The organism is Flavobacteriales bacterium, assembly GCA_016700415.1.
Classification (GTDB): domain Bacteria; phylum Bacteroidota; class Bacteroidia; order Flavobacteriales_F; family PHOS-HE28; genus PHOS-HE28.
Map to the genome: position 1 here is coordinate 3064117 of CP065018.1, position 115343 is coordinate 3179459.

Below are 115343 nucleotides of genomic sequence, written 5' to 3' on the forward strand. Positions count from 1 at the left end.
CCTTCAGGTCATCCTTTGTGAACGTTTTCACCAATTGCGTGGGATGGTCCGCCAGCTTGAACATGCTGCCAGCAGTAATGCGGAAGTCGTGGGGATCGATCATGATCTGCAAAGTAAGCGGGCGATCATCCTTTCGACGGCTACAACCCGTTGTTCCCCGCGGGGAACTATTCCCGGACAACGCGGAGCAGGTCGTCCTCCTTCAGCGAGGTCTTCAGCAACAGCGGTGTCCGTTTCAGTCCATTGCGTACTACGCAACTGGCGGTGTTGGGCGGTACGCGGCCCTCGTTGTGCGCGACGATCGTAATGGCATTCTCGCCCGGGAGCAGGTCCATGCGTACTTTTTTCCTTCGCTTGGTAAGGGCCATGCCGACATAGACGGGCCTATCGTTCAGGAACACCGAAATGGTGTCACCGTCCACTTCGGCATTGTCCCAGAAGAGCAGGCTGATGCGTGTGCGTTTGGTGTGGAAGGTGGCCACGCTGTCCGTTGTGCGGTCGGCATATTCCAGATCGGGCATGGGCCTGTTCAGGGGCTTCGGTTTTTTCTTTTTGAAGCCGTATTCAAAGCGGATCGCCACGCCGACATAGTTGCCCGTGCCCTGTGCCATGGCGCGGGAACCGGATGTGCGCAGGGTGGTGGTGATCGCATGCGGATCACCGAGGTTCAATTGGTATTTCAACAGCACTTCCGCACGGTGCCGGCCTATCCGTTTGGACAAGCCAACTTCCGGAGCGATGAACGGGAGGTAATGGTCCGAGGATCTTGACACCGCGTTCAGCGAGCCTTCCACGGTCTGTATCGAATCACCGTGATAGAAGGTGTTCCCAATGCCCAGTCCGAAGCTCCAGCTCATGTGATGCCGCTCAGAAAGCGGGAGCAGTTTGAAGAACCGACCCTCTGCGCGCCAACTGAGCAGGGTGATGCTATAGGATGCGTCCGTGTTGGAAAAGTTGTAATTGTCCGCTTGGTACCCGCCTTCCATGCCGATGCCCCAATTCTCCTTTCGCGTGACGGTGAGGCCCGTGTTGAGCGAGATCACAGGGCCGATGCTTTGTTGGAACTCCAGCCCCGAGAGGTTGTACAAATGCGCGAAGTTGACCCCCACGGTCACGGACAGCGGTACGCGGAAATGCCAATTGCGGTCCGGGAGGCCCTGTGCCCTCAAGGTCTGTGGAAGGAGCACCAACAGAAAGAGGAGGATGCGCATGGTTGGGACAGGCATGATCTTTCCGAAGTGTTCCGGCAAAAGAACGCCTTTGCGAAGGAACGGATCCCTTGGGTTTCAGGTGCCGGCGGGTCTGGCCGACCAACCGGACCGCCTTGTCAGGAGCATGCACCCTCCACTTTTCAACAAGAAGCAAAGGGGCTGCCTTCTTTTGAGACAGCCCCTTTGCGTTCTGATCGGACTTCGGCTCAGCGCCTCCGTCGAGGTGGCAGCCGGGACCTGGGGTCTACTTGATGATGCTCAACCGCTGCACGGTCTTCTTCCCGTTCACCGTAATGTTCACCATATAGACCCCGCTGGCGATGTCGCCCGGCAGGTCGAGGATGGTTGTGAAACGCTCCCCACTGTTGCCGAACTCCTTGGCGAAGACCTGCTTGCCGAAGATGTTCTGGATGTCCAGGATGATCCGCTCCGGTTCCAGTACCGTTTGTGCGATGCCGAAGGCTCACGCCGCCACCAGCCCCTCATGGATCGCCTTTGCCACGGCGGCGGTATTGTTGTTCACCTGCATCTTTTGGTAGATGCACTTCATGTGGCTGCGCACGGTCTCGAAGCTGATGCGGAGCTCCGCTGCGATCATCTTATAGCTCAGGCCGTCCACCAAGGCGCGCAGCACGTCCAGCTCACGCGGGCTGAGCCGATGTTCCTTGGCGACCGCGCATTCCGGGCGTAGCTGCACGGTGACGCGGCGGACTCCGGTCGCGGGCTTGCGGCCGTTGCGCAGCTCCTCCACGGTGCGCATCAGGTCTTCCTGGTTGTCGCCTTGCAGAATGTACCCGACGGTGCCGGCGTTCAACTTTTCGTCCGTGAGCTCGTTATCTCCCAGAACGGCAACGACCACCAATGTTCGTTGCGCGCGATCATTTGTTGTAGGAAGGTCCATGGCGGTGGGCTTTTCCTCTATATCGGGGAAAGCTGTAGGATGTGAACGATCCCGGACGGTCTTTTTTAAGGATCGTCCGGGAGCGTGTTGTTCAATTGGGCATCGAATGCACCCATGCGGAAGGTCAACAAGCGACATCTTCGCTTGGCTGACCGACCAGATACTCAGTTTGGTTGCACCGCCACCTTCACGTTCATCAGCAATTCGCCGTTCGGTTCAGTGCCTTTCGCCACGTCCACTTGCCGGAAGTGCGGCACATGCGGTACCGCGCCGGGTTTGTAGGGAGGGGAGCCACCGTATAGCCCGATGCCGTTCTGAGCACCACCGGCCAAGTGTACGTCATCCGTGAACTGGTAAAAGTCGTCTACCTCGTTCACGAAAATTCCCGTAGGGCTTTGGTTCAGGAAATTGCCGACCGATATAGTGTCCTGGGAATTGCTGAATACCTGGGAAGCGGAGACGATGCAGTTGGACACCGTCGTGTTGTTGCTCTGCCAGACCGGGGGGCCATTGGTACGGGTGAACACACAGTTGGAGATGGTCGCGAAGTGGCACGCATCGGTCTTCCCACCCAGCACGATGCTATTCAACAAGCTCAGTCCGGAGGGACGGAAGGTCACGATCATGCCACCGGTGCCTGGGCTATGATCGAAGATGCAGCGGTTCACCACGCTCGTGCCGCCATTCCCACGAAGTACCCCGTGGAAGATGCATTCGGTGAACGTACTGCTGGAGTTCGAAGGTTCTTCAACACCGAGACTAACTTCCTTCTGGAACATGCAGCGCAGAAAATCCACGCCTGTTACCACTTGATCGCCGGGGCCGGTGCCTAAGGAAAAGGTCGTACCACCTTCGGTATAGAACCAGATCCCGGTAAAGGAGGTCCCCGAAGCACCGGAAGTCAGTGCGAAAAGGTCGCTCCCCGTGGCGGTGAAGATGGTTGCTCCGGTCGCGTTCGTGCTATCCGTGTGGATCCCGGCACCGACGAAATGCAAGGGCTTGTCCAGTGCGAAGCCACCGGGTACGTGGAACGAACCACCACTCAGCGTGATGTTGCTGTTCTCCGGAGCTGCTAGGATAGCCTCGTTCAGATCGCTGAATACTTGTGGTGGTGCAATGCCGTCCACCACAATGCGGGGAAGTTGCGCCATTGTGGATATCGTCATTGCGCTGAACGCGATGCACGATACGATGGAAGGAAGAAGGGTGATCCTCATTGCTTGATGAATGGAAGGGTGATGGCACGGGCTGAAGAAATGATCCGAAGGGTGTACACGCCTGCGGGGAATGCGGAGGTGTCCCAGGTGCGATGCGCAAGTCCTGTTACGCTCCAATTCGTGGGAGCTTCTACTACGCGCCCGGAGGCATCGAGCAGGCTTACTTCCATGTCCGTGAAGGTTTGTGCGTCCACGCGAAGGGTCAGTTGGTCCTGCACCGGATTCGGGAACACGAGCAGGCTGTTCACACCCGGCAGTTCATCGATGCCGACGTAGACCGTTACGGTCGTCGTTATCGGAACGCTCCAACCCTCCGCCTCGTCGCGGAAGCGGATGGTGAAGGTGTGATCACCGGGCGGCGTGTTCAGGGGTAGGTCGCTGATGAGGTCAACCACCGTGGCAGGCCCGACCGGGTTCATCACCCGGTCGGCCACCTGGTCATCGATCCAATACTCGTAGCCGGTGATCATGCCGCCGCCACGTGCCATGGTGGTGGTGTAGGGCACGCTCCATTCGCCACGATCGTCGAGGCCACGGATCGTCACGTTGTGCAGGCCGAGAGGCAGGTCGCTGGCGTCAAGCGATGCCGTCAGGTCGATCTCCGCAGCGGGTGTCACGTCCAGCGTGGAGGCTGAACCAGCATCATCGCCGAACCAGTATTGCAGCGCGGTGATGGTGCCGCCCTTCTGGCTGAAGACGCTGGTGTAGGGTGAGGACCAATGCACATCGGCGTCACGGAACTGTACGGTCACCGTGTGGTACCCGATCGCAAGTCCTGCGCTGTTCATGCTGATCTGTGCGTCCACCACGGGCGTCGGCGATAGTGATACGGTTACCAGGTCCGCAATGGCATCATCGAACCAATAGCGGTAGCCGGTGATGTTCTGCGCTTGCGTTGCGCTCAGCAGCAGCCCCAAGGCAGCGCAAAGCAGCAAGCGTTGAGTGTTTCGTTCGTTGCGCATGGCTTACTGAGGTTGGGCCGCCATGCGGATGTTCACGGGAAGTTCGCTGTTGCCGTTTGTAGCACCACCGATATCGGCAGCACGGTAGTGCGGGTTGTAAGGCGAAGCCCCTTCCTTGTATGGGGAACCGCCGCCGTAGATGCCGATGTCCCGTCCGTCGTTGCCGGCACCCACGCCGGGGCTGGTAGGGTCCATGTGCAGGTCATCGTCGAAGCTGTACACTCCGTTGGCCTCGTTCACGAAAATGGAACCCGCAGCCTGGCCGTAGATGTTGTTCGATTCCTGGTTGCCACTGGAATTGCTGAACATTCCATTGCCCGTGACCAAACAGTTGCTGATCTGCACGCCGCCAACCTGCCAAAGTGGGGCGCCATTGTATGTGAACACACAGTTCTGCACGATCGCATTTCCGGAGTTCTGGAGCCGTGCATCGAGCACGACACTGTTGCGAATGATCAATCCTGAAGGGCGGAAAAGGCTCAAGGTCGCCCCGTCCAGGATGGAGTTCGTGATCACGGCGTTGCTCGCACCTCCGGTGATCGTGCCCCGGAAGATGCATTCATCGAAACTGCTGCTGGCAGAAGCTCCTTCTTCGATGGCCATACCGATGGCCTTGGCGAAAGCGCATCGCTGGAAGATCAGGTCCTTCGGGTCATCGTCGTTCGGGTCCGTACCGTATTGGATGTTGCCTCCGGGGTTGAAGTTGATCCCCGTGAACGTGCTTCCGCCGGCCTCAGTGAGAATGGTGATCCGCGTGCTGCCACCGGTCGACAACGTGGTGACGCCGGTCACGTTCGCAGTGTCCGGGCTGATGCCCGCGCCGATGAAGTGCAGGGGCTTATCGATGGTGATGCCCGCCGCTTCAAGGAATGTCCCGCCGCTGAAGTAGAGCTTATCGTTGGGCTGTGCGGCCGTTAGGGCTTCGTTCACGGTGGTGAACACCTGTGGGGTGCCGCCGCTCTGTAGAATGATGCGTGGGAGTTGGGCGTGCAGGCTGCCCGCGACCAAGATGACCGAGGAGAATAGGACGAGTGTTCGTGTTCGCATGATCGCGCGGATTTTGTTGGTTTCGGCGGTATATCGGAGAGCAGTACCGGATGTGAACGATCAACCTGAAAAATCCATGGACCGGCCAGATCCAAGCTCGGCTGTTCACATTCGCCGCATACCTCGATGTAGGGTTGGTCACGGTCGCCAATGGCCGTGGAATTCCGTTGCCAGATGGACATCGCACCTCTTTCGCCGTATTATCGTGGTCAATTCCCCCATTTCCGTGGAACGGCCCACAGCACCCCATACCCATTCACCGCCAACTTGGGTGGACGGATTGCTGCGGAACGACCCGACGGTAATCCGGTCGCTGTATGCGGTTCATTACTCCGCCGTGCGGCAGTACGTCCTGAAGAACAGCGGCACCGCCGACGATGCGCAGGACGTGTTCCAGGATGCCGTGACGGTCTTATGGATGCAGGTAAAGGAGGGCCGGTTCAATACGAATGCGGAACCCGATCCCGGCGGCTTCCTGTTCCGGGTGGCGAAATTCAAATGGCTGGACGTGGTAAGGTCCGCAGCACATCGTAACATGAGGGTGCTGCATAACGAAAACTCCGTCCCTCATGTGCTCGAGGGCGATCACGACATCGAGGAACGCATCCTGCGCTTGCGCGAGGTCTATGGCAAGCTCGATGACAAGTGCCGGCAAGTGCTGGACCAGTTCTATTTCGAGCGGAAGGACCTCGCCAGCATCGCCGCGGACATGGGCGTGGAAGAAGAGAGCATCCGCACCATCAAGTACCGCTGCATGATGAAGTTGAGGGCATTCCGCCGGACCATCGGCGGCGAAGAACGAAAAGCAAAATGAGCGAAGCCGCATTGCACAAGGACCGGTTCGAGGCCATCGAGGCCTTTCTGCTCGGCACCATGTCCCCGGAGGCACGCTACCGGTTCGAGCAGGAACTGACAGCCGATGTTGCGTTGCGCGAAGAAGTGGAGCTGCAGCGGGAGAACACTCTTGCCGTGGAACTTGCGGGCATCACGCGCACGCTGCAAGCTGCACGGGGCGAGCATCGCGGAGCCGGCCCGGCATCCGGAGGCGGCAACTGGACGACCTACCTGAAATACGCCGCCATGGTGGCCGTGCTCGTCCTTGGCGCCGTCTGGTGGTCGACCAGACCTACTGAGAACGAGCGCCTCTTCGCGGAATACTATGTGGAGGATCCCGGCCTGCCCGTGCCCATGAGCGCGGTGAACGATCCCGTGTTCCAGGACGCCATGGTGGCATACAAGCTCGGCGACTTCGCCGAGGCGCGTACCAAATGGGGCAACCTCCTGCAAGCGGATCCTGGCAACGACACGCTGCGCTTCTACATCGCCAATGCCTACGTTGCTGAAGGGGACGCGAAGGCGGCGATCCCGTTGTTCCAGGCCGTCGCGGACGCACCCTCTTCGGCATTCCACGACAAAGCCCGCTGGTACCTTGTTCTCGCTTATTTGCATGAGGGGCGGTTGAACGAGCTTCCCGATACGATCCTGGAGAACGATCCTGTATACGGCGAGCGGGTGCGCGCCATCCGGTCGCGAATTCATTCCTGATGCGTCGCTTGCTGCTCCTGCTGGCGATATGCGCTTCGATGGGAGCGGGGGCACAGGAACTGGCACGCCGCCACGCGCTGATCGACACAGCGTACAAGGCCGATCGCCATGCCGAGGTGGCGCGCTTGATCGACTTGCAGCTGAAGGAGGCGGTAGGCACGCCTTGGGAGGACTCCCTCCACTTGTACGTGTACAAATACGGCCGGGCTTGCCGCAAGCTGAAAGATGCCGATGCCGGCGTGGCGGCCGCCGAACGTGTCTGCGCATTGGTGAAACGGCGCGGCGATCCGGAACATGAGCTGGCAGCACTCTTCGACCTGAGCTGGATCTACTATGAAGTAGGCCGGATGAAGGAAAGCCTGCGCGTGGATTCCACGGCCGTACAGGTAGCCGAAGGCGCGCCGGAGATCCCGCTTTCGGAACGCGGACGCGCGTGCCAGTATGTTGCGTTCGATCATTCCGTGCTGGGCGATCACGCCAGCTCGGCGAAGTATGCGTTGATGGCATTGGCCCACTATGGGAAAGCGGATTCGATCCCGCCGACGCAATGGTCTGAATCCTACAACGCCGTGGGCACCGCATACCTGCACATGGGCAAGGTGAACGATGCGGGGCTTTACCTCAACAAGGCGTTGGATGCCTTGGGCGACGGCACCTCGGAGGCCATCCTCACCCGCAAGGCCAGTACTTGCGGCAACCTTGGCGTGCTGTGGCAGGGTGCGGGGGACTATGCCCGCAGCAAGATACATTACTATGAAGGCCTGCAGATCCTGGACTATCTCATCGCACGGACCACGGATCCCGCCATGCGGGACGAGGCCATCGTGAACCGGTCGCGGGGGTACGTCAACCTCGCAACGGTGTACCATCAGTACGGCGACGAGGGCCGCGCCCTTGAATTGCTGCAAATGGCCTGGAACGACCGCAGCAAAGTGCTGGAAGCGGACGACCCGCAACTGTTGGCGGTGCGGGAACGCATGGCCGACGTGGAACTTGCCGCCGGCGATCTCGGAAAGGCTGAAGAACTCACGCGTAATTACCTGCTTGCCTGCGAACGGAAATTCGGGAAGCAGAGCGAGGAGTACATCCGCGTTTGCTCCAAGCTTGGCGACATCGCGCTGCGCATGGGGAATGCCGCAAGGGCTGATTCACTCTTCAGCGCGAGCATCGCCGCAGGCTACCTGAACACGGACGCCAACATCAACGGCATACTCGCCACCACCTTGCAGACCCGGGCGCGTATGCACGAGGGTGAAGGCCGGAATGAGCAAGCGCTGAACGACCTATTACGGGCCAGGGACATTTTGGTGAACATAAACGGACCCGCGCATTACAAAGTGGCGAGCAGCGACGTACTACTGGCGGAAGCGGCCTTCGGGCAGGGTGATCCCGATGCCGCTCTGGCCCATTCCCGGCAGGCGTTGGACCTGTTGCAGGACCGCATAACATCGCTCCAAGCCACCAATGCCCCGCAAACCTTCAACGACCCGCACATCCTCCCGGACGCCATCTATTGGAAGGTGCGTTCGGAACGAAAGATCGCCGGCCCCGGGAAAGTAGGGAAGGAGTGGAACGACGACTTGGACCTCGCGATCCGGGCATTGGAGAGGAACAAGGCCGCCGTGCGCGATGAAGCCTCGAAACTGTTGCTCATCGCCGCCCAAAAGAACTTGTTCGACCTGGCCTTGGACGTGGCTGATGATCGCTACGCCGGTTCCGGAACGGACGCCGACCTGGAACGATTCATCAACATTTCCGAGGCCGACCGCTCCATCTTGTTGAAGGACCGGCTCAATGGCTTCGCGGGGCTGCATTTTGCCGGCGTGCCCGATTCCGTCACGGCACGCGAACAAGAACTGTACACGGCCCTCGACTTGGACCCGGAAGACCGTGCCGTCACAACGGACATGGCCCGGCGCGAAAAGGCCTATGCGGAGTTTCTCACGGACCTGGAACGGAATTATCCCGATTACTTCAACCTGCGTTATGGCGAACCGCAGCTGACTTTAGCGGACATCCACAAAAAGCTGCTGACCCCACAACGGCAATTACTGGGCTATGCCAATTCCGGCGAGTACTTGTACGCATGGGTGTCGAGCCTGGAGGGCGATACCGTTATCCGTCTGGCCAGTGCCGATATCGGCGATGCCGTGAAGGCGTTGAACACCGCGATCATGGCGAGGACCACCGGGCCTTATGCCGAGGCCGCCTATCGACTGTACCAGCTGGCCATCGCCCCGGTGGAGCACCTGCTCACCAGGCCCGAACTCCTCATCATCCCCGACGGTCCGTTGCATGCCGTGAACTTCGAGACCTTGCTGACGCGGCCCGGTACCAAGGGGTTCCGGGATCACCTGCTGATCCAACGGCACACGATCGCCTACCTGCTCAGCGCTACCACGGCACTGCAATTCGCCGAAATGTCCCGGGAACGCTCCAAAGGCGTGCTCGCCATCGCGCCCGGCTTCACCGACCAGCTGAAGCAGAACTATCTCTCAGGCGTCAAGGACTCAACGCTTGTGGACCGCGACTATCTTCATTTCGTCCGCCAACCGTTCGCTGAACGCACGGTGCAGGCTCTGGGCACCTCCCTCTCCGCACAGGTGTTGACCGGGAATGCTGCCAGCGAAGGGGCGTTCCGTGAAGCGGCTTCACGGTACGGCATCCTGCACTTGGGCACCCATGCGGAAATGAACGCCACCTCGCCCATGTATTCGCGACTGGTCCTGACCAAGGACGGCGGTGAGTTGGATCCCGATGATGATGGCTACCTCCACGCCTACGAGATCTATGAGCTCGACCTGCGGGCACAACTTGCGGTGCTTACCGCCTGTGCCACCGGAACCGGAAAGGAAGATGCCGGCGAAGGTGTGCGTTCCTTGGGGTACGCCTTTGCCTATTCCGGTTGTCCCAGCTTGGTGGTCTCGCTGTGGAACATCGATGAAAAGGTGAGCGCGGAGATCATCGCAAAGTTCTATGAGCACTTGGCGGACGGCATGCCGAAGCACAAAGCCTTACGCCAGGCCAAATTGGATTTCTTGGCCAAAGCACCGGATGAACTCGGCCTTCCGTATTACTGGGCAGGCATGGTGCTGGTGGGGGATGTTGAACCCGTGGCACTGGGCCGCACGGGATGGCCCATTTGGGCATGGGCCGTCATAGCAGGGGCGCTGCTATGCCTGTTCTGGTGGCGGAGGAGAATGAGAACGGCTCCTTCCCGCTCCTGAACGGCCACTTCATTTTTCTCAAGGCGGAAAAGCAGAAGCCCCGACCTTCCGGCCGGGGCTTCCACAACTTGGTACGGGGACCGGCTTACATCATGCCGCCCATCCCTCCCATGCCGCTCATATCGGGCATGGCAGGGGCCTTCTCTTCCTTCTCATCGCTGATCACGCACTCGGTGGTGAGGAGCATGGAAGCGATCGAAGCTGCGTTCTCAAGCGCCACGCGGGTCACCTTGGTGGGGTCGATCACACCTGCTGCGAGCAGGTTCTCGTACACCTCGGTGCGGGCGTTGAAGCCGAAGTCGGCCTTTCCGTCGCGCACTTTCTGCACTACGATGCTGCCTTCCATGCCGGCGTTGGCCACGATCTGGCGCAACGGCTCCTCCAGTGCGCGGCGCACGATGGCGATACCGGTGGTCTCATCGGCATTCTCGCCTTCCATCTTCTCCAGTGACTTCTGGGCGCGGATGTAGGCCACTCCGCCACCGGCGACGATGCCTTCCTCCACGGCCGCACGGGTGGCGTGCAGGGCGTCGTCCACGCGGTCCTTCTTCTCCTTCATCTCCACCTCGGTGGCCGCACCGATGTACAGCACGGCAACGCCGCCTGCGAGCTTGGCAAGGCGCTCCTGGAGCTTCTCCTTGTCGTAATCGCTGGTGGTGTTCTCGATCTGTGCTTTGATCTGCGCCACGCGTCCTACGATGTCGGCCTTCTTGCCGGCACCGTTCACGATGGTGGTGTTGTCCTTGTCGATGCTGATCTTCTCGGCGGTACCCAACATGGTGAGGTCGGCGTTCTCCAGCTTGAAGCCACGCTCCTCGCTGATCACGGTGCCTCCGGTGAGGATGGCGAGGTCTTCCAGCATGGCCTTGCGGCGGTCGCCGAAGCCAGGGGCTTTCACTGCGCACACTTTCAGGGCGCCGCGGATCTTGTTCACCACCAAGGTGGCGAGGGCTTCACCGTCCACGTCCTCGCTGATGATCAGCAGGGGCTTGCCGGTCTGGGCGCTCTTTTCCAAGATGGGGAGCAGCTCCTTCATGGTGCTGATCTTCTTGTCGTAGATCAGGATGTAGGGATTCTCCAGCTCGACCTCCATCTTCTCCGCGTTGGTCACGAAGTAGGGGCTGAGATAGCCGCGGTCGAACTGCATGCCTTCCACGATCTCCACTGTGGTGTCGGTGCCTTTGGCCTCCTCCACGGTGATCACGCCTTCTTTCTTCACCTTGGCCATGGCCTCGGCGATGAGGGTGCCGATAGTGTCGTCGTTGTTGGCGCTGATGCTGGCGACCTGCTTGATCTTGGCATTGTCGTCACCCACGGCCTTGCTCATTTTCTTCAGGTCGGCCACCACGGCGGCAACGGCCTTGTCAATGCCGCGCTTGAGGTCCATCGGGTTGGCACCGGCGGCCACGTTCTTCAACCCGGCGGTAACGATGGCCTGGGCCAGTACCGTAGCGGTGGTGGTGCCGTCGCCGGCGATGTCGGCGGTCTTGCTGGCCACTTCCTTCAGCATCTGGGCGCCCATGTTCTCCACGGGGTCCTTCAGCTCGATCTCCTTGGCCACGGTCACGCCGTCCTTGGTCACCTGAGGGGCGCCGAATTTTTTGTCGATGATGACATTACGGCCTTTGGGGCCGAGGGTCACCTTCACGGCGTTCGCGAGTTGGTCCACTCCACGTTTCAGGCGGTCGCGGGCGTCTACTTCGAATTGGATCTTCTTTGCTGCCATTTTCTTTTTCTGTTTTGGAGTCGGGCGCGAGATCTCGCGCCCTTACTGGTTTTTCTCTGAGCCGGGGCGCGAGATCTCACGCCCTTGCGTGTTGGGGCGATGCATGCATCGCCCTTGCACTCAGCTCAGCACTGCGTAGATGTCGCTCTCGCGCATGATCATGTAGTCCTTGCCCTCGAGGTTGAGCTCGGTGCCGCTGTACTTGCCGTACAGGATGCTGTCGCCCACCTTCACGCTCAAGGGGGTCACCTTGCCGTCATCGGCCACACGGCCGGTGCCGATGGCGATGACCTTGCCACGCTGCGGCTTCTCTTTCGCGGTATCGGGGATGATGATACCACCTTTGGTGGTCTCTTCAGCGGCTGCGGCTTCTACGAGTACGCGATCGGCCAGGGGCTTCACTTTGGTCGCCATGTTTTGTTGGGTTATTGGGATGATTTACGGATGCGCGTTCAACGATCACCGTGCCATTGCAGGGGAACTGTCAAAGTCGCCTGAAAGGAATGATGAAGCTGCCGGACCTGTCAGGATCTTGCTGACAGGCTGGCGGGCCGCCGTGCTCACTCGGGGTCCTGTTGGGGGGGGATGGTGATGCTTTCGCTATCACCGGTGGTGGAGGTGGCCGCGTTGGCGTTCGGATTCTCGTCCAAGGTTATGGGCGCGTCCAAATTGTCGCCCGCCACCGTGGTGCGCTGGAGTGATGCCGAGACCAAACAAAGCACCATCAAGGCGCCCGCGAGGCTCCAAGTGGCTTTCTCCATGAAATCCGCGGTGCGCTGTACGCCGCCGATCTGCGAGGCCCCTGTGAAGCCTGCGGCAAGCCCGCCACCCTTGGGGTTTTGAGCTAAAACGACCAAGGCCAACAGGATGGCCAAAATGATGATGATGATGGAAATGGCGACCATTCTACTTGTTCATGCGGCCTTCAAGGGCCTTTGAAAGGGCTGCGAAGTAAACGCTTTTCTCCGGATGCTTCACTGCCAATCGATCATATACTTCTTTCGCCTTGGCAAGATTGCCCTGTTTCTCGTGTATCCGCGCGAGTGTTTCGCTTACCAGCCCGTCGTCCTGGAGGCTGCGCTTCGCTGCCTGTTGGGGATTGAAAAATTCCGCTTTTGCCGCTGAAGGCAGGGGAGAGGAGCGCTGGATGAACTGCTCCATGATCTCCTGCGGGTCGAGATCCGGTGGATCGGCGGCCACCGTCGACGGCGACACTACTGCCATTGCTGGTGGGATGGCGGCGATCGGCGGTTGTTCCGGTGCCAGAGGCGCAGTACTGTGAATTTCCGGTTCAGACCGATCCAGCCAATCGGTGAAGCGGAGGCGTGTGTCGGGCGAGAATGAGGGTGGAGCGGGAGCAGGTGTCTCCTGGATCGGTCCATCTCGTTGGGGATCAGCCATTTCCACGGTGACGTCCAGTACCGGCGGAAGTGTCGGGGCCGCTGGAGGGAGGATCTCTGGCGGCGGTGCCGCTGTAGCAGGAGGGGCTTCGTATTGGCCCAGATCGTAGCCCGTGGCGAGAATGGCTTCTTTGATCTGCAGTTCCAAGATGCCCGCTGCGTGGGTGTCCGGCGGCATCTGGGCTTTCTCCGCGACCGGGGAAATGGACGGGGTCGGTGCCGGATCCTTTTGGTCCGGTACGGCGACTGTGGATCTTTCTTCCGGCAGGGCAGTCTCCGGCACTTCCTGCAAGGCGGACTTGGCCTCTTCTTGCGGCAGTATGGTCCTCAGCAATTCCCGTGGTGCGGCCTCAAGTCCGTTCTCCCGGATGGGTTCCTTCGGCGGCGTGTCCGTCTGAAGGGGCATTTCGTCTTTCACCACCCGCAATGGAGCGACCCGCTGTTGCTCCTCCTGACGCACGAGGTCGAACAGCACGGCCCGCGATGGCAGGAATGCGGCAGGGCTGTTTTGGCGGTCATTGGCCAGCACATCGCCCGTCTCATGCTCGCCCACGGCCAGCAGCAGATGGGCGCCGCTGAACCACGGGAACCGCTCGGCCATGGCGCGCAAGGCCGTGAGATCCTGCTTCGCCACTTGTGAAGGGTCCTGCAGCAGTTCGGTCAAGCGTTCGCGGTCCATGGTCGATCGGTCGATCAGATGATCAGATGATCAGATGATACGTGGTCATGTTGGCAGGCATTCGCCCAAAGCAAGCACCATGGTCCGTGGTTCGGAGTCCCCGTGCCTATAAACAGGCAATTCATCCTCTGGTCATCTGATCGCCCCATTATCTGATCGGCATTACCAATTGCCCAAAGTCCGGTCGAAGATATCCTGCGCCAACTGTTTTCCGATATCGCGCACCAAGCCGTCCTCCACGGTGCTGAGGTCCTGGGTGCTGGAAAAGTCGGCGAAGCGGGAGAGGGTGAGGTCGGCGTCGGTCTTTGCGTCGGCCTTGTTGACGTAGTGGATGCTCACGGTGATGGTGAGGCGGTTGAGCGCTGCGGTCTCATTGGCCTGGATAGCCACGGGCTGCACATCGTATCCGGTGATGGCGCCCTCGTAGGCGATATCGCCGTCCTGCCGAGTGAGGGTGAGCGGGGTCTGCGCTTGCATCAGGTCGCGTACGGCCTCGGTAAGGGTCTGGGCTGTCTGCGGGGAGCAGAGCGGCGCGCGGGCGTCCAGGCTGGCCACGCTCAGGGTCTTGGCGGAAGGCGGCACGGAGCCTCCGCTCAGTGAGTAGTTCACCGTGCAGCCGGCCAGCAGGAGCAGGGCCAGCGCGCCTCCCAGGACCGTCAGTCGATGTTCCACTCTTTGATCTTTCGGTACAATGTGCGTTCGCTGATGCCTAATTCATGGGCGGCTTTTTTACGCTTTCCGCGGTGCTTGTCCAAGGCCTTGCGGATCATCTCCTTCTCCTTGTCCTCCAAGCTCAGCGATTCTTCCACCTCGGTATGGTCCACATCCTCATCCACCTCGTCGGGCATACGGATGCTCATGCCGCTGTCCGATCCGTGGGAGTACAGCAGTTTCTCCGGGTAGGCCGCCGGTGGGGAAGTGGGCGCGCGCAGGTGGCCGTTCCCCAGTCCGCGCACTTGTTCCTTCAGTGCGTTCAGGTCGCTTTTCATATCGAAGAGGAACTTGAAGATCAGCTCCCGTTCGTTGATGGCCTCCCCGCCCTGCCCGCTTTCGGAATGACCTGAAGGGACCAGCGCCGTGTTCTCCTTGGGCAGATAGCCGCGCAGGGTCTCCTCGTCGATGGCGCGCTCCTTCTCGATCACGCTCATCTGCTCCACGAGATTGCGAAGTTGGCGCACGTTGCCCGGCCAGCGATAGGCGGTGAGCAACTGCCGGGCCCCGTCGGTCAGGGTGATGGGTGGTGCCTTGTAACGCGAAGCCGCCTCTTGGGCGAACCAGCGGAACAGCAGGTGGATGTCCTCTTTCCGTTCGCGGAGCGCCGGCACTTGGATGGGCACGGTGTTCAATCGGTAGTACAGGTCCTCGCGGAACTTGCCGCGCTGTACGGCCTGCAAAATGTTCACGTTGGTAGCGGCGGTTACGCGCACGTTGGTTTTCTGTGCCTTGCTGCTGCCCACGCGGATGAATTCGCCCGTCTCAAGGACGCGCAGCAACCGGACCTGTGTGGTCAGCGGCAGCTCGCCCACCTCGTCCAAAAATATCGTTCCGCCGTTGGCCACTTCGAAGTAGCCCTTGCGAGCTTCGTGCGCCCCGGTGAAGGAACCCTTCTCGTGCCCGAAGAGCTCGCTGTCGATGGTGCCTTCGGGGATCGCGCCACAGTTCACCGCGATGTACGGGCCGTGCTTCCGGGCGCTGAAGGCATGCACGATCTGCGGCATCACTTCCTTGCCGCTGCCGCTCTCCCCGCTGATCAGCACGCTAAGGTCCGTGGGCGCCACCTGCGCGGCGATCTCGATGGCCCGGTCCAGCAAGGGCGAGGCCCCGATGATGCCGAAGCGCTGTTTGATGGGCTGGATGTTCATGCTTCCTGAACAAGTTCGGTGATCAAAGTGATCGGTTCGCCCTGGAGGGAGCCGGCCGTGGCACTTACAATGCGGACCTTGAGGATGTCTCCGGGACGCAACTCTTTCGTTGTCAGTTGTTCGTTTTCAATGAGGCGCGGCACAATGACCACCGAATTCTGCGTATTCCGCCCGTACATGTTCTCGGAACTGCGCTTGCTCACACCTTCGATCAGTACCTCGTGGACCTGACCGACATAAGCGGCCATGCGCTCCGCGGAATTCAACTTCTGCGCTTCGATGATCTCCGCAAGCCTGCGGCCTTTCACGTCCTCCGGCACATCGTCTTCATGCTTGCGGGCCGCCAAGGTCTTGGGCCGTTCGCTGTATTTGAACATGTACGCCATGTCGTACCCCACCTCCTTCATCAGCGATAGTGTCGCTTGATGGTCCTCCTCCGTTTCGCCGCAGAAGCCCGCGATGATGTCCGTACTGATGGCGCAATCCGGCATGTGCTTGCGGATGCTGGCCACGCGGCCCGTGTACCAATCGCGGTCGTAGCCGCGGTTCATCCGCTTCAGCACTTCGCTGCTGCCGCTTTGCACGGGCAGGTGGATGTACTTGCAGATGTTGTCGTGGCGCGCCATTACCTCCAGCACCTTGTCCGTCATGTCCTTGGGATGGCTGGTGCTGTAGCGGATCCGCAGCTCGGGGCAGGCAACAGCCACCATTTCCAGCAGATCGGCGAAGTCAGTGATCTCCGTAGGTTGATCAGCGGTGGTGCCATCATCTGATCGTCTGATCATCTGATCGTCCGATCGGGATTTCCACTTGAATGAATCCACGTTCTGCCCCAGCAGCGTCACCTCCTTGAAGCCGTTCGCCACCAGCTGCTTGCACTCGTTTACGATGGTCTGCGGGTCACGGCTGCGCTCCCGGCCCCGGGTGAAGGGCACCACGCAGAACGCGCACATGTTGTCGCAGCCCCGCATGATGGTGACGAACGCCGTGACGCCGTTGCTGCCCAAGCGCACCGGCTCGATCTCGCCATAGGTTTCCTCGCGGCTCAGCAGCACGTTCACCGCTTTTTGGCCGCTGCCCACTTCTTCCAGCAGTTGGGGCAGGTTCCGGTAGGCATCGGGCCCGACCACGAGGTCCACCACACGCTTCTCCACCAGCAGGTTTTCCTTCATCCGTTCGGCCATGCAGCCCAGCACGCCCACCTTCAGCCCCTTGTTCTTGGCCTTCAGGTTGTTCATCTCATTGATGCGCTGCATCACCGTGTATTCGGCCTTTTCGCGGATGCTGCACGTGTTCAGCAGCACCAGGTCCGCCTCTTCCGGCGTTGCCGCCAGTTCATAGCCGTCCTTGGCCAAGATGCTCGCGACGATCTCACTGTCGCTGTGGTTCATCTGGCAGCCGTAGCTCTCGATATGCACCTTTTTGCTCACCTCCGTCGGGATTTAAGGGGCGCAAAGGTACCGAACCGAACGCGCTGTGACAAAGTGGCAGAAGTACGATCCTGCCTTACCTTCCCGCCACAGATGCGCTTTTCCGGACCGTCTCTTCTGCTGATCGCACTTCCGGCAACCGTATGCGGGCAGTTCGACTACGGGATCTCTGTCGGTGGTGTGCTCACGGAACTGCACGCCAAGGACAGTGATGATCCCCACCTCACATCATCAGTATGGAATGTGAGCCGGACCACTATTTCGGCATCGGCCTTCTACCGCGAGCGCTATTCGGATTTTGTGGATCTGGGCGTTGAACTCTCGTTGGCACATCGTTCCTTCAATGCGAGCTACGATGAAATTGGCCTCGGCGGGGGCCTGGACAAAACAGTCCGTGCCGAGTTCGATCAGCTTTACATCGGTGTGAAACCGGAGGTGCGCATGGATGCCAAGCGGAGCGCGGTGGTGCGCTTTGGGATCATGGCGGGGTTTCGCGTGGCCGGCTCGGCTAAGGGGACCTATTCATCATACGGTGGGTATGGGAACGCCCTGAACAAGGACGCTGATCTCAAGGGTGATTTCGGCGGTGACCTCCGCTTCGCATTCGGTTTCGGCCTCCGGGCCCCGGTCGGCGAGCGATGGGCGATCACCATCGATCCCGAGGCGACCATCGCGTTTACGTCCATGTTGAAGAAGAGTGCGGGCATGCGCGGCTCCGACATCGGGCTGCGCATCGGGCTTTCCCGCCGGTCCAACCGCAAGTCGCTCAGCAGCTTGTTCAAGGTCGACAGGAAGGAAAGGAACGCAGAACCGATCTGGTAGCCCCCAAAGGCATGCACCCCGACATCCGCTTGCGCGGTGCCGGGGTGCGCCCGGGCCGTCCTTGCTCAAGGAACGGTGCCTGATGCGGGTGGTGGAATACCGCAAGGATCCCCGGGCTTTACGATGACCGTCGCTTAGGGGATCTCGGTAAGGGCAGCGCCGGCACTCCTGTTGTTTTAGCGCTCATGGCCTGTAGAGCTAAAGTGGCCGTGTATTTCCTGTGCCCCGGAAGTGAAGAAGATCGGCGAGATCGCGATGGCCGCTGCGAGAAGGATGATGGTGAGCATGGTGATCGCTGTTTTGTGGGGGCGAAGCAACCGCGATGCGCATCCATTCCAAAGCCCCGCTGAGCATGCGGTGGGGTTTAGTGAGAATTTGGGGGAGACGGAAGGCCCTCAATGTTGAACACTGGCCATGGATGTTGAGCGACCCCGGCATCGCTCATGCTCCGGGGGTGAATGGGGCCTTACCGCCGGGCGCTGAAAAGGGAACGGTCCCGGATGCGCAGGAATGCCAACACGCCTGCTGCCGCCAAGGCCCCCACGGCGATCATGAAACCCGGTCCGGGTGCGGCATCAAGACCGAGCACTTGGGCCAAGAGCCCCGGACCGGCGCTCTGTACCCGTTCCGAGGCCTCCCTGAACGGAAGCTGCAGGTTCTGTTGCAGGAATAGCAGGGAGGTAATGCCGACCGCGGACAGGATCGGCCATATCACGGCCTCCGCCCGAAGCCGCAGAAAAGAGATCATAACACCGGTCAACGAGATGATCAACGCGACAGCGGCCCAAAGACCGGACCGGTCGGGAATGTCGTCCACGTGTGGCACATCATCCATAAGGAGCTCGCGGACCTGTTCTGCAGCCTGCGGCCCGACTATTCCCTTCAGCTCTTTCTTAGCCTGTTGCACCGCTTCATGGCCGCTCCAATGGTCCAGTACGGCCAACGCCAAGTCTTGGACCTGTCCCAGTTTATGCACCTCCGCGATCCCCTCGGGGTCAGGCCTTGGCGGATGCCCGAGCACCAGGTCCATGCCCGTCATTCCCGCCACACGCAGCCCGTAGTAGCGCAACTCGCCGAAGCTGAGGAAGAAGCACAGGGCCGCCAAGGCGAATGCTGCCGGAACGAGGCCGCGAACCGGGCCGGTGACCTTGAGCTCGGGAATGCCGTTGTTGGCGGGCATCGGAAGCGGTCAGGCCGATGTGTTGGCATCTCCGCCGAAGGTATCCGCGGCCGGGCCGTTCCCGATGTTCGGAGGGACCGCCTGCGGAACTGGCTGCTGTAACGGGGGAAGAGCCTGCCATTGGTCCGAGCCGGTGGCCGCCACCTGCACGGCGGCAGGCAATGAGCCGTTCGCGACCATGGCGTGGATCTCGCCCAGAGGCGATGGTCCTTTGGGCGTATCACCGGCAACTAAGTAGAAGTACTTCGCATCGGGCGCCTCCTTCATTTTTTCGGCCAACAGTTTCCCGGCGTTCCCGGCCTGATGCGCGAGGTTGCGCGTGGTCTTGGCGATCGAGTTCCCGGCGCCGGAGAGCAATTGCTGGAGGCGCTCCCCGTCATCGGTCTTGAACTCCTTCAGGCTGTTCGGGTCCGAGGCCCCGCTCTGGTCGAATTGCAGATACGGAGCTTCGCCGAAGCCCAGGCCCCGTGCGATGAACACCGTAGGGATCGTCAACCGCTTGGAATTATAGTCCTTCACCATTCTGTTATAATGGTTGCGGCTTTGGCCGATCTCCCCCTCGCTCAACTCGATGTTGTTGATCAGGCGGTGATACTGCTCGTTGGCCTTGAGATTCGGGAACCGCTCGGCCAATCCCTGGATCGTGTTCATCACCGTGCCGCTCTGTTGGTATGAATCGGACATCGCGGCCGCGCTGTTGTCCTGGGACACCTTGAGCTGCACTAATTGTTCACCGGCCTGGTAGTTCTTCACCACCTCGATCAGCTGGTTGACCAAGGAGAGCTTCTTGCTGATGGCCACCTGTACATTGGAAGCCGATTCGCGCACGTTCTGCGCCATCTTCTGCAGGGTGTTGTAACTGATGACCGCGAATATGATCGCAACGATGACGAGAATGACGAGGAGGGAGAACATGGGGTCGGGTTTTGGTTCAGCGAATCTATCACCAATTGAATGGTGTTCACAGCCCCGCTGAGCATGCGGCGGGGTTTAGTGAGAATTTGGCTGGAGGCGGAGCGGAGGTCATTTGGGCACTGTCACGGGTTGTTCGTTCGTGTTCTCGGATCATCTCGGCACCATCTTCAGCCCGTTCACTTGCAGCGTATCACCGCTCCATGTGCCCAAACTCGTCACGCCTCCAGTCGGCTTCAGGAGCAGTTTTTCATTTTTCCGCTCGTAGGTGCCTGTCACCGTTTGACCCAGCAGTTTCAGGGTGAAGTAGTACTGCCCGTCCGGCCGCAGCTCCAAGGTGGCCGCGCGCATGCCGTCCATGTCCGCAACGGTGATGGTCTCATACACCTCGGATCGCACCGTGTCCTTGCCACAGGCCAGCTGGCAGAGGATCAGAAGCGTTAGGAGCAGGCGTTTCATGGCGGTGTGCTGGCAGTGCTCACGGTTTAAGTTGATGCGGGATCCGCATGCTCGTTCAGTGCTTTTTCACGAATGCCTCGCCCTCGATGAACAAGGTGTCCCCGCTTAAGGTTGCCGCAGCTGTATCGCCGTTGAAGATGATCTGGATCTTCCCGCTGTCGGTCGTGTAGGTGCCATCCGGAATAAACCGCATGTACCCCATCACCTTCCCATCCGGTTTCAGATGCAGGATGGTCTTTGTGTCGAGAATTCCACCAGCTTTCACCGACTCATACTCCCCGGAGATCCCGTTCCGGCAACCCGAAAAGCAGAGCAGGAGAAAGGGGAGGATCACCTTTTTCATGTTTAGGGGTTTTGGATGGTAATGGATGCCATCCGTTTTCCGTTCGATCATCGTTTCACCAGCGTCACCCGATGTATCACCTTCAAATCCTTCCAGAAGAAGGCTGTGTACATCCCTGAGGCTTGGTTAGCCAAGTCCAGAACGGTCTCTGAGTGGACCATGCGGTCCACCACCAGCTTGCCTTGCGGGTCATAGAGGATCACACGCAGCGGTTGGTCATCCGAAGGCCGCACGGTGAGCTGCTCGGCGAAGGGGTTGGGGTAGACGGAGATGCCTGCCTTGGCTGCCAGTTCCTCGGTACTGGTCGAGCCGGTGACCTCTATGAAATTGGTGTGGCTCCAGCGGCCGTTGGCATCGCGTGTGCGTACCGCCAGCGTATCATCCCACGAGAAACCGGGGAGCTGGGGTCTGTTGAACGCGATGTCGATGAGGTCGATATCCGGGGTGGAAATCGGTTCGCCTAGTGCTAGACCAAATCCTGGATCCACTTCACCGGAGATCCAAAATGTTTCAATCCGGTCAATATCCGCCAAGGGCTCGGGCGGTGCTATCACAACAAGGGGAATGTGGTTCGTATGCCCCCACCTCCCATCGGCCGTGCGACTGCGGATAAAGAGCGTATGCACACCCTCCGTGGCACCATCCAGCAAAGCGGTATAGCTCGCGGCCTGCAGGTCCGGTGTTGTGCCTGCCCAGGCCACATGGCCTTGCCCCCAACCGGGATCCTCGTTCAGGAAATATTCCACTTGCGCCAGATCCTCGATCGCCGGTGTTGGTTCCGTGATCACGAGTGCGGTGAAATTGGTATGGCTCCACCGTGCGTTACCATCCAATGTGCGGATGCCTATGGTATGGACTCCCGGTGCAAGACCTGTCGTTGCGATATCCATCGAAAGGGTTGCCGTGGGCGCATCCACGATGTCGAACGAGGTATTGGTGGATGACCCGACCCCGTTGTCCTGGTCAATGAAATACTCACCGCGGATCATGTCCTGCGCCTGCGCACCACCGGCCAAAGCCAGCCATGCGAGCAGAGTGGTCGTTCGCAACATCGGTACTAAGGATTACTGCGTGTGCTCAATGTTACCTGCACAGTACCGCCGGGAACGGTGTTCACCGTGGAGCCCAATGCGTAAATGGCCGGAATGCCTGGAATGCCGCTTAAACGGTAAGGAGCGGCCCCGCTATACATGCCCCGTGGCGTGCTTCCGGCTTCATCATAGGTCGTTCCTGCGTTGATGTTCCAAATGCCATCATCACTTCCCGTGGCGGGGAAAACCGCCGGTGCCGGGCCGGACCAAGTGCCGATCGCATTGTTGTTCACTCCGGGGATAGGCGTGCTGGCATCGTACAGGTTATCGTGCGAGTTGTTGTTCAGGTCGGTGAAGGAACCCTTCCTGAAGATGTTGTATGCTACCGTGGCATCGTGGATGGCATGTGTGCCGTTGTAGTTGAAGGTGTTGTTGGTGATCATGAGGTTGGTGACCACGTCACCGGCATCGTTCAGGCTAATGATGGCGTCCGAATAGTTGTTCCGGATCGTCACTTTTGTGAGGAACTGGTCCTCGGATGTGTTCGAGATGCCCGTGGTATGCAGATAGTTCCCTGCGATGAGGATGTTCGAAGCCGTGGTGCCCGTTCCACCCCCGAAACTGATCGAACAACCACTGAACGAGTTACCTCGCAGGATGATCCCGTTCACAGCCAAGAAGAGCACCCCGTGCAGACCACCTCCGGAACTGATGAAGAACACCCCTGTCACGATGCTACTGTCCGAACCCGTATCGAAGGTGATCAGGTTCACCATGGCCTCATTGGTATTCATCTGCAAACCGTTATTCTCGGTAACCGCGGGGCCAAGGTTGTAGCCCGGCCCGATGATCACCAGCCGCTTGTTCGACACGATGGCGTTACCATACCCATTGGGTGAAGCCTCAACGTGGATGGTGTCGTTATTCGCCGCATCGGTGATGGCCACTTGTAAACTGGTCCTGCATTGAGGACCGCTAGTGGCGTAGACCGGGTTGTTGTTCACGCGCCAGACGGTGGCGTTGCCAAGCATCGGTACCAGGGCAAAAGCACCTGCAAAGAGAAGTGTCGTGGTTTTCATCGTTCGGGGTTTTGGAAGTTATTCCGCTATGGAACCCAAAACTCCACATCACCAACTCCAACACATAGCCCCCTTGAGCATCCGGTGGTACTGATCGAGAAAGCGGCGGGGGAAGACCGGTCAAATAGCCCCACGAATGAGAAAGGGCCGCCCGGTTCCCCGTGCAGCCCTTTGCTTTTCGATCAGTTATGGTTGGCCCGGTGAAAGCCACCTGACGGTCAACACCTCCGATCACTCGTCCAGTCCGAAGGCAAAGACCTTGTCGCCGTTCAGAAAGCCATACTCTCCGGGTTCGATGTCCTTGGGATCGATCTGGATCTCATAGACATGGTCGCCGACATTCTTGAAGGCGATGCGGATGCGGTTGTCGGTCACCTCGTTGGTGTTGTGGGAATACATCGCATGGCTGCTCTTCGACAGGTCGATGAAGCGGTCCTTCTTCCTCCCGCGGATATCGAAGCGGGCCAGTTTGATGACGTCCGAGGGGTCCTGCCCGGCATAGACCTTCACCACGAACTTTGTCTGGCCCTTCTTGAACCGGACATTGGAGGTGCTTCCGGGGATCTTGACGGAACTTGTGCTTCCCCCGAAACCGCCGTAACCGCCACCGTTCGAAGAGGTGCTGGTCTCGTTTTTCTCTAATTGTTGGTAGTTCCCGGCCGCATCCATTGAATACACCTGATTGTAGAACTCCGGGCCGGTCTCCCCTTGCTGCTCCTCGAGTGCGGTCGAGGTCTGTCCCGGCTGGTAATCGTAGGGGTGCTGCAACGTCCCTTGGAGGGCCATCATAGCGGCCACATCATTACTTTCGATGGCGCGCTTCATCGCCACCATGTTGTCTTTGTCGCGTTGTAGCCCGGCCACGGCCTCGTAGTTGTGTTCCGCGGCGGCTTGGGCGATCTCGCGGTCCAAGCGTGAGATCTGCACGTCGAAGGCCTCCGCTTGGGCCGATGCCTTTGCAGGCAGGGTCAGCATTTGGAGGAAGAGCAGGATGAGCAGGAAGAACTTCGGCATGGTACGCATCGTTTTTGGGTGTTTGTGTTTTGAGCGGGAGTTCAAATGGTCTTCAGGCTGGGTTTCACGTTGGTGTGAATGTTGGGGCCAACGGTCCCAAAAGTGCGATTTTCAAATTCCATGGTCATTGCCTCTCTGAGCATCCGGTGGCATCCACTGAGAATTCGGCTGAGTGGCGGTCTTCGTGGTCCCCTGCGGGAGCGGGAGTCTCATTTTCTGATCGGGCTATTGAGCTTGTCGAAATACTGATCTTCTGATCATTTAAAGCCGCTCCAGGGCCTCCATCAGTTCCGCCTTCTGCCTGCGGCTCACCGGGAGGTTCTTTCCGTCGCGCATCACCACTTCGCCACCTTCACCCTTCACGTAGCGTTTGATATGTTTGCGGTTGACTAAGTGGCTTTGATGTACACGGACGAAGCCTTGCGGAACTAAGAAGGCATCGAATTCGCTGAGTGGGCGGCTCACCACTTGCGGCTTTTTCTCCTCGCGCAGGTACACCTCGGTATAGTTGTTGTCGCTGGTGCAATAGAGGATGTCCTCGATCTGGATCACGGAGAGGCCCTCGCGGGTGGGCAGGGCCAGCTGGCGGTCGTCGGCCACTTGGTGTAGCAGGGAGGGGATGCCGGCGGTGCCATTGCCTTTTGCTACGGCTGCTATGGCCTTGTGTACCGCGTCGTCCAATTCCTCGGGCACCACGGGCTTCAGCAAATAATCCACGGCGCTGAAGCGGATGGCGCGCACGGCGTAGCCCTCGTGGGCGGTGGTAAAGATCACGTGCGGTTGCTGCGGCGCGATGGCCTTCAGCAGGTCGAAGCCGGTCATGCGGCCCATCTCCACGTCCAGGAAGAGCAGTTCCGGATGTTCTGCGCGGACCAGCGCGGTACCGCCGGGCACGTCATCGGCCATGCCGATCAGTTGGATGTCGGGGTGCCGCTCCGCCAACATGGCCGAAAGCGTTTCGCGGCATTGTGCTTCGTCATCAACGATCACTGCGGTGGTGGTCATGGACACTATTTAGCGGGATGAAATTAGATCTTCCTGCGAGATCGATCACACCGGTATCACAACTTCTACGCACGTCCCTTTCAGGCATTCCAAGTACCTGAACCCAGCAGGCCGCCCTTTCTGCTCGGCCAATTGGTCCAGTCTTTCCTTGGTGATCACCGTGCCTAATGAGCGCCTGCCGGTGCCCGCCGACCTGTCCTTGGGCATGCCGATGCCGTCATCGCTGATGGTGACCACCAGGTCGCCGGTACGCATCCGGATGTCAAGGGCTACTGTGCCACGTCCTTCCCTGCCTGCCATGCCATGCCACACGGCATTTTCCACGAAGGGTTGAAGGACCAAGGGCGGCACCATCGTCTCTTGCTGGTCGATCGCCGGGTCCACGGTGATCTTGATGTCGAATTTGTCTCCGGAGCGCGCTTGCTCCAGTTCCATGTAGATGCCAAGAGCCTCCAGGTCGCTTGCCAGAGATACCTCGCTCTTGCGGCTGTTCTCCAAAACGATGCGCATGAGCTTGCCGAACCGGGCGATGAACTCATGGGCTTTGTCCGGTTCCTGCCCACGGATAAAGGCGCTGATGCTGTTCAGGGCGTTGAAGATGAAATGGGGGTTCATCTGCGCACGCAGGGCCTTGACCTCCAATTGGGCGGCCTGTTTGGCGTAACGCTCGCGGCGGCGTCTTCGGTCCAACATGAAGGCGGCTGTGCCACCCACTGCAAGGAGCAGGCCGCCACCCGCCAGCCCGATGCTGCGCATGCGGAGCCGGTTCACGCTTTCCATGGCGACCTCCCTTTCCAAAGAAAGAGTCTGCACATGAGCGAGGCTGTCGGCGTAGTGGCGCTTGGCGAAACTGTGCCGAAGCTCGGTCTGTGCGATCTTCGCCGTCACTTCCACCCCTTCAAGGGAATCCTTCAGGTCGGTCCAATCGTCCTTGTATTCCAATGCCTTCGCGAAATTGCCCAGGTTCCGGTGAGCGTGGGAGAGCCGGTTCAAAGCCAGTAGCCGCAAGGTGTTGTAGTGCCCCCGTTCCGCTTCGGGCAGCGCTTTTTCCAATGACCGCAAGGCGGAGTTCCATCGTTTGCGCGTAATGTCCATGGAGGCCAGGTCGATCATGCTGGCGGTGGCCATTTGTCTGTTCCCCAGATCCGTGTAGTTCCGAAGTGCTTCCTCGCTCACGGCATAGGCCTCGTCGAGCTTACCCTGCCAGCTCAAGATGGTGCTGCGCGTTTTCACCACATGGGTATGCAGGTCGGTGTCCATATTCTCCTTGGCGATCCGCTCGGCGGTGTCGATCATGGCCATGGCGGTGCCGAAGCGGCTGGCGTGATCGTATCCCAACGTAGTGGACCCGCTGCTGTCCAAGCTTACCCTGAACTTGGCCACTTGGAGCAACGTCATGGCCTTTTCACGCTCCATGCCTAAGCTGTCCGCAATGTGAAGGGCGAGGTCCCACCGCTTCACCACCTCCTCCGGCCCTAAGTTGTCCCAGTAGCAATAACCGATCAGCTTCAACACTTCCACCCGGTCCCGTTGGTCCCCGGCCCGGATGAATGCCTCGTCGGCCGTATTGGCGGTGGCCGCGCTTTTGTCCGAATGCCCTTGGTCGATCTGCGCATTGGCCAGTCCTACCAGGCTCAGGCCTTCCGCATAAACGTTTTCCGCTTGCTTGGCGGCTGTCAGTGCTTCCCCGTACAACAGTTCCGCACCTTGTGGGTCCGTGCAGTTGAGGTGTGCCAGGGCGTGGGCCATTTTGTAGCGCCACAGCAGTTCGGGGTCGCCGCGCATTTCCAGCGCGGGGCGCAGTGTTTCCGCGAGGGAGTCGGCCTTGGCTTGTTCCTTCCGTGAAGCAAGCAACTTCAGTTGCGCGATGCGGCAGCGCAGGTACAGCTCCGGGTCCTGCGGCCCTTGTTCCCCGCGGAAGAGGCTGCCCAAAAGGCTGTCCGCCGCTTCCCACTTGCGGTTCCCGAGCTGCCACCGGATCTGGTAATACGTGGCCCACGGAGCGTATGCCTGCGGGACGCCGGGTACGTCAAAACGCGCTAGCTCGTTCATGTACTCCTCAAAATCAGGAGCCCGGTTATGCAACAGCACCTCGGCCCGAAGTGCACGCGCTTGCAGCACCGAACGGGCATCGTGGGCGCGTTCCGCCAAGGCCTCGAATTGGTCCACACAGGCCAGCGCAGTCTCCATATTTCCGTGCAACCGGTCCTTGGCACTGTGCATGGCCAAGGAAAGTTGCTGTGCCAGCGCATCCTTTTGACCTTCATCGCCTACGGAAGAGGTGCATCCACCTGCCAGCATGAAGATGCACAGCGGAATGACCGCGGACATATACCGAAAATACACCTTGCTGGATAGGAAATGAGCCATTGCCACCACCGTTCGGCCAGGGCCGGATATGTGGTGAAAGATAGTGCTCTGCTCAAATAATCCAAGGCCCTCAACGGCAGCTTTACAGGCCCCGAAAGGGGACAATGGCTGATGGCTACTTCACTAGGTCCAGGCTCACTGAATTCATGCAATAGCGCAGACCCGTCGGTTGCGGCCCGTCCTCGAAGACATGGCCGAGATGCGCGCCGCAACGGGGGCAGACGATCTCCGTGCGCTCCATGCCCAAGCTGCCGTCGCTGCGGTGGCCCACGGCGCTGGGCGTCAACGGCTGGTGGAAGCTGGGCCAGCCGGTGCCACTATGGAACTCGGTCCTGGCGTCGTACAACGGATGTCCGCACACGGCGCACACGAAGGTGCCATCACCTTTGTAGTCCGTGTATTTCCCGGTGAAAGCCCGTTCGGTGCCGCCATCGAAGGCGACGTTGTAGAGATCCGGCGGAAGGATCTTTTTCCATTCACTTTTCGGCACGTTCAGCGTGGCGGTGTCGGTAGGGCTCCAATATGGGTTGTGCGCATGGTCACGGACTTCGCCTTGCGTGGTGGTCGTAGCATGGTCTTTTGAATTGCCGACTGCGGCGCCGCATCCGGCCATCAACATAGCCACCAAGACCAGCGAGGTACATCCACGCGAAAGTGGTGAGTTGAACTTCAGGAGGGACATCTTTTTGCCGATCTGTGCAGTGATAAGGAGTGACGCAGGGATCGGACCAAAGGACGCCCTGCCTGCGTGGAACGGTGTGGGCAAGGAGTTCGGGGAAACGGTCGCGGAGGTGGTGGCCCGACCTTGCCCGGAAAGATCCTCCGAACGGGTGCTGTAAAAAAGATTCCCCAAAGGGGAAGTTCAAGGATAAGGGCAAGGTTGTGCCGATCCCGGCCGGACATCCCTTTCTTTGCGCCCCGAAAATCCCCCCTGAATGGCAACGAGCAACGCGAACGACCTGGTGATCGTGGAGTCACCCGCCAAGGCCAAGACCATCGAGAAATACCTGGGTCCAGGCTTCACCGTGCTCAGCAGCTTCGGCCATGTGCGGGACCTGCCCGAGCGCGACCTTAGCGTGGACGTGGAGAACGGCTTCGAGCCGAACTACATCGTTCCGGATGAAAAGAAAGGCAAACTGGCCGAGCTCCGGAAACAGGCCAATAAGGCCGGCACCGTGTGGCTGGCCACTGATGAAGACCGCGAAGGGGAGGCCATCAGCTGGCACTTAAAGGAGGCGCTGGAACTGCCCGATAGCAAGGTGAAACGCATCACCTTCAATGAGATCACCCAAAAAGCAGTCACTGAGGCCATGACCGCCCCACGCGCCATCGACATCCACCTGGTGGACGCCCAGCAGGCCCGCCGTGTGCTGGACCGTTTGGTGGGCTATGAGCTGAGCCCGGTGCTCTGGCGCAAGGTGAAGCCCAGCCTCAGCGCAGGACGTGTGCAGAGCGTGGCCGTGCGCCTCATCGTAGACCGCGAGCGTGAGATCATCGGCTTTGACGCCAAGAGCGCCTTCCGCATCACGGCGCAGTTCCTCACCGCTGGCAAGGCCGCTGTAAAGGCCGATCTGCCGCAGCGGTTCGCCACCGGGGCCGAAGCGATGGAATTCCTGAAAAGCTGCATCGGCGCGGAATTTACCGTGAAGGCTGTGGAGAAAAAGCCCGCCAAGCGAACCCCCGCCGCACCCTTCACCACTTCCACGTTGCAGCAGGAAGCCAGCCGCAAGCTGGGCTACGGTGTGGACCGCACCATGCGCATCGCACAGGGTTTGTACGAGCAGGGGCACATCACCTATATGCGTACCGACAGCGTCAACCTCAGCGAGCTGGCCATCGGCGCCGCAGAGGAGGCCATTAGCGAACAGTACGGTGCACGCTACAGCAAGCCTCGCCGATTCGCCACCAAAAGCAAAGGCGCGCAAGAGGCGCACGAAGCCATCCGCCCCGCCGAAATGAGGGTGCGCAACGCCGGCAGTGATCGCGATGGGGAGAAGCTCTACGACCTCATCTGGAAACGCACCTTGGCCAGCCAAATGGCCGATGCCGAGCTGGAGAAGACCGTGGTGGACATCGCCATCAGCACACGTCCTGCGGACATGCTGCGGGCACAGGGTGAAGTGATCACATTCGACGGTTTCCTCAAAGTGTACCTCGAGGGCAAGGATGACGAGGATGATGCCGAACAGGAGGGCCTGTTGGCGGAAATGCGCCAAGGCGAGCAGCTCGCTATGCAGGAAATGGCCGCAACCCAGCGCTTCGACAGGCCCGCTCCGCGCTACACCGAGGCAAGTCTGGTGAAAAAGCTCGAAGAGCTCGGCATCGGACGCCCGTCCACGTATGCACCCACCATCAGCACCGTGCAAAAGCGCGGCTACGTGGTGAAGGAAAATCGCGACGGTATCCAGCGTCCGTACCGCATCCTCACCCTGGCGAACAGCGATATCAGCGACAAGACCGCCACAGAGAATACCGGTGCCGAGAAGCAAAAGCTCTTCCCCACCGACATCGGCATGGTGGTGAACGATTTTCTCGTTGAACACTTCCCCAACATCGTGGACTTCCACTTCACCGCCAAGGTGGAAGAGGAGTTCGACGTGATCGCCGAGGGCAAGGAGAACTGGCGCGAGATGATCGGCCGCTTCTACAAGCCGTTCCATGCCACCATCGGTACCGTGGTGGAGACCGCCGACCGGGCCTCCGGATCGCGCGTTCTGGGCCAAGACCCCAAGACCGGCAAGGACGTAGTGGCACGCATCGGCCGCTTCGGCCCCATGGTGCAGATCGGCAGTGTGGATGATGAGGATAAGCCCCGTTTCGCCTCCATCAGGAAAGATCAAAGCATTGCCACCCTCACCTTTGAGGAGGCGATGGACCTCTTCAAACTGCCGCGTACGCTGGGCAAAAGCGGGGAGGTGGAAGTGGTCGTGGGCATCGGCCGCTTCGGGCCCTACGTGAAGCTCGGGAGCACATTTGCCAGTCTCCCCAAGGAAGACGACCCCATCACCATCGAACTGCCGCGCGCCATCGAGCTGATCGACCTGAAGAAGGCGGCCAGCAAAACCCGCGAGCTGGGGGAATACGAAGGCGGCATGCTGGAAGTGGGCCGAGGACGTTTCGGTCCTTTCGTGCGCCAAGGGAAGGTGTACGCCAACATCCCGAAGGGTGAAGACCCGGAGGCGGTGACATTGGAGCGCGGCATCGAATTGATCAAGGCGAAACTGGAAGGCGCCCGTGCGATGGTCCTGAAGGAATTCGAGGGTTCGGAGATCCAGGTGCTGGCCGGCCGATACGGCCCATACATCACCGACGGCTCCAAGAACGCCAATGTGCCCAAGGAAAAGGAACCGGGCGAGGTGACATTGGAAGAGGCGATCAAGCTGTTGGCAGAGGCACCCGAGCGCAAAGGCAAAAAGAAGGCCGCACCAAAAAAGAAGGCAGCCGCGAAAAAAGCCGCGCCCAAAAAGAAGGCGGCCAAGAAGAAGGCGGCGAAGAAGAAGCCGTAGTTGCACTTCGCGTAAGCCGGAGGACACCGAGTGGCCACTGCGTTGACTCTCGCTGGGGGCCCTCTTCGTGAGACTCTGAGTGGAAGTGGACTAACAGACCACTGTGCGCATTTGACGCCTGCTGGCCCCGTACGGGACAAGACCCCCGGCGATCTTCGCCATGCCCAATAGCCGTGCCCGCCCATGGAATCCAGCATCTACTTCACGCCGTCCAAAGGTTTTGGTGAGAGCCGCCCGGAATGGGCCGCCAACACCTTGGGCGACCATGCAGTTTTCCACACCACCAAGGGAATGCCTTCGCTGGATGGCGTGAAGGTGGCGATCTTCGGGGTGCCGGATGACCCCGGGCATGCCAAGCCACGTGGTTGCGTGGATGCTCCCGACGCCGTGCGAGCCCAGCTCTACAAATTGTACGTTCCGGCGAACAGTTTTGGCATCGCCGACCTGGGCGACCTTCATCCGGGGAACACTGCCGAAGACACCCGGCATGCACTCGCCGAGACCATCGCCGAACTGGTCCGGTCGAACATCGTCCCGGTGATCATCGGTGGGGGCCAGGCGCACACGTTCACCCAATACTTGGCCTACGAAAAGCTGGAACGCACGGCCAATCTGGTCTGCATAGATGGCCGTTTCGACCTGGGCGAGCCCGGGCAGGGGCTGGCCGAGAGCAGCTACCTCAGCCATATCGTGCTGCGCCAGCCCAACTTTCTCTTCAATTACAGCAACCTTGGCTTCCAGACCTACTTGGTGGATCAGCCCGGCATCGAGCTGATGGACAAGCTGTTCTTCGATGCCCACCGGTTGGGTGAGCTGCGCGCCAACATCACCGAGGCGGAACCGGTGCTACGCAATGCGGACACGGTGAGCATCGACATGACCAGTATCCGCCGCGCGGACGCCCCCGGCACTACACGGCCCGGCCCCAATGGCTTCCATGGGGAGGAGGTGTGCCAGTTGATGCGCTATGCGGGCATCAGCGAGAAGGTCACTTCGATCGGGCTGTACGAGCTGGACCCATGGCGTGACCAGGACCAGGCTACCGCCCAGCTTGCGGCCCAGATGGTCTGGTGCTTCCTGGACGGCTTCGGTAGCCGCACTAATGACCTGCCCTGGCTGGACCGGAAACGGTTCACCCGCTTTCATGTGCCGATCAAAGGGCATGAACAGGAACTGGTGTTCTATAAGAGCACGGTGAGCGACCGGTGGTGGATGGACGTTCCCTACCGCGCGGAGCGGGAGGCCCGCTTTGAGAGGCATCACCTGGTGCCCTGTGCCTACAGCGATTACACGGCGGCTTGTCGGGAAGAGGTGCCGGACCGATGGTGGCGCACCTTCCAGAAACTGGCGTGATCCCAATTTTCGGAGAACGCTGGGGGGAACTGATTTCCGGGAAAAGTTCGGGCCGTATGCTTTTTTGCTATTTTGGCGGCTGGTAATACGGTCAGCCGAACCGGTAAAATGCTCCGGAGGCCGCGTCAAACAAGAAGAACTAGCATGAGGTGGATAGTTACGGCAGGGGTGTGCGCGTTGGTCGGGAGCGTTTCTTATGCGCAACAGGACCCTCAGTTCACCCAATACATGTTCGACCGTTTGTCGGTAAATTCGGCCGTAGCGGGAGGCACCGGCAATATCTGTGCCACGGCGCTTCTGCGTCAGCAATGGACGGGTTTCGATGGCGCGCCCAAGACCGGCCTCATCAACTTACAAGGACCCATAAACAAGATCAACAGCGGGGTGGGCCTTTCGGTCTACTACGACAAATTGGGCCAGGAACGGAGCACTATCGTACGGCTGCACTATGCCTATCACTTGAAGGTGGGGGCCCAAAGCACGTTGAGCGCAGGCTTCTATGTCGGGATGTCCGGACGGGCATTGGACAGCAAGTGGATCGCCATCGACCCGGTGGCCGATGACAACGCCATTCCATCCAGCGGCAGGAGCGCCAATGGTTTCGACATGGGCGCCGGGCTCTATTACCGGTCGCCCAAGCTGTGGCTCGGCCTTTCCAGTACGCAATTGCCCGAGACCGAGCTCAGCGACGTGAGCATCAAGAACAAGCGTCATTACTACGTGCAGGCAGGATATGATTGGGCGATCGGGGGCAACAAGAAGTACACCCTCCAGCCCAGCGTGTTACTAAAGAGCGACGCCAACTCCACCCAGTTGGATGTCGGTGCTCTGTTCCTCTATGACAATATGGTATGGCTCGGTGTTGGCTATCGCACCGAGGATGCCATCGCCCCGATGATCGGCTACCAGTATAAATTCCCGAAGGGGGACAGCATGTTGCGTATAGGATACAGCTATGACGTGACAACCTCCGAACTGAAAAACTACAGCAGTGGCAGCCATGAAATAATGCTGAGCTACTGCTTCAAGATCGTGAAACCCGTGGTGAACGAGATCTACCATCACCCGCGTTTCTTGTAGGCGAGCGTAACAAAAGGACCAGATCGCCGTTGCATGTATGTCCAAGGAAATCCCGGCTTTCGGGGTGGAACAAAGGGAACCCTGCAAGGAACCTGGACAACATAGGAGCGGTATAACAAGGAAGACCATGGAACGACGTCCCATTCTCTATCTCTGCGGCATAGCCGTGCTGGCCAGTTGCGGGCAAGGCGGCCAAGGCCAGCTCATCGGTGTCCAGAACCGACCTTCTTGGTACCAAGTCGACCCTTATGGAATGAATTACATTCCCTTGGGCAGCTACACCATGGGGCCCAGCGACCAGGACGCTCCTTACGCACAGGTCGCGAAGTCCAAGACCGTCTCCATTCAGGCGTTCTACATGGACCAGACGGAGATCAGCAACAACGAGTACCGTCAGTTCGTCGAGTATGTGATCGATTCGACGGCAAAGCGGATCTTGGGCGACGAGGACATCGGCGAACAGGTGATCACGGAGGACGAGTTCGGTGAGGAGATCGACCCGCCGGTCATCAATTGGCGGGAGCGCATCTTATGGGATGGTGAGGAAGAGCGCGAGGCACTGGCCGACATGTTCTATCCGGAAAGTGAGCGCTTCTACCGCCGCAAGCAGATCGACACGCGCAAGTTGATGTTCGAATACTACTGGATCGACCTTAAGGAGGCCGCCCGGAAGGCAGGCAAAGACCTGGACCTCAGCTATACGGACGTGAAAGGAGGCAACAACGCCATCCGTGGGCATAGCGACAGGAGCAAGTTCATCATCAAGGAGATCATCAACGTGTACCCGGACACATTGTCTTGGGTGCATGACTTTACCTATTCGTACAATGAGCCGATGACCGAAAACTATTTCTGGCACCCGGCATACGACGATTATCCGGTGGTGGGCGTCACGTGGAGCCAAGCCAAGGCGTTCAATGTTTGGCGTACCCAGAACATGATGAACGCATGGCTGCAAAGCGACGGAGAGCCGTTCATCAACCACTTCCGACTGCCCACCGAGGCTGAATGGGAATATGCCGCACGAGGTGGCTTGGACCTTTCGCCCTTCCCTTGGGGCGGCCCGTATGTGCGCAACCGTTCGGGTTGCTTCTTGGCGAACTTCAAGCCCCTCCACGGGAATTACACGGATGATGGTGGCTTTCACACCGTACCGGTGGACAGCTACTCGGCCAATGACTACGGCCTGTACAACATGAGCGGCAATGTGGCCGAATGGACGAGCACGGCGTTCGACGAGAGCGTGTACGATTTCGACCATGACATGAACCCCGAATATTCGTATGATGCTTTGGCTAACGATCCCCCTTCGATGAAGCGGAAGGTGGTCCGCGGTGGCTCGTTCAAGGACGTAGGTCTTTATATCCAGACCGGCACACGGGCCTATGAATACCAAGACACGGCCAAGTGCTATATCGGTTTCCGCAGTGCCTTGACCTACCTCGGGCGAGGCAAGGCAGTGAGCGCCGAAGACCTGTAGTGGATAAAAAAGGATCAGGGGTGCCGCATTGAACCTGTGCGGCCCCTACATTTCGCAAGGAACAACCCAGATCAACCTAAAAGCAAGGACCCTACGATGAAACCAGGCAGCAAGAGGTGGAAGAATTTTATGGCCAAGTTGTACGGATTGGGCGCTGCCGTAGTGCTCGTCGGTGCGCTCTTCAAGATCCAGCACTGGCCGATGGCCGACTTTTTCCTGATCATCGGCCTAAGCACCGAGGCGATCATCTTTGCGTTCTCCGCGTTCGAACCCCCACATGAGGAACCGGACTGGAGCTTGGTATACCCTGAACTGGCCTCTGCGGACCACGCCATGGGGGAGGATTTCAAGAGGGATGACCAGCGCTCGATCACCGAGCAATTGGACGACATGCTGGAAGGCGCGAAGATCGAGCCCGAGCTGATCGAGAGCCTTGGTGCGGGAATGCGCAGCCTCAGTGACCAGGCCCGGCAGATGGGCGAGATCACAGGTGCAGCGGCGGCCACGAGCGAATATGCGGACAGCCTGAAAGGGGCCTCCAGCCGGGTGAGCGCACTGAGCGACAGCTATGCCAAGGCAAGCGAAAGCCTCATTGGTCTCACCGAGAATGTGGACGCTGGCCGCAATGCCGGTGAAAGTTTGGGCCGGATGAGCAAGAATCTCAGCGACCTCAATGAGATGTACGAACTGCAGTTGCGCACCAGCCGTGAGAAGCTGGAGGCCGCCAACCAGATGTTCGCTGGGATGGGCGAGATGCTCACCCACCTCAGTGACAGCGTGAACGATACCAAGCGCTACAAGGAGAACATCTCTGAACTGAGCACGAACTTAGCCAAGCTCAACACCGTCTACGGCAACATGCTCAATGCCATGACCGTTCGCTGAACGGATACGGCGACAAGCAGCGTTTCATACTAACGACCAAAACCAAAGCCCAACATGGCAGGTGGTAATCTGTCCCCGAGACAGAAAATGATCAACTTGATGTACTTGGTGCTGACGGCGCTTCTTGCGTTGAACGTATCCAAGGAGATCCTCGATAGTTTCATCATCGTGAACGAGGGTCTGGAGAATACCAAGTCCACGTTCAAGGACAAGATGGACGCGACCTACAAGCAGTTCAGTAAATTGGCCGCCGAGAGTCCGGCCAAATACGGCGACGCTTGGAAGGATGCGCAACAAGTGCAGGGCTTGGCGTCCAAGCTTGTCTCCCACATCGACACCCTGAAGGGTATGTTGATCTCCAAGACCGACGGCGTTCCGTTAGATCAGGTGATGGGTATGGAGAACGGTGTTGACACGGTGTTGAATCTGGAGTTCGTTAACAGTAAGGACAACAACACCCATATCACCGAGATGATGGTGGGGTCCGAACCGGCCAAGCCTAAGGAGGGGCCGTACACGGCCAAGGAACTTCGGGGCATGCTGGAGAGTTTCCGTGATAAGGTGAAGGATGCTGCAAAGGGCGATCCAAAGCTGCAGGCCAGCGCGGACCGCATGTTCAACTTCGGGGATCGCAGGGATGCCAGTGGGACAATGAACAATTGGTCCTCCATGAACTTCTACCACGTGCCCGTCGTGGCCGGAATTACCACGCTTTCGAAGATCCAGACGGACATCCGCACTATGGAGAGCGAACTGGTAGGCCGGATGATGGGAGCCGTAGAACAGGAGAGCTTCAAGTTCAACACCCTCGCAGCGATCATTAAGCCACAGAGCAGCTATGTGACCACCGGCGGGACCTACCGGGCGAACATCTTCCTCGGTGCATATGACAACCAGAATGCGCCCGAAGTCTATATCTGCGGCCCGGGAGCTCGCGTCGATACCTCGGTCACTCCGCCGGTCATTGTTGGTGAGGCCATCAAGCTGCCCATGGAGGGTGCACAGGCGATATTGGAACAGACCGCCACCGGCGCGGGATTGAAGACCGTTACCGGCATCATCAAGTTCAAGCCCGTGGGTGGAGAGGAACAGATCCGTCGCTTTACCACTGAATATGAGGTGGCGGCGCCGAGCTTGGTGGTGAGCCCGACGAAAATGAACGTCTTCTATCGCGGGGTGGACAACCCGGTGAGCATCAGCGTGGCGGGATACAGTGCTACGAACATTTCGCCGAACATGACCAATGGAACGCTTTCCAAGGACAAGGATGGCTACATAGTGCGGCCCGGTGCAGGTCAGGATGCGGTCGTCGGCGTTACCGTGACCAATCCGGACGGCACCAAGAAGACCATGCCCGGTGTGGAGTTCCGGGTGAAGAACGTGCCTAATCCCACACCGTATTTCGCAGGGAAGGGCGTAAATGACAATACCGTGAAGAGCAATGAACTGAAGGCTGCCCAAGGGGTGATCGCCAAATTGGAGAACTTCCAGTTCGACTTGCGCTTTGAGGTGGTGAGCTACACGGTTTCGGCGACCATTGGAGGCAACTTGCTGGAAAAGGAGTGCCGGGGACCGGCGCTAAGCTCTGACGCCAAAACAGTTCTGGAAAAGTTGAGGACCAACCAGAAGGTCTACATCGAGAACATCAAGGCCAAAGGACCGGACGGGACTGTCCGTAACATCGGTGCCCTATCGTTCAAGGTGATCTGATCTTCGTAAGACCTGCTCCGATGAAGACCCTGAAGAACATTCTCTACGTCGCGCTGCTCGGCTTGGCCACCACTCCTTCGGGTTCGGTGCAGGCACAGACCGTGCTTGACGGTGCCTACATCAAGGAGCACACCAAGACCCAACGCGTGGTACCCTATCCGTACATCCGGGAGGCCGACGTGATGTGGTACCGGCGTGTGTGGCGCGAGATCGACCTGCGGGAGAAGATCAACCTGCCGTTGTACTATCCGATCGAGCCGATCAACGATCGGAAGAGCCTTTTCGATGTGATCAAGCAGGGTATTCTGGATGATGGCTCGATCACTGCCTATGATGTGGGCGCAACCGCTCAGGATGATGAGTTCAAGAAGCCGCTTCTACCTGCTGAGGTGAAGGCGTTGTTGAGCAAGGCCGATACCTCGTATACGGAGAATATTTACACCGGCGCCTTGGACACGGTGTACAGCTCCTCAGAAGTGACCAGCGATAAGATCAAGCGGTATGAGCTGAAGGAGGATTGGATCTTCGACCGGCAACGCTCGGTGATGGACATCCGGATCATAGGCCTTTGCCCCAAGAAGGAGGTTCTAGGGGACCAAGGTGAAGTAAAGGGCTATGTACCGTTGTTCTGGCTCTATTTCCCGGAACTCCGGTACGTGCTCGTGAACTGGGACGTGTTCAACCGGGAGAACGATGCGGAGCGTCGCTCGTTCGATCATGTGTTCTGGACCCGCCAGTTCAACAGCACCATCACCAAGGTAAGCAACGTCTACGACCGTAAGGTGAACCAATATGCGACCGGAATGGACGGCCTATTACAAGCGGAGGCGATCAAGGAGGACTTGTTCAACTTCGAGCACGACCTTTGGAACTTCTGAGCAAGCATCCCATTTTCAATTGAAGGCCCCGCAAGTTGCGGGGCCTTTCTCATGTGTACGGATCGTCGCGTCGTTCCACCGGTGGTCCCGATGCGGAGTGGATGCTGAATACGGAATGGGCGTTAAAAGTCGGCCACCTTCCCCCGTCTCAAACTAGCCCTACCTTTGCCGCCCGAAAAAATGATCAGCGTCAGCAACCTTCTTCTGCATTTTGGCGAACGCCCCATGTTCGACAACGTCTCCTTCTTCATCGGAACGGATGACCGCATCGGGCTCGTGGGTCGCAATGGAGCGGGCAAGAGCACACTGCTGAAGATCCTTGCCGGCCAACAGCCCTTCGACAAAGGGAATATCGGCAGACCTAAGGAGCTCACCATGGGCTATTTGCCCCAGCAAATGGACCATGACCTGGACCTCACCCCATGGCAGGTGGCGGAGAAGGCATTTGCCGAGGCGCAGGAGCTGAACGCCTCCATCGACCGGATCACTGCCGACTTGGAAAAGGCCACCACGGACGATGAGGCCATGGAACTGGCAACGATGCTCGCGCATGCCCATGAACGGCTGAATACTTTGGGCGTCACCGACCATGACATGCGGATCGAGCGCATGTTGAAGGGTATCGGCTTCGTGGAACAAGACATGCACCGCAGCATGAAGGAACTCAGCGGGGGCTGGCGCATGCGTGCGGAATTGGCGCGGATCCTCCTCATGCAGCCGGACCTCTTGCTGTTGGACGAACCGACCAATCACTTGGACTTGCCCGCGATCCAATGGCTGGAGGACCTGCTCAGGACCTATCCGGCTGCCTTGGTGTTGATCAGCCACGATAAGACCTTCTTGGACAAGCTCACGAAGCGCACGTTGGAGGTCACCGGCGGCGAGATCATCGACCGCAAAGTGCCTTGGAGCCAATATGTGGAGCTGCGCAAGGTGGAACGCGAACAGCAATCCGCCGCCGCGAAGGAACAGCAGCGCTACATCAAGGAGACCGAGGCGCTCATCAACAAATTCCGGGCAAAAGCCAGCAAGGCCGCGTTCGCGCAGAACCTCATCAACAGGCTGGACAAGCTGGACCGCATCGAGGTGGAGGACGAGGACCTGCGGAAGATGCTGGTGAAATTCCCGCCCGCACCCACCAGCGGGAAGCTGGTCTGCGAGGTGCTTGGGGTCTCCAAGGCCTACGGTCCGAAGCGGATCTTCAGCAATGCGGAGCTGACCATCGCCAAAGGTGAACACTTGGCCTTGGTGGGCGCGAACGGTACGGGCAAGAGCACGCTGGTGCGGATGATCATGCGGGAGGAGCCCTTCGAAGGCGAGATCAGGCTGGGCCACAACGTGATCACGGGTTATTACGCACAGGACATGCCTGAGCGAATGGCCCCGCAACGCACCGTGATCGAGACCGCGGAGGATGCCGCCAGCGAGGAGAACAGGGCGCGCGTCCGTGCCATGCTCGGAGCCTTCATGTTCAGTGGCGAGGACGTGGACAAGAAGGTAAAGGTGCTCAGTGGGGGAGAGCGTGCGCGTTTGGCCCTGTGCTGTATGCTGCTGAAGCCGCTCAATTTCCTTCTTCTGGACGAACCCACGCACCACTTGGACATCCAAAGCAAAGATGTGCTGAAGGAGGCCTTGAAGAATTACGATGGCACTTTCCTTTTGGTGAGCCACGACCGTGACTTCCTCACCGGCCTTACCGACCGGCTACTGGAACTCGACGACTACCGCATCCGCGACCAGCACATGGACATCCTGGAGCTGATCGAAAAGCGCAAGGCCTTACAAGGCGCTGACATTGGCAAGAGCTCCGAGCGCGCAAAAGAGGTGAAGAAACCCAAAACCGGGAAGAACCATCGCGGTGACAAAGACCGTGATAAAGAGCTCCGGAAAGCACGCAACGCCGTGGAGCGACTGGAAAAGCGCTTGGCCGAGCTGGAACAGGAGGAGAAAGACCTTCAGGCCAAGGTGATGAAGGGCAACCTTCCGGCGGACCAAGTGCAGGCTGGTTATGAGAAAATGGGCACGGTGGCCAAGCAGATCGCACAGGTGATGGGGGAATGGGAGGCAGCCTCGGCGCAGGTGGAGGAGCTGGCTGAAGAGGCCTGAGGTCCATTTGAATTCCACTGAACGTGATCTCGTCCTGTATTTGCGCTATATTTGCGCCCCTATTGCGGGGTGGAGCAGATGGTAGCTCGTCGGGCTCATAACCCGAAGGCCGTAGGTTCGAGTCCTACCCCCGCTACTAAAAAGGGGCTATCTCACATCGGGATGGCCCCTTTGGTTTTCCTGAGCTGAGTGTTCCAACTTGAAGCATCGAACGATCCCACCGCTTTCCAACGACCTTCGTAGTCTCAATAGCATGGAACACCGCGCGGGATACGTCAACATAATCGGGAGGCCCAATGTGGGGAAGAGCACCCTGCTGAACGCCTTGTTGGGCGAGAAGCTGGTGATCGTGAACCCGAAGGCGCAGACCACGCGGCACCGCATCCTCGGCATCCTCAATGGGGAAGATCACCAACTTATCCTCTCCGATACGCCCGGTATTCTGGAGCCGGTCTACAAGCTGCAGGAGAGCATGATGCACGCAGTGGACGAGGCGCTCCGCGATGCCGATGTGCTGATCGTAATGGTGGAGCTGGGCGAAACACCCGAGAAGTCCGAGGAGCTTTTGCGCAGGGCACGCCGATTTGATGGGAAAACCTTGGTGCTGATCAACAAGGTAGATCTGGGTGATGAGGAGAGACTGAACACGGCCTTTGAAGCTTGGCATCAGGCATTCCCGGATGCCACGGTGCTGCCGATCTCCGCCTTGCACGGGCTGTATGTGAAGGAACTGCGCTCCAAGTTGATCGATCTGCTGCCGGAGCATCCGCCGTATTTCCCGAAGGATGAGATGAGCGATCGCGACATGCGCTTCTTCATCAGCGAGATGATCCGCGAGAAGATCCTGAGCATCTACAAACAGGAGATCCCGTACAGCGCCCAGGTGGTGGTGAACAGCTACGAGGAAAGCCCGGAGATCGTGAAGATCCAGGCGGACGTGTTCGTGATGCGTGATAGCCAGAAGGGCATTATCATCGGAAAAGGCGGGGGAGCGCTGCGCCAGCTAGGCACCGAGGCGCGCAAGGCCATAGAAAAGTTCGTCAACAACAAGGTCTTCCTGGACCTGAAGGTGAAAGTGGACGAGGATTGGCGCGGGGATGAACGGAAACTACGTGGATACGGGTATTGAGAGCCGGCCAAGGCTATCGGATTTTCATCACAGAGGCACAGAGAACACAGAGAAAGATCAATACGGGCGGCGATGGAGGAACAAGGGAGCTGCTGCGCAACAGCCCGGTTCTGAAGCCCCGACCGGACAACAGGGATTTGAAAAGATGAACATCGTCGCAATCGTTGGTCGCCCGAACGTGGGCAAGAGCACGCTCTTCAACCGGCTCATCGAGAGCCGCATCGCCATCACCGACCCCACGGCGGGCACCACCCGGGACCGCCATTACGGCAAGGCCGAATGGAACGGGAAGCACTTCGACGTAGTGGATACCGGGGGCTACGTGCAGGGCAGCGATGATGTGTTCGAGAAGGAGATCCGCAAACAGGTGGCGCTTGCCATCGAGGAGGCGGACAGCATCCTCTTCCTCGTGGATACCCAGCAAGGGATCACAGGAATGGACCAAGCGGTCGCCCAAATGCTCCGCAAGGCTGAAAAGCCCGTATTCCTAGTGGCCAACAAGGTGGATTCGAACGACAAGGACGTGTATGCGGCGGAGTTCTACAAATTCGGCCTGGGAGAGGTGTACAGCATCAGCGCGCAAAGCGGAGCAGGCACCGGCGACCTGTTGGACGAAGTGGTGAAAGGCTTCGCGAAGCCTACGGAGGAGGTGCTGGACGAGCGTCCGAAGATCGCGATCGTGGGCAAGCCGAACGTCGGAAAATCCTCGCTGGTGAACACGCTGTTGGGCAATGAGCGCAACATCGTGACGCCCGTGGCGGGCACCACCCGGGACAATATCAACTCGCACTATACCGGCTTTGGTTTCGACGTGACGTTGCTCGACACCGCAGGGATCCGCCGCAAGAGCAAGGTGGACGAGGACATCGAGTTCTACAGCGTTCTGCGCAGCGTCCGCGCCATCGAGGAGAGTGACGTGTGCCTTCTGATGATCGATGCACAAGATGGCGTCAACCACCAGGACCTGCACATCTTCTCCATGATCGAGAAGGGAGGCAAAGGCATCGTGGTGGTGGTGAACAAGTGGGACCTTATCGAGAAGGACACCAAGACGACCTTGGTCTTCGAAGAGGAGATCCGCCGCAAACTTGCGCCTTTCACGGACCTGCCAATCGTGTTCACCTCGGTCACGGAAAAGCAACGGATCCACAAGGCCTTGGAATTGGCCATGGAAGTTTACGCGAACCGCGCCCAGCGGATCGCCACGCGCAAGCTCAACGACGTGATGCTGCCGGAGATCGAGCGGATGCCGCCACCGATGAACAAGGGGAAGTCGATCCGCATCAAGTATGTTACGCAGCTACCCGGTGTGGTACCGGCGTTCGCCTTCTTCTGCAACCTGCCGCAGTATGTGAAGGAGAGCTACACGCGCTACCTGGAGAATAAGCTGCGCGAGCACTTCACCTTCACGGGCGTGCCGATCCGGGTGTTCTTCCGGAAGAAGTGAGGGCGGGCAGGTGACTTTAGTATTTCACGAGTGTGCGATGCTTCTCGGTCGAGTGCGTTATGCCGTATCTTTCCTTTTAACTTTGCTGAACAACCGCATCAGACATGAAAGGCGTGATCATTCTTGAGGACCAAGCCAACAACAAGCGCTACTTGCAGATCGATGTTGCGGAGCTTGACAAGCACCGTGAACAGATCGAGGATATGATGGACGGCCTCATTGCCGAACAGCGCGGTGGCCAGCCCTCGATCACGCTTGAGGCGTTGGAAGAGAAATTGCTCAAGCAAGGGAAGCTTTGACCTATAAGGTCAGGATCGTGCGCGATGCGGAGCGGGATCTCGCTTCGGTGCATTCGGTCGTGGTACCAAGGTTGGTCAAGGCGATCAGAGCATTGGCTACGGAACCGCGTCCGCCAGGTTGCAAGAAGCTCAAGGGCGCGCATTCCGAATCGTGGCGGATCAGGGTTGGCGCTTACCGCATACCTATGTGATCGACGACGGGATCCGCGTGGTGGAGATCCGTGAGGTGGGGCATCGAAAGGATATCTATAGGTGAAGTGAGGATGGCTTAGTTCTCACCAATATCCATGGACCGTGCATCTTCATTTATGAGCAAATAGGTCTTCTCTGTGCCGACGGAAAACTTCAGCGATTTGCCTGTGACAACAAACCGGTTAACTCCGTCCAGTGTTTTAACGGCACACATACTGGCTCCGGCCTTGTTTTTTCCAGCATCGCGTGTGACATTGGTACACAGCATCCATTCTCGTTCACCGGGAACTTCAACAAGCATATAGTCATAGTAATCCTGTGCCTTATCCGTAACGTTCAGTCCAACTCCGAAAAGTCGAATCCTTGTGCCGCGCCAAAAGTCTTGTTCATCTGGCACATCTGCCAATGGGACTAGCTTATCCATGGTTCTACCCCTTGTAGTGCCGCGGCTTCACCTTCGCCAGCGCCTCCGCAGGCTCAGGCACCCAATGGTGCAAGCCGCCCGCCAGCGGGTCATCAAATGTCTTCGGAATGTTGCCCGCACGTGTGCGGTCACCCCAGGTGAGGTGCTCTTTGCCGTCATCGCGGCGTTCCATGGTGATGCACTCCTCCACGGGGCACACGATGGAGCAGAGGTTGCAGCCTACGCAGTTCTCCTCGATGATCGTCGGTTTGCGGTCCGCGGGGTCGTTGCTTAGCGAGATGGCCTGATGCGCACCGTCCTCACAGGCGGTGTAGCAGAGCTGACAGCCGATACACTTGTCCTTGTTGATGTCGGCCACCACCTTGTACTTCAGGTTGAGGTCTTCCCAATGCAAGATGTTGGGAAGTGCTTTTCCGCGGAAGTCCTCAATGGTCTTGAAACCCTTTTCATCCATGTAGCGCTCCAGTCCTGTTTTCAGGTCGCGGATGATGCCGAAGCCGAAGTGCATCACGGCGGTACATACTTGCACGGAAGTGGCACCAAGGAGAATGAACTCGGCAGCATCACGCCAATTCTCCACGCCGCCGATCCCACTGATCGGAATGCCGACCTGCTTGTCCTGCGCACAGTTCTTCAGCATATTCAACGCGATCGGCTTCACGGCCGGGCCGCAGTAGCCGCCATTGGTGCTCTTGCCGTCCACATTGGGGGAGGGCACGAAGGTGTCCAGGTCCACGCCTATTACGCTTTGGATCGTGTTGATCAACGAGATCGCATCGCTACCACCTGCTCTTGCAGCACGCGCCGGCCGCGTGATGTCCGAAATGTTCGGCGTGAGCTTCGTGATCACTGGGATCTTCGCCACTTCTTTCACCCATTCCACGATGGTCTGCAGCACCTTCGGCTCCTGGCCCACGGCGCTGCCCATGCCTCGTTCGCACATACCGTGCGGGCAGCCGAAGTTCAGTTCGATGCCATCGGCCCCTGCGTTCTCCACATCGCGAACGATGTTGTGCCATTCCTCGCGTGTCTCCACCATCAGCGAGGCGATCACGGCATGGTCTGGAAAGCGTTTCTTCACCTCTGAGATCTCGCGCAGGTTGTCCTTTAATGGCCGGTCGGTGATCAGCTCGATGTTGTTGAATCCCACCATGCGGTTGTCGCGGTAGTTCAAGCTGCCGTAGCGGCTGCTCACATTCACCACGGGCACGCCGAGGGTTTTCCACACGGCCCCGCCCCAGCCCGCATCGAAGGCTTTCATGATCTGATAGCCGGAGTTGGTCGGTGGAGCAGATGCCAGCCAGAATGGATTTGGACTCTTGATCCCTGCGAGGTTCGTTCTAAGATCTGCCATGGCTTATTTCTTCAAGTATTGATCAATTCCGTGTGCTGCCTTCTTTGCTTCCGCCGCGGCATTCACCACTTCCACACCGCCGTTCACGGCATCGCCCGCAGCGAAATACTTCGGGTTGTTGGTCTGAAAATGTTCGTTCACCACCAGCCTTCCACGGTCATCTAGGATGCGGCTCTTGTGTTCCAGCTTTACGCCGGAGATCTGCTCCAACAGTTCCACCTGCTTGCCTTGGCCGGTGCCGAGCAACACCATGTCGCAGGGTTCTACGAACTCGCTTCCGGGGATCGCTTCGATCCTTCCGTAGGCCGCTTTGTTGCGGATGAACTTCACGCCGTTGACCGCCTTGTCCCCCATCACTTCAACCGGTGTGACGTAGAATAACGCCTTCGCTCCGCTCTTCTTCGCGAGGTCGAACTCGAAGCTGTACGCGCCCATTTCCTCGGGCCCGCGACGATAAGCGATGATGACGCTTTCGGCACCCATGCGGCAGCTTTCGCTGGCGGCATCCATGGCCGTGTTGCCACCGCCGAGCACGATCACCTTTTGGCCGACAGGGGTCTTGTGCTGTTTCATCCGCAGTTCCTCCACGAACTCCAGCGCACCGATCACACCTTGCATGTCCTCTCCAGGAATGCCCAAGGCGGAAGTCGCTCCCAAGCCGATACCGATGAAGATCGCGTCATAGCCTTTTTCCAGTTTTTCAAAATCCGCACGACCGGCGATCGGCTTGTTGTAATGCACGTTAAAGCCGAACTGATCTTGCAGGTAGCTGATCTCATCAACCGCTTCCTCGTTCGTCAATTTATATGGCGCTACACCATAGACGCAGAGGCCGCTGGGCTTGGCCTTCGCCTCGAAGATGTCCACCGCATGGCCGAGCATGCGTAATTCGCAAGCAGCGGAAATGCCCGCAGGACCGGCACCCACAATGGCGACTTTCTTTCCTGTGTCTTTGCCGGTGCGGAAGAGTTTCTTCTTGGAACGGATCACCTTGTCCGTGGCATGTGATTGCAAGCGCCCGATCTCGATCGGTTTGACATCGCTGTAGTTGTACACGCAAGCGCCTTCGCAGAGCTCCTCGGTAGGGCAGACATTCCCGCAGGCATGGCCCATCCAGTTGCTATCATAGATCGTCTTGGCGGCACCGTCCTTGTTGTCGCTGTTGATCTGGCGGATAAAGAGCGGTATGTCGATCCCGGTAGGGCACGCGGTGATGCACGGCGCATCGTAGCAGTACAGGCAGCGGGAGCTTTCGTAGTAGGCTTCCGTGTCCGTCATCAACGGCTTCTTCGGGTGGAAGTTGGCCGCGAATTCGGCCGGGGTGGTGGGTTTTTTATATTCTGCCATGGGGATGTGAAATGCGTTACGGGTTGGCGGGTTGCGCGTGGCGGGTTACGTGTTGTGCATTGCGGTGGTATGAACTCGTAACCCGCAACACGTTAACCCGCAACGACCTAGGATTTAGAGTTCAACCAGCTTCCCGTAAGTTTCCGGCCTTCTATCCCTGAAGAACTGCCATGTACTCCGCACTTCTTCGATCAGATCAAGGTCGAATTCCGCGATCAACAGTTCATCGTCATCACGGGAGGCTTGTGCGAAGATCTGTCCGCGCGGATCCACGAAGTAGCTCTGGCCGTAGAACTTGCCGAGGTTCCACGGCTTCTCTTCGCCCACGCGGTTGATGCAGCCCATGAAGTAGCCGTTCGCCGCAGCGTGCGCCGGTTGCTCCAGCTTCCAGAGGTATTCGCTCAGGCCAGCCACCGTTGCGGAAGGATTGTAAACGATCTCCGCGCCGTTGAGTCCGAGGCATCTTGCACCGTCGGGGAAGTGGCGGTCGTAGCAGATGTACACACCCACTTTAGCATACTTCGTTTGGAACACGGGGTAGCCGAGGTTGCCGGGTTTGAAGAAGAATTTCTCCCAGAAGCCGGTGGTGTGCGGGATGTGGTTCTTGCGGTATTTGCCGAGGTAGGTGCCGTCGGCATCGATCACCGCCGCCGTGTTGTACAGCACGCCGGGTGACTCTTTCTCGTAGATCGGCACGATGATGACCATGTTGTATTTCTTGGCGTAGGTCTGCATCAGCTCCGTGGTGGGGCCGGGCACGCTCTCCGCGCTTTCGTACCACTTCTTGTCCTGGCCGGGGCAGAAGTAGGGCGTGTTGAAGATCTCCTGCAGGCAGAGGATCTGCACGCCTGCCTTTCCGGCTTTCTCGATGAAAGGGATGTGCTTCTGCACCATCGCATCGATGATCTCGGGGATGGTTCCTTCGCCTTCTGTTTTCGGGAGGCTCATCTGTATGAGGCCGCTCTTAATTGTCCTTGGCATTTCGTGGGTTTTGGAACGCAGATGACGCTGAAAGATGGATCTACGCTGATTTTGAGTTGTGGGTGTGGCGTGCTGATGTATGTGTAAAGGTGGGTCAACACATCCGGCGGTTGGAAAAGATCTTTCGTTTGACCTGTGGCTTGGTGCCGAAGTTGAGCAGAAGGCCCACCTCAATTTTTGTGGCCTTAAGGTAGTTGATGAGTTGGTACTCGTGCTCTTTGCAGATGGTCTCCGCTGCTTTCAACTCCAAGATCACAAGGTCGTCGACTAACAGGTCGGCATAGTACTGCCCCACTTCCTTTTCCTGATAGTATACAGTGACAGGACTCTGACGAACGACAGTTAGCCCCATGTTCAGAAGTTCCAAGTACAGTGCATTTTCGTAAACTTTTTCGAGAAAGCCATAGCCCAAGGAATTGTACACCGTATAGAACGCCTTGATGATCGCCTCGGTCAGTTCAGCATGCAGATATTCTTCTTCCACCTCCTGCATTTTATCTGCGTGTATCTGCTCTTTCAGCGTCATCTGCGTTCCATTGCTCAAAGCATCCCCGATACCTTCGCCCGCTTCACGAACTGTCCGTAGCCTTTCTTGATCTTCACCTCGCCGTTATGGATGGCCACTTGGCCGCGCAGGATCACGGTCTTCACCTTACCGGTGAGTTCCTTGCCCTCGTAGCCGCTGTAGTCCGTGTTCATGTGGTGCGTCTTCGCGCTGAGCACATGCTTCTCGTTCGGGTCGAAGAGGATGATGTCCGCGTCGCTGCCGATGCCGATGGTGCCTTTGCGGGGGAACATCCCGAAGATCTTCGCCGGGTTGGTGGCGGTGACCTCCACGAATTTGTTCAGCGTGATGCGCTTCTTGTTCACGCCTTCGCTGAAGAGCAGTTCCATGCGGTGCTCGATGGCGGGATGCCCGTTGGGGATCTTCGAGAAATCGTCCTTGCCCATGGCTTTCTGCTCCAAGGTGAAGGGGCAATGGTCCGTGGCCACCACCTGCACGGTGCCTTGGTCTATTGCGCCCCACAATGCGGCGATGTCCTTTTTCTCGCGCAGCGGCGGGCTCATCACCCACTTCGCGCCGTCCTCGCGTTCGTACAACGAGGCATCCAGCAGCAGGTATTGGATGCAGGTTTCCGCCAGCACGCGCTGGTTGCGTCGCGCTGCGTCGCGCACATGGTTCAGCGCGCCTTCGCAGGTCATGTGTACGATGTACGCGGGCACGCCGGTGTAGGAGGCCATGTCGGCAAAGCGACCGGTGGCCTCGGCCTCGGTGATCTCCGGCTGGCTGAGATAGTGGTACAGTGGCGCCATGTTCCCTTCCGCGCGGTTCTTCTGCACCAGGAAGTCGATCATGTCGCCGTTGGTGGCATGCACGGTAACGATGCCGCCGTTCGCCTTCACCTCGTTCATCAGGCCCACCATCTGGCGGTCGTCGATCATCAGCGCGCCCTTGTAAGCCATGAAGGTCTTGAAGCTGGTGATGCCCTCCTGCTCGATCATCTCCTTCACCTCCTTCTTCGTGTCGTCGTTGAAATCGGTGACGGCCATGTGCCAACCGAGGTCGCCGTAGAGGTTGCCCTTCATGCGGCCCTGCCAGGTTTCCAGCGCATGGTGCAGGCTCTTGCCTTGCGTTTGTAGAATGAAGTCGATCACCATGGTGGTGCCGCCGTGGAGCGCGGCGAGCGTTCCGGTGGAATAATCATCGCTGCTGAAGGTGCCCATGAAGGGCATGGCAAGGTGTACGTGCGGGTCGATGCCGCCGGGCATTACGAACAGGCCTTTCGCGTCGATCACTTCGGCGCCTTCCGCTTTCAGGTCGTGCCCGATGGCCTTTACGTGTTCACCTTCAATGAGAACATCCGCGCGGTGCAGGTCGGCGGCGGTGACAACGGTCCCGTTCTTGATCAATATGCTCATGGTGTGCCGAATGTACCAAGGCTGGGCATTCACCGCCCGGTGTTAGGGGAATTTTGGTGTTGTAGGATGGGCTTCAAGAGGATGTTCGGGCGGTGGCTCTTGTTGCATCCCATCGCTTCAGCACTGCATACACCACGAAGCTCACGATGAACCCCGTGAACCACGAAAGCTGGTAAAGCGCTTCCAGCGGCTTCACCCAATAGCCGATCAGAGCCACAAGCACTCCCGCGATCAAGGCGATCAATGCCGGCTTGCTCACCCCGGCGTGCGGCCCGTTCTCTCGGTACAGGTCCGCCAGTATGAGCGTGCGTTTCCGCACGAGGAAATAATCGCAGAGCAGAATGCCCAACACCGGACCGAGCAGACCGCTTACGAAGACGAGGATGCCGCTGATCTCGTCCATCAGCCACCAAGGGCAGATCACCACGCCGATCAGCCCGGCGATCACGCCGCCAACACGGAAGCTGATCTTTTTCGGAAAGAGGTTGCTGATGGCGTTGGCCGGTGCGATCACGTTCGCCGCGATGTTGGTGCTGAGCGTGGCGATCAGCATGGCGAACTGCGCGAAGATCACCACCCCCGGGTTCTGGAATTTGCTCACGAGCGTGACGGGGTCCCACGGTGCATCCTCGGCGATCAGGACGTCCTTGAAGGCCACCACGGCCGCACTGGTGACGAATATGCCGACGAACGAGTAGAACAGCATGGTGCCGGGCAGCCCGATGAACTGGCCCGCGAGCTGGTCTTTCTGCGTCTTTGCGAAGCGCGTGATGTCCGAAATGCTGATCGCCATCGTGGCCCAGAATCCGACCATGGCCGTGAACCAGAGCAGGTAGCTCCAGAAGCCGACACCTTCGTCGGGCGGGGCCTCGGCGTTCACGGTCACGATGCTCGACAGATTGCCTGCATCATCCTTGAACTGCACATTCGCGGTGGTCCGCAGGCCGATGGGCACTTCGGTCACGGGATTCGTGAGCGGGGTCCAGTGGGTTGCCTCCGGATCCTCGGTCGACTCCGGAACTAAGCGATAGTGCGTGGCCTTGAGCGAGCCGTCCGTGTATTGCAGTGGTGCGAGCACCAACGTTCGGCCGGGGGAGTCCGTGGCCTTCGCCATGGTCACCGTGCCGTGCTGCAACTGCTTGCCCTGCTCCAATGCGTTCATGAAACCACCGGCGTTCTTCGCCCCCCAACCGATCAGCAGCAGTCCGATCACGATCAGGATCGGCGCGGCCCAGGTCTCCATCCACTTGATGCTTTCCGTGCCGCGCCAGATGAACCAGATCTGGATCAGCCAGAACACCCCGAAGGCAACGAATTTGCCCATGCTAAGGCCGGGATCGCCCGGTATGCCGAGAGCCGTGTTCCAAATGGAATAGAGCGCCAGCCCGCCGATCCACGCGTTCACGCCGAACCAACCGCAGGCCACGATGGCGCGCACCATGCTGGGGATGTGGATGCCCTGCGTCCCGAAGGCCGAGCGGCCCAACACGGGGAAAGGGATCCCGTATTTCACGCCGGCGTGGCCGTTGAGCACCATGGGCACGGTGATCACCAGATTGGCGAGGCCGATAATGGTGATCGCCGCCTGCCAACTGAGGCCGGCCCGCATCATGTACGAGGCAAGCAGATAGGTGGGGATACACACCGCCATGCCCACCCAGAGCGCAGCCAAGTTCCATACGTTCCAGGTGCGTTTATTGGCCGGGATAGGCGCCAGATCGGCACTGTAGAGGGGGGAGCTGGTGAGGTCGGCGGGAAGTTGTTGCTCCATTAGCGAAAGTGAATATCGGAACAATGTAGGCTGCGCGGGCAGTGGATGTTTACCGGGAAGGTCCCCAAGCCGGGAATGGCGTGAAACGGGGCAGGTTGGATCTTATTAACGTGCAAGCGGCCCTGCCCCGGCCCTCCACTTGCCGATCCGGTTACATTTGTCGCCCTTTACAATGCACCATCCCATGATGAAGCGGATCTTGTTCGGAGCGGCCTTGAGCATACTGGCCTTCGGAGCACAAGCGCAGACCGACGCGAACGACCCCACCTTGATGACCGTGGCGAACCAGCCGGTCTCGCGCAGCGAGTTCGAGTCGATCTACAAGAAGAACAACAAGGACGCGCCGGTGACCAAGGAGGCTCTGGACGAATACTTGGACCTCTTCATCAACTACAAGCTGAAGGTGCGTGCGGCTGAAGACCTTGGCATGGACACGGTGTCGAAGTTCAAAAGCGAGCTGGCGGGCTATCGCACGCAATTGGCACGACCCTACCTGATCGATCGCGGCCTGAACGACCAGCTGATGCAGGAAGCGTTCAACCGCAAAAAAGAGGAGATCCGTGCGAGCCACATCTTGGTGCAGGTAGACCCGGACGCCTCACCGGAAGACACGTTGGCCGCTTGGAAACGGATCGAGGCGTTGCGCGCCCGTGTGGTCGGTGGGGAGGATTTCGCCACCGTGGCCAAAAGCAAGGGCGGTAGCGATGACCCAAGCGCGAAAACCAATGGTGGCGACCTTGGCTACTTCAGCGTGCTGCAGATGGTGTACCCCTTCGAGAATGCGGCCTACAACACACCCGTGGGGCAGGTGAGCCGACCGGTGCGCACCAAGTTCGGCTACCACATCATCAAGGCCACCGATAGGAGACCGGCACAAGGAGAGGTCAAGGTGGCCCACATCATGATCCGCACCACCGACGAGGACAGCCCCGAGAAGCAGCAGGAGGCGGAGAAGAAGATCGAAGAGGCCTATGGCCGCATCAAGAGCGGCGAGTTGAGCTTCTCGGACGCTGCAATGAAGTACAGCGACGATGCCGCCACCAACACCAAGGGTGGTGAACTTCCGCCGTTCACCACGGGCAAAATGATCCCTGAGTTCGAGGAGAAAGCGTTCGCTCTACAAAGTGACGGCGACTTGAGCACCCCGTTCAAGACCTCCTACGGCTGGCACATCGTGAAGCGCCTGAGCTACACCCCGCCTCCCAACTTCGAGGAAGTGAAGGGCGAGCTAAAGACCAAGATCGCCCATGACAGCCGTGCGGAGATCACCCGGAAGAAATTCCTGGCCGACCTGCGGAGCGAGTACCACTTCAAGGCATTCCCCAAGAACCAGGCGGCCGTAGAAAAGGCATTGGACACCACGGTCTTCAGGAAGGGCACAATGGCGATGGACACCTTGTTGCGCAAGGATGCCGAGGAGACCGTCGTGACGCACAACGGCCTGAAATATGACCGCACCATCACCGGCGCGTTGAAGAACGGGAAGATGATGAGCCCGCTCGCGAAGATGGAGGGCAAGATCCCGCCTATGCCGGATGATACCGTGGTGGTGCGCGACGTGGAGCAGGGATGGGTGAACGACAAGGGGCACAATGCCAAGCTCACCAAGCCGGTCTTCACCATCGACGGCAAGAGCTATAGCCAGATGGACCTGTTGGACTACATCCAGCAGAAGCAGCGCCGCGGTCCCGTGCAACCGATAGGCCCGTATGTGAAGGACCATTTCGACCAGTTCGTGGACGACCAGCTATTGGCCTTTGAGGACGGGAACCTGGAGAAGAAATATCCGGAGTTCCGGATGCTGATGAAGGAATACCGCGACGGTATCCTGCTGTTCGAGCTCACTGATGAGAAAGTCTGGAGCAAGGCGGTAAAGGACACGGCAGGACTGGAGAATTACTACGAGCAGCACAAGTTCGACTTCATGTACCCCGTGCGCTACGACCTGGACATCTACACCTGTGCCAATGCCGATGTAGCGAAGCAGGTGCGCGGCCTGGTGAAGAAGGGGAAAGCGGGCAAAGACCTGCTGGCTATCGTCAACAAGAAGGATCCGACCGCGCTTTCCATCGAAAGCGGGCTGTTCACCAAGGAGGAGAAACCGCTGATCAAGGATGTCACATTACCGGGGCTGACCACAGACGTGGCAGCGGACGGCAAGGTGCTCTTCGCTGACATGAAAAAGGTGGTGCAGCCCGAGCCCAAGCCGCTGATCGAGGCCCGGGGACTGGTGACCGCTGCTTATCAGGACCAACTGGAAAAGGACTGGATCAAGGAGCTGCGGGCCAAGTACCCGGTGAAGGTTGAACAGGACGTGCTGTACAGCATCAAGTGACCATGGCGGCATATTGCCCCGGAACGAGCATGGGAAGGGCGGCGGTCATCGCCGCCCTTCTCCTTGCATCCTGCGGGGCGGACCGCGATCCTTCTGACAGTATAGTGGCCGAGGCATACGGCGACAATCTGTATTGGAGCGACCTGCGCCCCGTGGTGCCCATGGACGCCTCCCCGGAGGATAGCGCGGCCATCGCGCGCCGGTTCCTTGACAACTGGGCCAGGGACCGCGTAATGCTGCACATGGCCGAGGAGAACCTGGACAAGGACCAGATGAACGTGGAGGCCCGGATCAAGGCCTATCGGGAATCGCTGCTCACATTTGCGTACGAGCAGGCACTGGTCCTGCAGAACCTGGATACCGTGGTCAGCGGTTCCCAGGTCCAGGACTATTACGACAAGAACATCGCCAATTTCCAGCTGAAGGACAATATCGTCCGCGTCCGCTGGTTCAAGCTGCGGGACAAGGACAAGAAACTGATCAAGCGGGTGGAGCAATTGTGGCGGAGTGAAAAGGAGGAAGATACCCATAGGCTTGAGGTGCTTCTCGCCCAGCGCGGCACCACGATCGTGGACAGCCATGACGATTGGGTGGAGTTTACCGCCTTACAGCAGCAGGTACCTTTGCGCCCGGACAATCCCACGGACTGGTTGCAGCGACAGCAGAAGGTGGTCGTGGAGGACGCCAACGGCACTTATTTCGTGGACTTTCTCGACCATCGATTGAAAGACAGCACCTCGCCGATCGACATGGTGGCCGGACAGGTCCGATCCATTCTCATCAATCAGCGCAAGCTCAAGCTCGTGGAGCGAATGCGCGAAGAACTCTACACCAATGCACTGGCCAAGAAGGATGTCCGTTTCCCATAAAGATGCCTTGGTGGTCCTGGGCCTGCTTGCCATCGGCAGTGGTGCAACACCGGCGCATGCGCAGGAGCAGCAGCCCGCACCTCCGGGCCGTTACATCGATGGGGTCATCGGTAACGTGGCCGGGCGCATTATCCTGTACAGCGAATTGGCGGGCAGGCTGGAACAGGCACGTCAAAGCGGGGAAAAGGTCACGGATTCTTTGGCCTGCAATGAGTTCGAGGATCTGCTATACCAACAGTTGCTGTTGGAGCAGGCACGCATTGACAGCGTGATCCCGGACGAGGTGCAGGTCGGGGCCGAGCTGGACCGTCGCATCCGGTACTTCGAGCAGCAGATCGGCGGGCGGGAGAAGCTGGAGAAATTCTACGGCAAGAGCGTCACTGAGATCAAGGCGGACTTTCACGACCAGGTCTCGGACCAGCTCATGAGCCAACAGATGCAGCAGAAGATCACTGGGGATGCACGGGTGACACCCAAGGAGGTGGAGCAGTTCTTCAAGAGCATCCCCCAGGACAGCCTGCCCTTCATCAACGCCGGGGTGGAGTTCGCGCGCATTTCCATCTATGCCAGACCCACGGAAAATGAAGACCGGCGCGTGAAATTGAAACTGGAGGAATACCGCGATGCCATCGTGAAAGGGGAGAAGGACTTCTGCACCGTGGCCATCCTCTACAGTGAGGACCCGGGTTCGGCGGCCCAATGCGGCGAGCTGGGCATGGTCCCGCAAGGCGTGATGGTGCCCGAGTTCGATGCCGTGGCGATGAGCCTGAAGGGCGGGGAGATATCCCCGGTGTTCAAGACCAAGTACGGATATCACATCATGGAGATGATCGACCGCAAGGGCGAACAGTACAATGCCCGCCACATCCTGTTGATCCCGAAAGCCTCCCCGGCTGACGTGCTCGGGGTAAAGGACCGATTGGACAGCCTGATGACCCAAGTGCGTGACGGAAAACTGGACTTCAGCAAAGCCGCAACGGACCACAATGACGACGAAGACACCAAGGGCACGAACGGTCTGGTGATCGAACCCAACAGCAATAGCCCGCACTGGGCCATCGGCGATCTGGACCAGAAGAACTTCCTCGTGCTGGACAAGCTCCAAGTGGGCCAGATCAGCGAGCCTCAGGCGTTTGAGGACCCGGACGGGAATAAAGGGTATCGGGTCCTTCGTCTAATAAAGCGCACCGATCCGCACCGCATGGACCTGGTGCAGGATTATCCCTTGGTCCAGCAGGCTGCGGAGGCGAAGCTGCGCCAACGGAGCGTGGATGTGTGGGTGAAGGAGAAGCTCACCGGCACCTATGTGAACATCATACCGGCCTATCAAGGCTGCAATTTCGAGCATCCCTGGATCGCTGCATCGGCGCAACAGCCCTAATTTGAACGATCAATACGAATCAGCATGAGCGGAGAGAACAGTGATGTGCGAGCAGTGGAGGAGTTCGGCGCGAAATACCGCCGGTTGAAAGCTGAGATCAACAAGGTCATCATCGGGCAGGACAAGGTGGTGGACGATGTGCTTATTGCTATCTTCAGCCGGGGCCACTGTTTGTTGGTGGGTGTTCCGGGATTGGCCAAGACCTTGTTGGTGAACACCGTGGGCGGTGCGCTGGGCCTCAGCTTCAACCGGATCCAGTTCACACCGGACCTGATGCCCAGTGACATCATCGGCTCCGAAGTGCTCGACCAAGACCGCCAGTTCCGCTTCGTGAAGGGGCCGCTCTTCGCCAACATTATTCTCGCTGACGAGATCAACCGGACCCCGCCCAAGACCCAGGCGGCGCTCCTGGAGGCCATGCAGGAAAAGTCCGTCACTGCGGCAGGTAACACCTTCAAACTGCCTGAGCCCTTCTTCGTGCTGGCCACGCAGAACCCTATTGAGCAGGAAGGAACCTATCCTTTGCCGGAGGCACAGTTGGACCGTTTTATGTTCAACATTTGGGTGGATTATCCTTCCTATCAGGACGAACTTGCGGTGGTGAAGGCCACTACCGGTGGGACCACGGCCACCGTGGAGCCTGTTATGAGCCTTGAAGAGATCCTCTTCTACCAAGGGCTGGTGCGGCGTATTCCGGTGCCGGACAATGTAATGGAGTATGCCGTGAAGTTGGCCACCAGCACGCGTCCCGGAATGCCGGGAACACCGGCGGTGATCCGGGACCATGTGAGTTGGGGAGCCGGGCCGCGGGCGAGCCAGTACTTGGTGATCGGGGCCAAATGCCACGCCTTGGTGCGGGGACGTTTCAGCCCGGACATCGAGGATGTGCAGGCCGTCGCGGAACCGATCCTGCGGCACCGTTTGGTACGTAACTACAAGGCCGAGGCCGAAGGGGTCACCGCGGAACGCATCATCCGCGAGCTGCTCTGACCAGCGATCCCCGGTAGTGAAGAGGGGCCGATCGCACGTTTTCGCGGTGTCCTAGAAGTGCCGTGTCCCTTTTTTCACCAATTTGCGGGTACGGAACCTATCGTATTGACGTGCCTTGGGACCAAGGACGCCCGAAAGCGATGAACCGATCCGCAATACAGCTCCCCAAAATGACCTTTCGAGACCTCGTGCTCCCATTGATCCTCGTTTCGTTCAACCAGAATATTTTGGCTCAAGGGAGCGCTCTTTGGCGATCCACCCCATTGACCTCCATGGCGCAGGAGAGGCGCATGATCAACCCGGACAAGGCGCTGGGTTTCCGGCTGGATACAATGGCCATGCGCGATCGCTTGGGTCATGTTGACCGCGGAACGGTCCTGGATCTGGCTTCTGCCACCGCCGTGATCACACTTCCTTTGCCGAACGGGGATCTCGGGCTGTTCCGTTATCTGGAAACCCCGTTGATGCAGGGCCGGATGGCGGAGCGGTATGCCTACATCCGGACGTATTCGGGTGTCGCTATTGATGATCCGCTGGTCCGCTTGAAGTTCGATCTCACTCCGGCCGGTTTTCATGGAATGATCACGGGCCTGCCCGGCGGGGATGCGTTCATCGACCCTGTCGCCATGGGGAACGGTGTGGACCATCAGGTCTATTGGAAGCGTGACCTGCGCCCCGGATCAGGGAGAAGCCCCATCACCTGCACCTACGACGAAGTGAACGATGTGCCGCACGCCATGGCGCAAACGGCCCAGTGGATCGCACAAGCCGGTGCGGCCCGAGCAGGGGATTGTCAGTTCCGCACCTATCGCTTGGCCTTGGCCTGCACTGGAGAGTATGCCAACTTCTTCGGGGCAACAGGGACGAACAAAGCACCGGCCATCGCGGCCATGGCCACCACGCTCAACCGGGTAAACGGGGTCTATGAACGTGAAGCGGCACTGACCATGGTACTGGTGGCGAACAATGACCAATTGGTGTTCACGAACACCACGACCGATGGTTACAGCAACAACAGTGGAGGGACCATGTTGGGTCAGAACCAGACCAAGTGCGACGCGGTGATCGGCTACTCGAACTATGACATCGGGCACGTTTTTAGCACTGGTGGTGGAGGCGTGGCCTATCTGAACTCACCGTGCACGGGCAATAAGGCGGGGGGCGTCACGGGGCAGTCCGCACCTGTCGGGGACCCCTTCGATATTGACTACGTAGCACACGAGATGGGTCATCAGTACGGGGGCAATCACACACAGAACAACAGTTGCAACCGGGCGGGCCAAGCCGCCGTGGAAGTAGGGAGCGGCATCACCATCATGGGTTATGCGGGGGTGTGCTCCCCGAATGTGGAGGCTCACAGTATCGACATGTTCGGCGGGTACAGCCTCGAGGAGATCCACGCCAACATCACCGGAGGCAATAGCAGTGGATGTCCACAGACGGTGCCATTGGTCAATATGTCGCCCACGGTAAGCGCCGGCGGTGACCGCACCATACCGCGGAACACGCCATTTGTGCTCACCGCCATAGGGGCGGACGTTGATACCGATAACAGCCTCACGTACAGTTGGGAGCAGATGGATTACCAGCCCTCCACCCAGCCTCCGGAGGCATCCAGCGATGATGGCCCGAATTTCCGCCCTTGGCTTCCCACCCCAAGTCCGCAACGATGGTTCCCCAATCTTGAGACCCTTGCTTCCGGAACGCCCCCGTCACCCAACTGGGAGGTGCTGGCCGACGTCCCGCGTACGTACAGCTTCCGCGTCACTGTCCGTGATAATGCCGCAGGTGGTGGCTGCAACGACCAGGACAACATGACCGTGACCGTCAGTGGAAGCTCCGGCCCATTTCTCGTGACCCAGCCCAACACGGCATTGACATGGCCTGCCATGAGCAGCCAAGCGGTCACGTGGAACCCGGCAGGCACTACCGGGTCACCGGTGAACTGCGCGAACGTGGACATTCTGTTGAGCGCGGATGGGGGTCTCACTTATCCGTACACATTGGCGAGCGCCACGCCGAACGACGGGACTGCCGCAGTGGATCTGCCGAACTTGGCCACTACGACGGCCCGGGTGATGGTCCGGGCCAACGGCAATATCTTCTTTGATATCAGCGATCAGGACTTCACGATCACCGCTCCGGAGCAGGTGCTTATCCAGGCGAAGGTGTGGCTGGAAGGCCCCTATGTGGCAGGAGGCATTATGAAGGATGACCTGAGGGCGGCCAGCTTGGTGCCCACGGCGGAACCCTATACCACGCTCGGATTTGCTCAAGCTGGGAACGGGGGAGGGGAGACGTGCGCCTCAGGAGTACTTCTGAACACCGGGGCGGATGCGATCGTTGATTGGGTGCGCCTGGAACTCCGTGCTGCCGGTTCACCTTCCGCACTGGTGGCCACGCGCCAAGCCTTGCTCCAACGGGATGGCGATGTCGTGGATGTCGACGGGACATCCCCGGTCTCATTCGCGGAGCAACCCGGCAATTATTTTGTCGCTGTTCGGCACAGGAACCACCTGGGTTGCATGACGGCGCAGGCGATCACCTTGAACGGAACGGCAACGACCGTGGACTTCACCTCCCTCGCGACCGCCACCTACGGGACCGATGCGCGAAAGCCTTCAGGCAGCGAGCGCTTGCTGTGGATGGGAAATGCCTGGACGGACAACAAGCTTAGCTATACGGGGACTCAAAATGACCGGGACCCGATCCTCGACAGGATCGCGGCGCCGGACCCGACGGCCAGTATTCAGGGATACTTCCCGGAGGATTGTTCCATGGACGGGTTCGTGCGGTATACGGGATCCGGGAACGACAGGGACCCCATCCTCTTGAATATCGAGGGAAACCTGCCCACGGATATCCGGATGGAGCAACTGCCATAGGTTGGTCCAGGGCAGATGAACATCGGTTCTTCGATCGACAAGATCGAATTTTTCGCAGATGAATTATTTGATTTGATCGGCAGGGTTTGACTTTGCAATTCGGTTGAACGTACTTTCGCTTCCAAACAGGTCAACCGAGCACGAATGAAGCTAAGTTTTTCCCTTTTCGCCCTTCTCGCCATGTCGCCTGCTTTCGTGGTGGGTCAAACGTTTACGTTGAGCACGAGTATCCTGTCCGACCAAAGCGCCCATTCCGGAGGTTGCGTGGGCATAGCGGACATGGACGGTGATGGCTTCGACGACCTGCTCTTGCTGGACGAAAGCAAATATGTCTACATCGACTATCAAGGAGCTGGCGGCACTTTCACCTCTTATAACATGGGCCAGGCTTCATCCTCCTCGCAGTGGGGCATGGCTGCCGGGGATGTGGACAATGATGGTCACAAGGACTTCTTCAGTGGCGGTTCGAACGATGGCGTCCATTTCCTCCGGATGAGCGGTAGGGGTTCCGGAACATGGAGCAGCTTGAACAATGGCACCATGTTCATGCAATGCGCGAACATGGCGGACATTAACAACGATGGTTGGTTGGACGCTTTCGGATGCCACGACAACGCCGCCCCGAAGATCTGGCTGAACAATGGCTCAGGGTCACTGTCCTACAATGACTATGTGGATTTCACCACTTCGCCTTCCTCTGACATGAGCGGCAACTACGGGAGCGTTTTCATCGATTTCGACAATGATGGCGATCTTGATTTCTTCATCGCCCACTGCAGGCAAGGGGTGAACGTTTCCTCCGATCCGCGCCGCTGGAACCGTCTCTTCGTCAATGATGGCACAAACCATTACACGGATGAGGCCCTGACCTACGGCGCGCAGAACAGGGAACAGTCCTGGACGACGGATTTCGGAGATGTTGACAATGACGGGGACCTGGACATGGTCGTTACCAACCACAGTCGCAGCATGGAGCTCTTCCTGAATGATGGTACCGGGCATTTCACCGATGCCACTTCGGGAAGCGGACTGGAGATCAGCGCGGCCTTCCTGCAATCCAAGTTCGAGGACCTCGACAATGATGGGTATCTGGACCTGATCACGAGCGGGAACCTGGGAGGCAGTGCCGAATTCTATTTCCATGGTAATGGTAACGGGACCTTCACGCAAATGCCGAACATGCTTCCCGAGCCTTCCTCATACAATCTGCACACCTTCGCCTTGGGCGATATGAACCACGATGGTTTCATTGATGTATATGCAGGCTATGGCTCGGGTTATGTCACATACAGCACCACCCGCCGCGACGAGCTGTACTTGAACAATGGCAACAGCAACCACTTCATCAACTTCAATTTGGAGGGGACCACGAGCAATCGGGACGGTATAGGCGCCCGGGTGACGCTCTATGGTGCCTGGGGCACACAGATCCGTGAGGTTCGTGCAGGAGAGAGTTATGGCATCGTCTGTTCCTTCACCTGTCATTTCGGGATGGGCGCGAACACGGTGGTGGACTCGGCGATCGTGCATTGGCCATCCGGGATCAACGACAAGTACTACGGGCTGGCCGCTGACCAATGGATCAAGACCACCGAAGGGGAGACCCGGACCTCCATGCTGGCGGCGAAAGTGATCTTGGACGGGCCGTACGTACAGGGCACTGGATTGATGAACGATGATCTGCGTACCCAAGGGCTGGTTCCCGCGGTCGACCCGTACCCGGCATTGGGCTTCGTCCCCATGGGCACGGATGTTCCACATCGCCTTTCACCCAGCGTCCTTGCGGTAGCCGGAAACAACGCCATCGTTGATTGGATCTGGTTGGAACTGCGTTCAGCGTCGAACACATCGGTCATAGTGGCCTCGCGGGCAGCCTTGTTGCAGCGGGACGGGGATGTGGTGGACCTGAACGGCAAGAGCGCGGTGAGCATGCACGTACCGAACGGATCATACAATTTGGCCGTCCGCCATCGGAACCACTTGGGCGTGATGACCGCGTCCAGCTACGCATTGAACGGATCCGCCACCACCATTGACCTTCGATCCTCCGGTGTGACCACTTGGGGTACGAACGCGCGGAAGACCGTCGGTTCTTCCAGGACCATGTGGTCCGGCGAGATCACGGGCGATGCCAAGGTCAAATTCACAGGCGGCGGCAACGACCGCGATGCGGTACTTATTGCCATAGGGGGGTCGGTACTGACCGGTGTAGCTACCGGATATCATACTGCGGACGTGACCATGGACGGTGTGGTGAAGTACACGGGGTCCTCGAATGACCGGGACCCCATCCTCCTGAACATCGGAGGTTCATCGCCAACGGCAGTGGTGGTCGAACAACTGCCTTGACGGGTATTGGTGGCAACCGCATCTTCTTCACACACTGAAAAAATTCAATAGCTGATGGGACGATTTAGATCCTTTTTGTCCGGATACTGCCTGCGAACGGGCTTGGTCGCTTTGCTGCTTGCGAGTCTTGCATTGCCTGCCGCGGCACAGACCGATATCTTACCAAGTTCAGTCGATGTTCGTCTGGTGCAGGGCAGTGCCTCGGACCAGTTGCTGGTGCAGGTGAAGTTGCATAGCGCAGGCACGTTCGGTGGGATCTTGAGTGCAATGACCGTCACGATCCGGTACGATGCCTCCGCCGGCGGGACATTGGGAGGGGGAGCGACTTTTTGCAACGCGTGGAGCTCATTTCCACCGTCATCGGTGGTGGTCAACAGTGGTACAGCTTATCGTACATACAACGGGTTTGGCCTTAACCGGCTTGAAGATCCGGCCTTTGACGGAGGATGTGCGATGAGCCTGCCGGTGGAGACCTGGTTCACGATCACCACCATTCCGGTCGGTGGTACCGGCTGCACGGCGTTCACCTTGGGCAATGATGCATTTACCGGATCCGACAACAGGGATTTCTACATCTCCATGAACGGGCAGGATGTCACCGGCCAAGTGGTAGGTGGTCCGGTGAGCGGGGGCAATTGTGCCGAGGACTGCTTAGGCATGATCGGAGGTACGGCCCTTCCCGGTACGGCTTGCGATGACGGCAATGCGGGAACGACCAATGACACGTGGAATGCATCCTGCGTTTGTATCGGTACGCCGACCTGCACCGGAGCTGCCATTAGCGGCACCACAAGCAACTCCCCGATATGCTCCAGTTCCACCTTGAACCTCGGCGTCACCGCAACGGGTACCGGGCCATTGAGCTATGCCTGGAGCGGTACGGGCACCTTCAGTCCCAATGCATCATCACAGAACGTATCGGTTACCGGAGCGGCCACAGGCAACTATCAGGTCGTGGTGACGAATGCCTGTGGAACGGCTTCGTCAAGTGTCCCTGTCGTTGTGAACACGGCCCCATCGGCCACGATCAGCTATTCGGGTTCACCTTATTGCACCTCGGGCGGCACGGCTACCGTGACGCGTACGGGCAGCACTGGCGGGACATACAGCGCGACGCCATCAGGTCTTTCGATCAGTTCGAGCACGGGCGCTATCACGTTGGGCACGAGCACTGCGGGCAGTTACACGGTGACGTACAGCATCGCTGCCGGCGGTGGCTGTTCGGCGTTCAGTACGACCGCTTCCGTTGTGATCAATACGGCCCCATCGGCCACGATCAGCTACGCTGGTTCGCCTTATTGCACCTCGGGCGGCACGGCTACCGTGACGCGTACGGGCAGCACTGGCGGCACATACAGCGCGACGCCATCAGGTCTTTCGATCAGTTCGAGCACGGGCGCTATCACGTTGGGCACGAGCACTGCGGGGACGTACACGGTGACTTACAGCATCGCTGCCGGCGGTGGCTGTTCGGCTCTTAGCACGACAGCTTCGGTGGTGATCGGTACGGCCCCATCGGCCACGATCAGCTACGCTGGTTCACCTTATTGCACCTCGGGCGGCACGGCTACCGTGACGCGTACGGGCAGCACTGGCGGCACAACAGCGCGACGCCATCAGGTCTTTCGATCAGTTCGAGCACGGGCGCTATCACGTTGGGCACGAGCACTGCGGGCAGTTACACGGTGACGTACAGCATCGCAGCTGGCGGTGGCTGTTCGGCTCTTAGCACGACTGCTTCGGTGGTGATCGGCACGGCCCCATCGGCCACGATCAGCTACGCGGGTTCGCCTTATTGCACCTCGGGCGGCACGGCTACCGTGACGCGTACGGGCAGCACTGGCGGGACATACAGCGCGACGCCATCAGGTCTTTCGATCAGTTCGAGCACGGGCGCACGCACGTTGGGCACGAGCACTGCGGGGACGTACACGGTGACTTACAGCATCGCTGCTTAGCGGTGGCTGTTCGGCTCTTAGCACGACAGCTTCGGTGGTGATCGGTACGGCCCCATCGGCCACGATCAGCTACGCGGGTTCGCCTTATTGCACCTCGGGCGGCACGGCTACCGTGACGCGTACGGGCAGCACTGGCGGGACATACAGCGCGACGCCATCAGGTCTTTCGATCAGTTCGAGCACGGGCGCTATCACGTTGGGCACGAGCACTGCGGGGACGTACACGGTGACATACAGCATCGCAGCTGGCGGTGGCTGTTCGGCTCTTAGCACGACTGCTTCGGTGGTGATCGGCACGGCCCCATCGGCCACGATCAGCTACGCGGGTTCGCCTTATTGCACCTCGGGCGGCACGGCTACCGTGACGCGTACGGGCAGCACTGGCGGGACATACAGCGCGACGCCATCAGGTCTTTCGATCAGTTCGAGCACGGGCGCTATCACGTTGGGCACGAGCACTGCGGGGACGTACACGGTGCCTTACAGCATCGCTGCTAGGCGGTGGCTGTTCGGCTCTTAGCACGACAGCTTCGGTGGTGATCGGTACGGCCCCATCGGCCACGATCGCTACGCGGGTTCGCCTTATTGCACCTCGGGCGGCACGGCTACCGTGACGCGTACGGGCAGCACTGGCGGGACATACAGCGCGACGCCATCAGGTCTTTCGATCAGTTCGAGCACGGGCGCTATCACGTTGGGCACGAGCACTGCGGGGACGTACACGGTGACTTACAGCATCGCTGCCGGCGGTGGCTGTTCGGCTCTTAGCACGACAGCTTCGGTGGTGATCGGTACGGCCCCATCGGCCACGATCAGCTACGCGGGTTCGCCTTATTGCACCTCGGGCGGCACGGCTACCGTGACGCGTACGGGCAGCACTGGCGGGACATACAGCGCGACGCCATCAGGTCTTTCGATCAGTTCGAGCACGGGCGCTATCACGTTGGGCACGAGCACTGCGGGGACGTACACGGTGACTTACAGCATCGCCGGCGGTGGCTGTTCGGCTCTTAGCACGACAGCTTCGGTGGTGATCGGTACGGCCCCATCGGCCACGATCGCTACGCGGGTTCGCCTTATTGCACCTCGGGCGGCACGGCTACCGTGACGCGTACGGGCAGCACTGGCGGGACATACGCGCGACGCCATCAGGTCTTTCGATGGTTCGAGCAGGGCGCTATACGTTGGGCGCTGGGGGACGACGGTGACTACAGCGGGCTGTTGGCCTGCTTCGGGGGTGGTGCCCCAGCGGGTTCCCTGACCTGGGGGCTACCGTGACGCGTACGGCACACTGGGGGACATACAGCGCGACGCCATCAGGTCTTTCGATCGGTTCGAGCACGGGCGCTATCACGTTGGGCACGAGCACTGCGGGGACGTACACGGTGACTTACAGCATCGCTGCCGGCGGTGGCTGTTCGGCTCTTAGCACGACAGCTTCGGTGGTGATCGGTACGGCCCCATCGGCCACGATCAGCTACGCGGGTTCGCCTTATTGCACCTCGGGCGGCACGGCTACCGTGACGCGTACGGGCAGCACTGGCGGGACATACAGCGCGACGCCATCAGGTCTTTCGATCAGTTCGAGCACGGGCGCTATCACGTTGGGCACGAGCACTGCGGGGACGTACACGGTGACTTACAGCATCGCTGTAAGCGGTGGCTGTTCGGCTCTTAGCACGACAGCTTCGGTGGTGATCGGTACGGCCCCATCGGCCACGATCAGCTACGCTGGTTCACCTTATTGCACCTCGGGCGGCACGGCTACCGTGACGCGTACGGGCAGCACTGGCGGGACATACAGCGCGACGCCATCAGGTCTTTCGATCAGTTCGAGCACGGGCGCTATCACGTTGGGCACGAGCACTGCGGGGACGTACACGGTGACTTACAGCATCGCTGCCAGCGGTGGCTGTTCGGCTCTTAGCACGACAGCTTCGGTGGTGATCGGCACGGCCCCATCGGCCACGATCAGCTACGCTGGTTCACCTTATTGCACCTCGGGCGGCACGGCTACCGTGACGCGTACGGGCAGCACTGGCGGGACATACAGCGCGACGCCATCAGGTCTTTCGATCAGTTCGAGCACGGGCGCTATCACGTTGGGCACGAGCACTGCGGGCAGTTACACGGTGACGTACAGCATCGCTTAGCGGTGGCTGTTCGGCGTTCAGTACGACCGCTTCCGTTGTGATCAATACGGCCCCATCGGCCACGATCAGCTACGCTGGTTCGCCTTATTGCACCTCGGGCGGCACGGCTACCGTGACGCGTACGGGCAGCACTGGCGGCACATACAGCGCGACGCCATCAGGTCTTTCGATCAGTTCGAGCACGGGCGCTATCACGTTGGGCACGAGCACTGCGGGCAGTTACACGGTGACGTACAGCATCGCTGCCGGCGGTGGCTGTTCGGCTCTTAGCACGACAGCTTCGGTGGTGATCGGTACGGCCCCATCGGCCACGATCAGCTACGCGGGTTCGCCTTATTGCACCTCGGGCGGCACGGCTACCGTGACGCGTACGGGCAGCACTGGCGGGACATACAGCGCGACGCCATCAGGTCTTTCGATCAGTTCGAGCACGGGCGCTATCACGTTGGGCACGAGCACTGCGGGCAGTTACACGATGACGTACAGCATCGCTGCCGGCGGTGGCTGTTCGGCGTTCAGTACGACCGCTTCCGTTGTGATCAATACGGCCCCATCGGCCACGATCAGCTACGCGGGTTCGCCTTATTGCACCTCGGGCGGCACGGCTACCGTGACGCGTACGGGCAGCACTGGCGGTACGTACAGCGCTGTTCCGTCAGGTCTGTCCATCAATCCAAACACAGGTGCGATCGGCTTGGCCGGGAGCACAGCGGCCACATACACGGTGACATACACGATCGGAGCTACCGGTGGTTGTTCCGCATTTGCAACCACGGCCACGATCCAGATCGGGCAGGCACCGACAGCTACCATCGACTATCCGGGTTCACCCTATTGTACTTCCGGCGGGCAGGCCGCAGTGTCGTTGGCGGGCGCAAGTGGTGGAGCTTTCACGGCATCTCCTGGTGGTCTGTCCATTGATGCGGGTACCGGAGCGGTGGACTTGAACGCGAGCACCACCGGCACGTACACGGTCACCTACACCATAGCACCAACAGGGGGCTGCGCTGAATTTTCAACCACCGCTGAAATTTCTGTGGGTGCCGCCCCTTCGGCCACGATCACCTATACCGGCTCACCGTTCTGTGCTTCCGCAGGCCAAGCTGATGTGACCCGCACCGGTTCTTCCGGAGGCGCGTTCAGTGCCACGCCATCGGGCTTGTCCATCGACGTCGGAACGGGTCATGTCGATCTGACGAGCAGCGCACCGGGCATGTATACGGTGACCTACGCGATCGCTGCGGCTGGCGGGTGCTCAGCATTCAGCACCACCACCGATATCTCCATCGGGGCCGCTCCTTCGGCCACGATCAATTATAGTGGTTCACCCTATTGCACATCAGGAGTTAGTGCGGCCGTGAGCCGTACCGGTACACCGGGCGGAACGTTCAGCTCGGCACCCGCAGGACTGTCCATCAATGCGGCCAACGGAGCCATCGATCTTGGGAACAGCTCTGCGGGCATTTACACAGTGACCTACGCCATAGCCGCAGGCGGTGGATGCACGGCCTTCAGCACCACCGCTCAGGTGGTCGTGAACGAAGCTCCGTCCTCGACCATTTCCTACACGGGGTCGCCCTATTGCACCGATGGTGGAACAGCAAGCGTGGTGCGGACCGGTACGACGGGCGGGACGTACTTGGCCGACCCGGCAGGTCTGTCGATCGATCTTGCCAGCGGGGCGATCGATCTGGGCAGCAGCAGCGCGGGGACCTACACGGTGACGTATGGCATTGCGGCGAATGGTGGTTGCGCAGCGTTCAACACGACCGCCTCTGTGATCGTCGGGGCCGCCCCGTCCGCTTCCATCAGTTATGACGGATCACCCTATTGCTCGGGTGGTGGCTCCGTGGACGTTACCCGCACGGGTACTGCCGGAGGCACATATGCAGCCGTCCCGGGCGGGCTTTCGATCAGTGCGAGCACAGGCCAGATCGATCTGGGGGCAAGCACCGCAGGTACGTACACAGTGACATACAGCATCGCGGCCTCCGGTGGTTGTGCGCTGTTCACTACCTCCGCGCCATTGGTCATCGGGACAGCACCTTCGGCCATGATCGAATACAATGGATCACCGTATTGTACCTCCGATGTGAGCGTTAACGTGACCCGGACCGGCAGTGGCGGCGGGGTCTATTCTTCGGTTCCTTCAGGCTTGTCGTTGAATGCGACCACGGGCAGCATCGATCCCGGAGCGAGCACCGCCGGGAATTTCACGGTGACGTACGACATCGCAGCTTCCGGTGGATGTGCTTCCTTCTCCACCACCGCGGATGTTGTGATCGATGAGGCTTCAACGTGGTATGCCGACGCCGACGCGGATGGTGCCGGGGACCCGGCGGTCACCACGCTGGCTTGTGATCAACCGACCGGCTATGTGGCCGTGGCGGGTGACCTCTGCCCTTCCGACCCGAACAAGGTCGACCCCGGCACATGTGGCTGTGGAGTTCCGGATACGGACACGGACCATGATGGAGTGCCGGATTGCATTGATAGTTGCCCGCTGCTTTCAGGCGGTGTCGGTGACGCCTGCGACGACGGCGATGTGAACACGACGAACGACCAGATCACTTCGGATTGCGAATGCGTAGGCACTGTTGTCTATGACTGCCCTGTTCTGATGGCGAACATCGGCGATGCCTGCGACGACGGCGATGTGAACACGACGAACGACCAGATCACTTCGGACTGCGAATGCGTAGGCACTGTTGTCTATGACTGCCCTGTTCTGATGGCGAACATCGGCGACGCCTGCGACGACGGCGATGTGAACACGACGAACGACCAGATCACTTCGGACTGCGAATGCGTAGGCACGTTGGTTTACGACTGCCCTGTTCTGATGGCGAACATCGGTGACGCCTGCGACGACGGCGACGTGAACACGACGAACGACCAGATCACTTCGGACTGCGAATGCGTGGGCACTGTTGTCTATGACTGCCCGGTGCTGATGGCGAACATCGGCGACGCCTGCGGCGACGGTGACGTGAACACGACGAACGACCAGATCACTGCGGACTGCGAATGTTTAGGCACGGTGGTTTACGACTGCCCTGTTCTGATGGCGAACATCGGTGACGCCTGCGACGACGGCGACGTGAACACGACGAACGACCAGATCACCGCGGATTGCGAATGCGTAGGCACTGTTGTCTATGACTGCCCTGTTCTGATGGCGAACATCGGTGACGCCTGCGACGACGGCGACGTGAACACGACGAACGACCAGATCACTTCGGACTGCGAATGTGTAGGCACTGTTGTCTATGACTGCCCGGTGCTGATGGCGAACATCGGTGACGCCTGCGACGACGGTGACGTGAACACGACGAACGATCAGGTCACTTCGGACTGCGAATGCGTAGGCACTGTTGTCTATGACTGCCCTGTTCTGATGGCGAACATCGGCGATGCCTGCGACGACGGCGACGTGAACACGACGAACGACCAGATCACTTCGGACTGCGAATGCGTAGGCACTGTTGTCTATGACTGCCCTGTTCTGATGGCGAACATCGGCGATGCCTGCGACGACGGCGACGTGAACACGACGAACGACCAGATCACTTCGGACTGCGAATGCGTAGGCACTGTTGTCTATGACTGCCCGGTGCTGATGGCGAACATCGGTGACGCCTGCGACGACGGCGATGTGAACACGACGAACGACCAGATCACCGCGGATTGCGAATGCGTAGGCACTGTTGTCTATGACTGCCCGGTGCTGATGGCGAACATCGGTGACGCCTGCGACGACGGCGATGTGAACACGACGAACGACCAGATCACTTCGGATTGCGAATGCGTAGGCACTGTTGTCTATGACTGCCCTGTTCTGATGGCGAACATCGGTGACGCCTGCGACGACGGCGATGTGAACACGACGAACGACCAGATCACTTCGGACTGCGAATGCGTAGGCACTGTTGTCTATGATTGCCCTGTTCTGATGGCGAACATCGGTGACGCCTGCGACGACGGCGACGTGAACACGACGAACGATCAGGTCACTTCGGACTGCGAATGTGTAGGCACTGTTGTCTATGACTGCCCGGTGCTGATGGCGAACATCGGTGACGCCTGCGACGACGGCGACGTGAACACGACGAACGATCAGGTCACTTCGGACTGCGAATGTGTAGGCACTGTTGTCTATGACTGCCCGGTGCTGATGGCGAACATCGGTGACGCCTGCGACGACGGCGATGTGAACACGACGAACGACCAGATCACTTCGGACTGCGAATGCGTAGGCACTGTTGTCTATGATTGCCCTGTTCTGATGGCGAACATCGGTGACGTCTGCGACGACGGCGACATGAACACGACGAACGACCAGATCACCGCGGATTGCGATTGCATCGGAACGGTGATCTGCGTTCCGCCCAGTATATCGGAGACCTCGAGTGATTCACCGATCTGCTCTGGGACAGTTCTCAACTTGGGCGTTACAGCAGGCGGAACAGGAACGCTGAGCTATGCATGGTCGGGTGCTGGTTTGTTCGACCCCGGACCACTTTCACAGTATGTTGCCGTAACGGGAGCTGCCACGGGGGATTATCAGGTCACGGTCTCGAACAACTGTGGCAGTGCTTCTGCCACGGTTTCCGTGGTCGTTGACGCGGCTCCCTCAGCGACGATCAGTTTTGATGGATCCCCGTACTGCACGACCAGCGGCTTCGCTCAAGTGACGCGGCTGGGGACCCCGGACGGCAGCTACTCCGCGGCACCTGCCGGGCTGGCGATCGATCCGGGCACCGGTTCGGTCGACTTGGATGCGAGCACCGCCGGGACCTATGTGGTGACCTACAGCATTGATGCCAACGGTGGCTGTGGACCGTTCAGCACAACGACCGATATCTTGGTGCAGGATCCCACCGTGTGGTATGCCGATGTGGATGGTGACGGGGTAGGCTCCGATGCCGATGCCGTTCTCGCCTGTGAGCAGCCTTCGGGCTATGTGGCCATCAGTGGTGATGCTTGCCCGACGGACCCGGATAAACTGGATCCCGGGATCTGTGGCTGCGGCATCCCCGATACGGATACGGACAATGATGGCGCGGCGGATTGTATTGATGGATGCCCTACGGACCCTGATAAGATCGCGCCTGGAGCCTGTGGTTGCGGCGTGCCGGATACCGATTCGGACGGGGACGGCATCGCGGATTGCATTGATAGCTGCCCGACCTTATCAGGCCAGATCGGAGATGCCTGCGACGATAATGATCCGGGCACGGAGGACGATGTGATCACTTCCGATTGCGTTTGTGCAGGCACGATCGTCTACGACTGCCCCGATCTTCAAGCGAACGTGGGCGACGCCTGCGATGACGGGGACGCCACTACGACGAACGACATGGTCACGGCCGATTGTGCGTGCGTAGGCACGAGCATCTACGACTGTCCTGACCTTCAGGCGAACGTGGGTGATGCCTGCGATGACGGGGACGCCACTACGACGAACGACATGGTGACGGCCGATTGTGCGTGCGTAGGCACGAGCATCTACGACTGTCCTGACCTTCAGGCGAACGTGGGTGATGCCTGCGACGATGGCGACGCCACGACCGAGAACGACATGGTGACGGCTGATTGCGCCTGTGTTGGCACGAGCATCTATGACTGCCCGGACCTTCAGGCGAACATCGGTGATGTGTGTGACGACGGCAATGCCGGGACCGACGAGGACGTCATCACGGAGGATTGCATTTGCCTAGGCGATATCATCGACGGCATCGGGGATCCCATCGGAAGTTCGGACGATGCGATGTCCTTGTTCCCGAACCCGAACCGTACCGGAGTGGTCACGTTGCACATCGAAGGACTTGGGCAGGGGCAGCGCGCTGTACTGATCGAGATCCACGATGCTTCGGGAAGGCTGGTCTATCAGGAAACGGCCCAAGCCGTGGGTGGTGTAGTTCACCACGGCATGGATCTTTCCAAGCGGGTCTCCCAAGGGTTGTACATGGTGGAAGCCATCGCCGGAGGCCGGCATTACCTGCGGCGCTTGGTGATCCAATAGGTCAGTTGTCCATTTATCTGTGATGGTCCCCGCTCTTCCCGGAAGAAGCGGGGACTTTCATTCCGGTCCGGTCGCCGGGCCATGAAGGTGATGGGCACGTCCTGTGGTGGTGGCCACTTAGGCACGTAGGAACTACCTTTGTAACCTCGGAAAAAGAGGTCGATTCACGGGGACAAGAGTGCCCAGATCGACGCTTTTCCCCCGATCCAACGAAGCACCAGGCCAGGCTGATCAATTCGGATCAAATAGGTGGCCCGTGAAACTGAAACAGAAAAAATAGACCGGACTGAAATGAAGGATCTTGGCAAATGGTCTGCACGTGCTTTCCGATGGGGTTTGATCATCTTGCTCATCGCGACGTTCAACAACGTGCAAGCCCAAGATGTCATCCCTTCATCGGCCGATATCCGTCTGGTACAAGGCACTGCCGGAGATCAACTGCTGGTGCAGATGAAGATCCACAGTACTTCGGATTTCGGCGGGATCCTCAGCGCGCTTACCGTTACGATCCGTTATGATGCGTCTTCCGGCATGGCGATCGGAGGGGGCACAAGCTTTTGTAGCGCATGGAGTGCTTTTTCGCCGTCCCCGGTCGTCCTGAACGGAGGGCTGGCCTATCGGACGTACAACGGTTTCGGGATCAACCGGCTGGAGGATCCTGTCTTTGACGGAGGTTGCGGTATATCCCTGGTGCCGGAGGAATGGTTCACCATCACGACCATCCCGGTCGCCGGGGAGGGTTGCACGGAATTCATCTTAGGCAATGACGCCTTCACCCAGCTGTCCAACCGGAATTACTACGTGTCCATGGGCGGCCACAATGTTACCGGGCAGGTTCTGGACGGACCGGTCAATGGCGGGAATTGCGCACCGGATTGCTTAGGCATTCCCGGAGGTACTGCGCTTCCCGGAACGCCTTGCGACGATCTGGACCCCGGCACATTCGACGATACTTGGGGTGCGAACTGTGTTTGCACCGGAACCACGGGCTGCGTTCCTCCAACGATCACGGGCACGAGCACCAACTCGCCGATCTGTTCCAGCAACGGGCTGAACTTGGCCGTTACGGCCACCGGTTCCGGACCATTGAGCTATGCATGGACGGGCGCTGGCAGCTATTCCCCCAATCCGACATCCGCAAGCGTGACGGTGACAGGGGCTGCTACGGGTCCATATCAAGTGACGGTGTCCAACACCTGCGGTGATGCGTCGGCATCCATTCCAGTGATGGTACAACAGGCACCATCCGCGACGATCGCATACGGTGGTTCTCCATACTGCGCTACCACCGGCACAGCCACGGTCACACGTACGGGCACGTCCGGCGGTACATACACCGCGAGCCCGGGCGGTCTGTCCATCACTGGGAGCACCGGAACGATCAATTTGGGGAACAGCACGGCCGGGACGTACACGGTGACTTACACTATTGCGGCGGGCGGCGGCTGCGCGGCCTTCAGCACCACGGCCACGGTTGTGATCACAGCTGGTCCTTCGGCTACGATCAGCAGGGAACACCGTTTTGGGCCAGGGAAGTACCGGGGGGCGGCGGAACCTATATTGCAAGTCCGAGCGGCCTTTCCATCAATGGGAACAACGGAACGATCAATTTGGGGAACAGCACGGCCGGGACGTACACGGTGACTTACACTATTGCGGCGGGCGGCGGCTGCGCGGCCTTCAGCACCACGGCCACGGTTGTGATCACAGCTGGTCCTTCGGCTACGATCAGCTATGCGGGAACACCGTTTTGCGGTACCACCGGCACTGCAAGTGTTACGCGTACCGGGAGCGGCGGCGGAACCTATACGGCGAGCCCGAGCGGCCTTTCCATCAACGGGAACAACGGAACGATCAACTTGGGGAACAGCACGGCCGGGACGTACACGGTGACTTACACCATTGCGGCGGGCGGCGGCTGCGCGGCCTTCAGCACCACGGCCACGGTTGTGATCACAGCTGGCCCTTCGGCTACGATCAGCTATGCGGGAACACCGTTTTGCGGTACCACCGGCACGGCCACGGTCACGCGGACAGGCACTTCCGGCGGGACGTACACGGCGAGCCCGAACGGTCTTTCCCTCAATGGGAACAATGGAACGATCAATCTGGGGAGCAGCGCGTCCGGCACGTACACAGTGGCGTACACCATTGCGGCAGGCGGCGGTTGCTCAGCCTTCAGCACCACGGCCGCAGTGGTGATCAACGCTCCGGTCACCTGGTATGCGGACGTGGATAACGACGGCGTTGGGGATGATGCGAGCACCGTGCAGGCCTGTATCCCACCTGCCGGATACGTATCGGTAGGAGGGGACCTCTGCCCACAAGATCCGGACAAGCTTTCACCGGGGATCTGTGGCTGCGGGATCCCCGACACGGACACGGACAATGATGGGGCCGCGGATTGCGTGGATGGATGCCCCACGGACCCCGACAAGATCGCACCCGGGGTCTGCGGCTGCGGCATACCGGATATTGATTCCGACAAGGACGGGCTGGCTGATTGCATTGATAGCTGCCCGACATTGGTAGGTGAGATAGGCGGTCCTTGCGATGACGGTGATCCCACCACAGTCAATGACATCATCACACCGGAATGCATCTGTGCAGGGACGATCACCATCGGCATCACGGAAACGGAACAAGCACATGGGGTCACCGTGTCGCTCTACCCCAATCCGCATTTTTCAGGGATGGTCCATGTGGACATCGATGGTCTTACCGGCGGGAACGGGGACGTTTTGATCGAGGTACACGATGCATCTGGTCGGTTGGTCCATCAGGCTTCGGTCGCGCCGGTAGGAGGGAAGGCGCACTTTGCCATGGACCTGAAGGATGTGGGCCGTGGGCTTTACATGGTGGAAGTGATCACGGAGGGCCACCGGTATTTGAAGCGGCTGGTGATGCAGTAGTTGCGACCCATCCGGTCTTGATCGAACCGGGTCGCAACAAAAAAGGGCCATCCTGTGCAGGATGGCCCTTTTTCAGGGATGGATAGGAAGGCTCAGTAGTACACCAGGCGGCGCACTTTGGCGATGTGTTTCGCGAGACGGATCACTTGCTTGGTGTAGCCGAACTCGTTGTCATACCAGGTGTACAGCACCACGCTCCGCTTGTCGTTGCTCACGATGGTGGCGTTGCTGTCGAACACGCTGCAGCAGGTATCACCGATGATGTCGCTGCTCACCAGTTCGGGATCGACCTGGTAGTGGATCTGGTTCACCAGTTCGCCGTTCAACGCGGCGTTGCGGATCAACTCGTTCATCTGCTCCAAGGTCACGTCCTTCTTCACGGTGAGGCTCATGATGGCGAGCGAACCGTTCGGCGTGGGCACACGCACCGCGTTGGCCGTCAGCTTGTCCTTCAGGCTGGGGATCGCCTTGCTCACGGCAGTGCCGGCACCGGTGCTGGTGATCACCATGTTGATCGCGGCACTGCGGCCACGGCGAGGGCCCTTGTGGTAGTTGTCCAGCAGGTTCTGGTCGTTCGTATAGGCATGCACCGTTTCGATGTGGCCTTTCTCGATGCCCAGTTCGTCCTCCACCACTTTCAAAATGGGGGCGATGGCGTTAGTGGTGCAGCTGGCGGCGCTGAAGATGTTCTCGTTCTCGATGTCGAGATCCTTCTGGTTGATGCCGTATACGATGTTCGGGATCTCCTTGCCAGGGGCCGTCAGCAGCACCTTCTTAACGCCTTTGGACTTGAGGTGGCGCTCCAACGCTGCCCGGTTGGTGAAGGCTCCGGTGTTGTCGATCACTAAGGCGTCTTGGATGCCGTAAACGGTGTAGTCGATGTCCTCGGGGTTCGACGCGGCGATCAATTGGACCTGTTGGCCGTTGATGATGAGCGTTTGGTTCTCCAGGTCCTCCACCACAGTTCCCTTGAAGGCACCATGTACGCTGTCGTTGCGCAAGAGAGCGGCACGCTTCACGATCTGTTCGTCGTTGAGGGTGCGCATCACGATCGCACGGAGGCGCAATTGTTGGCCCTTGCCGGCCTGCTTGACAAGCTCGCGCGCCGCGATGCGGCCAATGCGGCCGAAACCGTACAGCACTACGTCCTGAGGCTTGAAGGTGTGCTTGTCCAGGCCGATGAAGCGGTCCAACTGCTTCTTGAGGAAGTCGGTGGCCGAAGTGTTCCCGGATTCCTTGAACTCGTGGGTCAAGCGGCCGATGTCGATCTTGCTGGGGGCCAGTCCGAGGGTCAAGAGGGTGCGGGCCAGCTCGGCGGTGGTCTTGATCTCGATGGGCTTGTGTACCACCGTGTCCGCATAATTGTAGAGCTTGATCACCTCCGAGGTGTTGATGTCCAAGAGGTGGTTCCGGAAGAAAACCAGTTCCACGCCGTGCTCGAACATCAGCTGACCTACCGAGTTCAGCAGGTCCACCGCGTATTTTTCACGGTCCACATAATCCTTTAGGCCGGCCTCATAGCCGACCTTCTTTGACAAAGTCTCCATGTTGGGGGTGTTGAGAAAAAGAGAACTGCTTCACGACAACTATGCTCAGCCCAAGTAGGCTTTGAGCAGCTTGCTGCGGCTGGTGTGGCGGAGGCGGCGGATGGCCTTCTCCTTGATCTGCCTTACGCGCTCACGGGTGAGGTCGAACTTGGCACCGATCTCCTCCAAGGTGAGCCCGTGGTTGATGTTGATGCCGAAGAACAGTTTCACCACGTCGCGCTCGCGCTCGGTGAGCGTGCTCAACGCACGGTCGATCTCCTTGGAAAGGCTTTCGTTGATCAGTACGCGGTCGGCCGGCATGCTGTCGTTGTTCGGCAGCACGTCCAGCAGGCTGTTGCTCTCGCCTTCCACGAAGGGGGCGTCCATGCTGATGTGACGTCCGCTCACCTTCATGGTGTCGGCGACCTTCTCCGGGGGGAGCTCCAGCAAGGTGGCGAGCTCGTCCGCACTGGGCGGGCGCTCATATTCCTGCTCCAGCTTGGCGAAGGCCTTGTTGATCTTGTTCAGCGACCCCACTTGGTTCAGCGGCAGGCGTACGATACGGCTCTGCTCGGCCAGTGCCTGAAGGATGCTCTGGCGGATCCACCACACCGCGTAGCTGATGAATTTGAAACCGCGGGTCTCGTCAAAGCGCTGCGCCGCCTTGATCAGTCCGAGGTTGCCCTCGTTGATCAGGTCGGGAAGGCTCAGGCCCTGGTTCTGGTATTGCTTGGCCACGGAGACCACGAAGCGCAGGTTGGCTTTCACCAATTTGTCCAGCGCGGCGCCATCGCCCTTCTTGATCTTGCGGGCAAGCTCGACCTCCATTTCGGCATTGATCAGACCTTCCTTCCCGATCTCCTGGAGATACTTGTCCAAAGACTGGCTCTCCCGATTGGTGATCGACTTGGTGATCTTGAGTTGGCGCATTCTGCTGGTCACGGGCGTCGGGGGTATTTAGTGGATGGAGGTGTGGAGATCGAAGGAACTTGTTCCGGTTGATAACACGCGTACCGGGCACTTCGTTCAGTCAGGCCGCGAAGGTACATCCGCCCCGTGCGATCAGGCAAGCCGCCGCAAGGGGGATCTTGTTCTTTTTTGAAAGTGCCTGATGGTTAACCGGTTACACGCCAAGGCCATAGTAGGCCCGCATGCCGTTCGGGTATACGCCCTCGATCAACACGCCGCCCTGCCTGCCGACAAGCGCCTTGTCAATGTCCGCCGGGCTGCGCATCGGCTTCTGGTCGATCTTGGTGATGATGAAGCCTTCGCGGATGCCGATGCTGCGCAATTTCCCACCGTTGATGCGCACCACCTTTACGCCGTTCCCGATCCTCAGGGCCTTCAGTTCCGCGTCTGTGGCGGCGGCCAGTTCGGCACCCAGCGTGGGCAGGCTTACATCCTTCGAAGCCGTTGGGGATTCCGCGCCTGCACGGCCGAGCAAGGTCATGTCCATCACTTCTTCCTTGCCGTCGCGCACCAAGGTGATCGCCACTTTGTCGCCAGGGCTGAATTTGCCCACCTGCTCCTGTAGTTCAGGCACGTTGTCCACGTTCATGGCACCCACCTTCACGATCACGTCGCCGCTCTTCACGCCTGCGGACTTCGCCGCGCCGTCGTCCATCACATCCTTTACATAGACGCCTTTCAAGCGCGTCAGGTCGAGGCTCTTCGCCATGTCCTGATCGATATCGCTGATGGTGACGCCCAGGTAGGCGCGGCGCACGCTGCCGAACTCCATCAGGTCGCCGGTGACCTTGCTGACGATGTTCGACGGCACCGCGAAGGAATAGCCGGTGTAAGCGCCGGTGGTACTTGCGATCGCGCTGTTGATCCCGATGAGGTCGCCGGTGGTATTGACCAGCGCTCCGCCGCTGTTGCCCGGATTCACCGCCGCATCGGTCTGGATGAAGCTTTCGATCGGGAAGATGTCCTTGGCCGGGTCATATTGCAGGATGTTGATGCTGCGGGCCTTGGCACTGACGATCCCGGCGGTCACCGTGCTCGTCAGGTTCATCGGGTTGCCCACGGCCAGTACCCATTGGCCCACCTTCACGTCATCGCTGTTGCCGAAGGTCAGCGTGGGCAGGTCCTTCTCATCGATCTTGATCAAGGCGATGTCGGTGCTCGGGTCGCGGCCGATCACCGTCGCGTCGTATTTCCGCTTGTCATTCAAGTGTACCTGGATCTTGTCGGCATTCTCCACCACGTGGTTGTTCGTCACGATATAGCCGTCGTTGCTGATGATGACACCACTGCCCGCGCCGCGTACCTGCTCCGGTGCCGGTTGCGCATAGCCCCAGAAGTAGCTCCCCACGGGTCCCCGTTGCACGGTGGCCTCGGTGGTCACATGGACCACGGCGTCGATGCTCTTGGTGGCGGCGGTGGTGAAGTCCGCGGCCTCTACCGCGGTGCCGCCGGCAGTGGGCATGCCCACGAAATGCGCAGGGACATTGGTGGTCGATGAAGTGACGGCGTCGGGCGAAGGGCTGATACGGTCATGTACGCCCAAGGCCAACAACCCGCCGGCCACGGCCATGCCGAAGTATCCCAATGCACGTTGGAAGGTTCCTGTTTGCTTGTTCATTTTTATGGTCTTGTGCCTTATTGCACAACAAAGCAACGCAGGTCTGAAAGCCTTGTTCGGCGCGGTGCTGTTAACAACTGTTGATCGCTTTTTGTGTGCATTCTGGCGTCAGGCCTACCGTGCGAGGAGCATGCCAAAGCGATATTTGCTGCCGATATGGCGATCATCCCCTTTTCCAAATGGCATGGCACCGGCAACGATTTCATCCTCGTGGATGACCGCGATGGCGCGCTGCCGACCGACGCTGTGGAACTCGCACGGAAGCTTTGCGATCGCCACTTCGGCATTGGCAGTGATGGCCTGATCCTTTTGCGCCGTCCGGAAGTAGAGGGAACGCTCTACCACATGGAATTCCTGAATCCCGATGGCAGCCGCAGCTTCTGTGGGAACGGGAGCCGCTGTGCGTTCGCCTTTCGGAGCATGCTTCTGGGTGATCGCGCAGCAGCGAAGTTCACCGCTATCGACGGCGTACATAAAGCGAAGTGGAGCGAAGATGAAGTAGAGATCACCATGCGTGATGTGGAGGGAATTGAACGCTTGGCCGGGAATATGGACCTGCTCCACACAGGCTCACCGCACTTGGTGATCTGGGTGGAAGATCCCGCCGCCGTGGACATCGTTCCCACAGCACATGAACACCGTTATGGTGCGCGCTTCGCGAAAGAGGGCGTGAACGTGAACTTCGTGCGCTGGCACGACGGTCGTGTGGAAATGCGCACCTACGAGCGCGGCGTGGAGGCCGAGACCCTGAGCTGCGGCACGGGCGTCACCGCAGCGGCATTGAGCGCGATGGCACGTGGTCATGGGCACGATGGTTGTGCCGTAACAACGCCGGGAGGTGCATTGCATGTGAGCGCACGCCGAAGTGGTGAAGGGTTTGCCGACATCTTGCTTCGCGGCCCGGTGAAGGAGGTTTTCAAAGGCGAGGTTGAACTTTCCGCATGAAGAAGGTCCTGCTCTTGCTCGTTCTCATCGTGTTGCTGGTCGGCGGGTTCTTCGCGTGGCGGAAGTGGAAGGAGATCTTCGGCCCCGGGGTAAGCTTCGCGGCAAAGGAGAAGGTGTTGCTGATCCCGACCGGCGCCGACCTCGACCAGGTCGTGGACAGCCTGATGGCCACGGGGATCGTGCAGGACCCGAAGACCTTCCATTGGGTGGCAGAACGCAAAAAGTACGCGGGCAAAGTGCGGGCAGGACGCTACGTGGTGCCCAGCGGCATGTCCATGAACGACCTCGTGAACAAGCTGCGGAACGGGGAGCAGGATCCCGTGCGGATCACTTTCACCAACATCAAGGACATCCCGCAGTTGGCCGGACAGGTGGCGAAGTACCTCGAGGCGGATTCATTAGCCATGATGGATGCCATCATGGCCCCCGCCACTGCGGAACGCTTGGGGTTCACGCGGCAGACCATCATCTCGCTGTTCCTCCCGAACACCTACGAGGTGTGGTGGACGGTGACGCCGGATCAGCTGATCGACCGCTTTGCCAAGGAGTACAAACGCTTTTGGGGCCCGGAACGCCAGACTGCTGCCAAGGCGTTGGGGCTTACGCAAAGTGAAGTGAGCACGCTGGCCAGCATCGTACAGGCGGAGACGGGCAAGGCTGCGGACGCGCCCATGATCGCCAGCGTCTACCTCAACCGCTTGCGCATCGGCATGCCGCTCCAAGCGGATCCCACGCTGAAATTCGCCCTCGGCATGGACACGCTGAACCGCCTCCTCACCGCCGACATGCGCATCGATTCGCCGTACAACACCTATACGCATGTGGGTTTGCCGCCGGGTCCGATCAACCTGCCCGAGCCGCGCTACATCGAAGCCGTCCTCCATCCCGCCAAAAGCAATTACCTCTACTTCTGCGCCCGTGAGGACCTGAGCGGTTACAGCAACTTCAGCGCCACCTACCAACAGCATATGGTCAACGCGCGCCGCTACCAACAGGCTCTGAACAAGCGTGGGATCTACCGTTGAGCAGTTGTCAGTTGTCCGTTCTCAGTTGTCAGGCGTGCGGACCCAGCTTACAGTGCCGCATGGCACATCTGCGCCCATCATCGTGGCCAAGGCATTATCTGCGTCATCTGTGTCATCTGCGGTTCTCCTTTCCGCGGGAGTAGTCATTCGTGCCGATAGGCACATCTGCGGTTTTCCTCCTCTTCAGCGGTGATCAGCTCTTTCCGCGTCATCAGCGTTCCATTCACCACACATCCAAGCCCTATTTTCGCGCCCCATCCAATACAAGCATGAGCAAGATCAAGTTCGGTACCGACGGCTGGAGGGCCATCATCGCGCAGGAATTCACCGTGGACAACGTCGCCCGTGTCACCGTGGGCGTGGCCCTGTGGTTAAAGAAGAATTTTCCGGAAGACCCCAGCGTGGTCGTCGGGCACGACTGCCGCTTTGCCGGTGAGCTCTTTGCGGAGACCACCGTCAAAGTGCTGGTGAGCCATGGCATCAAAGTACACTTGGCCAAGGATTTCGTGAGCACGCCGATGGTCTCGCTCGGCACCTTGAGGTCGAAGTCCAGCATGGGCGTTATCATCACCGCCAGCCACAACCCGCCCAGCTACAATGGATATAAACTGAAGGGTTCCCACGGCGGTCCGTTGATCCCCGAGCAGGTACAGGAGGTGGAGGACCTGATCCCCGATGAACATGGCATAGACCTCGCCAACGTCGACTTCAAAAAGGCCGTGGCCGATGGCCTGCTCAAGGGTGTCGACCTGGAAGCCATGTACGTGGACCATGTGGAGAAGAGCTTCGACCTGGAAGCCATCCGCAAGAGCGGCCTGAAGCTCGGCTACGACGCCATGTACGGCTCCGGCCAGAACGTGATCCCACGCATCCTGCCGGAAACAACCTTACTGCACTGCGACTACAACCCCTCTTTCATGGGGCAGGCGCCGGAGCCGATCCACAAGAACCTCATCCCGTTCTCCGAGCTGATCGAGAAGGACAAGTTGGACTGCGGCTTAGCCACCGACGGTGACGCGGACCGCATCGGCCTCTACAACGCCAAGGGTGAGTTCGTGGATTCGCACCACATCATCCTGCTGCTGATCCACTACCTGGTGAAGTACAAGAAAATGACCGGCAAAGTGGTGGTGGCCACCAGCACCACACCGAAAGTGGAGCGGCTCTGCGCACACTACGGATTGGAGTATCAGGTGACCAAGATCGGCTTCAAGTGGATCTGCGGCATCATGATCACCGACGACGTGCTGGTGGGCGGCGAAGAGAGCGGCGGCATCGCCATCAAGGGCCACATCCCTGAGCGCGACGGCATCTGGATGGGCCTCACCATCTGGGAATTCATGGCCAAGAGCGGCAAGAGCCTCGACGACCTCGTGCAAGAGGTTTACGCCATCACAGGACCTTTCGCCTATGAGCGCAACGACCTGCACATCACCGAGGCCATCAAGCAGAAAGTGCTGAAGGACTGCGATGCCGATGCCTACAAGAGCTTCGGGGCGTACACGCCCCTCAAGCGCGACACGCTGGACGGCTACAAGTACTTCTTCGAGAACGAGGAATGGCTGATGATCCGCGCCAGTGGAACGGAACCGGTACTGCGCCTCTATGCAGGTGGTGCCACCATGGACGACGCCCGGAAGATCCTCGCTGCCTGCCGCAAAACGATCGGCGCATAGCTGGCGCGGGCGCGAACGCACAAGCGCCATGGAAAGTGAAGGCCGGGTCGCAGCGAGCAAGTCCAACAAGGTCGGGCCATCAAGCATATTGCGTCGCGGTCAAGGCATTATCCGTGGCCATTCATCGGCGGCGCCTTCAGGCGCATCTGCGGAACATCGCGGCAAAGTCATTCATCTGGGTCATCTGCGTCATCTGCGGATAAAAGCATTGGCATTCGTCTTTCTTAGCGGAACGATCCTGCCTGCAACGGCGCAGGTCCCTGCGGAAACCGACAGCATCAACCCCCGACGCGCATGGCTTGTGGCCGGCGGCACTGCGGCCTTCGCCACAGGCTCCCTCATCGCCCTCAACGAAGCGTGGTACAAAGGCCACGACCGCACCACTTTCCACGGCTTCGACGACGGCGACGAATGGTACCAAGTGGACAAGCTGGGCCATGCACACAGTTCCTACCAGTTGGGCCGCGCAGGCCATGCCGCCTTCCGTTGGGCAGGGCTGAATGAAAAAGTGTCCACATGGGTCGGTGGCTCCGTGGGCCTGCTTTACCTCACCGGCATCGAATACCTTGATGGCCACTCTTCCGCATACGGCTTCAGCGGTTGGGACATGGCGGCGAACGGTGCCGGTGCCGCGCTCTTCATCGGGCAGCAGTTGGGTTGGCACGAGCAGCGCATCCTGTTGAAATGGTCCGCGCATCCCACCGACTTCGCGGCGCAGCGGCCGGACGTGCTGGGCTCCACTTTATCGGAACAGTTGCTCAAGGACTACAACGGCACCACCGTCTGGCTCAGCGCCAACCCGCATGCATTCGGCTGGAAGGCCATGCCCATCTGGCTGAATTTCTCGGCGGGCATGGGTGCGGAGGGCATGCTCAACGCACGGAGCAACCCCGGCTCCTACCGGCAGTACTACCTCGCGCCGGACATCGCCTTCTCCCGCATCCCGACGCGGAGCAAGGCCGTGCGCACCCTGTTCTTCATGCTGGATGCATTGAAGATGCCCACGCCCGCAATAGAGTTCCGCAGCAACGGCGACGTGCGAGGGCACTGGCTCTACTTCTGAAGTTTTCCCTCCAGCAGCATCAGCTGCACCTTCAGCACCGCGGCCACGGTCAGGCTGTCCCGCACCTCGCCGCGTTGCACCATTTCGTAAAGCTCGGAGAACGGCAGTTTGCGCTGCTTCAGCTCCTCGTCGTGGTCCGGCTGCGGGGCATGGAAGGTGAGACCCTGTGCCACGAAAATGATGGCCTGCTCATCGCTGGCGCTGTTGCTCAGGTCCATCTGCAGGATCTCCGTAAATCGTTCCGCCTCGAGGCCCACTTCCTCGCGCAACTCACGCTTGGCGCTTTCCACGGCGGGGATGTTCCGGTCGCCGCCCCCTTCGGGCATCTCCCAGCTGTAGGCCTCCATCGGGTAGCGGTACTGCCCCACGATCCACGTGTTCATCTCGTCGTCCAAGGGGATCACGCCCACCGCGAGGTTCTTGAAATGGATCACCCCGTACACGCCCTGCTTGCCACCGGGGTCGATCACCTCATGGTGTGCCACCGAGATCCACGGCGTCTCGTAGGCGGGAGTTTCGCTCAAGGTCGTCCAAGGGCCACGCTTCTTCATGCGGCAAAGATCGCAAAGGAGTATCGGGTGGAATGCGAACCGCAGATGGCGCAGATCTACGCAGATGAAATGCAGTGGATCTTCAGTGTATACCTGTCGGTGGCAGGCATTCGGCCGCTAGGCCGCATCTGCGATTCTCCCTTGTCGGCGAACGGAATTATCCGTGTCGATCCGTGTTCATCCGTGGTTCCCTTCCCGGCGGACGGCATTATCTGCGCGCATCTGCGCCATCTGCGGTTTTCCCTTTCTCGGCGGAAAGCGATCCTCTGGAGATCACCGCAGCGAAGGATTCAACCGGAAGAGAATATCCAATTTCATCACGCTTCGTACCCGTTCGCTATTCTTGATCGCCGGGCTCCAGCAGATCGTCCGCGCCAAGCGCATCGCCTCATCATCGCAGCCGCCGCCGAGGAAATTCAACGTGCGCAGATTGCTGATGCTGCCGCTGGTCTCCACCACGAACTCGATGGTCACCTTGCCCTGGATGTCCAAGCGGAAAGCCTCCGGCGGATACTTCAGGTTGTCCGCTAGGAATTGGGGCAAAGCGCGCAGGCCGCCCGTGATCCGCGGCATGGCCAAGGTGTCCACGGCGCGGTCTTCGTAGAGGGTGTCGCTCTTGTCCGAAGGCAGCGTGGATGAAAGAGGTGGGCACGGCTCCTTCTTCCCGTGCAGTTTCCCGTAGCGCTTCGCATTGAACGGGACCGCGATGGAATGGTCAGTGTCCATCGGTGTTCCGCTCACTGACGCCGACCTCCAGCGGATCAGCTTCACCAAGCGCAGGGCCTCGGTATCGCAGGCGGGCTCCAGCGGGATCTGCACGCGCAGGCTGCGGATGCTGCCGTCCCCGAGCACCTTGAAGGCCACCACCACATCCCCTTTCAGGCCCGCGGCCAGCGCTTCCGCCGGAAAATGCTGCTCCTGCTCCAGCATCCAGGCCACCGCCTGTTTGCCGCCGTAGGGTTCCGGAGCGGCGAAGGCCTGTGCACTGGCGCAAGCTGTTCCGAGGAAATAAGCGAGAAGTAAAAGCGGAAGGCGTCCCATGGTCCCGTAAATTTGCGACATGTCCGCTCAACAAAAACCGGTCCCGGGTGACGAGGTCTCTTTTCTCAACGATGTGGGAGGGGGGCTTGTATTGGAACTTCTTGGGCGCGACCAGGCGAAAGTGCGCACGAACGACGGTTTCGAACTGGTCTATCCGATCAAGGAACTGGTGCTGAACGCGCGGGACCTGAACCACACCGTGAGCGATCACCAAGCGCAGTTGCGTGCTTCGGACGACCGTATGGCCGAGCGCATCGAGCGCGACAAGGGCCGTGGCGCCACGGTGCAGAACGGAGGCAGAGCGCCCAAGCCGGTGGAAGACCCCGGCGTAATGGAAGTGGACCTGCACCTGCACAAATTGGTGGAGGACGAAGCCTCATTGAGCGACGGGGAGAAGCTCCGCTTCCAGCTGGAATTCTTCGAGCGCCGCCTGAACACGGCCATCCGCGAGCGCAAAAAGCGCGTCATCGTCATCCACGGCGTGGGTGAGGGCATCTTGCGGGAAGAAGTTCGCAAAGCCCTGCAGTTCTACGAAGGTGTGCGTTTCGACGATGCCGACCCACGTAAATACGGCTACGGTGCAACGGCCATCGAGATCCTGCACCATTGAGACCAAGCATGAATTAAACCAGCGGACCAGAGAAACGTCAGATGCCCCATCTGTGTCTATCCGTGTTCATCCGTGGTTAAAAACACATGGATCTGTGGTGAACCAGATCCAGTAACGTTCATTGACATCCCGCGCATCGCTCCGCCGTTCTTTCCGCCGCAAGGCGGGGAGGGAGGAAAGTCCGGGCAGCATAGGGCACCGTGCTTCCTAACGGGAAGGGGTACCACTGGTGACGGTGGTGCCATGGAAAGTGCCACAGAAAGGGAAACCGCCGACCCGTCGCAAGACGGAGGTAAGGATGAAAAGGTGGGGTAAGAGCCCACCAGTGCCTCGTGTGAGCGGGGCAGCTTGGTAAACCCCACGGGCTGAAAGACCAAATAAGCCGGGGCTCCCGTCCTCGGACGGGATAAGGGCGGCCCGCTTGATCCCGGCGGGTAGGTCGATAGAGGTCCCGCGTGAGCGGGATCCCAGATAGATGGCGGAGCCTTCACTGCCGCAAGGCAGCGGAGGACAGGATCCGGCTTACAGGTGCGCGGGTATTTTTTGAAAGGCCCCGGCGGGATGCTGGGGCCTTTCGTGTTTCATCACGGATGCCTGAGTTGGGAATAAGTGAACTAGTGCTGAGGAGTATGGGCACGAGCGTGGACGCACGCGCCAGTGCAGGCGCCTCCGTCATCCCGGGCCCCGACCCGGGTCGCACTAGAACGCGATCCGCGATTACTCCGGACGCCAGTGATCAAGAACTAGTAGGACATCCCCCGCTGCCGCTTTTCTTCACTCAGGTTCCTGCACAAGTACTTCTCGTGCGGGGCCAAGATGCCCGGGATATCAGCGGTGGTGCCTATGCTGGTTTTGATCATGGGGGTGGGCATTGGCTTGATAGGGTAGCACGAGCGTGGACGCACGCGCCAGAGTGGGGGTGGACGCTCGCACTATTTCGGGACGCCGCCGAGCAACAGATAAGTTCTACCTCCCGCAGGGTCTCTCGCAGAGGACCCTGCGGTTGAGTGGTTGTAACGCAGGTACTGTGTTAACATGCAAGTGTCCTGTCGATTTATTTTCAACTATCTTTAAACCTCCAAAGGAAGTTGCTGCAAAGCACTATCCTGTGTAGCCTGGGCATTGTTCCGGGCTACCTTTTTTTGGTGGTAGTCCTTCTCATAGACCAAGTCGTTTTTCCAGAGGGTGTACATCAGGATCAGTAGTTTACGCTGGACGGCCACCTGCGCCTTCATCGGTATCCCCGTTTTGGCCTTAATGCGCTCTTTCAACGCTTTGAACTCGGGAATGTGCTTGGATGCGCTCAAGGCGGGCATGTGCATGTGGTGGCGCATGTACCTGTTGCCCTTCTTGGAGATACGCGTCTTGCTTAGCACTGATGTGCCCGATTCATTGTGTACGATGTCGTAGCCAGCATAGCTGGTGAGCTGCTTGGCGCTTTTGAACTCTTTGAACCCGTTGGTCTCCGCCACTATGGCCGCCACTGTGGTGATGCCGCATCCCGGAATGGTGCGAAGTTTGTTCACCTTGGCTTCAATTTCCGGATCGCTCTTCACCACTTTCTCCATTTCCTTACTGAGTATCGCGATTTCCTTTTCCAGCACGGCAATGACCTTCTTGCTGCTCTTCTTGATATCCGCTGGTACACCATGCGCATAATCCTTGCTATGAAGGATGTTGGTGATGGCCGTCTTCTGTTCTTGTAGCTGTACCCGGTAGCGACTGAAATCGCGCATCCGCTTGATGACGAGTTCAGCCGGATTCCATGGCCGATGCTCTCGCTCCACACCGAAGCGGGCCAACAACTTGGCATCGATCGCATCGGTCTTCGACTTCGAATTCAGGCTTGCTGCGAAGTGCTTGAATTTGTTGGGCAGCACTACATGCACCTGCTTGCCGGCACGATGAAGGTGATGTGCCAGCTTTTCATGATACACTCCTGTGGCCTCCATCAGGAACACCAATGGTGCATTTTTGTCCATCTCACTGGTTGCCCATCTCACCAGTTGGTTGAAGCCTGTCTTCGCATTGTCGAACTTCTTCGCCGTGGTACAGGACAGCTTGTTATCTTCTCCTTTGGTGGCAAAGGCCACTTTGAAGTCATTTTTGGCGATGTCTACTCCTACGCATTGTACTTTCATCGTGTTGGGGGTTTGAACTGTGATCGAACGGATCCACGACATGTCACCCATCTCCCTATCGAAATTCCTTTTACTTTATTCGGGCTCGATCGCTCGGCCTTAAGTACTGTTCCTTCTCTTGAAGATGCCAAGCGTGCAGGCCATTCCTGCGTCACGGTGTAGCGGAGTGCTCACCTAGGGTCCCATGGCCTTACACGCCGAGGCGGCACATCATGTATGAACATCAATGTAACCACCCGGATCGGACTGAACGGAGAACTCCGTCGTCTTCACTTCGGCAAACATAAAAGGGTCCCGAAGCGGAGACCGCTGCGGGAGGTGATTGGGAATAGGGCGCACATCCCCCATTCTACTTCTCATACCGATAGTGCCCAATGATCCGATAGCTGAACAGGCAGTCCTCAAGCACTTGCCCCGTACCGATGTTGTGTACCATCAAATGCCGTTGGCGATCCCTTGATCTTTTGCTTGACACAATGCCAATGTGTGTGATGCCGCCGCCCAAGTTCCAGCAAACGATGTCCCCTGGCTGATAGGTTTTTGGATCTTGGAGAAGGTCCTTCACGGTCCCATGCCTTGCGAAGAAGGTCATGAGGTTCGGGACACGCCGATGGTCGATGTTCTTGTCCGGCTGGCTCAAGCCCCAATTCTGTGGGTACTTCTTAAAATTGGACAGCATGTCCACGTGGACTTCCTTTTGCAGGTCGATCCCCAGCTTTCTGTACGCTCGGATCACGATGTCGGTACATACGCCTTTGTCTGCCGGCACGTCACCGTTCGGATAGGCCAGTAGGAAATAAGTGGGGTCGTAGTGCACGACTTGTTTGGTCAGGACTTCGGCGGAGTCCGCGAGTTGGGCATAGAAGTCAGGTTGGCCTGAGGCTGAATTGAAGGCCAGTGCCCATAAGGATATGTGGAGCAGAGTTCTCAAGGTGCGGAGGTCAACCTTCTCTTGACGCAAAGGATAACGTGCAGAGGCCCCTGTAGTGTGTGTTCTTGCATGTTTTGTGCAAGGTAAACGAACGACCGATCCGAACGGGATGGTCGGAATGCCCGTTTTCCCAAGTCCTGTTGCCAAGTGCCCCGCCTCTTTTTCCACCGCTATTTTTGCCACGTGAAGTACAAGATCCTTTCCCTCTTTATCCTGCTCTTGGCCGGGCATAGCGCCTTCGCCCAGCAGGACATCATTGTAAAAGGCAAAGTCTCCGGCGGCGATGGCGAGCACGTCTTCTACGACCTGATGATCGTGAACCGGCGCATGCGCACGGGCACCTTCGCCAATACGGACGGGAGCTTCACCGCACGGGTGCAGCGCAACGACACCTTGCTCATCGGTGCGGGCGGCTACGTCACGCGCACCTTGCCCTTGGGGGAATTCCCGGACGAGGAGCTGGACAAGCTGCGGATCATCCTGCGGCCTTGGAGCATCGACCTGCAGCCCGTGGCCATTTTACCGGAGCGCACGCTGAGGCAGATCCAGGCGGACATCGCCAAGCTCGGCTACAGCGAGAAGGACTACCGCGAGACCGGCGTCAACGCCTTTGAAAGCCCGATCACCTTCCTCTACCAGGAATTCAGCAAGCGGGAACGCAGCAAGCGTGCCGTGGCGCAGCTGGAGAACGAGGACATGAAGCGGGAGCTCCTTCGGGAATTGCTACAGCAGTATGTGGACTACGGCATCATCAACCTCAGCAACGACAGCTTCGACGATTTCATCGATTTCTGCGCCGTGCCGGAAGAGGTGATCAAAGGGCTGTCGCAGTACGACTTCCTCGTCTACGTGAAGAAGAAGTACGAGCTCTACACCAGCCTAGGCCCCACGCGGCAGCACTGATGCGGTGGGGCGTAGCGCCCGTAGTGGCCTTGTGTTTGGCGCTGTTTCCACAGAAGCAGGCCCATGCACAGACGGACACCATCACGAACGTCTACCAGCTTGCCGACCTGGTGATCCACGGCCGCGCGGAAGGGCTGGACCTGGAGGGTTTCATGCGGCAGGTGAAGGAGGACACGAGCTTCCTGCACGCATTTCTGAACATGCGCTACTTCCCGCACGCCGTGAAGAGCGGGCTGCTGGTCCGCAACAAGGGCGAAAAGGAAACGGCGAACATGTACCGGCAGGGACGTTTGGTGCGCACCGGACCGAACGCCGAGCTGCGCGTGGACAGCACCAGCGAAACCGGCAAGCTGCGCTCCCGGAACGGCGACATGCGCTACATCACCGCCGAGCTTTATGACGACCTCTTCTGGCCCACGGGCCAATGGCGCGCGGACAACAGCATCGCGAGTTACGAGCAAGGGCAGCGCGGCGGCGGGCGCATCGAGAAGTACAAGGACCAGCTGAAGAAGTTCATGTTCAACCCCGGGCAGGAGATCGCCAACGTGCCCTTCATCGGTGACAAGCTGGCGCTCTTCGACCCGACGATGACGCCGTATTACGACTACACCATCGGTACCAGCTTCCGGAACGGGCACACCTGCTGGCAGTTCAGCGCCGTGGCGAAGGACAGCCTCAACGGCAAGCGCGCCGATGACGATGCCACGGTGATCAAGACCATGCACACCTGGTTCGACCAAAGCAGCATGCAGGTGATCGCTCGCGAATACCGCATCCTGAACGCCTCGATGATCCTGGATTTCGACATCAGCATCCTGGTGGACAACACGGTTGTCGCCGGGGAGCTGGTGCCCACCTTCATCCGCTACGACGGCGATTGGGACATTCCTTTCAAGAAGCGGGAGCTGGTGCGGTTCTGGTTGGCGATGAAGGACTGGAAGGTGGAGTGAAGCTGCGTCACTGGCCGTGCACCGGAGCGGCGATCGTCGGCTTCTCGAACGCGAAGAACTTCTTCAGCTTCAGGAACCGCTCCTCGATGAGGTGGTAGCTCAGCGCCGCTACGACATAGGTGAGGAGGAAGCGGATCCCGATGTTCAGCGGAATGGATCCGGTGTCGATGTAGCGGGAACAGATGAAGAAGATGATCGGGTGGTAGACGTAAAGGCCGTAGCTCACTTTTCCGGTGTAGCTGAAGAACCGGGTCTTGAGGACGGCATTGACCGGATGGCCGGAGCGAAGGGAGAGCACGGCGCCGATCAGCGCGAAGTAGATCAACGAAACGAAGAGGTATTTGAACACTTGGACGTAGAGGGCGCCCGCACCGGAGAAGCTGGTCCAGATGAGGGCCGTGGGAATGGCGACGGCGACGATCAGCAGGAAGAACCACTTGAAGTTGGCGGGCTGGAAGGCGTTCCTCAGTTCCAGTAGCGCCAACGCCGACCCGATGGCCAAGGCGTCGAAGCGGGTGAAGGTGAAGTAGAACACCTCATAGCCGTGGGAGAACATGTACGCCCGGAGCAGCAAGGCGAACAGCACGATGCCCAGGATCAGCTTGAGCAGGCCTTTCCGCGAAAGGAAGAGCACGGCAAGAGGCCAGAACAGGTAATAGTGCTCCTCCACGGCCAGCGACCAGAAGTGCCCCGGCCCCACCGTGTTCCAGTTGAAGGTGATCGCGAAGTCCTGCAGGTATGTCAGGTAGGGGAGCTGCTGGTGCAATGTCGCCGGCTGGACGGGGATGAAGTGGGGAAGTACGTAATAGGTGAGGATGAGAAAGAGGTAGTAGAGCGGGAAGATCCGCAGCGTCCGGCGCACGTAGAAATTCTTGAAGTAGCCTTCCTGCGCCTTGGTATGGATCAGGATCCGGGTGATCAAAAACCCCGACAGGACGAAGAAGAGGTCCACACCGGTCTGGCCGAAGTAGGACAGTTTGTTAATGATCGGTGCCGCCCCTTCCACCGGGTTGAAACCGTGGAAGAAGTGAAAGACCATGACCAACAACGCCGCGATGCCCCTGACGCCGTCCAGGTTTTTGTAGTAGGGCAGCTTCATGTACGGGGCGGTGGTGCAGGAGAATTCAAGGTCCGGGGCCGTGGAACGGGCGGTCCGTGGCGGGAAATGTATAAAGAAGTGGAGCGCTCCACTGTTATAGGCATGACAAGGGCCACGGCCCGAAGTAGTCGTTGCCCACGATCACGCGGTCAGGGCCGGATCGCGCTCAATGCACCCCTTCTGCGGCCAAGTAACGCTCGGCATCCAGTGCGGCCATGCAGCCCGTGCCGGCGCTGGTGACGGCCTGGCGGTAGACGCGGTCGGCGGCATCGCCGGAGACGAAGACGCCGGGGATCTTGGTACTGGTGCGGTCCGGGACGTGCTTGAGGTAGCCTTGCGGGTCCATGTCCAGCCAGTCCTTGAAGAGTTCCGTGGCGGGCGTGTGGCCGATGGCCATGAACAGGCCGGAGACATCCAGCTTGCGCTCCTCGCCGGTCTTGTTGTTCACGGCGATGATGCCCTCCACGACCTGGTCGCCGAGCACGTCCTTCACCTCGTGGTTGTACAGCACCTCGATCTGCGGGGTGTTCATCACGCGGTGTACCATGGCCTTGCTGGCGCGGAATTCGTCGCGGCGCACGAGCATGTAGACCTTGGGGCAGAGCTTGGCGAGGTAGGTGGCTTCCTCCGCGGCGGAATCGCCGGCGCCCACCAGTGCCACCGTCTGGCCTTTGTAGAAGAAGCCGTCGCACACGGCGCAGGCCGTCACGCCGCCACCGATGTCGCGGAGGCGGATCTCGTTGGGCAGCCCGAGCCACTTGGCACTGGCCCCTGTGGCGATGATCACCGTGCGGGCATGGATCTCGGTCTTCTCGTCCACCCAGACCTTGTGCATCGGTCCTGTGAAGTCCACCTTGGTCACCCATCCGCTGCGCACATCGGTCTTGAAGCGCTGGGCCTGTTTCTTCAGGTCCTCCATCATCTCGGGGCCGCTGCGGCCGTCCGGGTAGCCGGGGTAATTGTCCACATCGGTGGTCTGTGTGAGCTGGCCACCGGGCACAGGGCCTTCGATCACTACCGGCTTCAGGTCGGCACGTGCGGCGTAGATGGCGGCGGAGTATGCGGCGGGGCCGGATCCGATGATCAGGCAATCGAGGGTTTCAGGCGTATTGCTCATGTTTTTCAGGGAACGGCCAATTCGGTAGGCGGCGCGAATTTACTTCGCTGGGGTTAGTTGTCAGTTGTCCGTTGTCAGTTGTCCGGACCGACGGCACGGGCGCCAAGCCCAGCACCAGCTTTCGGCCTGCTCAAAAGGTACCGGTACATCGTCGCCCCCCATTGAGAACGCCTGGCAACCGACAACCGACAACTACGTCAAGGCAAACAAATAATAGTGTCCAAGTAAACACCCCTCCCCGCCCAGATCCCCAGCCCCCCGGTGATGTTGGTCTTCACGTTCGCCGGGGTGCTGAAGAGGTCGCCGAGCGAGCCCACGTTCGTATCGTAGGAGCTGTAGAAATCGTACTCCTTCCGGCCGATGCTCAGGGCCTTCACGGCGATAGTGTCACCGACCTTGAAGAAGCCCTTCTCCTCGTTGTTGTCATCGGTGTTCCCGGCGAAATACTGTTGCCCGCGGACCTCGGTGAAGTCGAAGGTGAGGCCGTTGATGTACTGGTCGTTGTAGGTGCTCCCCAAAGGCGAGATGTAGTTGGGGTCCTTCACCTCCCCGTTGGCGCGGTGGTTGATGCGCTGAGCCATCCAGCGGTAGCCATTGCCCATGGTGTCCGGGTCCGTAATGCGCGCCCAGGCATAGCCGAGGCTGTCGTCACCGGATGTCTGCAGAGCCAGCTGGAACCAGACGGAATCCAACGCCACCGGCTCCGGGATGGTGCTGACAGCTGAAAGCGTCTTCCCCTCCGCGTTGATGTCCAGCCGGTAGGTGCGGCCGATGATGCCGACGTATGCCGGGTTGGCAGAGGTATAAATGCAGATGTTGGCCGCAGCGAGCAGCACCGGGCTCAGGCCCGTAGCCTCCGCCGCAAGGGCGATCGAGGCGGAGTCCAAAATGCTGCTGCACACTTGGTCCAGTGCCCAGGTCTCACCGTTGCTGGTCACCGTGACCGTGGCCCCGCTGACGAACATGTTGGCAATGGAATTGAGGTCAGTGGGGGAGAAGAAGGATTGCGTGCGGGTAAGGATCACGAAGGGCGGCATGCCCGGCTCGATGGTGCCTTCCACCACGAGCTGCTCCGGCACCTGCGGCAGGTCCACGGTGATGTCCTTCTCGCAGGAAGTAAGGAAGAGGAGAAGTAGGGCGAGCGGCAGGAGCTTCATTTTCCGGAGGTTCGTGTTCGGTATTGGGTATTGGGTACCGAGTACCGGGTATAGAGTAAGGGAACTGGGCATTGCGTACCCTGTACGCTATACCCTGTACCCTGTACCGTTCCGATCAACTTTCGCATTTCTCCCTGTTCTCTGTGCCTCTGTGGTGAACCTTTCTCAAAACTCAAAATTCCATGTGATCGAAGGCAGGATGCTGAACAACGAGACCTGCTTGGCCGTCAACTGCAATCCCGACAGCCCTGATTCCCCTTCTGTGGCGAAGTAGATGAAGTATGGGTTTTTGCGGTTGTACACGTTGTAGACGGAGAACGTCCAGCTGCTGCGGTACTTGCGTTGCACGGTGGTGACCTCTCCGGTGGTCTTGTCCTTCACCTGTTTGACCGGTTTGTTCTTCAACGTCGCCGCGATGTCCAGCCGGTGGTAGGGCGCCATGCGGAAGCCGTTGCGCTGTGTGTACTGGCTGACCAAGCGGCCTTCGATGAAGTAGCGTTGCACGGGCAGGGTGGCCGCCTGGCCGGTGCTGTACACGAAGGTGCCGCCGAAGGTCCATCGGTCGTTCAGCTCATAGCCGGCCACCACGCTCATGTCGTGGCGGCGGTCCCAGCGGCTGGGGAAGGCTTCGCCGTTGTCGATGTCGGGGAACTTGCGTTCGGTCTTGCTCCAGGTGTAGCCCACCCAGCCGGTGAGCTTTCCCAAGCGGCGCTTCAGGAAGAACTCGGCACCGTAGCTCCAGCCTTTGCCGAACACGAGGGCCTTGTCGTAGTTGGCGTTGCCGCCGCTCTCCGGGCTGGCCCCTTCGGCGTACTCGATCTGGTTGGCCATGTCCTTGTAGTACAGTTCGATGCTGCCCTCGTACTTGCGCTCCTTCAGGTCGCGGAACCAGCCCAAGGCGTACTGTACGGCTTCCTGCGGCTTCACGTTCTTTCCGCTGGGGATCCAGGTGTCCGTGGGCAGGCCGATGGAGCTGAAACTGGCGAGGTGGACGTATTGCAGATTCCGGTTGAAGCTGGCTTTCACGCTGTTTTTCTTGTTAATGGTGTAGCGCATGGAAAGCCGTGGTTCCAGCCCGCTGTACTGTTTGATGATGTCGCCACTGCCGTAGTTCGTGGTGCCGATGTTCTCGCCCACGTCATTGGTGATATACTCGCGAAAGGGACCCACATGGGCGAACCAGCTGAAGCGCAGCCCGGCGTTGATGCGGAACCGGTCGGTGACATCGAAATCATCTTGGACGTACACCGCTGCCTCGTGCGCATTGAGCTTGGAAGGCGTGTCGATGTTGAAGTCCACATCCCCGCTGTTCACCGCCACGGTGCTGGGCGTGTAGATGTGGTAGGTGTACTGGAAGCCGTAGCGCACGTTGTGGCGGATGTTCGGATATTGGTTGAAGTCCACCTTCAGGCCGTAGTCGCGGATGCCGCTGCTGAGCTTGAAGCCGAACTGGTCCTGGTTCCCGCTGAAGGAGAACTTGTAATCGCTGAAGATGGCGGTGGTGTTGAGGAAGAGCTTGGGGCCGAAGACGTGGTTCCAGCGGCCGCTCACCGTGGCGTTTCCCCAGGGGATCTTGAAGTTCGGGCTGCCGGGCTGGTTGCCGCTGAGGTTGAACACGTCGCGCCCGAAGTAACCGCTGAGGAAGAAGCGGTCCTTGTCGCTGAGACGGTAGTTGGCCTTGGCGTTGAGGTCGTAGAAATAGTAGCCGCTGCCGGCGAACTTGCTTTCCTTGTTGATGAACGGCTTGGTCAAGACGTCAATATAAGTGCGGCGTGCGCTGACGATGAAGGAGCTTTTCTCCTTCACGATCGGCCCTTCCAGCGTAAGGCGGCTGCTGATGACGCCGATCCCGCCCTGCCCGTGGAATTCCTTGTCATTGCCGTCCTTCATGGTGATCGCCAGCACGCTGCTGGTCCTTCCGCCGTAGTAGGCGGGCATGCCGCCCTTGATCAGCTCGATGTCCTTTACCGCGTCCGCATTGAACACGCTGAAAAAGCCGAAGAGATGGCTGGCGTTGTACACCGTGGCCTCGTCCAGCAGGATCAGGTTCTGGTCCGGGCCGCCGCCGCGCACATAGAAGCCGCTGTTACCCTCCCCGTTGCTCTTCACGCCGGGCAGGTACTGGATCGCCTTCAGGATGTCCACCTCGCCCAGCAGCGCGGGCAGCGTCTGCAGCTTGGTGACGTCCACGTCCATGCGGCCCATGTCCGTGGTTTCCGTTTGGCTCTTGGACCTTTCGCCCTCCACCTCCACGGCTTTCATCACCTGCACCACGGTGCTGAGCTTCAGGTTCACCTTCCTGTCCGCGGTGAGGTCCACCCTCCTCTTCATGTCCGCATAGCCCATGTATTTCACCACCAGCGTATAGGTGCCCGCCTCCAACGTGGCGGAGTAGTAACCGTAGTTGTTGGAGGGCACGCCCTTGTTCAGCTCCTGAATGAAGACGGTGGCCCCGATCAACGCCTCGCCGGTGGCGGAATCGGTGACATAACCGCTCACTGAATGACGTTGGGCAATGGCGGAGAGGGCCACGGCGAAGAGGAGGGCACTGAGAAGGGTCCGGCGGAACAGCGGCATGGAAAAGGAAGGGGCGCAAAAGTAGCAGCGTCCGTTGAGACCCGTTCCCAAGATCGGCCGGTTTGGTGAACGGCTGCCGGTACAAGGCGGTCCCGACCCCTAAAATACCCAGAATTGGGTATTTTTACATAGGGTCCCGATATGGACCTTTGTTCAACGGAAATCCGGGTCAACACAATGACACTTCTTCTCGCCGATGACCAATCGATCATTCTGGACGGACTGGAGGCGCTACTTCAGCACGATCCCGATGTTCATGTGGTCGGGCGTGCGTCCAACGGTCTTGAGGCCGTGGAACGTGCGAAGGAGCTACAGCCGGACGTGGTGCTGATGGACATCAGCATGCCGAAGATGGACGGCATAGAGGCCACGCGTGAATTGATGAAGTGCTGCACCTCCACGCGGGTGCTGATGCTCACCATGTACGGCAACAAGGAGTTCGTGAATGAGATGCTGGAGGCCGGGGCCAGCGGCTTCCTGCTGAAGAACGTGGGAAAGGAGGAACTGCGTACGGCCTTGCGGACGGTGGCCGCCGGCCAGCAATACATCGCGAAGGAAGTACAGCGGATGCTGGAGGGATCCGACAACTTCAAGGACCGTAGAGGTGAGCAGGTCTATGTGTCCCTCACCAAGCGGGAGAAGGAAGTCGTGATGTTGGTCTGCAAGGAATACACCACGCAGGAGATCGCCACCGCGCTCTTCCTGAGCCCTCAGACCATTGATACACATCGCAAGAACATCCTGCACAAGCTGGATCTCCGCAACGTCGCCGGTCTGGTGAAGTATGCCATGGAGAGGGGGTGGTGCTGTGCATGAAGAATAGAGCAGGTAGGAATGATCCCGATCTGTGGATCCAAACGCATTTTCCGTGACATGGTGAGCAATGCATTGAATGGTCCCCGGCTAGTGCCGGCACTGGAGGAGCTACACAAGGATCTCGCTGAACAGGGCGGATTGGAGGTGGAGATGGTGCTCTTCGGCCTGGAACAGCGCATCGAACGTTCCGTTGGGATGGCCGTGTACAATTTCGCGCAGGAGCTGGTGGCCAATGCCCTCCAGCTCCGTCGGCCCACGGAGATCTCCATCGCCATTACCCGCAGGTCCGACGGGCTCAGCATCATCGTCTCAGATAATGGCGGGGGATCTGATCCCGCCGATCAAGGAGGTGGAACGGGCTTGGACCATGTGCGCTCCAGGGTGGTGGCGTTGGGGGGCGTGCTGCACATCGATTCCACGCCCGGCCACGGTACCACGATCAGCATTGAGCTGCCTTTGCCTGAAGGGTCGGATGAGCCGTGATGTCCGGGACAAGGTGCATGATAAAATACCCACATATGGGGATTGTGGAGACAAGGGCCGCCTTGGATCTTTGCAGTGTTCGCCAATGAACGCCCCGATGAAGACCCTCGCACGCCACCTGTTGGATTATCTGCTGATCCTTGCCCTGCTGGCATTGGTGCTGTTGGTCGCAGCCTCCTCGGCCTCCATGGGTTCATGGCTCGCGGTCTCCGGGAATTGAAAATTACTGGCCGGCCAGTTGCCGGAACCGTTCACGATCGGGGGCAGGTAAGAGGGTGCTCGACAGGGCTCTCCTACGTTCTTGTGGATACGGACAGTCCCTCAAACCGGAATATTGACCAGCAAAAAGGCCCGCAACTTGTGTCGCGGGCCTCACTCTTCGTCGGGGTGACTGGATTCGAACCAGCGACCACTTGCACCCCATGCAAGTGCGCTACCGGGCTGCGCTACACCCCGAAGAGGGCGCGAATGTAATATGCCCAAGCGGTCCGTGGTCCAATGAAATGTTTCCTTCGCTGCGATATCCCGTCTCCGCTTCTTCCCTCCTTTTGCACGACCTTCTACATTTGCCCCGCTCCACACCGTTCCAATGCAACTCTCCAGCCCCGTTCTCGCCGTCGCACTTTACAGTGCGGCCTTCGCCGCATGCACCTCTCCGGGCAATGCCTCCCAAGATGCCTCGGACAACAGTGCCAAAACCTCTTACGCCATGGACTCCCACAGCTTCTCACGCCCCGAAGAGGCCGTGACCACGCACTTGGAACTCGACATCCACGTGGACATGGTGGAGCACCGCATCAGCGGAACGGCCACTTACGACCTCAGGCGGAATGGCGGGGACAGCGTGATCTTCGATACCGACGGGCTCACCATCGAACGCGTCACCTTGGGTGACGGCTCCGAAGCCAAATTCACCTTGGGCGAGAGCACCTTCATGGGCCGTTCTTTGAACGTTGCCCTTCCGAAGGGTATGGACAAGGTGGCCATCACCTATTCCACCGCACCGGACGCAAAGGCGTTGCAGTGGCTTTCCCCGGCGCAGACCGCGGAGAAGAAGTTCCCCTTTCTGTTCACGCAAGGAGAAGCGATCCTCACACGCTCGTGGATCCCGATCCAGGACAGTCCCGGCATCCGGATCACCTACAACGCGCATGTCACCGTACCCTCCGACCTGATGGCCGTGATGAGCGCCACCAATCCGCAGGAGCACAGCCCGGATGGTTCGTACAGCTTCGGCATGGACAAGCCGATCCCGTCCTATTTGATAGCCTTGGCCGTGGGGGACCTCGGTTTCAAAGCCACAGGTAAGCGCACCGGCGTCTATGCCGAACGCAGCGTGGTGGACACTGCCGCCTGGGAACTGGCCGACATGGAGAAAATGGTGGAGGCCGCGGAAGCGTTGTACGGGCCGTACCGTTGGGGCCGCTACGATGTGATCATCCTCCCGCCGAGCTTCCCCTTCGGCGGTATGGAAAACCCGTGCCTCACCTTCGCCACGCCCACGATCCTCGCGGGCGACCGCTCGCTCACCTCGCTGGTGGCCCATGAGCTGGCACACAGCTGGAGCGGCAACCTGGTGACCAATGCCACTTGGAACGACTTCTGGCTGAACGAGGGATTCACCGTGTACTTCGAGCACCGCATCACGGAGGAGCTGTACGGGAAGGAATACAACGACATGACCAGCTTGCTCGGCTATCAGGACCTGCTGGAGAACATCGCGCAGATCGACACCAGCGCACATCCCGAGGACAGCGCGTTGCTCGTGGATCTCGCGGGGCGCAACCCGGACGACGGCATGACCGATGTGCCCTATGAAAAAGGATATGGTTTGTTGCGCCTGATCGAGAGCAAGGTGGGGCGGCCCAAGTTCGATGCGTTCCTGCGGGGCTACTTCGACCATTTCGCGTTCCAGAGCATCACGACCGACACTTTCAAGGACTACATCAGGAAGAACCTCTTGGAGCCTGAACAGGTGCAGGTGGACCTGGCCAATTGGATCGACAAACCCGGTATTCCCGCCGACTTCATCATCCCCGTATCGGACAAGTTCAACCTCGTGGATGCACAACTCGCGAATTGGAACAACGGAGCTGCCGCGAAAGAGCTCGCCACCAGTGATTGGGGCACCTTCCAGTGGATGCACTTCCTGCGCCATCTGCCAAAAGGCCAGACCGAAAAGCGGATGGACGATCTTGATGCCACCTTCCACTTCACGGCTTCGGGCAACTCGGAGATCCTTGCGGCCTGGCTTGAGCAGTGCGTGAAGAACGACCATGAAAAGGCTTACGGGAAGCTGGACGAATTCCTGACCACCGTGGGCCGGCGCAAGTTCCTTACTCCGCTATACCATGAGCTGATGGCCACGGACAAGGGCAAGGCCATCGCACGCAAGATCTACGGCCACGCGCGGCCCAACTACCACAGCGTGAGCGTCCGCACCATGGATGAGATGCTGCTCTGGGTACCTGAGAGGCCTGTGGCCTTTTGATCAAAGACCCGTGCCACCGACCGGGCCGTCCATTGGCCCCGGGAGTGGTCCCAAGATCCGTTTCAGGGTCAGCCGCTCCAGTTCATGCCCGCCTGTGAAGCGTATGGTCTGGTGATCGATACAGGCCTCGCGCAAGCGCGATACATTGCGCAGGAGCGCCTCCTCATTCACCAACCTGTCCTGCTCGCCGTGGACAAGTACGATCTTCGTTCCATTCAACTTTTCATGCAAGGCCGATGCATCAGGTTCAGGGGGTATCGTTCCGCCCCACAGGACCAAGCGGTCCATTGTGACCTTGGTTGACAACGCCCAACGGCAGGCCGTCGCCACCCCCTGCGAGAAGCCGAGCACGGAGAGCGGCGTGCCGGGCGGGCATTGCGGCAGGAGATGATCGGCCAAACGATCCAAATAGGCGGTCTGGTCCATGATCTCATGGTCGCGGTCCTCCCGCGTCATCCAAGTGGCGCCTACGCGTGTATGAGCGATGTCGGAGTAGAAGCGCGAAAGCCCTTCCGGAGCAGCGATCAACCGGCCTGATCCCAGACCTTCGAAAGGCCGCAGGAAAAAGCGGGCGAGCTGGCCGTATCCGTGCAGCACGATCCAGATGTCCTTCGCCAAGGCCGGGTCGCCCACGGTATGGTACCGGGCGGTGCGTGGCGTGCTGAGGTGATGCTCTTCCACGCGATCAGTATGCAAGTAGTTCACTGAGAACTTCGCCGACTTTTTCCGCGTTCGGGATCATCTCAGCCTCCAGCGTGCTGTTCAATGGGATGGCCGGCATGTCCGCTGAGCCGATGAAGCGCACCGGGGCATCTAACTGTTCGAAACATTCCGCCGTGATCTTCCCGGCCAACGCCTGCGCGAAGGAGTTGGTGATGGATTCCTCGGTCACTACGAGGCAGCGGCCATGGCTGCGCGCGGCTTCCATCACGGCCTCTTCGTCCAGTGGCACCAAGGTCCGCAGGTCGATGATGGTGACGCGCCCGGGAAATTCCTTGGCGGCGGTCTTCGACCAGTACACGCCCATGCCATATGTGATCACCGCCACGGCTTCCCCATTGGCGATACGTTCCGTTTCGGCCTCTTGCACCACGCGCGCTTTGCCGAAGGGGATGACGTAATCCGCAGAAGGCTCGATGGTCTTGGCCCCCTCGGTGCCGGGGAGCTTGCTCCAATAGAGGCCTTTGTGTTCGAGCATCACCACGGGGTTGGGGTCGTGATATGCGGCCTTTAACAACCCCTTCATGTCCGCGCCGTTGCTGGGATAAGCCACCTTGATGCCCTTGATGTTGCAGAGCACGCTCTCCACGCTGCTGCTGTGGTAAGGCCCTCCGCTGCCGTAGGCGCCGATGGGCACGCGGATCACGGCGGAGACCGGCCACTTGCCGTTGGAGAGGTAACAACTTCGGGCCACTTCGGTGAAAAGCTGGTTCAGCCCCGGCCAGATGTAGTCGGCGAACTGCACCTCCACGATCGGCTTCAGGCCGACGGCGCTCATGCCCACGGTGCTTCCGATGATGAAGGCTTCCTGGATCGGTGTGTTGAAGACGCGGTGCTCCCCGAAATCGCGGCCCAATGTGGCGGCTTCGCGGAACACGCCACCTAAGCGGGCGCCCACGTCCTGCCCGTAAAGCAGGCAATGCGGGTCCTCTTTCATCAGCTCCCGCACGGCGAAGAGCGCACAGTCCACCATCAGCGTGGGTTCCTTGTCCTTCGGTGCGCGCGTGCCCTGTTCCTCGGTCACCGGGGTGGGAGCGAACATGTGCGTGTAGAGGTCCTCCCGCCGGGGGTCTTCCGCCTGCTTGGCCAGTTCAAAGTCGGCGACCACCGTGGCGATGGCTTTTTTCTCCAGCTCCTTCAGGCCTTGTTGTTGTATGCCGAGGTCCAGCAATTGCTGAAATAAGCGTGGCTGTGGATCGCGTTTGCGGTGCTCGGCGAGGTCCTTCTCGCTGCGGTAGAACTCCATGCGCACCCCGCTGGTGTGGTGGTTCAGCAGCGGCACCTTGGCATGGACCAGGAACGGGCGGCGCTCCTTCCGCACCGTGGCGATCACTTCGTTCAGGACCTTGTAGGAGGCGACGAAGTCCGTGCCGTCCACCTTGCGCACTTCCAGGCCGGGAAAGCCTTTGGCGTACTGGCCGGCATCACCGGCGCGGATCTCCGCCGCAGTGGCACTGATGTCCCATTCGTTGTCCTGCACCAAGTAGATGATCGGCAACTTCTTCAGCACGGCCATCTGGAAGGCCTCGCTCACCTCGCCTTCCGTGATGGCCGCATCACCGATGGAACAGACCACCACCGGGTCTTCCCCGCCATGGTTCTCCGCGATGCCCAAGAGTTCCTTGTATTGCACACCCATGGCCACGCCGGTGGTCGGGATGGCCTGCATGCCGGTGGCGCTGCTCTGGTGCGGGATCTTCGGCATGTCGTCCCGCCGCAGGCTCGGGTGGCAGTAGTAGGAGCGGCCCCCGCTGAAGGGGTCGTCGCGCTTGGCCATCAACTGCAGCATCAGCTCGTAAGGGCGCAGGCCGATGGCCAGTAGGATGCTGTCGTCGCGGTAGTACGGGGCCACGAAGTCCTGCGGTTTCAATTGCAGGCCAAGGGCGAGTTGGATCGCTTCATGTCCGCGTGAAGTGGCATGGACGTACTTGCCTGTGAACTTGAAGTTCTCCTCGTAGATGTCCGTCATCGCCTTCGCGGTACACATCAGCTCCCAGGCCTTCAGCAGGGTCTGCTGGCCGAGGGTCTTTTCCTCGTGTTCCGTCCGGGTGGTGGTCGCTGGCATGGGCAATTCTACAGGGACGGCTAAATTACGGGTTGGGACAGTAGGGCGCCGGAGCGGCTTTTACTTTCACCCCTTGGAACAGTGAACTAATTCCACCAAACAGATCAGTACCATGGACCGTTCAGCACACGAGATCGATCACCGCATCATGGGTGATGACATCCAATGCGTGGAGATCACCTTAGACCCGCATGAGACGGTAGTGGCGGAGGCGGGCAGCCTGATGATGATGGACGACGGCATCGCCATGAGCACCATCTTCGGGGATGGGCGCGGACAGGCCCAAGGCCTGATGGACAAGATGCTCAGCGCGGGCAAGCGGGTGCTTACCGGGGAAAGTCTCTTCATGACCACCTACACCAACCAGACCACCGGCAGGCGCACGGTCTGGTTCGCCGCCGCCTTCCCCGGCAAGATCCTCGCCCTGGACCTGCGCGAGTTCAACAACCAGCTCATCCTCCAGAAGAACTCCTTCCTCTGCGCCGCGAAAGGGGTGAACATCGGCGTGGCCTTCAACAAGAAGATCGGCGTGGGGCTCTTCGGTGGTGAAGGCTTCATCATGCAGAAGTTGGAAGGCGACGGCATGGTGTACATCAACGCCGGCGGCATGCTCGTGCAGCGCGACCTGTTGCCGGGGGAAGTGATCAAAGTGGACACCGGCTGCTTGGTGGGCATGACCAAGGAGGTGGAATACGACATCGCTTACGTGGGCGGCATCCGCAACACATTGTTCGGCGGCGAGGGCCTTTTCTTGGCCACGTTGCGGGGTCCGGGGCACATCTGGACGCAGTCCCTTCCCTTCAGCAGGCTGGCGGACAACATCATCGCCTCCGCGCCGAAGCTCGGCGGAAAGCGGAAGGGCGAAGGAAGCATCCTGGGCGGCTTAGGTGACCTGTTGGACGGTGATAACCGATAGGGGCGGTCGGTCTCCCCTCCTTTTTTGGAAGGAGGGGATCGGGGGTGGTCCGCTCACTGAATGCACCACCCCTGCCCCTCCTTGAAGGAAGGAGGGGAGAACTTCAACCCTCTTTCAAAACATCATGACCGGAAGAGGCGATAGCCCTGGGACTCGATTTCCACTTTACTACAGGCTGGTTACCGGCGTTCTTCCCCGCCGTCCAGCTTCAGCAGTGCGCTTTGCACGGCCCACATCACCACGCTGAAGGCGAGCGCCCACCAGAATCCGTTCACAGTAAAGCCCGGAACGATGCGTGCGGCAAGCATCACCATGGCGGCATTGATCACCAGTACAAAAAGGCCCAAGGTCACCACCGTCACCGGCAGTGTGAGCAGCACGATGATCGGGCGTACCACGGCGTTCAGCACGCCCAGCACCACGGCCACGAGCAGGCTTGTCTTCAGGTCCACGGGATGCACGCCGGAAAGCAACAGGTCCGCTATCAGCACGGCGATGGTGGAGAGCAGGATGCGAATGATCAGCTTCATGGGCAGGGGGGTGGCGTCGAAATTACACAGGATGCAAGGGTAGTCGGGAGTCTGTTAGTCGGGAGTCGGGAGTCTGGGCGTCGCCAATCACCGATCACTGATCACCAGCCACCGATCACTATTCACCACCTCCGTAGCGTTCCATGTCCCGTCGATCCCGTTTGGTGGGTCGACCTGTGCCCGGGTCACGGCTGGCGACACGCACCTTCCGTGCGATCTCCTGTTTCTCCAGGTCCTCCCACGGTGTTTTGTCTTCGATCAGTTCAGGGAGCAGCTTCGCCCCGACCCGTGAGGTGGGGATGGCCTTCACGTGCAACACGCGCCAGATCGGTACTTGCCGCACGGAGACCACATCGTTCTCCTTCACCTCTGCGCTGGCTTTGGCCTCCTTGTCGTTGAGCCGGACATGGCCGCGCTTGCATTCCTCGGCCGCCAAGCTGCGCGTCTTGCACAGGCGCACGCACCAGAGGAATTTATCGATGCGCATTTGGGGCGGTTGTCAGTTGTTCGTTGTCAGGGCCGGTGTCAAATCCTGAGCGCCCTCACTGTTCCGAAGGTACATGCAGCACCGGTTAGGAGGCGTGTTCACAGGCTACCGTCGTCGGACGCCTGACAACTAACGAAGCGGGGTCCGATAACCATCGGACCCCGCTTCGTTCAGTGACCCCGGGAGGATTCGAACCTCCAACCAACAGAACCGGAATCTGTCATTCTATCCAATTGAACTACGGGGCCGGATATTCGCTCCAATTCCTTTTGGAGCGGGCGCGAAGGTAAGGGTGCCTCGAAGAACCTCGAACCGCGGGCACAAGCGCTTATCGTTCGTGTCGGCCAACCAGCCTGCGGCAGGCGGGGGCGCGACGAAAGGAGGTTACCCGTAGGTAACTGACTGAGGAGGCAACTGGCACATCCCGGCCTGACGGGAGCAGGAGGACCGAACGAGAACGCTTGCCCGAAGGGTCGGTCCGCCATGCTGCGGACCGATGACGCGGGAGTGAGGTTCATCGCGACACCTTGGTGTTATCGGACTTCCATTAGATGGGTGCGCATCAGGGCGTTCACATCCTTCACTTGCTCCGATGAACCCCACAAGGAGTTCAATTTCTGCTCGGTCATGCCCAACGTGTCCGGGGCGGAAGCCCGAAGTGCCTCGCGGGCGGCGGGGGTAGGGAAGAGGCTGTCCAAGGACATGTCCGGCCGAAGGCTTTCCGCGCGCAACGTATCGCCTTGGCCTGTGGCCACTGCGGCCAGCCACATGGCGGTGCGACCAAAGGTGCCTTCCATCCGGTCAGCGGGACCCATAAGCTTGTATGCCGGACCGGGAGCGCCATTGGGCAGATGGCTCCTAAGGCCACCTTTCTCCCAAGTGAAGTAGAACGTGGCGTGCCGCTTGGGAATTTCAAGGACCAGGTCCCGGTCGGCATCCAGCCCCCAGGTCCCGTCATCCTCGATCATTGGGGAGTCCGGAGCCGTTGTCGTCAACACCGCATCGCCGCCATGGAGGAGCATCACCTGTGTTGTGATGATCCCCATGCCACCGCCATTGAGCGAGACGTACTTCCCCTCCATCTGCTCGTTGGGTACCGGCGGGCAGTTCACCTCGCTGTCCATGTGCATGTAGCTCATGGCCTGCAGAACACTGTCCTTGGCAGCGACGGGCAAGGTCATGCGACCGCTCAACCAGGTCTTGACCCATTGGCCGGTGGCAGTATTGAGATAGGTATAGCGATGGGCGATGCTGTCCAAGCCCGGTCCGGTCAGCCGGACAGGAGTGGTGCTGCCGCACGGTGTAAATGCGGTATCGCCCGGTAGGATCCGGACCTCGCCCTCCCAATAGGTGTCGGCACCGGTTTTTTCGGTCGTGCCGACTTCACCGCAACCATAGGCCAAGGCCAAGATGCAGAGCAAGGAAACAGGGGCTGTTCGCATGGCGGCGAAAGTAATCCGGGCAGGAACGCTGTTCATCTGAACGATTGGATGATCGGTCCACTGCACCCGCCGTACGGCGGGCGCGGTTAATCTCGGTATTTGAACCACGGATCCACACGGATAAACACGGATGGTGGATCTCCCCGGGATGGCAGGTAATGTTCCTTGATCGCAATTATCCGTGTCGATCCGTGTGGATCCGTGGTTCCCTTCCATCCGTGGTTCCCTTCCATCCAACACTCACTTGGGTGCCAGCATCGCTTCGCGGATGTACTTCACCGGTGCGGTCCCATGGCTGAGGAACGCCTCATGGAAGGCCTTCAGGCTGTATGCTTCGCCCATCTTCTGCCGGTAGGCTTCGCGAAGCGCGAGGATCTCCGTGGAACCGGTGAAATAGGAGCAGAGCTGCACCTGAGAGAGCGTGGCCCTGCGGTATTTTTCCCGCACCTGCGCTTCCTCTTGGAACGCTTGGTCCACGAGCAGGTCGCGGATGTCCTTTTCGGTCCAGCCTAGGCGGTGAATGCCATAGTCCACCAGCACGTTGGTGCATTCGCGGAGGTTCCACTTGTAGTACATCAGCCACATTTCCGGCGCATCATTGTCCCAGCCGTTCTCCATCATCATGCGCTCGCTGTACACCGCCCAACCTTCCACCATGGCACCGTTCGCGAACACGGCCTTCACCATGTCCGGTGCTTCACGCTGGGTGTAGATCCCTTGCATGCAATGGCCGGGCACAGCTTCGTGAATGGTGAGCAGTTGCAACATCCACTGGTTGTATTCCCGCAGTGCGCTTTCCACCTCGGCAGGTGGCTTTTCGGTGAGGTCTGCCACGTTGTAGTACGCGGAGGAAGCTTTTTGGTAGGGCAGGGGGAAGTCTGCGGAAGCGATGGTGACACCGCTGGCGAAGGGCGGCATCAGGCGCACATTCACGGAGGCGGTGGTATCGAAGTTGAAGAGGTCCTTGGCGAGGATGAAGCGGTCGATGCGTTGCATCTGGGCATTGATCGTGTCGAAGAGTTGCGCGGGCTGCACGTGCTGGAGCGAGAGGCGGTCGATCATCGTCTTGATCAGGATCAGGCTGTCGGTCGGCTCCGGGGCGTTGGCGAGGTACTTCGGCCAGAGTTCCTTGGCAAGCCGGTACATCTCCCGGTGGCACTTGTCCTTTTGCGCATTGGCCAATTGGAAGATCTCGTCCGGCCCCATGTCCGAGACGATCTCATACTTGAACTTCCGATCGTACAAGGCCCTATCGAGCCGGAAGGCGCGGAACGTGTTACTGCTGTCCGCGAGGATGGCGGTCAACCCGTTGATGTAGCCGTTGATGGCGGCCTTCGCATCATCGATCCGCTGGTTGAGCGTTTGCCGATCGGCATCCGACAATGTCGACTTCGCGATCGAGTCCGCCATGTCCTGCCCGAAGACCGACAGTGCGCCCTTGTTCTGGCCGATGGCCAATTGGATGTGCTCCTTGGTGGGGTTCTTCAGCCCATGCAGGGCTGCGGCGTAGTAGTCCCCGGCGTGGGCGAGGTGCGCGGAGAGGTCGTGCAGTCGGGCATCGAGCGGTGCGTATCCCTGAGTGAGGATGGCGTAGGCGTCGCCGCCGATGTTGTAGCGGGAAGCATCCCAGCGTTGGTCCTGCAGGGTGTCGATCTGCCAGATGCTGCGCCGCAGTTCATTCTCGATCATGCGGTAGCTGATGCGCTCGTCCAGCGGCAGTTGCTCGCCACCGATGGCGTGGAGTGAATCGAGCCAACGGTCCGCGAAGGCGACGCTGCCCGTGTAGTATGCGCTGTCCGGGACGGGGAGTTCACCGTAGTACTTCCCATAGCCCACGGCGATCGCAGCGGACGGGTACTGCTTCCAGTAGGCATCTAAGAACCGCGTCTTGAAGCCGTCAAAGTCCACCGGTGCCGCTTGTTCCGGATCATCGGCCGAGGTGCATGCGGCAAGGAGCATGATGACGGGGAGGAGGAATGATCTCATGCGGATGGACGTTCTTGGGCCGGTGCGGTCATTTGGGTCGCCGAAAGTAGGCTTCGGCATGCAGGACCGCCCTGTAGAGGCAGGTGCTAAGGCGTTGGGGTCATCGGACCTCGGCACAGTATGTTCCCGTTCTGCTGAAGTCCCTTGAAAACCACTACCTTTGCGCGCTTTTTCAACGCCCCTGACCAACGTTTCCGCCGAGCTTCGGCGCCCCAAACACCTTCGCCGGGCTACGGCGCTTCAAGTATGAAGGACCTCCGCAACATCGCCATCATCGCACACGTCGACCACGGCAAGACCACATTGGTGGACAAGATCCTGCACCAGTGCCAGCTCTTCCGATCGAACGAGGAGGTGAAGGACCTGCTGCTGGACAACAACGACCTGGAGCGCGAACGCGGCATCACCATTCTCAGCAAGAACGTGAGCGTCCACTACAAGGACGTGAAGATCAACATCATCGACACCCCCGGCCACAGTGATTTCGGCGGTGAGGTGGAGCGCGTGCTCAACATGGCGGACGGCGTGATCCTGCTGGTGGACGCCTTCGAAGGGCCGATGCCGCAGACGCGCTTCGTGCTGGGCAAGGCCATCGAGCTGGGCCTGAAGCCCGTGGTGGTGGTCAACAAGGTGGACAAGCCCAACTGTACCCCGGATGAGGTACACGAGGCCGTCTTCGATCTGATGTTCGCGCTGGATGCCACGGAGGACCAGCTCAATTTCCCCACGGTGTACGGCAGCAGCAAGAACGGTTGGATGGGTCCGGACTGGAAGACCCCGACCGAGGACGTGAGCTACTTGCTGGACGTGATCCTGGAACACGTGCCCGCGCCGAAGCAGGTGCCCGGTACGTTGCAGATGCGCATCACCTCGCTGGACTACAGCACGTTCCAAGGCCGTATCGCCGTGGGCCGCGTGTCCCGGGGCACCATCAAGGCCGGTCAGCAGATCAGCTTGGTGAAGAATGAGGGCGGCACCACCAAAGGCCAGATCAAGGAACTTATGATCTTCGAAGGCCTTGGCAAGGAGAAGATCAAGACGGAAGTGGGCTGCGGCGAGATCGTGGCGCTGATGGGCCTGGAGAACTTCGACATCGGCGACACCGTGGCCGACGCCGAGAACCCCGAGGGTTTGGCCAAGTTCAAGGTGGATGAACCGACGATGAGCATGCTGTTCACCATCAACAACTCGCCCTTCTTCGGCAAGGAAGGCCAGTTCGTCACCAGCCGCCACGTGCGCGACCGCCTCTTCAAAGAGATCGAGAAGAACCTCGCCATGCGCCTGCAGGAGACCGAAAGCCCTGACCGGTTGCTGGTGTTCGGCCGCGGCATCCTGCACCTGAGCATCCTGGTGGAGACCATGCGCCGCGAAGGCTACGAGTTCCAACTGGGCCAGCCGCAGGTGTTGTACAAGGAGATCGAAGGACAGCGGCACGAACCGATGGAACTGCTTACCGTGCAGGTGCCGGAGCAGTTCAGCAGCCGCGTGATCGACAACGTGACGCGCCGCAAGGGCGACATCCTCAACATCGAGCAGAAGAGCGACCGCACCGTGCTGGAGTTCTCCATCCCTGCGCGCGGCATCATCGGCCTGCGCAACGCGTTGCTCACCGCCACCGAGGGCGAGGCCATCATCGCACACCGCTTCAAGGGCTACGAGCCGTACAAAGGCACCATCCAAACACCGCGTCCCGGCTGCATCGTCAGTGGCGAGAACGGCGCCGTGGTGGCCTACGCGCTGGACAAGCTGCAGGACCGCGGCAAGTTCTTCGTGGACCCCGGCGAGGAGATCTACATCGGCCAGGTGATCGGCGAAAGCCCGAAGCCCGGCGAGGAATTGGTGGTGAACGTGGTGCGCACCAAGAAGCTCACCAACATGCGCGCCAGTGGCACCGACGAGAAGCTGAACATCGCGCCCGCCGTGAAGTTCAGTCTCGAAGAGTGCATGGAATACATCGCCGACGACGAGTACCTGGAGGTGACGCCCAAGAGCCTGCGCATGCGCAAGATCCACCTGAGCGAGGTGGACCGCAAGCGCAACGCGAAGAAGCTGCAGGACGCTTAGTCCATTTCTTTTCGCCCGGCATAGAACGCACTGATCTGTGCGTTGGCCCCCGCGCGTTACTCGCGCTGGATAACCAGTGGCAGTTGATACCGGTCGCTTATCCGGACGGTGTAATAACCCGGTGCTATACCGCTCAGGTCGAGACTCATCTGTCGGTCGGTTCCTTGTCGCCTCAGTATCACCCGTCCGCAAGCATCCATCACGTGCAGTGGTACCCGTGTGATCGGGTCGAACATCCGTACCGTCACCGTGCTTGTTGCCGGGTTGGGGAAGAGGCTGGCCACCTGCGGGTCGGCGATCTCCGGCACTACAGCAGTGCCTTCCGTCAGCCATTGCAAGGCATCACGCAGGTGGGTGCGGAACAGCGCATCGGTCACGTAGTCGTCCTGTGCATGCCCCAAGGCGGTGTAGAACACCTTGCTTCCGCTGGGTAACAAGCGGCTCCAGCTCATGGGGCGTGCCGCATCGTAGCTATTGACCGTGCCGTTGGGCCCGACGGTCTCCTCCACCTGGAGCACCGCGAAATTATCCGGCCCGTAGTAGCCGCCTTCCCAGTAGTAGTATTCCTCATTCTTCACCCACGGGTCCGGCAGGCTGTTCGTGCTCGGGTGCGTGCCGATGTGCGAGAGGGAGTAGGACGGTGTGCCGGAAACGTGGTTGGGGTTCTCCTGCACGCTGCCGCCGATCAGTTCCGCGTAGAAGTCCCAGGTGCCGGTGTTGTTGCCGTTGGCCGTGCTGTGGCGGTAGGTGTCGCTTGCGGCATGGATCCCCAATACGCTGCCGCCAGCGGCGATCCACTGCTCGAAGTTGGCGCGTTGTCCGGCGTCAAGTATCGCGTTCCCGCTGGTGTTGCTGAAGATGATCACGTCATACTGGTCCAGCACGGCGGGATCGCTGAAGGGATCTCCGGAAGCATCATCATCCACGGTGATGCCGATCTCATTCGCGATGGAGGAGAACATGGCGTAAGAGGCCGTTCTGGTGTTGTGGTCGAAGCCGGAGGTACGGGTGAAGTGCAACGCCCGATCTTGGGCGGTCATCGCCAATGGGAGCGTAAGGCCAAGTATGGAATAGAGCATCCGGTGCATGTCCGAAGCTACGGTATTACGAACGGTGCCGCATGTTCGGAAAGGAAGCGGTACGAAGGTGGCGGTCGCTCGCCCTGGTCTTGCGTGCTCGCCGTTCGACATGCCGACAGAAATGCCGCGATCGCGGCCAAGGATCGGATGATCGGGAAGCAAACTGGTGCACAGAGGCTCCGATCGCCCGATCCCGGACCATGGATCGAACTTCCGGGAAGGAGGGGTGTACGGCAGCATGACACGACCCTGATAACCAACCCCCCATACCATGAAAAAGCCGATCATCATCACACTTGCCCTTGCTGCGGCGTTCACCGGTGCAACGCTGCTGTTCTCCTTCCGCACCGCGGCCACAACGCATGCTACGGACCTCCGGAACGGAACGCCTCCGAAGGGCTGCGTTTTCAAGACGATCTACGAAGGCGAGGGGCTGGACCCGTCCTTCGTGCTGAAGACACCCGCCGAGGTGCTCACCTCGGAGAACCGCGGATACGATTGGTTGACCGCTGCGCAGAACAACGATGGTGGATTCGCGGCGGGCAGCCACGCGCATCAGGAGGTGATGGACCCGCATGCAGCACCGAGCGACCCCGCCACCACGGCGATGGTGAGCATGGCGCTGTTGCGTGCCGGGAGCACCGTCACCGAAGGTCGTTTCGCCGCCGTGCTGACGCGAACTACGGAGTTCCTGTTGACGGCCATCGAAACCTCGCCAAAAGATGCGTTGAACATCACCCCGCTCACCGGCACCCAGATCCAGGTGAAGCTGGGGGGGAACATCGATGTGGCCCTCGCCGCGCAGTACCTCAGCAACCTCATGGGCCGCATGCCCTGCAATGATCCCAAGCACGACCGCTGGCTGAACGCATTGAACATCTGCACCGCCAAGATCCAGCGGTCGCAAACGGCCAACGGCAGCGTGCAAGGCAGCGGCTGGGCCGGCGTGCTGCAGTCCAGCTTCGCCGCCAACGCCTTGGAGAGCGCCGATCATGTGGGCGCGGACGTGGACGGGAAAGCATTGGAACAAGCGCGTGATTTTCAGAAGGGCAACTTCGATGCGAACACCGGCACGGTGGCCACGGACGCCGCCGCCGGGGTGACGCTCTACGCCGTCAGCGGCAGCACGCGCAGCAGCGCCAAGGAGGCCCGCCAAGCGGAAGAGGTGCTGGAACGCGCAAAGAAGGACGGCAAGGTGAAGGCTGATGCGCCGGTCTCGTCCGCTGCGTTGGAAGATGCGGGCCTCAGCCGTGATGAGGCCGAGAAGGTGAACACCGCTTACAATGTCTATCACGCCGCCAAGGTGCGGGCACAGTCCAGCGAGGTGCTCAATGGCTTCGGGAACAATGGCGGGGAGGAGTTCATGAGCTTCCTCCAGACGGGCGAGTCGCTGATCATCAACAAGGACAAGAGCTGGAGGAACTGGTATGATGCGACGACGGCGCGCTTGGTCGGGATCCAGAACAACGACGGCAGCTGGAACGGGCACCACTGCATCACCAGCCCGGTGTTCTGCACGGCCACCGCGCTACTGATCCTCAGCGTGAACAACGATATTGAAGCGCTGGTCGCTCAAGGGGCCACAGCGGGCAAGTGAGCCCGGCCAAAAACAAGGAAGGGCGCACACCAAGTGGTCTGCGCCCTTCCGCATGGGCCTGTGCTTACCGCGTGATCACCAAACGCTCCAGTGTGGTCGATCCCCCTTGCTCATCCTTCACCGCCACCATGTAGGTGCCGATCTCCAATGCGGAAACATCGAGCACATTATCGGGAGAGGAGGTCATTTCGAGGACCAAGCGCCCGTTCATGTCGAGCACCTGCACTTGCCGACCGGCCTTGATGCCGGACAGGGTCACCCGCTTGTTCGCCGGATTGGGAAAGATCTGCGGGATGGGACCGGCCGCCTGATCCGGCACACCGGTATTGGTGGCCACGATGAACTGCCCTTTCATGCCCATGTTGGCAACATGATTAATGCAGACGTAGTAGTAGGTCCCAGCCTGGTCCAACGCAAAGGTGTATTCTCCCCCCGGGTAGTCGAAGCCTCCGTTGGAGGTGATGCCGTTGGCGTTCCAGGTGGCTTGGTCCACTTCCGTGCAGGTATGCTGGGCCCCAAGTACCAAGTGGATGCTGTCCCCGGCCACCATGTTGATCACGGGCGGGTTGAAGGTGGTGCCCGAGTTGGTCAGCTCGTAGGTGGTCTGTGCAGTGGCGGCCACGGACAAGGCCAAAAGGAAAGCAGTGGTGTAGTTTCTCATCATCGATCGGTGGGTTTAGGTTGCGTACAAGGTAGTGACGCGCTGCCAAAGTGCATCGGATCACTGGCATCCTTACCTTGGTGGCTGTGGCGGCGGCACATCTTTTGTCGGCTACCGCATAAAAGGACACCACCATGAAACGGACCGCCATTTTTCTTTGTGCGTGCTTGATCAGCCTGTGGTCCACGCTAAGCGCCCAAGACACCACCGGGTCACCCGATGCTACCCCGCCCCATTGGGTCGCCATGAGCGACAGTACCGGGCAGGCGATCGGCCTCCGGGAAGACCAGAAACAGGTCTGGCAGGAAAAGGGTGCCCGATGGGACAGCAAGTACAGCACGCTGGGAAAGGACCCGGTACACCACCCGACCTACATCAGACTGCACGCCGCACGGGAGTTCGACCTGAAGGGCTTCCTCTCCGGTGGCCAATACGAAAAGTGGAAGGAGCTGAACAAGCGCTCGCCGCGCACCAACAGGCCTTCGGGTCGCTGACCGTGGCGTGGATTCCGCAGAACGGCCACCTGCTCCGAACGATCAGGGCCGATCGGGACCGGCGCCAAGCGAGACCAAGTAGTAGTTGGTCGTGATCAAGAAATTCCGCAGGTAGGGAATGGACGAGATCAACCGCCATTGTTTGCGGGGCTTCAGGCCGAACTTGGCCTCATAGTTCGGGTTCACCAAGTAGAATGTCCGTTTGTCCTTCACGTAGTTCGTCCTTTTCAAGATCCGCTCGAAGCGTTCGATCGTGATGCCGGTCTGCTTGATCTCCAACAGGTCGGTCACCTTGGTCTTCGTCTCACCGAAACCTTTCAGGATGGCGGCATAGATCGGTCTCGGAAGTATGTGGAAGAACGGAAGCTTGGAAAGTACCCGGCTTTCGCAGATCTGCTGGTGCCCCCCGAAAGGATTGTGCCAAGGGGGGAAGCCGAGGAAGAAGCGGCCCTTCGGCTTCAGCAGCCCGCGT

Annotated in this window: 94 protein-coding genes, 3 tRNA genes and 1 other RNA gene (2 of these 98 only partly in view); 45 read left to right on the forward strand and 53 right to left on the reverse strand. The window is 59.5% G+C overall.

The annotated features are described in order from the left end of the window. From IPP95_12730 to IPP95_12760, 7 genes are all read right to left on the reverse strand, one after another. On the reverse strand, nt 1-103 hold the 5' end (the start) of the coding sequence (locus tag IPP95_12730; GenBank protein QQS72033.1) for a polyphosphate kinase 2 family protein. It extends 773 nt beyond the left edge of the window; 103 of the gene's 876 nt are visible here — the first part of the coding sequence; the start codon lies at nt 101-103; its stop codon lies beyond the left edge, outside the window. A 64-nt stretch (nt 104-167) separates the two neighbouring features. Then, nucleotides 168-1211 (reverse strand): hypothetical protein, encoded by a 1044-nt coding sequence (locus tag IPP95_12735; GenBank protein ID QQS72034.1) that lies wholly within the window; start codon nt 1209-1211, stop codon nt 168-170. A gap of 244 nt (nt 1212-1455) precedes the next feature. Continuing rightward, nucleotides 1456-1665, reverse strand: coding sequence for a T9SS type A sorting domain-containing protein (locus tag IPP95_12740; GenBank protein ID QQS74268.1), 210 nt, complete (start codon nt 1663-1665; stop codon nt 1456-1458). Nucleotides 1666-1674: 9 nt separating this feature from the next. After that, nucleotides 1675-2112 carry a response regulator transcription factor gene (locus IPP95_12745; GenBank protein QQS72035.1) on the reverse strand — a complete coding sequence of 146 codons (438 nt, stop codon included), beginning with the start codon at nt 2110-2112 and terminating at the stop codon, nt 1675-1677. Between the two features lie 164 nt (nt 2113-2276). Then, nucleotides 2277-3329, reverse strand: a complete 1053-nt coding sequence (locus IPP95_12750; protein ID QQS72036.1) for a right-handed parallel beta-helix repeat-containing protein — start codon at nt 3327-3329, stop codon at nt 2277-2279. Beyond that, complete coding sequence (locus IPP95_12755; GenBank protein QQS72037.1) at nt 3326-4291, reverse strand: T9SS type A sorting domain-containing protein; 966 nt, start codon at nt 4289-4291, stop codon at nt 3326-3328. Before IPP95_12755 ends, IPP95_12750 begins: the two co-directional genes overlap by 4 nt. Before the next feature lie 3 nt (nt 4292-4294). Next, nucleotides 4295-5338: a hypothetical protein gene (locus tag IPP95_12760; GenBank protein QQS72038.1), complete on the reverse strand. Its 1044-nt coding sequence runs from the start codon at nt 5336-5338 to the stop codon at nt 4295-4297. A gap of 205 nt (nt 5339-5543) precedes the next feature. On the opposite strand from IPP95_12760, the gene IPP95_12765 reads away from it, so the two are divergent. Genes IPP95_12765 through IPP95_12775 form a run of 3 tightly spaced genes read left to right on the forward strand, consistent with a single transcriptional unit; the run spans nt 5544 to nt 10110 of the window. Beyond that, nucleotides 5544-6152, forward strand: a complete 609-nt coding sequence (locus tag IPP95_12765; GenBank protein QQS72039.1) for a sigma-70 family RNA polymerase sigma factor — start codon at nt 5544-5546, stop codon at nt 6150-6152. Beyond that, entirely contained in the window at nt 6149-6883 is a 735-nt protein-coding gene (locus tag IPP95_12770; GenBank protein ID QQS72040.1) for a tetratricopeptide repeat protein, read from the forward strand. The genes IPP95_12765 and IPP95_12770 overlap by 4 nt, the downstream gene beginning before the upstream one ends. Then, on the forward strand, nt 6883-10110 hold the full coding sequence (locus tag IPP95_12775) for a CHAT domain-containing protein (protein ID QQS72041.1): 3228 nt from the start codon (nt 6883-6885) through the stop codon (nt 10108-10110). The genes IPP95_12770 and IPP95_12775 overlap by 1 nt, the downstream gene beginning before the upstream one ends. A gap of 85 nt (nt 10111-10195) precedes the next feature. On the opposite strand, the gene groL is transcribed toward IPP95_12775, so the two are convergent. From groL to miaB, 7 genes are all read right to left on the reverse strand, one after another. Further along, complete coding sequence (groL, locus tag IPP95_12780; GenBank protein ID QQS72042.1) at nt 10196-11836, reverse strand: chaperonin GroEL; 1641 nt, start codon at nt 11834-11836, stop codon at nt 10196-10198. 120 nt (nt 11837-11956) lie between these two features. Next, nucleotides 11957-12250: a co-chaperone GroES gene (gene groES, locus IPP95_12785; GenBank protein ID QQS72043.1), complete on the reverse strand. Its 294-nt coding sequence runs from the start codon at nt 12248-12250 to the stop codon at nt 11957-11959. Nucleotides 12251-12396: 146 nt separating this feature from the next. After that, nucleotides 12397-12741 (reverse strand): preprotein translocase subunit SecG, encoded by a 345-nt coding sequence (gene secG / locus IPP95_12790; GenBank protein ID QQS72044.1) that lies wholly within the window; start codon nt 12739-12741, stop codon nt 12397-12399. A 1-nt stretch (nt 12742) separates the two neighbouring features. Next, a complete protein-coding gene (locus tag IPP95_12795; protein ID QQS72045.1) occupies nt 12743-13915 on the reverse strand; it encodes a hypothetical protein in 1173 nt (390 codons plus the stop codon). 162 nt (nt 13916-14077) lie between these two features. After that, entirely contained in the window at nt 14078-14587 is a 510-nt protein-coding gene (locus IPP95_12800) for an LptE family protein (protein QQS72046.1), read from the reverse strand. Beyond that, nucleotides 14572-15777, reverse strand: coding sequence for a sigma-54-dependent Fis family transcriptional regulator (locus IPP95_12805; GenBank protein QQS72047.1), 1206 nt, complete (start codon nt 15775-15777; stop codon nt 14572-14574). Before IPP95_12805 ends, IPP95_12800 begins: the two co-directional genes overlap by 16 nt. After that, a complete protein-coding gene (gene miaB, locus IPP95_12810; GenBank protein ID QQS74269.1) occupies nt 15774-17168 on the reverse strand; it encodes a tRNA (N6-isopentenyl adenosine(37)-C2)-methylthiotransferase MiaB in 1395 nt (464 codons plus the stop codon). The genes IPP95_12805 and miaB overlap by 4 nt, the downstream gene beginning before the upstream one ends. Nucleotides 17169-17300: 132 nt before the next feature. On the opposite strand from miaB, the gene IPP95_12815 reads away from it, so the two are divergent. Next, nucleotides 17301-18029, forward strand: a complete 729-nt coding sequence (locus IPP95_12815; GenBank protein QQS72048.1) for a hypothetical protein — start codon at nt 17301-17303, stop codon at nt 18027-18029. Between the two features lie 466 nt (nt 18030-18495). On the opposite strand, the gene IPP95_12820 is transcribed toward IPP95_12815, so the two are convergent. From IPP95_12820 to msrB, 10 genes are all read right to left on the reverse strand, one after another. Next, on the reverse strand, nt 18496-19209 hold the full coding sequence (locus tag IPP95_12820) for a hypothetical protein (protein QQS72049.1): 714 nt from the start codon (nt 19207-19209) through the stop codon (nt 18496-18498). A gap of 9 nt (nt 19210-19218) precedes the next feature. Continuing rightward, nucleotides 19219-20124: a LemA family protein gene (locus tag IPP95_12825; GenBank protein QQS72050.1), complete on the reverse strand. Its 906-nt coding sequence runs from the start codon at nt 20122-20124 to the stop codon at nt 19219-19221. Nucleotides 20125-20274: 150 nt separating this feature from the next. Then, complete coding sequence (locus tag IPP95_12830; GenBank protein ID QQS72051.1) at nt 20275-20580, reverse strand: hypothetical protein; 306 nt, start codon at nt 20578-20580, stop codon at nt 20275-20277. Between the two features lie 55 nt (nt 20581-20635). Next, the gene (locus IPP95_12835) at nt 20636-20923 is read right to left on the reverse strand and encodes a hypothetical protein (protein QQS72052.1); all 288 of its coding nucleotides are present in this window, start codon (nt 20921-20923) and stop codon (nt 20636-20638) included. A gap of 47 nt (nt 20924-20970) precedes the next feature. Then, on the reverse strand, nt 20971-21975 hold the full coding sequence (locus IPP95_12840) for a T9SS type A sorting domain-containing protein (protein ID QQS72053.1): 1005 nt from the start codon (nt 21973-21975) through the stop codon (nt 20971-20973). Nucleotides 21976-21980: 5 nt separating this feature from the next. Next, a complete protein-coding gene (locus tag IPP95_12845; protein ID QQS72054.1) occupies nt 21981-23033 on the reverse strand; it encodes a hypothetical protein in 1053 nt (350 codons plus the stop codon). A 231-nt stretch (nt 23034-23264) separates the two neighbouring features. Then, the gene (locus IPP95_12850; GenBank protein QQS72055.1) at nt 23265-24047 is read right to left on the reverse strand and encodes a hypothetical protein; all 783 of its coding nucleotides are present in this window, start codon (nt 24045-24047) and stop codon (nt 23265-23267) included. 261 nt (nt 24048-24308) lie between these two features. Beyond that, nucleotides 24309-25052: a response regulator transcription factor gene (locus tag IPP95_12855; GenBank protein QQS72056.1), complete on the reverse strand. Its 744-nt coding sequence runs from the start codon at nt 25050-25052 to the stop codon at nt 24309-24311. 45 nt (nt 25053-25097) lie between these two features. Beyond that, nucleotides 25098-27383 (reverse strand): histidine kinase, encoded by a 2286-nt coding sequence (locus tag IPP95_12860; GenBank protein ID QQS72057.1) that lies wholly within the window; start codon nt 27381-27383, stop codon nt 25098-25100. Between the two features lie 154 nt (nt 27384-27537). Further along, a complete protein-coding gene (gene msrB / locus IPP95_12865; protein QQS74270.1) occupies nt 27538-28035 on the reverse strand; it encodes a peptide-methionine (R)-S-oxide reductase MsrB in 498 nt (165 codons plus the stop codon). 322 nt (nt 28036-28357) lie between these two features. Here msrB and topA point away from each other — a divergent pair, with 322 nt between their 5' ends. From topA to IPP95_12925, 12 genes are all read left to right on the forward strand, one after another. Beyond that, complete coding sequence (gene topA, locus IPP95_12870; GenBank protein ID QQS72058.1) at nt 28358-30928, forward strand: type I DNA topoisomerase; 2571 nt, start codon at nt 28358-28360, stop codon at nt 30926-30928. A gap of 183 nt (nt 30929-31111) precedes the next feature. Continuing rightward, a complete protein-coding gene (locus tag IPP95_12875) occupies nt 31112-32281 on the forward strand; it encodes a formimidoylglutamase (GenBank protein ID QQS72059.1) in 1170 nt (389 codons plus the stop codon). A 144-nt stretch (nt 32282-32425) separates the two neighbouring features. After that, nucleotides 32426-33361 (forward strand): type IX secretion system membrane protein PorP/SprF, encoded by a 936-nt coding sequence (locus IPP95_12880; protein ID QQS72060.1) that lies wholly within the window; start codon nt 32426-32428, stop codon nt 33359-33361. A 127-nt stretch (nt 33362-33488) separates the two neighbouring features. Continuing rightward, nucleotides 33489-34841, forward strand: a complete 1353-nt coding sequence (locus IPP95_12885) for an SUMF1/EgtB/PvdO family nonheme iron enzyme (protein QQS72061.1) — start codon at nt 33489-33491, stop codon at nt 34839-34841. Nucleotides 34842-34970: 129 nt separating this feature from the next. Next, nucleotides 34971-35726, forward strand: coding sequence for a gliding motility protein GldL (gene gldL / locus IPP95_12890; protein QQS72062.1), 756 nt, complete (start codon nt 34971-34973; stop codon nt 35724-35726). Nucleotides 35727-35813: 87 nt separating this feature from the next. Next, nucleotides 35814-37436 (forward strand): gliding motility protein GldM, encoded by a 1623-nt coding sequence (gene gldM, locus IPP95_12895; GenBank protein QQS72063.1) that lies wholly within the window; start codon nt 35814-35816, stop codon nt 37434-37436. A gap of 20 nt (nt 37437-37456) precedes the next feature. Next, the gene (gldN, locus tag IPP95_12900) at nt 37457-38314 is read left to right on the forward strand and encodes a gliding motility protein GldN (GenBank protein ID QQS72064.1); all 858 of its coding nucleotides are present in this window, start codon (nt 37457-37459) and stop codon (nt 38312-38314) included. 180 nt (nt 38315-38494) lie between these two features. After that, on the forward strand, nt 38495-40420 hold the full coding sequence (locus IPP95_12905; GenBank protein QQS72065.1) for an ABC-F family ATP-binding cassette domain-containing protein: 1926 nt from the start codon (nt 38495-38497) through the stop codon (nt 40418-40420). A 63-nt stretch (nt 40421-40483) separates the two neighbouring features. After that, nucleotides 40484-40556 (forward strand) — tRNA-Met (locus tag IPP95_12910). 117 nt (nt 40557-40673) lie between these two features. After that, the gene (gene era / locus IPP95_12915; GenBank protein ID QQS72066.1) at nt 40674-41549 is read left to right on the forward strand and encodes a GTPase Era; all 876 of its coding nucleotides are present in this window, start codon (nt 40674-40676) and stop codon (nt 41547-41549) included. 145 nt (nt 41550-41694) lie between these two features. Then, the gene (der, locus tag IPP95_12920; GenBank protein QQS72067.1) at nt 41695-42996 is read left to right on the forward strand and encodes a ribosome biogenesis GTPase Der; all 1302 of its coding nucleotides are present in this window, start codon (nt 41695-41697) and stop codon (nt 42994-42996) included. A 104-nt stretch (nt 42997-43100) separates the two neighbouring features. Then, nucleotides 43101-43295 (forward strand): hypothetical protein, encoded by a 195-nt coding sequence (locus IPP95_12925; protein ID QQS72068.1) that lies wholly within the window; start codon nt 43101-43103, stop codon nt 43293-43295. A 268-nt stretch (nt 43296-43563) separates the two neighbouring features. On the opposite strand, the gene IPP95_12930 is transcribed toward IPP95_12925, so the two are convergent. The 7 genes from IPP95_12930 to IPP95_12960 all read right to left on the reverse strand — a co-directional run bounded on the left by IPP95_12930 (nt 43564) and on the right by IPP95_12960 (nt 51284). Then, nucleotides 43564-43911, reverse strand: a complete 348-nt coding sequence (locus IPP95_12930; GenBank protein ID QQS72069.1) for a hypothetical protein — start codon at nt 43909-43911, stop codon at nt 43564-43566. 4 nt (nt 43912-43915) lie between these two features. Next, nucleotides 43916-45265 carry an NAD-dependent dihydropyrimidine dehydrogenase subunit PreA gene (gene preA, locus IPP95_12935; GenBank protein ID QQS72070.1) on the reverse strand — a complete coding sequence of 450 codons (1350 nt, stop codon included), beginning with the start codon at nt 45263-45265 and terminating at the stop codon, nt 43916-43918. Between the two features lie 3 nt (nt 45266-45268). Next, complete coding sequence (locus IPP95_12940) at nt 45269-46612, reverse strand: FAD-dependent oxidoreductase (protein QQS72071.1); 1344 nt, start codon at nt 46610-46612, stop codon at nt 45269-45271. A 114-nt stretch (nt 46613-46726) separates the two neighbouring features. Continuing rightward, the gene (locus IPP95_12945) at nt 46727-47593 is read right to left on the reverse strand and encodes an acyltransferase (protein QQS72072.1); all 867 of its coding nucleotides are present in this window, start codon (nt 47591-47593) and stop codon (nt 46727-46729) included. 94 nt (nt 47594-47687) lie between these two features. After that, complete coding sequence (locus IPP95_12950) at nt 47688-48086, reverse strand: GxxExxY protein (GenBank protein ID QQS74271.1); 399 nt, start codon at nt 48084-48086, stop codon at nt 47688-47690. Between the two features lie 47 nt (nt 48087-48133). Beyond that, nucleotides 48134-49513 carry a dihydropyrimidinase gene (gene hydA / locus IPP95_12955; GenBank protein QQS72073.1) on the reverse strand — a complete coding sequence of 460 codons (1380 nt, stop codon included), beginning with the start codon at nt 49511-49513 and terminating at the stop codon, nt 48134-48136. A gap of 73 nt (nt 49514-49586) precedes the next feature. Next, a complete protein-coding gene (locus IPP95_12960; GenBank protein ID QQS72074.1) occupies nt 49587-51284 on the reverse strand; it encodes an NCS1 family nucleobase:cation symporter-1 in 1698 nt (565 codons plus the stop codon). Between the two features lie 184 nt (nt 51285-51468). Here IPP95_12960 and IPP95_12965 point away from each other — a divergent pair, with 184 nt between their 5' ends. The 14 genes from IPP95_12965 (at nt 51469) to IPP95_13030 (ending at nt 75141) form a co-directional block, all read left to right on the forward strand. After that, entirely contained in the window at nt 51469-53619 is a 2151-nt protein-coding gene (locus tag IPP95_12965; GenBank protein ID QQS72075.1) for a peptidylprolyl isomerase, read from the forward strand. A gap of 2 nt (nt 53620-53621) precedes the next feature. After that, nucleotides 53622-54488 (forward strand): hypothetical protein, encoded by an 867-nt coding sequence (locus tag IPP95_12970; protein QQS72076.1) that lies wholly within the window; start codon nt 53622-53624, stop codon nt 54486-54488. Then, entirely contained in the window at nt 54472-55869 is a 1398-nt protein-coding gene (locus tag IPP95_12975) for a peptidylprolyl isomerase (protein ID QQS72077.1), read from the forward strand. The genes IPP95_12970 and IPP95_12975 overlap by 17 nt, the downstream gene beginning before the upstream one ends. 24 nt (nt 55870-55893) lie before the next feature. Then, nucleotides 55894-56859 carry a MoxR family ATPase gene (locus IPP95_12980; GenBank protein QQS72078.1) on the forward strand — a complete coding sequence of 322 codons (966 nt, stop codon included), beginning with the start codon at nt 55894-55896 and terminating at the stop codon, nt 56857-56859. A 170-nt stretch (nt 56860-57029) separates the two neighbouring features. Next, nucleotides 57030-59744, forward strand: coding sequence for a hypothetical protein (locus IPP95_12985; GenBank protein QQS72079.1), 2715 nt, complete (start codon nt 57030-57032; stop codon nt 59742-59744). A 216-nt stretch (nt 59745-59960) separates the two neighbouring features. Continuing rightward, a complete protein-coding gene (locus tag IPP95_12990; GenBank protein QQS72080.1) occupies nt 59961-62093 on the forward strand; it encodes a CRTAC1 family protein in 2133 nt (710 codons plus the stop codon). A 267-nt stretch (nt 62094-62360) separates the two neighbouring features. Beyond that, nucleotides 62361-63782, forward strand: a complete 1422-nt coding sequence (locus IPP95_12995; GenBank protein QQS72081.1) for a hypothetical protein — start codon at nt 62361-62363, stop codon at nt 63780-63782. Then, complete coding sequence (locus IPP95_13000) at nt 63749-64051, forward strand: hypothetical protein (GenBank protein ID QQS72082.1); 303 nt, start codon at nt 63749-63751, stop codon at nt 64049-64051. Before IPP95_12995 ends, IPP95_13000 begins: the two co-directional genes overlap by 34 nt. Before the next feature lie 37 nt (nt 64052-64088). Then, on the forward strand, nt 64089-64571 hold the full coding sequence (locus tag IPP95_13005; GenBank protein ID QQS72083.1) for a hypothetical protein: 483 nt from the start codon (nt 64089-64091) through the stop codon (nt 64569-64571). 90 nt (nt 64572-64661) lie between these two features. After that, the gene (locus IPP95_13010) at nt 64662-65159 is read left to right on the forward strand and encodes a hypothetical protein (protein QQS72084.1); all 498 of its coding nucleotides are present in this window, start codon (nt 64662-64664) and stop codon (nt 65157-65159) included. Nucleotides 65160-65325: 166 nt separating this feature from the next. Continuing rightward, nucleotides 65326-66204 (forward strand): hypothetical protein, encoded by an 879-nt coding sequence (locus tag IPP95_13015; GenBank protein ID QQS72085.1) that lies wholly within the window; start codon nt 65326-65328, stop codon nt 66202-66204. Between the two features lie 37 nt (nt 66205-66241). Next, entirely contained in the window at nt 66242-72229 is a 5988-nt protein-coding gene (locus tag IPP95_13020; GenBank protein ID QQS72086.1) for a T9SS type A sorting domain-containing protein, read from the forward strand. Between the two features lie 336 nt (nt 72230-72565). Then, nucleotides 72566-73873 (forward strand): PKD domain-containing protein, encoded by a 1308-nt coding sequence (locus tag IPP95_13025; protein ID QQS72087.1) that lies wholly within the window; start codon nt 72566-72568, stop codon nt 73871-73873. After that, nucleotides 73840-75141 (forward strand): T9SS type A sorting domain-containing protein, encoded by a 1302-nt coding sequence (locus IPP95_13030; GenBank protein QQS72088.1) that lies wholly within the window; start codon nt 73840-73842, stop codon nt 75139-75141. The genes IPP95_13025 and IPP95_13030 overlap by 34 nt, the downstream gene beginning before the upstream one ends. 92 nt (nt 75142-75233) lie before the next feature. Here the strand turns inward: IPP95_13030 and IPP95_13035 are convergent, their stop codons facing one another. From IPP95_13035 to IPP95_13045, 3 genes are all read right to left on the reverse strand, one after another. After that, nucleotides 75234-76679: a glyceraldehyde-3-phosphate dehydrogenase gene (locus IPP95_13035; GenBank protein QQS74272.1), complete on the reverse strand. Its 1446-nt coding sequence runs from the start codon at nt 76677-76679 to the stop codon at nt 75234-75236. 54 nt (nt 76680-76733) lie between these two features. Then, on the reverse strand, nt 76734-77597 hold the full coding sequence (locus IPP95_13040) for an RNA polymerase sigma factor RpoD/SigA (GenBank protein QQS72089.1): 864 nt from the start codon (nt 77595-77597) through the stop codon (nt 76734-76736). Nucleotides 77598-77790: 193 nt separating this feature from the next. Further along, nucleotides 77791-79254 carry a trypsin-like peptidase domain-containing protein gene (locus IPP95_13045; GenBank protein QQS72090.1) on the reverse strand — a complete coding sequence of 488 codons (1464 nt, stop codon included), beginning with the start codon at nt 79252-79254 and terminating at the stop codon, nt 77791-77793. Between the two features lie 156 nt (nt 79255-79410). On the opposite strand from IPP95_13045, the gene dapF reads away from it, so the two are divergent. The 4 genes from dapF to IPP95_13065 all read left to right on the forward strand — a co-directional run bounded on the left by dapF (nt 79411) and on the right by IPP95_13065 (nt 83963). Beyond that, nucleotides 79411-80199, forward strand: a complete 789-nt coding sequence (gene dapF / locus IPP95_13050; protein QQS72091.1) for a diaminopimelate epimerase — start codon at nt 79411-79413, stop codon at nt 80197-80199. Then, on the forward strand, nt 80196-81224 hold the full coding sequence (gene mltG / locus IPP95_13055) for an endolytic transglycosylase MltG (GenBank protein ID QQS72092.1): 1029 nt from the start codon (nt 80196-80198) through the stop codon (nt 81222-81224). Before dapF ends, mltG begins: the two co-directional genes overlap by 4 nt. 269 nt (nt 81225-81493) lie before the next feature. Continuing rightward, nucleotides 81494-82900: a phosphoglucomutase/phosphomannomutase family protein gene (locus tag IPP95_13060; GenBank protein QQS72093.1), complete on the forward strand. Its 1407-nt coding sequence runs from the start codon at nt 81494-81496 to the stop codon at nt 82898-82900. 208 nt (nt 82901-83108) lie between these two features. Continuing rightward, the gene (locus IPP95_13065) at nt 83109-83963 is read left to right on the forward strand and encodes a DUF2279 domain-containing protein (protein QQS72094.1); all 855 of its coding nucleotides are present in this window, start codon (nt 83109-83111) and stop codon (nt 83961-83963) included. Here the strand turns inward: IPP95_13065 and IPP95_13070 are convergent. Both IPP95_13070 and IPP95_13075 read right to left on the reverse strand, forming a co-directional pair. Then, nucleotides 83954-84514 (reverse strand): NUDIX hydrolase, encoded by a 561-nt coding sequence (locus IPP95_13070; protein ID QQS72095.1) that lies wholly within the window; start codon nt 84512-84514, stop codon nt 83954-83956. The two genes, IPP95_13065 and IPP95_13070, sit on opposite strands and share 10 nt — an antisense overlap. A 273-nt stretch (nt 84515-84787) precedes the next feature. Then, the gene (locus IPP95_13075; GenBank protein QQS72096.1) at nt 84788-85555 is read right to left on the reverse strand and encodes a TonB family protein; all 768 of its coding nucleotides are present in this window, start codon (nt 85553-85555) and stop codon (nt 84788-84790) included. A gap of 19 nt (nt 85556-85574) precedes the next feature. Here IPP95_13075 and IPP95_13080 point away from each other — a divergent pair, with 19 nt between their 5' ends. Then, on the forward strand, nt 85575-86165 hold the full coding sequence (locus IPP95_13080) for a Smr/MutS family protein (protein ID QQS72097.1): 591 nt from the start codon (nt 85575-85577) through the stop codon (nt 86163-86165). Nucleotides 86166-86293: 128 nt separating this feature from the next. Beyond that, an RNA gene (gene rnpB / locus IPP95_13085) (RNase P RNA component class A) lies at nt 86294-86706 on the forward strand. Between the two features lie 529 nt (nt 86707-87235). On the opposite strand, the gene IPP95_13090 is transcribed toward rnpB, so the two are convergent. Further along, nucleotides 87236-88306: an IS110 family transposase gene (locus tag IPP95_13090; protein QQS72098.1), complete on the reverse strand. Its 1071-nt coding sequence runs from the start codon at nt 88304-88306 to the stop codon at nt 87236-87238. A gap of 349 nt (nt 88307-88655) precedes the next feature. Then, nucleotides 88656-89468, reverse strand: coding sequence for a DUF1287 domain-containing protein (locus tag IPP95_13095; GenBank protein QQS72099.1), 813 nt, complete (start codon nt 89466-89468; stop codon nt 88656-88658). On the opposite strand from IPP95_13095, the gene IPP95_13100 reads away from it, so the two are divergent. Continuing rightward, nucleotides 89421-90140, forward strand: a complete 720-nt coding sequence (locus IPP95_13100) for a hypothetical protein (GenBank protein ID QQS72100.1) — start codon at nt 89421-89423, stop codon at nt 90138-90140. The two genes, IPP95_13095 and IPP95_13100, sit on opposite strands and share 48 nt — an antisense overlap. Continuing rightward, complete coding sequence (locus IPP95_13105; protein ID QQS72101.1) at nt 90140-91090, forward strand: hypothetical protein; 951 nt, start codon at nt 90140-90142, stop codon at nt 91088-91090. The genes IPP95_13100 and IPP95_13105 overlap by 1 nt, the downstream gene beginning before the upstream one ends. 7 nt (nt 91091-91097) lie before the next feature. Here IPP95_13105 and IPP95_13110 read toward each other — a convergent pair whose 3' ends face one another. From IPP95_13110 to IPP95_13125, 4 genes are all read right to left on the reverse strand, one after another. Next, on the reverse strand, nt 91098-92189 hold the full coding sequence (locus IPP95_13110; GenBank protein QQS72102.1) for an acyltransferase: 1092 nt from the start codon (nt 92187-92189) through the stop codon (nt 91098-91100). A gap of 166 nt (nt 92190-92355) precedes the next feature. Next, nucleotides 92356-93306, reverse strand: a complete 951-nt coding sequence (gene trxB, locus IPP95_13115) for a thioredoxin-disulfide reductase (GenBank protein ID QQS72103.1) — start codon at nt 93304-93306, stop codon at nt 92356-92358. 197 nt (nt 93307-93503) lie between these two features. Continuing rightward, nucleotides 93504-94463 (reverse strand): DUF4249 domain-containing protein, encoded by a 960-nt coding sequence (locus tag IPP95_13120; protein ID QQS72104.1) that lies wholly within the window; start codon nt 94461-94463, stop codon nt 93504-93506. 165 nt (nt 94464-94628) lie between these two features. Next, on the reverse strand, nt 94629-97040 hold the full coding sequence (locus IPP95_13125; GenBank protein QQS72105.1) for a TonB-dependent receptor: 2412 nt from the start codon (nt 97038-97040) through the stop codon (nt 94629-94631). Nucleotides 97041-97217: 177 nt separating this feature from the next. Here IPP95_13125 and IPP95_13130 point away from each other — a divergent pair, with 177 nt between their 5' ends. Then, on the forward strand, nt 97218-97856 hold the full coding sequence (locus IPP95_13130) for a response regulator transcription factor (GenBank protein ID QQS72106.1): 639 nt from the start codon (nt 97218-97220) through the stop codon (nt 97854-97856). Between the two features lie 18 nt (nt 97857-97874). Then, complete coding sequence (locus tag IPP95_13135; GenBank protein QQS72107.1) at nt 97875-98339, forward strand: hypothetical protein; 465 nt, start codon at nt 97875-97877, stop codon at nt 98337-98339. Between the two features lie 382 nt (nt 98340-98721). Here the strand turns inward: IPP95_13135 and IPP95_13140 are convergent. Beyond that, nucleotides 98722-98795 (reverse strand) — tRNA-Pro (locus tag IPP95_13140). 133 nt (nt 98796-98928) lie between these two features. Between IPP95_13140 and IPP95_13145 the strand changes: the two genes are divergently transcribed. After that, nucleotides 98929-100830 carry a M1 family metallopeptidase gene (locus tag IPP95_13145; protein ID QQS72108.1) on the forward strand — a complete coding sequence of 634 codons (1902 nt, stop codon included), beginning with the start codon at nt 98929-98931 and terminating at the stop codon, nt 100828-100830. Here the strand turns inward: IPP95_13145 and IPP95_13150 are convergent, their stop codons facing one another. Both IPP95_13150 and IPP95_13155 read right to left on the reverse strand, forming a co-directional pair. Further along, on the reverse strand, nt 100831-101526 hold the full coding sequence (locus IPP95_13150) for a phospholipase (protein QQS72109.1): 696 nt from the start codon (nt 101524-101526) through the stop codon (nt 100831-100833). It abuts the gene before it with no gap. Continuing rightward, nucleotides 101516-103615 carry a tungsten formylmethanofuran dehydrogenase gene (locus tag IPP95_13155; GenBank protein ID QQS72110.1) on the reverse strand — a complete coding sequence of 700 codons (2100 nt, stop codon included), beginning with the start codon at nt 103613-103615 and terminating at the stop codon, nt 101516-101518. Before IPP95_13155 ends, IPP95_13150 begins: the two co-directional genes overlap by 11 nt. Before the next feature lie 112 nt (nt 103616-103727). Here IPP95_13155 and IPP95_13160 point away from each other — a divergent pair, with 112 nt between their 5' ends. Then, on the forward strand, nt 103728-104531 hold the full coding sequence (locus IPP95_13160; protein ID QQS72111.1) for a TIGR00266 family protein: 804 nt from the start codon (nt 103728-103730) through the stop codon (nt 104529-104531). A 179-nt stretch (nt 104532-104710) separates the two neighbouring features. On the opposite strand, the gene IPP95_13165 is transcribed toward IPP95_13160, so the two are convergent. From IPP95_13165 to IPP95_13185, 5 genes are all read right to left on the reverse strand, one after another. Further along, nucleotides 104711-105061, reverse strand: coding sequence for a phage holin family protein (locus IPP95_13165; protein ID QQS72112.1), 351 nt, complete (start codon nt 105059-105061; stop codon nt 104711-104713). 118 nt (nt 105062-105179) lie between these two features. Further along, entirely contained in the window at nt 105180-105548 is a 369-nt protein-coding gene (locus tag IPP95_13170) for an RNA-binding S4 domain-containing protein (protein ID QQS72113.1), read from the reverse strand. A gap of 174 nt (nt 105549-105722) precedes the next feature. Continuing rightward, nucleotides 105723-105796 (reverse strand) — tRNA-Arg (locus tag IPP95_13175). A gap of 285 nt (nt 105797-106081) precedes the next feature. Next, nucleotides 106082-106990, reverse strand: coding sequence for a hypothetical protein (locus IPP95_13180; protein QQS72114.1), 909 nt, complete (start codon nt 106988-106990; stop codon nt 106082-106084). 240 nt (nt 106991-107230) lie between these two features. Next, the gene (locus IPP95_13185; protein QQS72115.1) at nt 107231-108976 is read right to left on the reverse strand and encodes a DUF885 domain-containing protein; all 1746 of its coding nucleotides are present in this window, start codon (nt 108974-108976) and stop codon (nt 107231-107233) included. A gap of 246 nt (nt 108977-109222) precedes the next feature. On the opposite strand from IPP95_13185, the gene typA reads away from it, so the two are divergent. Next, nucleotides 109223-111040, forward strand: coding sequence for a translational GTPase TypA (gene typA, locus IPP95_13190; GenBank protein ID QQS72116.1), 1818 nt, complete (start codon nt 109223-109225; stop codon nt 111038-111040). A gap of 56 nt (nt 111041-111096) precedes the next feature. Here typA and IPP95_13195 read toward each other — a convergent pair whose 3' ends face one another. Then, entirely contained in the window at nt 111097-112128 is a 1032-nt protein-coding gene (locus IPP95_13195; GenBank protein QQS72117.1) for a ThuA domain-containing protein, read from the reverse strand. A gap of 262 nt (nt 112129-112390) precedes the next feature. Here IPP95_13195 and IPP95_13200 point away from each other — a divergent pair, with 262 nt between their 5' ends. Continuing rightward, the gene (locus tag IPP95_13200; GenBank protein ID QQS72118.1) at nt 112391-113716 is read left to right on the forward strand and encodes a hypothetical protein; all 1326 of its coding nucleotides are present in this window, start codon (nt 112391-112393) and stop codon (nt 113714-113716) included. A 64-nt stretch (nt 113717-113780) separates the two neighbouring features. On the opposite strand, the gene IPP95_13205 is transcribed toward IPP95_13200, so the two are convergent. Continuing rightward, the gene (locus tag IPP95_13205) at nt 113781-114380 is read right to left on the reverse strand and encodes a T9SS type A sorting domain-containing protein (GenBank protein ID QQS72119.1); all 600 of its coding nucleotides are present in this window, start codon (nt 114378-114380) and stop codon (nt 113781-113783) included. A 131-nt stretch (nt 114381-114511) separates the two neighbouring features. Here IPP95_13205 and IPP95_13210 point away from each other — a divergent pair, with 131 nt between their 5' ends. Beyond that, a complete protein-coding gene (locus tag IPP95_13210) occupies nt 114512-114871 on the forward strand; it encodes a hypothetical protein (GenBank protein ID QQS72120.1) in 360 nt (119 codons plus the stop codon). Between the two features lie 42 nt (nt 114872-114913). Here IPP95_13210 and IPP95_13215 read toward each other — a convergent pair whose 3' ends face one another. Continuing rightward, nucleotides 114914-115343 carry the 3' portion of a methyltransferase domain-containing protein gene (locus IPP95_13215; protein ID QQS72121.1) on the reverse strand. The gene runs 374 nt beyond the window's last position, so 430 of the gene's 804 nt are visible here — the last part of the coding sequence; its start codon lies beyond the right edge, outside the window — the gene reads right to left on this strand; it ends in the stop codon at nt 114914-114916.

What these genes read in the sequence shown, in the direction of transcription:
- IPP95_12735 (QQS72034.1), bottom strand. Translation starts at nt 1,211, where the DNA reads ATGCGCATCCTCCTCTTTCTGTTGGTGCTCCTTCCACAGACCTTGAGG.
- IPP95_12745 (QQS72035.1), bottom strand. Translation starts at nt 2,112, where the DNA reads ATGGACCTTCCTACAACAAATGATCGCGCGCAACGAACATTGGTGGTC.
- IPP95_12750 (QQS72036.1), bottom strand. Translation starts at nt 3,329, where the DNA reads ATGAGGATCACCCTTCTTCCTTCCATCGTATCGTGCATCGCGTTCAGC.
- IPP95_12755 (QQS72037.1), bottom strand. Translation starts at nt 4,291, where the DNA reads ATGCGCAACGAACGAAACACTCAACGCTTGCTGCTTTGCGCTGCCTTG.
- IPP95_12760 (QQS72038.1), bottom strand. Translation starts at nt 5,338, where the DNA reads ATGCGAACACGAACACTCGTCCTATTCTCCTCGGTCATCTTGGTCGCG.
- IPP95_12770 (QQS72040.1), top strand. Translation starts at nt 6,149, where the DNA reads ATGAGCGAAGCCGCATTGCACAAGGACCGGTTCGAGGCCATCGAGGCC.
- IPP95_12775 (QQS72041.1), top strand. Translation starts at nt 6,883, where the DNA reads ATGCGTCGCTTGCTGCTCCTGCTGGCGATATGCGCTTCGATGGGAGCG.
- groL (QQS72042.1), bottom strand. Translation starts at nt 11,836, where the DNA reads ATGGCAGCAAAGAAGATCCAATTCGAAGTAGACGCCCGCGACCGCCTG.
- groES (QQS72043.1), bottom strand. Translation starts at nt 12,250, where the DNA reads ATGGCGACCAAAGTGAAGCCCCTGGCCGATCGCGTACTCGTAGAAGCC.
- secG (QQS72044.1), bottom strand. Translation starts at nt 12,741, where the DNA reads ATGGTCGCCATTTCCATCATCATCATCATTTTGGCCATCCTGTTGGCC.
- IPP95_12795 (QQS72045.1), bottom strand. Translation starts at nt 13,915, where the DNA reads ATGGACCGCGAACGCTTGACCGAACTGCTGCAGGACCCTTCACAAGTG.
- IPP95_12805 (QQS72047.1), bottom strand. Translation starts at nt 15,777, where the DNA reads ATGAACATCCAGCCCATCAAACAGCGCTTCGGCATCATCGGGGCCTCG.
- miaB (QQS74269.1), bottom strand. Translation starts at nt 17,168, where the DNA reads ATGAACCACAGCGACAGTGAGATCGTCGCGAGCATCTTGGCCAAGGAC.
- IPP95_12815 (QQS72048.1), top strand. Translation starts at nt 17,301, where the DNA reads ATGCGCTTTTCCGGACCGTCTCTTCTGCTGATCGCACTTCCGGCAACC.
- IPP95_12820 (QQS72049.1), bottom strand. Translation starts at nt 19,209, where the DNA reads ATGCCCGCCAACAACGGCATTCCCGAGCTCAAGGTCACCGGCCCGGTT.
- IPP95_12825 (QQS72050.1), bottom strand. Translation starts at nt 20,124, where the DNA reads ATGTTCTCCCTCCTCGTCATTCTCGTCATCGTTGCGATCATATTCGCG.
- IPP95_12830 (QQS72051.1), bottom strand. Translation starts at nt 20,580, where the DNA reads ATGAAACGCCTGCTCCTAACGCTTCTGATCCTCTGCCAGCTGGCCTGT.
- IPP95_12835 (QQS72052.1), bottom strand. Translation starts at nt 20,923, where the DNA reads ATGAAAAAGGTGATCCTCCCCTTTCTCCTGCTCTGCTTTTCGGGTTGC.
- IPP95_12840 (QQS72053.1), bottom strand. Translation starts at nt 21,975, where the DNA reads ATGTTGCGAACGACCACTCTGCTCGCATGGCTGGCTTTGGCCGGTGGT.
- IPP95_12845 (QQS72054.1), bottom strand. Translation starts at nt 23,033, where the DNA reads ATGAAAACCACGACACTTCTCTTTGCAGGTGCTTTTGCCCTGGTACCG.
- IPP95_12850 (QQS72055.1), bottom strand. Translation starts at nt 24,047, where the DNA reads ATGCCGAAGTTCTTCCTGCTCATCCTGCTCTTCCTCCAAATGCTGACC.
- IPP95_12855 (QQS72056.1), bottom strand. Translation starts at nt 25,052, where the DNA reads ATGACCACCACCGCAGTGATCGTTGATGACGAAGCACAATGCCGCGAA.
- IPP95_12860 (QQS72057.1), bottom strand. Translation starts at nt 27,383, where the DNA reads ATGTCCGCGGTCATTCCGCTGTGCATCTTCATGCTGGCAGGTGGATGC.
- msrB (QQS74270.1), bottom strand. Translation starts at nt 28,035, where the DNA reads ATGGCCGGATGCGGCGCCGCAGTCGGCAATTCAAAAGACCATGCTACG.
- topA (QQS72058.1), top strand. Translation starts at nt 28,358, where the DNA reads ATGGCAACGAGCAACGCGAACGACCTGGTGATCGTGGAGTCACCCGCC.
- IPP95_12875 (QQS72059.1), top strand. Translation starts at nt 31,112, where the DNA reads ATGGAATCCAGCATCTACTTCACGCCGTCCAAAGGTTTTGGTGAGAGC.
- IPP95_12880 (QQS72060.1), top strand. Translation starts at nt 32,426, where the DNA reads ATGAGGTGGATAGTTACGGCAGGGGTGTGCGCGTTGGTCGGGAGCGTT.
- IPP95_12885 (QQS72061.1), top strand. Translation starts at nt 33,489, where the DNA reads ATGGAACGACGTCCCATTCTCTATCTCTGCGGCATAGCCGTGCTGGCC.
- gldL (QQS72062.1), top strand. Translation starts at nt 34,971, where the DNA reads ATGGCCAAGTTGTACGGATTGGGCGCTGCCGTAGTGCTCGTCGGTGCG.
- gldM (QQS72063.1), top strand. Translation starts at nt 35,814, where the DNA reads ATGATCAACTTGATGTACTTGGTGCTGACGGCGCTTCTTGCGTTGAAC.
- gldN (QQS72064.1), top strand. Translation starts at nt 37,457, where the DNA reads ATGAAGACCCTGAAGAACATTCTCTACGTCGCGCTGCTCGGCTTGGCC.
- IPP95_12905 (QQS72065.1), top strand. Translation starts at nt 38,495, where the DNA reads ATGATCAGCGTCAGCAACCTTCTTCTGCATTTTGGCGAACGCCCCATG.
- era (QQS72066.1), top strand. Translation starts at nt 40,674, where the DNA reads ATGGAACACCGCGCGGGATACGTCAACATAATCGGGAGGCCCAATGTG.
- der (QQS72067.1), top strand. Translation starts at nt 41,695, where the DNA reads ATGAACATCGTCGCAATCGTTGGTCGCCCGAACGTGGGCAAGAGCACG.
- IPP95_12925 (QQS72068.1), top strand. Translation starts at nt 43,101, where the DNA reads ATGAAAGGCGTGATCATTCTTGAGGACCAAGCCAACAACAAGCGCTAC.
- IPP95_12930 (QQS72069.1), bottom strand. Translation starts at nt 43,911, where the DNA reads ATGGATAAGCTAGTCCCATTGGCAGATGTGCCAGATGAACAAGACTTT.
- preA (QQS72070.1), bottom strand. Translation starts at nt 45,265, where the DNA reads ATGGCAGATCTTAGAACGAACCTCGCAGGGATCAAGAGTCCAAATCCA.
- IPP95_12940 (QQS72071.1), bottom strand. Translation starts at nt 46,612, where the DNA reads ATGGCAGAATATAAAAAACCCACCACCCCGGCCGAATTCGCGGCCAAC.
- IPP95_12945 (QQS72072.1), bottom strand. Translation starts at nt 47,593, where the DNA reads ATGCCAAGGACAATTAAGAGCGGCCTCATACAGATGAGCCTCCCGAAA.
- IPP95_12950 (QQS74271.1), bottom strand. Translation starts at nt 48,086, where the DNA reads ATGCAGGAGGTGGAAGAAGAATATCTGCATGCTGAACTGACCGAGGCG.
- hydA (QQS72073.1), bottom strand. Translation starts at nt 49,513, where the DNA reads ATGAGCATATTGATCAAGAACGGGACCGTTGTCACCGCCGCCGACCTG.
- IPP95_12960 (QQS72074.1), bottom strand. Translation starts at nt 51,284, where the DNA reads ATGGAGCAACAACTTCCCGCCGACCTCACCAGCTCCCCCCTCTACAGT.
- IPP95_12965 (QQS72075.1), top strand. Translation starts at nt 51,469, where the DNA reads ATGATGAAGCGGATCTTGTTCGGAGCGGCCTTGAGCATACTGGCCTTC.
- IPP95_12970 (QQS72076.1), top strand. Translation starts at nt 53,622, where the DNA reads ATGGCGGCATATTGCCCCGGAACGAGCATGGGAAGGGCGGCGGTCATC.
- IPP95_12975 (QQS72077.1), top strand. Translation starts at nt 54,472, where the DNA reads ATGTCCGTTTCCCATAAAGATGCCTTGGTGGTCCTGGGCCTGCTTGCC.
- IPP95_12980 (QQS72078.1), top strand. Translation starts at nt 55,894, where the DNA reads ATGAGCGGAGAGAACAGTGATGTGCGAGCAGTGGAGGAGTTCGGCGCG.
- IPP95_12985 (QQS72079.1), top strand. Translation starts at nt 57,030, where the DNA reads ATGACCTTTCGAGACCTCGTGCTCCCATTGATCCTCGTTTCGTTCAAC.
- IPP95_12995 (QQS72081.1), top strand. Translation starts at nt 62,361, where the DNA reads ATGACCGTCACGATCCGGTACGATGCCTCCGCCGGCGGGACATTGGGA.
- IPP95_13040 (QQS72089.1), bottom strand. Translation starts at nt 77,597, where the DNA reads ATGCGCCAACTCAAGATCACCAAGTCGATCACCAATCGGGAGAGCCAG.
- IPP95_13045 (QQS72090.1), bottom strand. Translation starts at nt 79,254, where the DNA reads ATGAACAAGCAAACAGGAACCTTCCAACGTGCATTGGGATACTTCGGC.
- dapF (QQS72091.1), top strand. Translation starts at nt 79,411, where the DNA reads ATGGCGATCATCCCCTTTTCCAAATGGCATGGCACCGGCAACGATTTC.
- mltG (QQS72092.1), top strand. Translation starts at nt 80,196, where the DNA reads ATGAAGAAGGTCCTGCTCTTGCTCGTTCTCATCGTGTTGCTGGTCGGC.
- IPP95_13060 (QQS72093.1), top strand. Translation starts at nt 81,494, where the DNA reads ATGAGCAAGATCAAGTTCGGTACCGACGGCTGGAGGGCCATCATCGCG.
- IPP95_13070 (QQS72095.1), bottom strand. Translation starts at nt 84,514, where the DNA reads ATGAAGAAGCGTGGCCCTTGGACGACCTTGAGCGAAACTCCCGCCTAC.
- IPP95_13075 (QQS72096.1), bottom strand. Translation starts at nt 85,555, where the DNA reads ATGGGACGCCTTCCGCTTTTACTTCTCGCTTATTTCCTCGGAACAGCT.
- IPP95_13080 (QQS72097.1), top strand. Translation starts at nt 85,575, where the DNA reads ATGTCCGCTCAACAAAAACCGGTCCCGGGTGACGAGGTCTCTTTTCTC.
- IPP95_13090 (QQS72098.1), bottom strand. Translation starts at nt 88,306, where the DNA reads ATGAAAGTACAATGCGTAGGAGTAGACATCGCCAAAAATGACTTCAAA.
- IPP95_13095 (QQS72099.1), bottom strand. Translation starts at nt 89,468, where the DNA reads ATGCCCGGCCAAGAGCAGGATAAAGAGGGAAAGGATCTTGTACTTCAC.
- IPP95_13105 (QQS72101.1), top strand. Translation starts at nt 90,140, where the DNA reads ATGCGGTGGGGCGTAGCGCCCGTAGTGGCCTTGTGTTTGGCGCTGTTT.
- IPP95_13110 (QQS72102.1), bottom strand. Translation starts at nt 92,189, where the DNA reads ATGAAGCTGCCCTACTACAAAAACCTGGACGGCGTCAGGGGCATCGCG.
- trxB (QQS72103.1), bottom strand. Translation starts at nt 93,306, where the DNA reads ATGAGCAATACGCCTGAAACCCTCGATTGCCTGATCATCGGATCCGGC.
- IPP95_13120 (QQS72104.1), bottom strand. Translation starts at nt 94,463, where the DNA reads ATGAAGCTCCTGCCGCTCGCCCTACTTCTCCTCTTCCTTACTTCCTGC.
- IPP95_13125 (QQS72105.1), bottom strand. Translation starts at nt 97,040, where the DNA reads ATGCCGCTGTTCCGCCGGACCCTTCTCAGTGCCCTCCTCTTCGCCGTG.
- IPP95_13130 (QQS72106.1), top strand. Translation starts at nt 97,218, where the DNA reads ATGACACTTCTTCTCGCCGATGACCAATCGATCATTCTGGACGGACTG.
- IPP95_13135 (QQS72107.1), top strand. Translation starts at nt 97,875, where the DNA reads ATGATCCCGATCTGTGGATCCAAACGCATTTTCCGTGACATGGTGAGC.
- IPP95_13145 (QQS72108.1), top strand. Translation starts at nt 98,929, where the DNA reads ATGCAACTCTCCAGCCCCGTTCTCGCCGTCGCACTTTACAGTGCGGCC.
- IPP95_13155 (QQS72110.1), bottom strand. Translation starts at nt 103,615, where the DNA reads ATGCCAGCGACCACCACCCGGACGGAACACGAGGAAAAGACCCTCGGC.
- IPP95_13160 (QQS72111.1), top strand. Translation starts at nt 103,728, where the DNA reads ATGGACCGTTCAGCACACGAGATCGATCACCGCATCATGGGTGATGAC.
- IPP95_13165 (QQS72112.1), bottom strand. Translation starts at nt 105,061, where the DNA reads ATGAAGCTGATCATTCGCATCCTGCTCTCCACCATCGCCGTGCTGATA.
- IPP95_13170 (QQS72113.1), bottom strand. Translation starts at nt 105,548, where the DNA reads ATGCGCATCGATAAATTCCTCTGGTGCGTGCGCCTGTGCAAGACGCGC.
- IPP95_13180 (QQS72114.1), bottom strand. Translation starts at nt 106,990, where the DNA reads ATGCGAACAGCCCCTGTTTCCTTGCTCTGCATCTTGGCCTTGGCCTAT.
- IPP95_13185 (QQS72115.1), bottom strand. Translation starts at nt 108,976, where the DNA reads ATGAGATCATTCCTCCTCCCCGTCATCATGCTCCTTGCCGCATGCACC.
- typA (QQS72116.1), top strand. Translation starts at nt 109,223, where the DNA reads ATGAAGGACCTCCGCAACATCGCCATCATCGCACACGTCGACCACGGC.
- IPP95_13195 (QQS72117.1), bottom strand. Translation starts at nt 112,128, where the DNA reads ATGCACCGGATGCTCTATTCCATACTTGGCCTTACGCTCCCATTGGCG.
- IPP95_13200 (QQS72118.1), top strand. Translation starts at nt 112,391, where the DNA reads ATGAAAAAGCCGATCATCATCACACTTGCCCTTGCTGCGGCGTTCACC.
- IPP95_13205 (QQS72119.1), bottom strand. Translation starts at nt 114,380, where the DNA reads ATGATGAGAAACTACACCACTGCTTTCCTTTTGGCCTTGTCCGTGGCC.
- IPP95_13210 (QQS72120.1), top strand. Translation starts at nt 114,512, where the DNA reads ATGAAACGGACCGCCATTTTTCTTTGTGCGTGCTTGATCAGCCTGTGG.